The 110,773-nt window shown below is 66.1% G+C and carries 106 protein-coding genes and 5 tRNA genes (1 of these 111 cut by a window edge); 61 read left to right on the top strand and 50 right to left on the bottom strand.

The window, feature by feature from the left end; all coding sequences use genetic code 11:
• Window positions 1-614, top strand: partial view of an FAD-binding protein gene (locus tag VSR34_RS09500; protein WP_042289684.1) — the 3' portion only. The gene continues 322 nt to the left of window position 1, outside the view; the window shows 614 of its 936 coding nt (coding positions 323-936); its start codon lies off the left edge, out of view; it ends in the stop codon at window positions 612-614.
• Window positions 615-836: 222 nt separating this feature from the next.
• Window positions 837-2,624, top strand: coding sequence for an acyl-CoA dehydrogenase (locus VSR34_RS09495; protein ID WP_342962379.1), 1,788 nt, complete (start codon window positions 837-839; stop codon window positions 2,622-2,624).
• Between the two features lie 77 nt (window positions 2,625-2,701).
• On the opposite strand, the gene VSR34_RS09490 is transcribed toward VSR34_RS09495, so the two are convergent.
• A complete protein-coding gene (locus VSR34_RS09490) occupies window positions 2,702-3,988 on the bottom strand; it encodes a D-amino acid dehydrogenase (RefSeq protein ID WP_342962378.1) in 1,287 nt (428 codons plus the stop codon).
• Between the two features lie 178 nt (window positions 3,989-4,166).
• Between VSR34_RS09490 and VSR34_RS09485 the strand changes: the two genes are divergently transcribed.
• Both VSR34_RS09485 and VSR34_RS09480 read left to right on the top strand, forming a co-directional pair.
• Window positions 4,167-4,655: an Lrp/AsnC ligand binding domain-containing protein gene (locus VSR34_RS09485; protein WP_028212875.1), complete on the top strand. Its 489-nt coding sequence runs from the start codon at window positions 4,167-4,169 to the stop codon at window positions 4,653-4,655.
• 113 nt (window positions 4,656-4,768) lie between these two features.
• A complete protein-coding gene (locus VSR34_RS09480) occupies window positions 4,769-5,935 on the top strand; it encodes a PA0069 family radical SAM protein (RefSeq protein WP_342962377.1) in 1,167 nt (388 codons plus the stop codon).
• Window positions 5,936-5,952: 17 nt separating this feature from the next.
• On the opposite strand, the gene VSR34_RS09475 is transcribed toward VSR34_RS09480, so the two are convergent.
• On the bottom strand, window positions 5,953-6,426 hold the full coding sequence (locus VSR34_RS09475; RefSeq protein WP_342962376.1) for an NINE protein: 474 nt from the start codon (window positions 6,424-6,426) through the stop codon (window positions 5,953-5,955).
• A 170-nt stretch (window positions 6,427-6,596) separates the two neighbouring features.
• A complete protein-coding gene (locus tag VSR34_RS09470; protein ID WP_342962427.1) occupies window positions 6,597-7,670 on the bottom strand; it encodes a PQQ-dependent sugar dehydrogenase in 1,074 nt (357 codons plus the stop codon).
• A gap of 326 nt (window positions 7,671-7,996) precedes the next feature.
• Here VSR34_RS09470 and rpsP point away from each other — a divergent pair, with 326 nt between their 5' ends.
• The 6 genes from rpsP to VSR34_RS09440 all read left to right on the top strand — a co-directional run bounded on the left by rpsP (window position 7,997) and on the right by VSR34_RS09440 (window position 12,455).
• Entirely contained in the window at window positions 7,997-8,260 is a 264-nt protein-coding gene (rpsP, locus tag VSR34_RS09465; protein WP_028206744.1) for a 30S ribosomal protein S16, read from the top strand.
• A 103-nt stretch (window positions 8,261-8,363) separates the two neighbouring features.
• Complete coding sequence (rimM, locus tag VSR34_RS09460; protein WP_342962375.1) at window positions 8,364-9,116, top strand: ribosome maturation factor RimM; 753 nt, start codon at window positions 8,364-8,366, stop codon at window positions 9,114-9,116.
• A gap of 68 nt (window positions 9,117-9,184) precedes the next feature.
• Window positions 9,185-9,952 carry a tRNA (guanosine(37)-N1)-methyltransferase TrmD gene (gene trmD, locus VSR34_RS09455; protein WP_342962374.1) on the top strand — a complete coding sequence of 256 codons (768 nt, stop codon included), beginning with the start codon at window positions 9,185-9,187 and terminating at the stop codon, window positions 9,950-9,952.
• A 159-nt stretch (window positions 9,953-10,111) separates the two neighbouring features.
• The gene (rplS, locus tag VSR34_RS09450; protein ID WP_028206741.1) at window positions 10,112-10,507 is read left to right on the top strand and encodes a 50S ribosomal protein L19; all 396 of its coding nucleotides are present in this window, start codon (window positions 10,112-10,114) and stop codon (window positions 10,505-10,507) included.
• Between the two features lie 87 nt (window positions 10,508-10,594).
• The gene (locus tag VSR34_RS09445) at window positions 10,595-11,347 is read left to right on the top strand and encodes a CoA pyrophosphatase (RefSeq protein WP_342962373.1); all 753 of its coding nucleotides are present in this window, start codon (window positions 10,595-10,597) and stop codon (window positions 11,345-11,347) included.
• 169 nt (window positions 11,348-11,516) lie between these two features.
• Window positions 11,517-12,455: a CobD/CbiB family protein gene (locus tag VSR34_RS09440; protein WP_028212882.1), complete on the top strand. Its 939-nt coding sequence runs from the start codon at window positions 11,517-11,519 to the stop codon at window positions 12,453-12,455.
• Window positions 12,456-12,534: 79 nt separating this feature from the next.
• Here VSR34_RS09440 and VSR34_RS09435 read toward each other — a convergent pair whose 3' ends face one another.
• The 3 genes from VSR34_RS09435 to VSR34_RS09425 are packed head-to-tail and all read right to left on the bottom strand — an operon-like array spanning window position 12,535 to window position 15,102.
• Window positions 12,535-12,858: a DUF2007 domain-containing protein gene (locus VSR34_RS09435; protein ID WP_028212883.1), complete on the bottom strand. Its 324-nt coding sequence runs from the start codon at window positions 12,856-12,858 to the stop codon at window positions 12,535-12,537.
• A gap of 28 nt (window positions 12,859-12,886) precedes the next feature.
• Entirely contained in the window at window positions 12,887-13,828 is a 942-nt protein-coding gene (rsgA, locus tag VSR34_RS09430; protein WP_028212884.1) for a ribosome small subunit-dependent GTPase A, read from the bottom strand.
• On the bottom strand, window positions 13,825-15,102 hold the full coding sequence (locus tag VSR34_RS09425) for a M48 family metallopeptidase (RefSeq protein ID WP_028212885.1): 1,278 nt from the start codon (window positions 15,100-15,102) through the stop codon (window positions 13,825-13,827). The genes rsgA and VSR34_RS09425 overlap by 4 nt, the downstream gene beginning before the upstream one ends.
• Before the next feature lie 190 nt (window positions 15,103-15,292).
• Between VSR34_RS09425 and orn the strand changes: the two genes are divergently transcribed.
• The gene (gene orn / locus VSR34_RS09420) at window positions 15,293-15,874 is read left to right on the top strand and encodes an oligoribonuclease (RefSeq protein WP_238327937.1); all 582 of its coding nucleotides are present in this window, start codon (window positions 15,293-15,295) and stop codon (window positions 15,872-15,874) included.
• Between the two features lie 69 nt (window positions 15,875-15,943).
• On the opposite strand, the gene mog is transcribed toward orn, so the two are convergent.
• A complete protein-coding gene (gene mog / locus VSR34_RS09415; RefSeq protein ID WP_036019575.1) occupies window positions 15,944-16,567 on the bottom strand; it encodes a molybdopterin adenylyltransferase in 624 nt (207 codons plus the stop codon).
• Complete coding sequence (gene yjgA, locus VSR34_RS09410) at window positions 16,554-17,168, bottom strand: ribosome biogenesis factor YjgA (RefSeq protein ID WP_272945665.1); 615 nt, start codon at window positions 17,166-17,168, stop codon at window positions 16,554-16,556. Before yjgA ends, mog begins: the two co-directional genes overlap by 14 nt.
• A 266-nt stretch (window positions 17,169-17,434) precedes the next feature.
• On the opposite strand from yjgA, the gene pmbA reads away from it, so the two are divergent.
• Window positions 17,435-18,805 carry a metalloprotease PmbA gene (gene pmbA / locus VSR34_RS09405; RefSeq protein WP_028212889.1) on the top strand — a complete coding sequence of 457 codons (1,371 nt, stop codon included), beginning with the start codon at window positions 17,435-17,437 and terminating at the stop codon, window positions 18,803-18,805.
• A 107-nt stretch (window positions 18,806-18,912) separates the two neighbouring features.
• Here pmbA and VSR34_RS09400 read toward each other — a convergent pair whose 3' ends face one another.
• The 9 genes from VSR34_RS09400 to VSR34_RS09360 all read right to left on the bottom strand — a co-directional run bounded on the left by VSR34_RS09400 (window position 18,913) and on the right by VSR34_RS09360 (window position 27,980).
• Window positions 18,913-19,410, bottom strand: coding sequence for a dihydrofolate reductase (locus VSR34_RS09400; protein ID WP_028212890.1), 498 nt, complete (start codon window positions 19,408-19,410; stop codon window positions 18,913-18,915).
• Between the two features lie 118 nt (window positions 19,411-19,528).
• Complete coding sequence (locus VSR34_RS09395; protein ID WP_028231346.1) at window positions 19,529-21,058, bottom strand: sigma-54 dependent transcriptional regulator; 1,530 nt, start codon at window positions 21,056-21,058, stop codon at window positions 19,529-19,531.
• 16 nt (window positions 21,059-21,074) lie between these two features.
• Entirely contained in the window at window positions 21,075-22,565 is a 1,491-nt protein-coding gene (locus VSR34_RS09390) for a hypothetical protein (protein WP_028212892.1), read from the bottom strand.
• Window positions 22,566-22,706: 141 nt separating this feature from the next.
• Entirely contained in the window at window positions 22,707-23,636 is a 930-nt protein-coding gene (locus VSR34_RS09385; protein ID WP_342962372.1) for a peptidase C39, read from the bottom strand.
• A gap of 13 nt (window positions 23,637-23,649) precedes the next feature.
• Complete coding sequence (locus VSR34_RS09380; RefSeq protein WP_028212894.1) at window positions 23,650-24,369, bottom strand: C39 family peptidase; 720 nt, start codon at window positions 24,367-24,369, stop codon at window positions 23,650-23,652.
• 123 nt (window positions 24,370-24,492) lie between these two features.
• Complete coding sequence (locus VSR34_RS09375; RefSeq protein WP_342962371.1) at window positions 24,493-26,076, bottom strand: cell wall anchor protein; 1,584 nt, start codon at window positions 26,074-26,076, stop codon at window positions 24,493-24,495.
• A 27-nt stretch (window positions 26,077-26,103) separates the two neighbouring features.
• Window positions 26,104-26,745, bottom strand: a complete 642-nt coding sequence (locus VSR34_RS09370; protein WP_028212896.1) for a hypothetical protein — start codon at window positions 26,743-26,745, stop codon at window positions 26,104-26,106.
• Entirely contained in the window at window positions 26,742-27,251 is a 510-nt protein-coding gene (locus tag VSR34_RS09365) for a hypothetical protein (protein WP_028212897.1), read from the bottom strand. Before VSR34_RS09365 ends, VSR34_RS09370 begins: the two co-directional genes overlap by 4 nt.
• Window positions 27,252-27,374: 123 nt before the next feature.
• On the bottom strand, window positions 27,375-27,980 hold the full coding sequence (locus tag VSR34_RS09360; protein WP_042289680.1) for a hypothetical protein: 606 nt from the start codon (window positions 27,978-27,980) through the stop codon (window positions 27,375-27,377).
• Between the two features lie 548 nt (window positions 27,981-28,528).
• Between VSR34_RS09360 and VSR34_RS09355 the strand changes: the two genes are divergently transcribed.
• Entirely contained in the window at window positions 28,529-29,914 is a 1,386-nt protein-coding gene (locus VSR34_RS09355; RefSeq protein ID WP_028212899.1) for a sigma-54 dependent transcriptional regulator, read from the top strand.
• 302 nt (window positions 29,915-30,216) lie between these two features.
• On the top strand, window positions 30,217-31,188 hold the full coding sequence (locus VSR34_RS09350) for a thymidylate synthase (protein WP_028212900.1): 972 nt from the start codon (window positions 30,217-30,219) through the stop codon (window positions 31,186-31,188).
• 98 nt (window positions 31,189-31,286) lie between these two features.
• On the opposite strand, the gene VSR34_RS09345 is transcribed toward VSR34_RS09350, so the two are convergent.
• Entirely contained in the window at window positions 31,287-33,941 is a 2,655-nt protein-coding gene (locus tag VSR34_RS09345; protein WP_342962370.1) for a DUF6600 domain-containing protein, read from the bottom strand.
• A gap of 262 nt (window positions 33,942-34,203) precedes the next feature.
• Entirely contained in the window at window positions 34,204-34,926 is a 723-nt protein-coding gene (locus VSR34_RS09340) for a helix-turn-helix transcriptional regulator (RefSeq protein ID WP_028212902.1), read from the bottom strand.
• A 109-nt stretch (window positions 34,927-35,035) separates the two neighbouring features.
• Here VSR34_RS09340 and VSR34_RS09335 point away from each other — a divergent pair, with 109 nt between their 5' ends.
• From VSR34_RS09335 to VSR34_RS09325, 3 genes are all read left to right on the top strand, one after another.
• Complete coding sequence (locus tag VSR34_RS09335; protein ID WP_036019577.1) at window positions 35,036-35,269, top strand: hypothetical protein; 234 nt, start codon at window positions 35,036-35,038, stop codon at window positions 35,267-35,269.
• A gap of 87 nt (window positions 35,270-35,356) precedes the next feature.
• Window positions 35,357-36,406 (top strand): helix-turn-helix domain-containing protein, encoded by a 1,050-nt coding sequence (locus VSR34_RS09330; RefSeq protein WP_342962369.1) that lies wholly within the window; start codon window positions 35,357-35,359, stop codon window positions 36,404-36,406.
• Between the two features lie 148 nt (window positions 36,407-36,554).
• Window positions 36,555-37,052 carry an acyl-CoA thioesterase gene (locus tag VSR34_RS09325; RefSeq protein WP_028212903.1) on the top strand — a complete coding sequence of 166 codons (498 nt, stop codon included), beginning with the start codon at window positions 36,555-36,557 and terminating at the stop codon, window positions 37,050-37,052.
• An 87-nt stretch (window positions 37,053-37,139) separates the two neighbouring features.
• Here VSR34_RS09325 and fumC read toward each other — a convergent pair whose 3' ends face one another.
• The 4 genes from fumC to VSR34_RS09305 form a co-directional block, all read right to left on the bottom strand.
• Window positions 37,140-38,528: a class II fumarate hydratase gene (gene fumC / locus VSR34_RS09320; protein ID WP_028212904.1), complete on the bottom strand. Its 1,389-nt coding sequence runs from the start codon at window positions 38,526-38,528 to the stop codon at window positions 37,140-37,142.
• 292 nt (window positions 38,529-38,820) lie between these two features.
• A complete protein-coding gene (locus VSR34_RS09315; RefSeq protein WP_174480098.1) occupies window positions 38,821-40,422 on the bottom strand; it encodes a phospholipase D family protein in 1,602 nt (533 codons plus the stop codon).
• 391 nt (window positions 40,423-40,813) lie between these two features.
• A complete protein-coding gene (locus VSR34_RS09310; RefSeq protein ID WP_342962368.1) occupies window positions 40,814-42,223 on the bottom strand; it encodes an MATE family efflux transporter in 1,410 nt (469 codons plus the stop codon).
• Window positions 42,224-42,392: 169 nt separating this feature from the next.
• The gene (locus VSR34_RS09305; protein WP_028212907.1) at window positions 42,393-42,614 is read right to left on the bottom strand and encodes an RNA-binding S4 domain-containing protein; all 222 of its coding nucleotides are present in this window, start codon (window positions 42,612-42,614) and stop codon (window positions 42,393-42,395) included.
• 327 nt (window positions 42,615-42,941) lie between these two features.
• Between VSR34_RS09305 and VSR34_RS09300 the strand changes: the two genes are divergently transcribed.
• Window positions 42,942-45,077: an ATP-dependent helicase gene (locus VSR34_RS09300; RefSeq protein WP_342962426.1), complete on the top strand. Its 2,136-nt coding sequence runs from the start codon at window positions 42,942-42,944 to the stop codon at window positions 45,075-45,077.
• 117 nt (window positions 45,078-45,194) lie between these two features.
• On the opposite strand, the gene VSR34_RS09295 is transcribed toward VSR34_RS09300, so the two are convergent.
• The 10 genes from VSR34_RS09295 to fdxA form a co-directional block, all read right to left on the bottom strand.
• Complete coding sequence (locus tag VSR34_RS09295) at window positions 45,195-45,956, bottom strand: DUF4088 family protein (RefSeq protein WP_342962367.1); 762 nt, start codon at window positions 45,954-45,956, stop codon at window positions 45,195-45,197.
• 140 nt (window positions 45,957-46,096) lie between these two features.
• A complete protein-coding gene (locus VSR34_RS09290; protein ID WP_342962366.1) occupies window positions 46,097-46,420 on the bottom strand; it encodes an AzlD domain-containing protein in 324 nt (107 codons plus the stop codon).
• Complete coding sequence (locus VSR34_RS09285) at window positions 46,417-47,136, bottom strand: AzlC family ABC transporter permease (protein WP_342962425.1); 720 nt, start codon at window positions 47,134-47,136, stop codon at window positions 46,417-46,419. The genes VSR34_RS09290 and VSR34_RS09285 overlap by 4 nt, the downstream gene beginning before the upstream one ends.
• Before the next feature lie 211 nt (window positions 47,137-47,347).
• Window positions 47,348-48,295 (bottom strand): AraC family transcriptional regulator, encoded by a 948-nt coding sequence (locus tag VSR34_RS09280; RefSeq protein ID WP_028212911.1) that lies wholly within the window; start codon window positions 48,293-48,295, stop codon window positions 47,348-47,350.
• A gap of 29 nt (window positions 48,296-48,324) precedes the next feature.
• Entirely contained in the window at window positions 48,325-48,825 is a 501-nt protein-coding gene (locus VSR34_RS09275; protein WP_028212912.1) for a CreA family protein, read from the bottom strand.
• A gap of 103 nt (window positions 48,826-48,928) precedes the next feature.
• The gene (locus tag VSR34_RS09270) at window positions 48,929-49,222 is read right to left on the bottom strand and encodes a type II toxin-antitoxin system RelE/ParE family toxin (RefSeq protein ID WP_342962365.1); all 294 of its coding nucleotides are present in this window, start codon (window positions 49,220-49,222) and stop codon (window positions 48,929-48,931) included.
• Complete coding sequence (locus tag VSR34_RS09265) at window positions 49,210-49,482, bottom strand: CopG family ribbon-helix-helix protein (RefSeq protein WP_028212913.1); 273 nt, start codon at window positions 49,480-49,482, stop codon at window positions 49,210-49,212. Before VSR34_RS09265 ends, VSR34_RS09270 begins: the two co-directional genes overlap by 13 nt.
• A gap of 162 nt (window positions 49,483-49,644) precedes the next feature.
• Window positions 49,645-49,720, bottom strand: a tRNA-Asn gene (locus VSR34_RS09260).
• Between the two features lie 82 nt (window positions 49,721-49,802).
• A tRNA-Asn gene (locus tag VSR34_RS09255) sits at window positions 49,803-49,878 on the bottom strand.
• 157 nt (window positions 49,879-50,035) lie between these two features.
• Entirely contained in the window at window positions 50,036-50,359 is a 324-nt protein-coding gene (gene fdxA, locus VSR34_RS09250; protein WP_028212914.1) for a ferredoxin FdxA, read from the bottom strand.
• Window positions 50,360-50,682: 323 nt separating this feature from the next.
• Between fdxA and pncB the strand changes: the two genes are divergently transcribed.
• The 5 genes from pncB to rmuC all read left to right on the top strand — a co-directional run bounded on the left by pncB (window position 50,683) and on the right by rmuC (window position 56,691).
• On the top strand, window positions 50,683-51,918 hold the full coding sequence (gene pncB, locus VSR34_RS09245; RefSeq protein WP_342962364.1) for a nicotinate phosphoribosyltransferase: 1,236 nt from the start codon (window positions 50,683-50,685) through the stop codon (window positions 51,916-51,918).
• A gap of 52 nt (window positions 51,919-51,970) precedes the next feature.
• Window positions 51,971-52,633, top strand: coding sequence for a lactate utilization protein C (locus VSR34_RS09240; protein ID WP_028212915.1), 663 nt, complete (start codon window positions 51,971-51,973; stop codon window positions 52,631-52,633).
• A gap of 55 nt (window positions 52,634-52,688) precedes the next feature.
• Window positions 52,689-54,071, top strand: a complete 1,383-nt coding sequence (locus tag VSR34_RS09235) for a sodium:proton antiporter (protein WP_028212916.1) — start codon at window positions 52,689-52,691, stop codon at window positions 54,069-54,071.
• Window positions 54,072-54,163: 92 nt separating this feature from the next.
• Window positions 54,164-55,153 carry a D-glycerate dehydrogenase gene (locus tag VSR34_RS09230; RefSeq protein ID WP_028212917.1) on the top strand — a complete coding sequence of 330 codons (990 nt, stop codon included), beginning with the start codon at window positions 54,164-54,166 and terminating at the stop codon, window positions 55,151-55,153.
• Window positions 55,150-56,691, top strand: a complete 1,542-nt coding sequence (gene rmuC / locus VSR34_RS09225; RefSeq protein ID WP_042289662.1) for a DNA recombination protein RmuC — start codon at window positions 55,150-55,152, stop codon at window positions 56,689-56,691. The genes VSR34_RS09230 and rmuC overlap by 4 nt, the downstream gene beginning before the upstream one ends.
• Before the next feature lie 93 nt (window positions 56,692-56,784).
• Here rmuC and VSR34_RS09220 read toward each other — a convergent pair whose 3' ends face one another.
• The 6 genes from VSR34_RS09220 to VSR34_RS09195 all read right to left on the bottom strand — a co-directional run bounded on the left by VSR34_RS09220 (window position 56,785) and on the right by VSR34_RS09195 (window position 64,245).
• Window positions 56,785-57,282: a GNAT family N-acetyltransferase gene (locus VSR34_RS09220; protein ID WP_028212918.1), complete on the bottom strand. Its 498-nt coding sequence runs from the start codon at window positions 57,280-57,282 to the stop codon at window positions 56,785-56,787.
• On the bottom strand, window positions 57,282-57,557 hold the full coding sequence (locus VSR34_RS09215) for a hypothetical protein (RefSeq protein WP_342962363.1): 276 nt from the start codon (window positions 57,555-57,557) through the stop codon (window positions 57,282-57,284). Before VSR34_RS09215 ends, VSR34_RS09220 begins: the two co-directional genes overlap by 1 nt.
• 67 nt (window positions 57,558-57,624) lie before the next feature.
• Entirely contained in the window at window positions 57,625-58,950 is a 1,326-nt protein-coding gene (gene glp / locus VSR34_RS09210; protein ID WP_342962362.1) for a gephyrin-like molybdotransferase Glp, read from the bottom strand.
• Window positions 58,951-59,058: 108 nt separating this feature from the next.
• Window positions 59,059-59,682, bottom strand: coding sequence for a molybdenum cofactor guanylyltransferase MobA (mobA, locus tag VSR34_RS09205; RefSeq protein WP_342962424.1), 624 nt, complete (start codon window positions 59,680-59,682; stop codon window positions 59,059-59,061).
• 15 nt (window positions 59,683-59,697) lie between these two features.
• Complete coding sequence (gene moaA / locus VSR34_RS09200) at window positions 59,698-60,819, bottom strand: GTP 3',8-cyclase MoaA (RefSeq protein ID WP_342962361.1); 1,122 nt, start codon at window positions 60,817-60,819, stop codon at window positions 59,698-59,700.
• A 162-nt stretch (window positions 60,820-60,981) separates the two neighbouring features.
• Complete coding sequence (locus VSR34_RS09195) at window positions 60,982-64,245, bottom strand: Rne/Rng family ribonuclease (RefSeq protein ID WP_342962360.1); 3,264 nt, start codon at window positions 64,243-64,245, stop codon at window positions 60,982-60,984.
• Between the two features lie 861 nt (window positions 64,246-65,106).
• On the opposite strand from VSR34_RS09195, the gene VSR34_RS09190 reads away from it, so the two are divergent.
• The 4 genes from VSR34_RS09190 to VSR34_RS09175 are packed head-to-tail and all read left to right on the top strand — an operon-like array spanning window position 65,107 to window position 68,307.
• A complete protein-coding gene (locus tag VSR34_RS09190; RefSeq protein ID WP_342962359.1) occupies window positions 65,107-66,180 on the top strand; it encodes an RluA family pseudouridine synthase in 1,074 nt (357 codons plus the stop codon).
• A 33-nt stretch (window positions 66,181-66,213) separates the two neighbouring features.
• Window positions 66,214-66,873: an HAD-IA family hydrolase gene (locus VSR34_RS09185; RefSeq protein WP_028212924.1), complete on the top strand. Its 660-nt coding sequence runs from the start codon at window positions 66,214-66,216 to the stop codon at window positions 66,871-66,873.
• On the top strand, window positions 66,870-67,286 hold the full coding sequence (locus VSR34_RS09180; protein WP_028231340.1) for a Rieske 2Fe-2S domain-containing protein: 417 nt from the start codon (window positions 66,870-66,872) through the stop codon (window positions 67,284-67,286). The genes VSR34_RS09185 and VSR34_RS09180 overlap by 4 nt, the downstream gene beginning before the upstream one ends.
• 16 nt (window positions 67,287-67,302) lie before the next feature.
• The gene (locus VSR34_RS09175; protein ID WP_028212926.1) at window positions 67,303-68,307 is read left to right on the top strand and encodes a S49 family peptidase; all 1,005 of its coding nucleotides are present in this window, start codon (window positions 67,303-67,305) and stop codon (window positions 68,305-68,307) included.
• 101 nt (window positions 68,308-68,408) lie between these two features.
• Here VSR34_RS09175 and VSR34_RS09170 read toward each other — a convergent pair whose 3' ends face one another.
• Both VSR34_RS09170 and VSR34_RS09165 read right to left on the bottom strand, forming a co-directional pair.
• Complete coding sequence (locus tag VSR34_RS09170) at window positions 68,409-69,131, bottom strand: SAM-dependent methyltransferase (protein WP_028212927.1); 723 nt, start codon at window positions 69,129-69,131, stop codon at window positions 68,409-68,411.
• Window positions 69,128-69,766: a Maf-like protein gene (locus VSR34_RS09165; RefSeq protein ID WP_342962358.1), complete on the bottom strand. Its 639-nt coding sequence runs from the start codon at window positions 69,764-69,766 to the stop codon at window positions 69,128-69,130. The genes VSR34_RS09170 and VSR34_RS09165 overlap by 4 nt, the downstream gene beginning before the upstream one ends.
• 410 nt (window positions 69,767-70,176) lie before the next feature.
• Here VSR34_RS09165 and VSR34_RS09160 point away from each other — a divergent pair, with 410 nt between their 5' ends.
• From VSR34_RS09160 to nagZ, 22 genes are all read left to right on the top strand, one after another.
• The gene (locus VSR34_RS09160) at window positions 70,177-70,818 is read left to right on the top strand and encodes a DUF177 domain-containing protein (RefSeq protein ID WP_028212929.1); all 642 of its coding nucleotides are present in this window, start codon (window positions 70,177-70,179) and stop codon (window positions 70,816-70,818) included.
• A 157-nt stretch (window positions 70,819-70,975) separates the two neighbouring features.
• The gene (gene rpmF, locus VSR34_RS09155; protein ID WP_018441573.1) at window positions 70,976-71,155 is read left to right on the top strand and encodes a 50S ribosomal protein L32; all 180 of its coding nucleotides are present in this window, start codon (window positions 70,976-70,978) and stop codon (window positions 71,153-71,155) included.
• 146 nt (window positions 71,156-71,301) lie between these two features.
• The gene (gene plsX, locus VSR34_RS09150; RefSeq protein WP_028212930.1) at window positions 71,302-72,441 is read left to right on the top strand and encodes a phosphate acyltransferase PlsX; all 1,140 of its coding nucleotides are present in this window, start codon (window positions 71,302-71,304) and stop codon (window positions 72,439-72,441) included.
• A complete protein-coding gene (locus VSR34_RS09145; RefSeq protein WP_028212931.1) occupies window positions 72,441-73,430 on the top strand; it encodes a beta-ketoacyl-ACP synthase III in 990 nt (329 codons plus the stop codon). The genes plsX and VSR34_RS09145 overlap by 1 nt, the downstream gene beginning before the upstream one ends.
• Window positions 73,431-73,556: 126 nt before the next feature.
• Window positions 73,557-74,495: an ACP S-malonyltransferase gene (fabD, locus tag VSR34_RS09140; RefSeq protein WP_028212932.1), complete on the top strand. Its 939-nt coding sequence runs from the start codon at window positions 73,557-73,559 to the stop codon at window positions 74,493-74,495.
• 34 nt (window positions 74,496-74,529) lie between these two features.
• Complete coding sequence (fabG, locus tag VSR34_RS09135) at window positions 74,530-75,279, top strand: 3-oxoacyl-ACP reductase FabG (protein WP_028212933.1); 750 nt, start codon at window positions 74,530-74,532, stop codon at window positions 75,277-75,279.
• Window positions 75,280-75,447: 168 nt separating this feature from the next.
• On the top strand, window positions 75,448-75,687 hold the full coding sequence (gene acpP / locus VSR34_RS09130) for an acyl carrier protein (protein ID WP_004197638.1): 240 nt from the start codon (window positions 75,448-75,450) through the stop codon (window positions 75,685-75,687).
• 192 nt (window positions 75,688-75,879) lie between these two features.
• Window positions 75,880-77,121: a beta-ketoacyl-ACP synthase II gene (gene fabF / locus VSR34_RS09125; RefSeq protein ID WP_342962357.1), complete on the top strand. Its 1,242-nt coding sequence runs from the start codon at window positions 75,880-75,882 to the stop codon at window positions 77,119-77,121.
• Window positions 77,118-77,615 carry a hypothetical protein gene (locus VSR34_RS09120; protein ID WP_238327935.1) on the top strand — a complete coding sequence of 166 codons (498 nt, stop codon included), beginning with the start codon at window positions 77,118-77,120 and terminating at the stop codon, window positions 77,613-77,615. Before fabF ends, VSR34_RS09120 begins: the two co-directional genes overlap by 4 nt.
• A 112-nt stretch (window positions 77,616-77,727) precedes the next feature.
• On the top strand, window positions 77,728-78,327 hold the full coding sequence (gene rpoE / locus VSR34_RS09115; protein ID WP_027795258.1) for an RNA polymerase sigma factor RpoE: 600 nt from the start codon (window positions 77,728-77,730) through the stop codon (window positions 78,325-78,327).
• 92 nt (window positions 78,328-78,419) lie between these two features.
• The gene (locus tag VSR34_RS09110) at window positions 78,420-79,070 is read left to right on the top strand and encodes an RseA family anti-sigma factor (RefSeq protein WP_028212936.1); all 651 of its coding nucleotides are present in this window, start codon (window positions 78,420-78,422) and stop codon (window positions 79,068-79,070) included.
• 5 nt (window positions 79,071-79,075) lie between these two features.
• On the top strand, window positions 79,076-80,140 hold the full coding sequence (locus tag VSR34_RS09105; protein WP_028212937.1) for a MucB/RseB C-terminal domain-containing protein: 1,065 nt from the start codon (window positions 79,076-79,078) through the stop codon (window positions 80,138-80,140).
• A 22-nt stretch (window positions 80,141-80,162) separates the two neighbouring features.
• A complete protein-coding gene (locus VSR34_RS09100; protein WP_028212938.1) occupies window positions 80,163-81,695 on the top strand; it encodes a DegQ family serine endoprotease in 1,533 nt (510 codons plus the stop codon).
• A 17-nt stretch (window positions 81,696-81,712) separates the two neighbouring features.
• On the top strand, window positions 81,713-82,036 hold the full coding sequence (locus VSR34_RS09095; RefSeq protein WP_042289652.1) for a glutaredoxin family protein: 324 nt from the start codon (window positions 81,713-81,715) through the stop codon (window positions 82,034-82,036).
• Between the two features lie 175 nt (window positions 82,037-82,211).
• A complete protein-coding gene (lepA, locus tag VSR34_RS09090; RefSeq protein ID WP_028212939.1) occupies window positions 82,212-84,005 on the top strand; it encodes a translation elongation factor 4 in 1,794 nt (597 codons plus the stop codon).
• A gap of 21 nt (window positions 84,006-84,026) precedes the next feature.
• A complete protein-coding gene (gene lepB / locus VSR34_RS09085; protein ID WP_028212940.1) occupies window positions 84,027-84,920 on the top strand; it encodes a signal peptidase I in 894 nt (297 codons plus the stop codon).
• Between the two features lie 240 nt (window positions 84,921-85,160).
• On the top strand, window positions 85,161-86,333 hold the full coding sequence (gene rnc / locus VSR34_RS09080; RefSeq protein WP_028212941.1) for a ribonuclease III: 1,173 nt from the start codon (window positions 85,161-85,163) through the stop codon (window positions 86,331-86,333).
• A gap of 54 nt (window positions 86,334-86,387) precedes the next feature.
• Window positions 86,388-87,293, top strand: coding sequence for a GTPase Era (gene era / locus VSR34_RS09075; protein ID WP_028212942.1), 906 nt, complete (start codon window positions 86,388-86,390; stop codon window positions 87,291-87,293).
• Between the two features lie 18 nt (window positions 87,294-87,311).
• Window positions 87,312-88,340 (top strand): DNA repair protein RecO, encoded by a 1,029-nt coding sequence (recO, locus tag VSR34_RS09070; RefSeq protein ID WP_342962356.1) that lies wholly within the window; start codon window positions 87,312-87,314, stop codon window positions 88,338-88,340.
• A complete protein-coding gene (gene pdxJ, locus VSR34_RS09065; RefSeq protein ID WP_028212944.1) occupies window positions 88,337-89,101 on the top strand; it encodes a pyridoxine 5'-phosphate synthase in 765 nt (254 codons plus the stop codon). Before recO ends, pdxJ begins: the two co-directional genes overlap by 4 nt.
• A gap of 73 nt (window positions 89,102-89,174) precedes the next feature.
• Complete coding sequence (gene acpS / locus VSR34_RS09060; protein WP_342962355.1) at window positions 89,175-89,585, top strand: holo-ACP synthase; 411 nt, start codon at window positions 89,175-89,177, stop codon at window positions 89,583-89,585.
• A 44-nt stretch (window positions 89,586-89,629) separates the two neighbouring features.
• A complete protein-coding gene (nagZ, locus tag VSR34_RS09055) occupies window positions 89,630-90,670 on the top strand; it encodes a beta-N-acetylhexosaminidase (RefSeq protein WP_028212946.1) in 1,041 nt (346 codons plus the stop codon).
• 82 nt (window positions 90,671-90,752) lie between these two features.
• On the opposite strand, the gene VSR34_RS09050 is transcribed toward nagZ, so the two are convergent.
• From VSR34_RS09050 to earP, 4 genes are all read right to left on the bottom strand, one after another.
• On the bottom strand, window positions 90,753-92,138 hold the full coding sequence (locus VSR34_RS09050; RefSeq protein ID WP_028212947.1) for a sigma-54 dependent transcriptional regulator: 1,386 nt from the start codon (window positions 92,136-92,138) through the stop codon (window positions 90,753-90,755).
• A gap of 330 nt (window positions 92,139-92,468) precedes the next feature.
• On the bottom strand, window positions 92,469-92,678 hold the full coding sequence (locus VSR34_RS09045) for a CsbD family protein (RefSeq protein ID WP_028212948.1): 210 nt from the start codon (window positions 92,676-92,678) through the stop codon (window positions 92,469-92,471).
• Window positions 92,679-92,929: 251 nt separating this feature from the next.
• Window positions 92,930-93,487 carry an elongation factor P gene (gene efp / locus VSR34_RS09040; RefSeq protein WP_028212949.1) on the bottom strand — a complete coding sequence of 186 codons (558 nt, stop codon included), beginning with the start codon at window positions 93,485-93,487 and terminating at the stop codon, window positions 92,930-92,932.
• Between the two features lie 234 nt (window positions 93,488-93,721).
• The gene (gene earP, locus VSR34_RS09035; RefSeq protein ID WP_342962354.1) at window positions 93,722-94,921 is read right to left on the bottom strand and encodes an elongation factor P maturation arginine rhamnosyltransferase EarP; all 1,200 of its coding nucleotides are present in this window, start codon (window positions 94,919-94,921) and stop codon (window positions 93,722-93,724) included.
• Window positions 94,922-95,144: 223 nt separating this feature from the next.
• Between earP and uvrC the strand changes: the two genes are divergently transcribed.
• Complete coding sequence (gene uvrC, locus VSR34_RS09030) at window positions 95,145-97,385, top strand: excinuclease ABC subunit UvrC (RefSeq protein WP_342962353.1); 2,241 nt, start codon at window positions 95,145-95,147, stop codon at window positions 97,383-97,385.
• Here uvrC and VSR34_RS09025 read toward each other — a convergent pair.
• Window positions 97,350-97,526, bottom strand: coding sequence for a hypothetical protein (locus VSR34_RS09025; RefSeq protein WP_154671285.1), 177 nt, complete (start codon window positions 97,524-97,526; stop codon window positions 97,350-97,352). The genes uvrC and VSR34_RS09025 overlap by 36 nt on opposite strands.
• On the opposite strand from VSR34_RS09025, the gene pgsA reads away from it, so the two are divergent.
• The 6 genes from pgsA (at window position 97,516) to VSR34_RS08995 (ending at window position 99,702) form a co-directional block, all read left to right on the top strand.
• Window positions 97,516-98,106 carry a CDP-diacylglycerol--glycerol-3-phosphate 3-phosphatidyltransferase gene (gene pgsA, locus VSR34_RS09020; RefSeq protein ID WP_028212952.1) on the top strand — a complete coding sequence of 197 codons (591 nt, stop codon included), beginning with the start codon at window positions 97,516-97,518 and terminating at the stop codon, window positions 98,104-98,106. The two genes, VSR34_RS09025 and pgsA, sit on opposite strands and share 11 nt — an antisense overlap.
• Window positions 98,107-98,323: 217 nt before the next feature.
• Window positions 98,324-98,399 (top strand) — tRNA-Gly (locus VSR34_RS09015).
• A 67-nt stretch (window positions 98,400-98,466) separates the two neighbouring features.
• Window positions 98,467-98,542 (top strand) — tRNA-Gly (locus tag VSR34_RS09010).
• 130 nt (window positions 98,543-98,672) lie between these two features.
• Window positions 98,673-98,746, top strand: a tRNA-Cys gene (locus VSR34_RS09005).
• Window positions 98,747-98,870: 124 nt separating this feature from the next.
• Window positions 98,871-99,143: a DUF2164 domain-containing protein gene (locus VSR34_RS09000; RefSeq protein ID WP_028212953.1), complete on the top strand. Its 273-nt coding sequence runs from the start codon at window positions 98,871-98,873 to the stop codon at window positions 99,141-99,143.
• A gap of 70 nt (window positions 99,144-99,213) precedes the next feature.
• Window positions 99,214-99,702, top strand: a complete 489-nt coding sequence (locus VSR34_RS08995; protein WP_036019622.1) for a GNAT family N-acetyltransferase — start codon at window positions 99,214-99,216, stop codon at window positions 99,700-99,702.
• Window positions 99,703-99,737: 35 nt separating this feature from the next.
• Here VSR34_RS08995 and VSR34_RS08990 read toward each other — a convergent pair whose 3' ends face one another.
• From VSR34_RS08990 to VSR34_RS08980, 3 genes are all read right to left on the bottom strand, one after another.
• The gene (locus VSR34_RS08990; RefSeq protein ID WP_028212955.1) at window positions 99,738-100,622 is read right to left on the bottom strand and encodes a cytochrome c oxidase assembly protein; all 885 of its coding nucleotides are present in this window, start codon (window positions 100,620-100,622) and stop codon (window positions 99,738-99,740) included.
• 98 nt (window positions 100,623-100,720) lie between these two features.
• The gene (locus VSR34_RS08985; protein ID WP_028212956.1) at window positions 100,721-101,188 is read right to left on the bottom strand and encodes a copper chaperone PCu(A)C; all 468 of its coding nucleotides are present in this window, start codon (window positions 101,186-101,188) and stop codon (window positions 100,721-100,723) included.
• 79 nt (window positions 101,189-101,267) lie between these two features.
• The gene (locus tag VSR34_RS08980; RefSeq protein ID WP_342962423.1) at window positions 101,268-101,852 is read right to left on the bottom strand and encodes an SCO family protein; all 585 of its coding nucleotides are present in this window, start codon (window positions 101,850-101,852) and stop codon (window positions 101,268-101,270) included.
• Window positions 101,853-102,282: 430 nt separating this feature from the next.
• Here VSR34_RS08980 and otsB point away from each other — a divergent pair, with 430 nt between their 5' ends.
• Both otsB and otsA read left to right on the top strand, forming a co-directional pair.
• On the top strand, window positions 102,283-103,035 hold the full coding sequence (gene otsB / locus VSR34_RS08975) for a trehalose-phosphatase (RefSeq protein ID WP_028212958.1): 753 nt from the start codon (window positions 102,283-102,285) through the stop codon (window positions 103,033-103,035).
• 115 nt (window positions 103,036-103,150) lie between these two features.
• Entirely contained in the window at window positions 103,151-104,581 is a 1,431-nt protein-coding gene (otsA, locus tag VSR34_RS08970; RefSeq protein WP_042289638.1) for an alpha,alpha-trehalose-phosphate synthase (UDP-forming), read from the top strand.
• Window positions 104,582-104,693: 112 nt separating this feature from the next.
• Here the strand turns inward: otsA and VSR34_RS08965 are convergent, their stop codons facing one another.
• Window positions 104,694-106,529 (bottom strand): ABC transporter ATP-binding protein, encoded by a 1,836-nt coding sequence (locus tag VSR34_RS08965; protein WP_028212959.1) that lies wholly within the window; start codon window positions 106,527-106,529, stop codon window positions 104,694-104,696.
• 778 nt (window positions 106,530-107,307) lie between these two features.
• Here VSR34_RS08965 and VSR34_RS08960 point away from each other — a divergent pair.
• From VSR34_RS08960 to VSR34_RS08950, 3 genes are all read left to right on the top strand, one after another.
• Window positions 107,308-108,372 (top strand): glycosyltransferase family 4 protein, encoded by a 1,065-nt coding sequence (locus tag VSR34_RS08960; protein ID WP_028212960.1) that lies wholly within the window; start codon window positions 107,308-107,310, stop codon window positions 108,370-108,372.
• 203 nt (window positions 108,373-108,575) lie between these two features.
• Window positions 108,576-109,559 carry a hypothetical protein gene (locus VSR34_RS08955; protein ID WP_028212961.1) on the top strand — a complete coding sequence of 328 codons (984 nt, stop codon included), beginning with the start codon at window positions 108,576-108,578 and terminating at the stop codon, window positions 109,557-109,559.
• Window positions 109,560-109,640: 81 nt separating this feature from the next.
• On the top strand, window positions 109,641-110,105 hold the full coding sequence (locus VSR34_RS08950) for a DUF2214 family protein (RefSeq protein ID WP_028212962.1): 465 nt from the start codon (window positions 109,641-109,643) through the stop codon (window positions 110,103-110,105).
• The last annotated feature ends 668 nt before the right edge of the window (window positions 110,106-110,773 follow it).

Below are 110,773 nucleotides of genomic sequence, written 5' to 3'. Positions count from 1 at the left end.
TCGCGCAGATCAGCGACATCACGGCAGTCGATTCGCCGGACACCTTCGAGCGTCCGATCTATGCGGGCAACGCGATTGCAACGGTTCAATCGGCCGATGCAATCAAGGTCATCACGGTCCGCACGACGGCGTTCGATGCCGTCGCGGCCGAAGGCGGCAGTGCGGCGGTCGAGAAGCTCGAAGCGGCAGCAGACAGCGGCCTCTCGCAGTTCGTCGGCCGTGAAGTCACGAAGCTCGACCGTCCGGAACTCACGAGCGCGAAGATCATCGTCTCGGGTGGCCGGGGTCTGGGCAGCGGCGAGAACTACACGAAGGTGCTGGAGCCGCTCGCGGACAAGCTCAATGCAGCACTCGGCGCATCGCGCGCCGCCGTGGACGCGGGCTTCGTGCCGAACGACTACCAGGTCGGCCAGACCGGCAAGATCGTCGCGCCGCAACTGTATGTGGCCGTGGGCATCTCGGGCGCGATCCAGCACCTTGCAGGCATGAAGGACTCCAAGGTCATCGTCGCGATCAACAAGGACGAAGAAGCGCCGATCTTCAGCGTGGCCGATTACGGTCTCGTTGGCGATCTGTTCACGCTCGTGCCGGAACTCGTCAACGAACTCGGCTGAAGCTGGCCGGTGAAATACGCTACCGGGCGCTGCGAAAGATGAACGACCTCGCGGCGTGAGACGAAGCTACAAAGGGGCGCCGCGGCGCCCCTTTGTCATTTGGACGGCGTAGGCTGGATGTGGCCAGATCCAGGCACCATGGTGTCAACACTGGCCGTGCATTGCATGGGAGCGGACCCAGCGCTCGAGCGCCCGGTCCGGTCGACACACGAGGAGACTGCCATGTACCAGGCGCCCACGAGCGACATGCTGTTCGTCATGAAGGAGTTGGCCGGCCTCGAGGAGATCGCGAAGTTGCCGGGCGGCGAGGATGCCACGCCCGAAACCGTCGAAGCCGTCCTGCAGGGGGCCGCGAAGCTATGCGGCGAAGTGCTGGAGCCGCTGAACGCCGAAGGCGATCGCAATCCGAGCCGCTGGGAAGGCGGTAACGTGCACGCGACGCCAGGGTTCAAGGAGGCGTTCCGGCAATACGTGGAAGGCGGCTGGCAGGGCGTGCAGCATCCTCAGGAATACGAAGGACAGGGCTTGCCGAAGCTCGTCGGTACGCCGTGCATGGAAATGCTCAACGCGGCGAATCTCTCGTTCGCACTGTGCCCGCTGCTTTCCGACGGCGCGATCGAAGCGCTGCTCACCGCCGGCAGCGAAGCGCAAAAGCAACGCTTCGTGCCGCGGCTCATCTCGGGCATCTGGACCGGCACGATGAATCTCACGGAGCCTCAGGCCGGTTCGGACCTCGCCGCCGTGCGCACGCGCGCCGAGCCGCAAGCCGACGGCACCTACAAGCTGTTCGGCACGAAGATCTTCATCACCTGGGGCGAGCACGACATGGCGGAGAACATCGTCCATCTCGTGCTCGCGCGCACGCCCACGGCGCCCGAAGGCGTGAAGGGCATTTCGCTCTTCGTCGTGCCGAAGTTCCTCGTCAACGAAGATGGCTCGCTCGGCGCGCGCAACGATGTGCATTGCGTGTCGATCGAGCACAAGCTAGGCATCAAGGCGAGCCCGACTGCCGTGTTGCAGTTCGGCGATCATGGCGGCGCGATCGGACAGTTGATCGGCGAGGAGAACCGCGGCCTCGAGTACATGTTCATCATGATGAACGCGGCGCGTTTCGCCGTGGGCATGCAGGGCGTGGCCATTTCGGATCGCGCCTACCAGAAGGCGCTCGCCTATGCGAAGGAACGTGTGCAAAGCCGCCCGGTGGACGGTTCCGCGAAAGCGGCGGTGACCATCATCCATCACCCCGACGTGCGGCGCATGCTCGCGACCATGCGCGCGCTCACCGAAGCCGCGCGTGCGCTCGCCTATGTCGCGGCGGGGGAGAGCGACCGCGCGCACGGCGATCCCGACGAGGCGGCCCGCGCTCGGCATCAGGCGCGTTACGAGTACCTCGTGCCGATCGTGAAGGGCTGGAGCACCGAGCTTGCGCTGGAGGTGACGAGCCTCGGCGTGCAGGTGCACGGCGGCATGGGCTTTATCGAGGAGACGGGCGCGGCGCAGTTCTACCGCGATGCGCGCATCCTGCCCATCTACGAAGGCACGACGGCGATTCAGGCCAACGATCTCATCGGGCGCAAGACGCTGCGCGACGGCGGCGCGGCGGCGCAGGCCCTGCTCGCCGATATCTCGCAGACCGTGGACGCGCTCGGCGCACAGCAAGGCGCGGCGTTCGAGTCGATGCGCAAGCACCTCGCGCTCGGCAAGGACGCGCTGGCTTCGACCGTGGATTTCGTGCTGGCGAACGCGAAGCGCGATCCCAACGCCGTGTTCGCGGGCAGCGTGCCGTATCTGAAGCTCGCGGGAATCGTGCTGGGCGGCTGGCAGATGGCGCGCGCCATGCTCGCCTCGCAGCGCCTCATGCACGACGATCCGAAGTTCCACGGCGCGAAGATCGCCACGGCGCAGTTCTTCGCGCAGCACGTGTTGCCCCAGGCGGTGGCGCTCGAAGCGGCGATCGTCAGCGCGAACGGCAGCGAAGGCGTGCTGGCGCTGGCGGAGGATCAGTTCTGACGACGTCCGCCCATTCGCGCGCCCAATGAAACACGGCGCCCTCGAGGCGCCGTGTTCTTTCACGCACAGAGTCTGGCTCAGGCGTAAGCCGGACGATGCGCGCCCTGCGTGGCGCCGAGGTAGCGGTGCACCGAAAGGTCGTCGGCGCGGATGGCGGGCTGCTTGCCCGAGATCAGGTCGGCGAGCAGTTGGCCCGAACCGCACGACATCGTCCAGCCGAGCGTACCGTGGCCCGTGTTCAGGAACAGGTTCGGGATCGGCGTGCGGCCTACGACCGGCGTGCCGTCCGGCGTCATCGGGCGCAGACCGGTCCAGAAGGTGGCCTGGGTCGTGTCGCCGCCGCCCGGGAACAGGTCGTTCACGCACATTTCGAGCGTTTCGCGACGCGCCTGCTTGAGCGTCTTGTCGTAGCCGACGATCTCGGCCATGCCGCCCACGCGGATGCGGTCGTCAAAGCGCGTGATCGCGATCTTGTAGGTTTCGTCGAGCACGGTCGAGACGGGTGCGGCATCGGCGTTGACGATCGGCGCCGTGATCGAGTAACCCTTGAGCGGATACACGGGGATCTTCACGAGACCTGCGAGCATCTTCGTGGAGAACGAACCGAGTGCGACCACATACGAATCGGCGCGCACGAGTTCGGCGCCGCATTGCACGCCCGCGATGCGATCGCCCGACATGACGAGGCCGTCTACCGGCGTGTTGTAGCGGAACTTGACGCCCAGTTGTTCGGCCATCGCGGCGAGGCGCGTGGTGAACATCTGGCAGTCGCCGGTTTCGTCGCCCGGCAGGCGCAGGCCGCCCGTGAGCTTGCCCGAAACCGCGGCGAGCGCCGGTTCGGCGCGGCCGAGTTCGGCTGCGGTGAGCAGTTCGTACGGAACGTTGGCGTCCTTCAGCACGGCGATGTCCTTCGCCGCGCCTTCGAATTGCTGCTGCGTGCGGAACACCTGCAGCGTGCCGCCCGTGCGGCCTTCATACTGGATGCCCGTGTCGGCGCGTAGCGCCTGCAGGCAATCGCGGCTGTATTCGGCGAGGCGCACCATACGGCCCTTGTTGAGCGCATAGCGTTCGGTCGTGCAGTTCTGCAGCATCTGCCACATCCACTGCAACTGGAATTTCGTGCCGTCGAGCCGGATGGCGAGCGGCGCGTGCTTCTCGAACATCCATTTGATCGCCTTGAGCGGCACGCCCGGCGCGGCCCACGGCGCGGCGTAGCCCGGCGAGATCTGGCCGGCGTTGGCGAAACTGGTTTCGAGCGCGGGACCGGCCTCGCGGTCGATCACCGTGACATCGTGGCCCGCGCGGGCGAGATACCAGGCGCTGGCCACACCGACCACACCACTGCCCAGGATGACGACTCGCATAGCTGCTCCATATAGATTCGTGGGGGCTATGCCGCGTTGCCGGGAGCCCGAAGCGCGGTGTTGTGGCACCGATAGGGCGGAAGGCACGAAAATCCGGGTATAGCCAGTATTTGCAGCTATACTATTGCGGTACGTCCAGGTTTTGTTATCGTATTTTTCAGGTTTTCAGGATTAAATCATGAGAACGCAGCGCCAACCGGTCCGCGCGCTCGACCGGCTCGATCACCGCATCCTCAAGCTGCTCCAGGAAGACGGCCGGATGGCCATGAAGGACCTGGCGGAACAGGTCGGGCTTTCGGTCACGCCGTGCATCGAGCGCGTGAAGCGCATGGAGCGCGACGGTGTCATCACCGGCTACTACGCGCGCGTGAATCCGTCGGTGCTGGGGGCCGCGCTGCTCGTGTTCGTGGAAATCACGCTCGACCACAAGAGCGGCAACATGTTCGACCAGTTTCGTCGCGAGGTGCAGAAGATCCCCGAGGTGCTCGAATGTCACCTCGTGTCGGGTGACTTCGACTATCTCATCAAGGCGCGCATTGGCGAGATGGCCGACTATCGCAAGCTCCTCGGCGACATCCTGCTGCAGCTGCCGGGCGCGGTGCAGTCGAAAAGCTACGTGGTGATGGAAGAGATCAAGGAGACGCTGACGATCGCCGTGGGTGAATGACGAGGCGTGCGAGGCAACTGAAAGCGCCCCGTTTTTAGGACTCGACAACGCGGCTCGATACTGTATATTTGTACAGTATCGAGCCGCGTTTCCCTGTCTGTTCCGCCTTTGCCGTGAGCGATTCCCGTCACCCCGATCCCGATGCCGATCCCGCTACCTGGTACCCCATTGCGCCGCCCACGGCACGCAAGGGGCGCGGTGCGGTCACGAACCTGCAAGGGCGCTACGAAGTCGACCAGCGTGTAGCCTTCGACGACGGATGGCAGCACCCGGGCGGCGAGGCGCCCGATGGCGAGCAAACCGTCGAGCCCGCGCTGCGGACCGAAGTTTTCGAGGAACGCGCGAAAAGCATCCTCACGCGCAACCAGTCGCCGGACATCCCGTTCAACGTCTCGCTCAATCCCTACCGCGGTTGCGAGCACGGCTGCATCTACTGTTTCGCGCGGCCCACGCACAGTTATCTCGGCCTCTCGCCGGGGCTCGACTTCGAAAGCCGCATCTACGCGAAGGTCAACGCGCCCGAACTGCTCGCAAGGGAGATCGCAAAGCCGTCCTACGAGCCTGAGCCGATCGCGTTGGGCGTGAACACCGATGCCTGGCAACCCGTCGAGCGAGAACTGCGCATCACGCGGCGCGTGGTCGAGGTGCTGGCCGAGCGCCAGCATCCGTTCGCGGCCATCACGAAGTCCTCGCTGATCGAGCGCGATCTCGACCTGCTCGCGCCGATGGCCGCGCGCAAGCAGTTCATGGCCGCGATCACGATCACCACGCTCGACGCCGAACTCGCGCGTTCGCTCGAACCGCGCGCGGCCACGCCGGCGCGACGGCTGCGCACGATCCGCACATTGGCCGAAGCGGGCGTGCCGGTGGGCGTGAGCATCGCGCCGGTGATCCCGTTCGTGACCGAGCCCGACATGGAGCGCGTGCTCGAAGCCTGCGCCGAGGCTGGCGCCACGAGCGCGAGCTACATCGTGCTGCGCCTGCCATGGGAAGTCGCGCCGCTCTTCCAGGACTGGCTGGCGGCGCACTTTCCGCAGCGCGCCGAGCGCGTGATGAGCCGCGTGCGCGACATGCGCGGCGGCAAGGACTACGAGTCGGCGTTCTCGCAGCGCATGAAGGGCACGGGGCTCTGGGCCGATCTGCTCAAACAGCGCTTTCACAATGCCGTGCGGCGGCTCGGGCTCAACGAGCGGCGCCACGGCATTCTCGACATGTCGGCGTTCGTGCAGGCTAGAGCGGTGAAAGCGGTGAGCGAAAAACCGCAGCTCGACTTGTTCTGAGCGAATGGCGCAGCCGCTTACTGCGATATCGCCTTCGCGGCTTCGACCTGGGATTCGAAGTACGTCTGGAAGGAGAGCGCGAGGCCCGTCATCAACAGGAACGCGCCGATCAGCAAAGAGAAGATCACCACGAAGATCACCGTCCAGCCCGAGCGGCTCGTCCGGCCTTTCTCCACGAACGATGCGTTGAACTGTGCATCCCATCTGTTGTCGGGGCGCAGGCCGTAGACGATCGCCGCTAGAAAGGCCGAGAGCACCGACACGGCGCCGATCATGGCGAGCACCCAGCCGGGAATCGATGCGCGTTCGGTCGCGGCGAGCAACATCACGCCGGGAATGCCAATGAGCGTGCCGAACAGGTGGGCCCATCCCCACACGTCGCGCGGGCCATACAAATAGAAGCGGTGTGCGCCGAGGCTGCCGAGCAGGAAGGCGAGCGCGGCCGTGAGCGTCTTGGAGCGAAAGCGTGCTGGGTTCTTTGGATTGGTCATGGGCAAGAGCGAGACGTGGTCGTTCGGCCGTCATGGGCGCATAGCGTCATCGCACACAGGCCGCCGCGCATTGTATGCCGCACGCCCCGCTTGCAGCACGAGCGCTCGCTCATGTACGGCACCCTACCAGTGCCGGTACCAGTGCCTGAGCGCCCCGCCGCGCACGGGCCTTATTTGCTGTAAGTCACGCGATAGATCGCGCCTGCATAGTCGTCGCTGATCAGGAGCGAGCCGTCGGTCAGCGGCAGTACATCGGCGGGCCGGCCCCACTGGGTCTCGTCGGCGTTGAGCCAGCCTTGCGCGAACACTTCTTGCCGGGCGTTCGTGCCGTCCGGGTTGGCGCTCACGCGCACCACGCGGTAGCCGATCTTCTTGCTGCGATTCCACGAGCCGTGCTCGGCGATGAAGATGCTGTTCGCGTAGTCGGCCGGGAACATCGGGCCGCTATAGAAGCGCATGCCGAGCGACGCGACGTGCGCGCCGAGCCGGGCGACCGGGGGCGTGAAGCCGCTGCACGGATGGCCCGCGCCGAACTCGGGGTCGGCCACATTGCCACCGTGGCAATAGGGAAAGCCGAAGTCCTCGCCCGTGTGCGAGAGGCGATTGAGCTTGTCGTCGGGGACGTCGTCGCCGAGCATGTCGCGGCCGTTGTCGGTGAACCAAAGCTCGTGCGTCTGCGGATGCCACGCGAAGCCAACCGAGTTGCGCACGCCGCGCGCGATAGTCTCGTAGTGGGAGCCGTCGGCATCCATGCGGCCGATCATCGCGAAATGCATGCGCTGAGGGTCGCTCACGGGGAGGCAGACGTTGCACGGCGCGCCTTGCGGCACATAGAGCTTGCCGTCGGGGCCGAACGCGATGAATTTCCAGCCGTGGTGGCGCTCGGCTGGCAGGGCATCCGTGACGACGACGGCCTTGGGCGGATTGTCGAGGTGATGGTCGATGTCGTCGAGGCGCACGATCGACGAAACCGCCGAGATATAGAGCGCACCGTTGTGCCATGCCACACCGACAGGCATCGTGAGCCCCGAGGCCACGACATGGCGCTTGCCGACCTTGCCGTTCTTCAGTTCGAGCGCGTAGACGTCCCCCTGAAAGCTCCCTACATAGAGAATACCGTTGCTCGAGAGCGCCATTTCGCGCGCGGCGGGCACGTCGGCGGTGAGCACTTCGATGTGAAAGCCCGGCGGGAGCTTGATGCGGTCGATGGGAAGCGCCGCCCAGGCGAGCGGCGCAGCGAGCAGGACGGCGGTAAAGGCGAGCCATGCCGCGACAAGGCCTTGGCGCCTGGCCGGGGCGCGGAGCGCCGAAAAAAGAGCGCTAACAGGCACGCCGCTGCCGTTACGGCGATATAGCCATTGCACGAGTTGTCCGAAAGTCGCCAAAATTCGCTCCAAGGCCCGCCCGTGCTGGGCATGGGCCGCGGTTGGGCCGCGCGTTTGCTGTCGTCTCGCGCCGCTTTCCGCGCGGGTGCGCGCAATTTCCCGTTAAGTGTTTGTTATGCCTCCAGTTTCGGGCTATAATCGCATGTTTCAGTAGTCCCGAACCCCCGGTTTTCAAGGATTTTAGTATGGTCATCATCCGTCTGGCACGCGGCGGCTCGAAGAAGCGCCCGTTCTACAACATCGTCGCCACCGATTCGCGCAACCGTCGCGACGGCCGTTTCATCGAGCGCGTGGGCTTCTACAACCCGGTCGCAACGAAGGGTGAAACGCTGCGCATCGCTCAAGATCGCGTGACGTACTGGAAGGAAAACGGCGCGCAAATGTCGCCGGCCGTCGAGCGCCTCGTGAAGGAAGCGCAAAAGACCGCCGCCGCTGCGCCGGCTGCTTAAGTCTTTTCAAGCGGTTTTTTCAAGCGTCTTTTCAGTCTGTTGTCACCGCGTACGCGCTGCATGATCGGCGTGTGCGATATCAAGCTGGTCGCAGGGGGTGCCGATGTCCGCGCATGACGCCAAATCTGCCGTAGAGGCGAACGACGCGTCGGAAGGCGGGGCGCCCAAAGCTGTGGCCGGCGAAGCCGGAAAGGCCGCGACCCGCGGCGCGCCTTCCTTTGGCGCGTTCGTGCGCAAGCCCGCGCGCGAGAGCGCCGCGAAGGTTGCCGGCGCCGCCGAAGGGTTGCGCGCCGAAACCGGGTCGAGCTGGCCCACCGACGCCGTCGAAGTCGGCGCCGTGATTGACGCCTATGGCCTCAAGGGCTGGCTGAAGATCGCGCCGCACGCGCAGGACGGCAGGGCTCTGCTTTCGGCCAGACGCTGGTGGCTGCTCAAGGGCCGCGAAGGCCAGGCGCATCGCGAGCGTCATTCCGCGCTGCGCGTGAGCGCCAAGGTTCACGGCGACAGCGTCGTCGGCCAGCTTTCGGGCGTGGCCGACCGCGACGCCGCGTTGCTGTTGCGCGGCGCGCGCGTGTACGTGAGCCGGGCCGAATTCCCGGCGCCCGCCGCCGATGAGTATTACTGGGTCGACCTGATCGGCCTCGACGTCGCCAACGAGGCGGGCATCGAGCTCGGCAAGGTCGCCGACCTGATCGACAACGGCGCGCAGTCGGTGTTGCGCGTGACGTACCCGTCGGTGGACAAGGACGGCAAGCCGGCTACCGGCGAGCGTCTGATTCCCTTTGTCGGCGTGTTCGTGAAAACGGTGGACCTGGCGGCGAAACGTATCGTCGTCGACTGGGAAGCCGACTACTAGAGCAACACGGCGGCAGCACTATGGGAACGCCGCGCGCCTTGATTCAATTTCGCTGAACGGAGAGAGCGATGCAATTCGATGTCGTTACGCTCTTTCCCGAGATGTTCCGTGCGCTGACCGACTGGGGCATCACGAGCCGGGCGGCGAAGCAGCAGCGTTACACGTTGCGCACGTGGAATCCGCGCGATTTCACGACCGACAACTATCGCACGATCGACGACCGTCCTTACGGCGGCGGCCCTGGCATGGTCATGCTGGCCAAGCCGCTCGAAGCGGCGATCGGCGCGGCGAAAGCCGCGCAGGCGGAGCAGGGCGTCGGCGCCCCGCGCGTGCTGCTGATGTCGCCGCAAGGCAAGCCGCTCACGCACGAACGCGTCATGCGGTTCGCGCAGGAGCCGGGTCTCGTGATGCTGTGCGGCCGCTATGAAGCGATCGATCAGCGTCTCGTCGACCGCTGCGTGGACGAAGAAGTGAGCCTCGGCGACTTCGTGCTCTCGGGGGGCGAATTGCCCGCGATGGCCTTGATGGACGCCGTGGTGCGCAATCTGCCCGGTGTGCTGGGCGACGCGCTCTCGGCGGTGCAGGACAGCTTCGTCGACGGTTTGCTCGACTGTCCGCATTACACGCGCCCTGAGGAATACGATGGCGTGCGGGTGCCCGATGTGCTGCTAGGCGGCCATCATGCGGAAATCGAGCAGTGGCGCCGCCGCGAGGCGTTGCGCAACACGTGGAACAAGCGGCCCGATCTGATCGAGCGGGCCAGAAAGAACAAGATGTTGAGCCGTGCCGATGAGGCGTGGCTCGCTAGTCTCGCGAAGGGCGCGAACGAAGCGTAATGCTTCGGGCGTGCGCGACGCGGGGCGTCAAGGCGGTGCCGCTTCATGCGTGAACGGCGCCAGTTGTGAATCCATCCTCTATCGGGGCCGTAGTTGCCGGGTTTCTAGCGAACTCGGGCACAGGTACGAACGCCGACAAGATGGCATAAGGAGCAATCCATGAATCTCATCGAAAAACTCGAGCAGGAAGAAATCCAGCGCGTGCTGGGCGAGAAGACCATCCCCGAATTCGCCCCCGGCGATACGGTGATCGTCAACGTGAACGTGGTTGAAGGTAACCGCAAGCGCGTTCAGGCATACGAAGGCGTCGTGATCGCGAAGCGTAACCGCGGCCTGAACTCGTCGTTCATCGTGCGCAAGATCTCGTCGGGCGAAGGTGTCGAGCGTACGTTCCAGACGTACTCGCCGCTGCTGGCCAGCATCGTGGTGAAGCGTCGCGGCGACGTGCGTCGCGCGAAGCTGTACTACCTGCGCAACCTGTCGGGCAAGAAGGCACGTATCAAGGAAAAGCTCGTGTCGAAAGACCGCGCAGCTGCTCCGGCCGACCAGGCGTAAAAGCTGTAAGAAAAAAGCACCCCTCGGGGTGCTTTTTTGCTTTTTGGCCTCAAAATAATCTCGTGTACGTGCAATCCGAGACGCCCGTTGATCCGTCCAGTATTTGAACCCGAAAGCCTGCCGATAGAATCGACGGGTGCGAACCTTCCCCAGGTCGCCGCGGAGCGCCTGACTCCCGCCGGCCTGCGCATGCGCTTCGAGCAGCGTCTGGCGTGGGATCCCGAACCGCAGGAAGCCCGTCTGGCCGACCTGCGCGACCCGCGCGAGGCGGCCGTGCTGATCCCCATCGCCCTGCGTCAGAGCGGTTTGACCGTCCTGCTCACGCAGCGCGCCGACAATCTCAGCAATCATGCGGGGCAGGTCAGCTTTCCGGGCGGCAGCCGCGAGCCGTCGGACCCCACGCCCATCGCCGCTGCGCTGCGCGAGGCGCAGGAAGAAGTGAACCTCGACCCCGCGCGTGTCGAGGTGCTGGGCGCATTGCCCGACTACCTGACCGGAACCGGCTTCAGGGTGACACCCGTGGTCGGCCTCGTCCACGAGCCGTTCAGCCTCGCCGCGGACTCGCTCGAAGTCGCGAGCATCTTCGAGGTGCCGCTGAGCTTTCTGATGAACCCGGTGCATCACCAGGTGAGGGTGTTCCGCTGGGAAGGCGGCGAGCGGCGCTTTTACGCCATGCCCTATCCAGACCGAAATGCGCCAGACCGAAATGCGCCGGACCGGAATGCGCTGGACCGGGATGCGCTGGACCGGGCTGCCCCATCCGGCGTGAGCGCCACGCACTTCATCTGGGGCGCGACGGCCGGCATGCTGCGCAACTTCTATCGTTTCCTGCTCGCATAAAACCCCAGGGCAACCCCAGGCGCCGCGTGCAAGCGCTGTCATGCACTGTTGCGAGTTTGCCGCCGGAAGTGCCGCCGATGGTCAGGCACATCTGGCCCTGTGATATCGTTGCAACAATTTTCGAAAAAGCCTTCAACCCTTTCGCAACCCGATTTGCACGGCGTGTCGCATGACCTTCTTCTCCGTATTGCTGGCCCTCGTCATCGAGCAGGTGCGGGCGCTGTCGCCCAATAATCCCGTCATGGCGCTCGTGCGCCTCAATGCGGAATGGGCCGCGCACGGCTTCGACGCCGGCAAGCAAAAGCATGGGCTCATCGCGTGGCTCGTGGTCGTGCTGCCGTGGACCCTCGCCACGGCACTCGTCTACTACGTGCTCTACCACATCAGCTTCGTGCTGGCGTTCCTGTGGAACGTCGTGGTGGTGTACTTCACGCTCGGTTTTCGCCAGTTCAGCCACTATTTCACCGACATTCATCTCGCGCTGAACAACGACGACGTGCCGCGCGCACGTGAAATTCTCCAGGAATGGACCGGCATCGAGGCCGTCGACATGCCCGTGAGCGAGATCGTGCGCCATACGCTCATTCACGCGGTGGTCGCCTCACATCGGCATGTGTTCGGCGTGTTCTTCTGGTTTCTCGTGCCGATCGGGCCCGCAGGCGCCGTGCTGTACCGCATTGCCGAATATCTCGCACGCGAGTGGGCGCGCCCCGCCGAGGACCGCACCGAGGCGTTCTCCGACTTCGCGCAGCAAGTGTTCTTCGTAATCGACTGGGTGCCGGCGCGGCTCACGTCGCTGGGCTTTGCGATCGTCGGCAACTTCGAAGATGCGATCTACGCCTGGCGCAACCGCACCAATGAGTGGCCCAATACCAACGAAGGCGTGCTGCTCGCCACCGGCAGCGGCGCGCTGGGCGCGCGTCTCTCGGGGCCGCTTGCCGAGCAGTCGAGCGTCGATGTGCTCGCGCAGCCGGGCGAGGGCGATCCGTACACGGTTGGCGACGACTGCACGCCGCGCACGCTGCAATCGGCCGTGGGCCTCGTGTGGCGCGCCGTGATCCTGTGGATGATCCTGCTGCTCATGCTGACCATCGCCGTCTGGTTCTGAGCGCCGGAACGCCGAGCCGCACATAAGCAAACGGGCCGCTTTTAGCGGCCCGTTTGCATTCGACGGCGTATGCGCTGTGTCATTCGTCGCGCACGTCGCGCTCGCGTCCGCAATTCCAGCACACGGTGAACTGCGCTTCGAGCGTCTCGCCGCAACGCGCGCAGCGCCACGCGGGCGCGCCCGGCGGCGGTCCGTTCACCGCTTCGTCGAGCAAGCGCCGCGCGAGCTTCTCGTCGCGCTCGTCCACGAGCCATAGCTCGGGCGCGCACTGCTCCGCGGGGATCTCGCCCATCGCGCCGCTCAGATAGCGGTTGTGCAGCTCGCAGGGCACGCCCGCCGTGGCGAGGATGTTCATCCAGTGCTGGGCGATCAGCAGGTTTGGCGCGCGCACGAGCTTGAGCATGGGGCATGGGGCCTGAGAGAGCGGCGCGTCAGCGCACGACCTGGCTGATCTCATGCATGAGCTGCGCATAGAGCGCCTGGCGTTCGGGCGCGATGCGGCCGTCGTCGATGGCTTCGAGAATCGCGCAGCCCGGCTCGTGCAGATGATGGCAGTTGTAGAAGCGGCAGTGCGCAAGCAGCGGCCGGAACTCGGGGAACGCGCGCTCGAGCTTGCCTTCGGTGAGGTGATAGAGGCCGAACTCCTGGAAGCCCGGCGAATCGATCAGCGCGCCACCCTCGGGCAAGCGGTAGAGCCGCGTGAACGTCGTGGTGTGGCGGCCGCTGTTGAGCGCCGTGGAGATCTCGCGCGTGGCCGCTTCGGCGTCGGGGATCAGCAGGTTCACGAGCGTCGACTTGCCCATGCCCGACTGGCCGAGCAGGATCGTCTGATGCCCGTGCAGATGCTCGGCGAGCGTCTCGCGGGCTTCCTGCGGCCGGCCTTTCACGGAAAGCTCCAGCACCGTATAGCCGAGCGCGCGATACCGTTCGAGCCGCGCCCGGGCGAGCGGCAACGCGGCCTCGACGTCGATCTTGTTGAGCACGATGAGCGGCTTGAGATCGTTGGCCTCGGCGGCCACGAGCGCGCGCCCGAGCAGGTCTTCGCTGAAGTGGGGCTCGGTGGCGAGCACGATCAGCAGCTGGTCGAGGTTAGCCGCGAAGAGCTTCGACTTGAACTGATCGGAGCGATAGAGCAGGTTGCGCCGCTCGCCGATCGCGACGATCACGCCCTGATCCGCGGAAGTCGACTGGTACTCGACGCGATCGCCCACCGCCACTTCGCTCTTCTTGCCGCGCGGGAAGCACTGCAGATGTGCGCCGCCGCCGTCGGGGGCGACGAGATAGTGGCGCCCGTGCGCGGCGATCACCACGCCGTGCAGCGTGGCACCCGCGCTCTTCGCAGCGCCGGCGGCTTTCGTTGCACGCCGGTTCATGCGTGGGCGAGCAGTCGGTCGATCCGCTGCGATGCCGGCGGATGCGAGTAGTAGAACGCGGTATAGAGCGGGTCGGGCGTGAGCGTCGATGCGTTGTCCTCGTAGAGCTTCACGAGCGCATTGACGAGATGCTGCGCGTCGGTCTGCGTGGCGGCGAAGGCGTCGGCCTCGAACTCGTGCTTGCGCGAGGAGAGGCTGCCAAGCGGCGTGACGAAGAACAGGAACACGGGTACGGCGAGGAAGAACAGCACGAGCGCGAGCCCTTCGTTACCGCCGAGGAGCGAAGGACGCACGCCGAGGCCCTCATAGAACCACACGCGCTGCGAGAGCCAGCCGAGCAGCGCCAGCAGCGCGAGGCTGATCGCGAACGTGACGAGCATGCGCTTGATGACATGGCGGCGCTTGAAGTGGCCCAGCTCATGCGCGAGCACGGCCTCGATCTCGCTGCCCGAGAGGCGCGCGAGCAGCGTATCGAAGAAGACGATGCGCTTGGACGCGCCAAAGCCCGTGAAGTAGGCGTTGCCGTGCGCGGAGCGGCGGCTGCCGTCCATCACGAAGAGGCCCTTGGCCGCAAAGCCGCAGCGCTGCATGAGCGCCTCGATGCGCGAGCGCAGCGCTTCGTCGCGCAGCGGTTCGAACTTGTTGAAGAGCGGCGCGATGAAGCTGGGGTAGAGCACCAGCACGAGCATCTGGAACGCGACCCAGACGCCCCATGTCCAGAGCCACCAAAAGCTGCCCGCCTGCTTCATGAGCCAGAGCACGACGAAGAGGAGCGGGATGCCGAACGCGGCGCCGAGCAGGAGCCCCTTGATGCGGTCGACGATGAAGATGCGCTTCGTCATGCGGTTGAAGCCGAAGCGCTCCTCGATCACGAACTGGCGGTAGTAGTCGAGCGGCAACTCGATCGCGCCGGAAACCGCAAGTACGGCCCCGACGAGCGCGATCTGGCCCACGTAGTCGCGCCCGAGCGCGTCCGAGATGCCGAGATCGAGGGCCTGAATGCCGCCGAGCAGCGTGAGCCCGATCAGCACGACCGCGCCGAGCACGATTTCGATCATGCCGAGACGCGTGCGGGCGATCGTGTAGTCGGCGGCGCGCTGGTGAGCGGCGAGCGGGATGGTGGCGGTGAACTGCGCAGGCACCGCGCCGCGGTGGGCGGCCACGAAGCGGATCTGGCGCGACGCGAGCCAGAGCTTGGTCGCAACCATCGCAAGCACGGCCACGACGAACAGCGCGCTGAAGTACAGCGCCGGGGAGGGGGACAGATTAGGCATCCAGGAGGTCCGTGGTATCTATGCGACAATTATATGTTCTCGCCGGCCGGGCATCGCATCCTCTCGATGCCGCGCACGCGCCGCGCTTCCAACGCTCTCCGGGTTGCCTTTCATGACTGACATCACCTCTGCCGGCCAGACGGGCCAGGCTGGCCAAAACGGCGGCGCGCCGCTCATCGAGCGCACCGACATGAACCTGATCTGGCTCGACATGGAAATGACAGGGCTCGATCCCGACAACGACCGCATCATCGAGATCGCCGTGGTGGTGACGAATTCGACGCTCGACAAGCTCGTGGAAGGCCCGGTGCTGGCAATTCACCAGCCGGAGGCGGTGCTCGACCGCATGGACGAATGGAATCGCAATACGCACGGCCGCTCGGGGCTCACGGAACGCGTGCGCGCCTCGACCGTCACCGAGGAATCCGCGACCGAGCAGATCATCGCGTTTCTTTCGCAATACGTGCCGCCCGGCAAGTCGCCGATGTGCGGCAACTCGATCTGTCAGGACCGCCGCTTCATGGCGCGCTGGATGCCCACGCTCGAGCGTTTTTTCCATTACCGCAATCTCGATGTGAGCACGCTCAAGGAACTGTGCCGCCGCTGGCAGCCGACCATCTACAAGGGCTTCCAGAAGCGCGCGATGCACACGGCGCTTGCCGATATTCACGAGTCGATCGACGAGCTCAAGTACTACCGCGAGCACTTCCTCGTGGCCGCGCCCGGCATCATGCCGGACGTGGGCGCGGGCGAGGCCGGTCCGGCGCTCTGATCGGCGCCGCAAAGCGCGACGGCGCCTGATGGCGCCGTGTTGCAGGATCGCAGCAGGGATATCTGAGTGTTACGCGCGCGGCGCTCGCTGCGCGCTCTTTGGCCGGAACGCCGCCACGACGTTCGGATCGGTTTCGATATACGGCCCGCCGATCAGGTCGATGCAATACGGCACGGCGGCGAAAATGCCGGGCACCTTCACCGCGCCCTGATCGTCGCGCAGGCCTTCCAGCGTTTCCTTGATCGACTTCGGCTGCCCCGGCAGGTTGATGATCAGCGCCGCGTGGTCGTCGTTTTCGCGGATCACGGCCACCTGGCGCGACAAAATCGCCGTCGGCACGAAATTCAGGCTGATCTGGCGCATCTGCTCGCCGAAGCCCGGCATTTCCTTCGTCGCCACCGCGAGCGTGGCCTCGGGCGTGACGTCGCGGCGTGCGGGGCCGGTGCCGCCCGTGGTCAGCACGAGGTCGCAGCCCAGGCCGTCCACGAGCGCGGTCAGCGTGGCGGAGATCGTCGCCGCGTCGTCGTGGATCAGGCGTGTTTCGGCGCGCCAGGGCGTTTTCAGCACGCTGGCCAGCCACTCCATCAGCGAGGGAATGCCCTTGTCCTCGTAAACCCCGCTCGTCGCGCGGTCGCTGACCGACACGAGGCCGATCACCAGTTCGTCGGGATGGCTGCGCTCAGGCTTCGTCATCTTCGCGGTCCTCGTCGGCACGCTCGTTTTCGTGGTCTTCACTTTCGCCGGGGCCCTGGGCGCTCGTGTCCTTGATCCACTGGAACAGCTCGCGGAAGTACCTGGGCGGCTTGCTTTGCTCCTGCTCGCGGCGCGCGTTGCGGATCAGCGTGCGGCCTTCCTGCGCATCGGCGGCGGGGTGCTGGCGGATGAATTCGGTGAGCGCGTCGTCGCTGGCGAGCAGCTTTTCACGGGTGCGCTCGATCCAGTGCAGGCGCGCCGTCGCGGCCTTGTTCACGCCGCGGTGCTCGTCGAGCTTCGTGCGCAGCGCGGCGACTTCCGCTTCCGTCAGGCCGCGCATCATGCGACCCACGTACTGGAGCTGGCGGCGCTTGCCTTCGTGGTCGGTGATGCGGCGGCACTCGTGCACGGCGTCGGCGAGGTCTTCGGTCATCGGCATGCGCTTGAGCGCGTCCTTCGGCAGCTCCACGAGCGCCTGGCCCAGTTCCTGGAGCGCTTCCATTTCGCGCTTGAGCTGCGACTTGCTCGGGCGGTCGTAACCGTTGTCGTCCTGGTCGGCGACAGCGTCGTTCATCGGTTGAATGCGGGTTTTACGTTTCATGGGGCGTATTGTAGCGTGCGCGGGCGTGCGGCTCGGGCTGCAAGGCGGCGCGCCTGGGCGCCCGGGAAGGATGTTCGGCGCATCGCACAAGCGACGAAAGCGCCTGTGATGCCCGTTCGCATACCTTGCTATGATCGCGGGATGCGTTTCGCGAACGCAGCGCGCTGCGAAGCACCTGATGAGACAACCGAAGCGGCACCAGCGGCGGCACCAGCGAAACACGACACCAGCGGGCCGAACCGGCCCAGAACCGGACCGTAACGACAATGGCAGCAGACATCGAAGCCCGGCAACGCTTTTTCCCGCATACCCAGGACGAACTCAAGGAGATCGCCTCCGACATCCTTCGGCACGCCAGGACGCTAGGCGCGAGCGACGCCGCGACCGAGATTTCCGAAGGCGACGGCTTGTCCGTCTCGGTGCGGCGCGGCGAAGTCGAGACGATCGAGCACAACCGCGACAAGATGGTCGGCGTGACCGTCTATATCGGCAACAAGCGCGGCAACGCGAGCACCTCCGACTTTACGCCGCAGGCGCTCAAGGACACCGTGGCCGCGGCGTACAACATCGCGCGCTTCACTGCCGACGACGACTGCGCGGGCCTCGCCGAGCGCGAGCTGCTCGAAACCGCGCCGCGCGATCTCGATCTCTACCACCCGTGGAATCTCTCTGCCGACGAGGCCGTGGAGATCGCGCGCCGCGCCGAGGACGCCGCGTTCGCCGTCGATCCGCGCGTGAAGAATTCCGAAGGCGCGAGCGTCTCGGCGCAGCATTCGCAGTTCGTGCTCGCGACTTCGGGCGGCTTCCTGCACGGTTACCCGTACTCCCGCCACTACGTCTCGTGCGCGCCCATCGCGGGCGAAGGCCGCAACATGCAGCGCGACGACTGGTACACGTCGCGGCGCAGCGCGGCCGAGCTGGCCTCGCCCGAAGCGGTCGGGCGCTACGCCGCGGAGCGCGCGCTGTCGCGCCTGAACGCGCGCAGCCTCGACACGCGCAAGGTGCCGGTGCTGTTCGAGGCGCCGCTCGCCGCCGGCCTGCTCGGCGCGTTCGTGCAGGCGGTGAGCGGCGGCGCGCTCTATCGCAAGACCTCGTTCCTCGTCGACAGCCTCGGCAAGCCCGTGTTCGCGCCGCACATCCAGATCGTCGAGGACCCGCACGTGCCGCGCGCGGCCGGCAGCGCGCCGTTCGACGAAGAGGGCGTGCGCACCCAGCGCCGCGAAGTCGTGAAAGACGGCATCGTGCAGGGCTACTTCCTCTCGTCCTATTCGGCGCGCAAGCTCGGCATGCAGACGACGGGCAACGCGGGCGGCTCGCACAATCTGCAGTTGCAGAGCTCGCTGACAAAGCCCGAGGACGACTTCGAGGCGATGCTCAGAAAGCTCGGCACGGGGCTTCTGCTGACCGAGCTGATGGGACAGGGCGTGAACTTCGTGACGGGCGACTATTCGCGCGGCGCGTCGGGCTTCTGGGTCGAGAACGGCAAGATCCAGTACCCGGTGGAGGAAATCACGGTGGCGTCCACGCTGCAGGAGATGTTCCACCACATCGTCGCCGTGGGCGCGGATACGCTCGCGCGCGGCACGCGTCAGACGGGCTCGGTGCTGATCGAGAGGATGACGGTGGCGGGGCAGTAAGCCGCCGTTCCTGTAGTTCGCTTCGTTCCTGTAGTTCGCTTCAAATGAAAACGGCACGCCTCGCGTGCCGTTTTGCTTCTGGGGCGCTGTTTGCTCACACAGGCTGCTCAGGTCCGTCGCACGTAGCGCACGAACGCGAAATCGAAGTCGTTCGGCGCATTCGCGTGCAGCGTCTCGCGCGACGTCTCGCGCCAGACGGCGGGATCAGGCGCGGGGAAGGTGGCGTCGCCCTCGAAATCGGCGGCGATTTCCGTCACCACGAGTTCATGTGCGAGCTCAAGCCCTTCGCCGTAGAGTTGCGCGCCGCCGATCAGGAACGCCTCGGGCGCCTGATCCTGCGCGGCGAGTGCGAGCGCCTCGTCGAGGCTCGTGGCCGTGTCGCAGCCGGGAAAGCGCTTGCCCGCGTCGCGCGTCACGACGATGTTGCGACGACCCGGCAAGGCGCGGCCGATCGATTCGTGCGTCTTGCGGCCCATGATGATAGGGGCGCCCATGGTGGTGCGCTTGAAAAACGCGAGATCTTCGGGGAGCCGCCAGGGCAGCGTGTTGTCGCGGCCGATCACGCCATTGCGGGCGCGAGCGACGATGAGGGTGAGCGTCGTCATCGATGGGTTAGCGGTGCGGAGTGGGGGCCGAGCTTGCAAGCCGATTGCAGCGATTCTACCTGAGCGCGCCGGTCGCCCCGGCGCGCCTCCTCATCGCACTTCTCGCGCAGTGCGCGCTTCACTCCCGCCCTTCCGGCGGCAATTCCGCCTGGTTTTCCGCTTCGCCGCCAAAAAACGTCTTCTCGTCGCGCAGGCCGTGCGTGCCCATGAGGCGGTAGAGCGTCACGCGCGAGATGCCGAGATCGGCCGCGGCCTCGGTGAGCCGGTGCCGGTGCCGCAGCAGCGCCGCCTCGATTGCGCGCCGCTCGGCGGCTTCGCGCGCCTGCGCGAGGGTCACCGTCTGCTGCGCGGTGAAGTGCGCGAGATCGAGATCCTCGGCGGAGATCAGCTTGCTCTCGGCCATGACGATCGCGCGCCGCACGCGGTTAATGAGCTCGCGCACGTTGCCCGGCCAGTTGTAGTTGTACATGGCCTCGATCGCGTCGGGCGTGAATCCCCGTATGCGGCGCGCGCTGTCCTGCTTGAATTTGTGGAGCACGTGGTGCGCGAGTATTTCGATGTCCTTGCCGCGCGCGCGCAGCGGCGGCTCGTCCACGCGCAGCACGCAGAGCCGGTGAAAGAGGTCGGCGCGAAAATGCCCGTCGCGCATCGCCGCTTCGAGATCGACGTGGGTGGCCGAGATGATGCGCACGTCCACCGGAATCTGCTCGTGGCCGCCAAGGCGCTCGATCTTGCCTTCCTGCAAAAAGCGCAGCAGGCTCGCCTGGCTTTCCATGGGCAGGTCGCCGATTTCGTCGAGAAAGAGCGTGCCGCCGTTGGCCGATTCGACGCGCCCGATCTTGCGCTGGTTCGCACCCGTGAACGCGCCGCGCTCATAGCCGAATAGTTCGGATTGCAGAAGATGGTGCGGGATCGCGCCGCAATTGATCGGCACGAAGGGCGCCTTGCGCCGCGGCGAGCGCTCGTGGATCGCGAGCGCGGTGAGTTCCTTGCCGGTGCCCGATTCGCCCGAGATGAACACGGTGGCGTCGGTATTGGCCACCTTGCGGATCGTGCGAAAGAGCTGCTGCATCGCTTCGCAGGTGCCCACCATCTCGTCTTCGTCCGGGCTCGCGGCCCCGGCGCCCGATGCACCGAGATCGCACAGCGACACCATGCCGAACGCGTGGCCCACGAGATAGTCGAGCGTGGCGTGCGAGACCGGCACGTGCACGTAGTCGAAGCAGTAGTGGCGGATCAGGCGCCGCACGTCGGCGTCGGCGAGGCGCGAGTCGTCGGTGAGCGCGATCCAGCCCACCTGTTGCAGGCGCAGCACCGCTTCGAGCCCCGCGAACTCGCGCGGCGCGAAGCCCGTGAGATCGACGATGCCCGCATACGCCGCCTCCGGCTTCACGAGGCGCGAGGCCTCGTGGGCCGTGCGGGCTACCGCGAGTTCCCAGCCGCGGCTCTTCAGGTACGCGCCGAGCAGCGGGTCCGGGGCGCGTGCGATATACAGCAGCGTGCGCTCGAATGCGGCCTCGGGCTTCGCGTCGCGCGCGCGAACCGCGTCGGGCGCGTCGCCCGAAACTGGGGGGCCGGTCACGGCGAGCCGCTGGCCTGCGCCGGCGAACGGTGTCACGGTGGCGCCCAGATGAGAGGATTCGCGCACGATCGGCCTCATGTCATTAGAAGGTGTAAGGGAAACGCACACCGACGACGAAGTTCGGCGCGTCGGGCGTGAGGCCGACGGAAACCGCGCCGTTGATCGTCAGGTGTTTGTTGACCACGTGGTTCAGGCCGAAGTTGAGCACCGAGGCGGTCGTCTCGCTGCCCGGCACGCCGGTCCAGGAACCGCCCGGCGCCCTGGTCTTCGACTGCGGCTCGATCGCCATGGTGTACGAGATGCTGGCCGAATCCTTGTCCGAGAACGCGAGCGCGACGCCGCCGCCGAACTGGATGATGTCGCCGAGCTTCACTTCGGCTGGCTCGACCTGGCCGATCACCGAGGAGATGTCGGCGAACGAGCGCGAAATGTTGTACGTGTACGAGAAGCTGCCGAACAGCACCACCGGGTCGTAGGTCTTGAGCACCGAGAGGCCCGCCGTGACGTTCCAGAAGCCCGTGCCCGTGGGCAGCTTGCTGGGTGCGACGAGATTGGTGTTGTCGGGCGTGATCTGCTGCACCTTGATGCCGAACGGCGAAGTGCCGGTCGGCGTCTTCACGCGCAGGCTGCCCACCACGTCGGGCATGCTGTTGGTTTCCTTCAGGAACTGATAGTAGATCCCGAAGTTCACGTCGCCGATGTCGTTCGAGGTGACCGTGGCATCCGAAAGCGTGCTCGCCGAGCCGCCCGCGCCGCCCACGATGAAGTTGCTGCGCCGGTACACGTAAGGCACGTCCACATCCACGCTCATGCGGTCGGTGAGGCCGTAGCGCGTGTCCAGGTCGGCTGTGATCTGGTGCGACTTGGTTTGCCCCAGATTGATGTTGCCGAGGAAAATCGCGTCGAGCGCGAGGAAGCCCGAGAGCTGCAGCTGCCTGCGATCGTAGTAGGTGTCGCTGATACCCCAGTCCAGGGTGAGCCGGTGGTCGAAGAGCGGCGCGTGCTCGCGCTGCACGACGGCCTCTTCGGCTTGCGTGCGGCTCGGCTCGGCGCTCTTCTGCGTCTCGCCGACGGTCGGACTGGCGTTGGGATTGGCGCCCGCGTTGACGCCCACGGGCGCGCCCTGCTGCGGGCCGCTCGCGGCCGCCGTGCCGGTCGCGCCGCTGGTCGTTCCAGCCTCGGGCGAGGGCGGGTTCACCGGCACGCCCGTGGCGGTGCCGGTGAGCGCGCCCGGCGCCGTTGCGCCCGGCAGCGCCTGGGCGAGCGGCGGCAAGGGCACCGGCAGACCGTCGGCGCCGGGCTGCTCGGCGACCGTTGGGTCCGATGCCGCGAGCGCGCCTGGCATGCCGCGCCCGCGCTGCGCCATTTCGAGATTCGTCACCTGGCGCTCGAGTGACTGGATCTGCCGCTGCTGCTCGTCGACTACGCGCATGAGTGTATTCAGCCGTTCTTCGATTGACTGGCTTTGTAGCGCCTGCGCATGGGCGGATTGCGCGAGCGCGAACAGCATGACTGCTGCTGGAATAGCGGCCAGCCTCACGTGCGGCGCCGCCGTCCTCGACATCATCCTCATTCTTCTTCCCCCGGCTCGTGCGCCTGGCGGAACCCCCCGGTTCCATACCCGCGCACGTCGATGCTCCTCATTCGATTTGCTGCTTCTCTCGCGGGACCGTTGCCCGCGTGGTGGTCTCCTCGCCCGTACATGAGCGCTCGGTTAGTGGAGATTTCGCAGAGCCTGTAATACGCCGGACTGCCGGATCATTTGCGACGTCATCTGCTGCGTTTGCAGACTCAGTTGCAACTGGTTGGCGACCTGCTGGTTATTGCCTGCGACCTGGAGTAGCTGGGCGATCGCGCCGGCCTGCTGCGCATTGCCCGGCACGATGCTTTGCGTGGCGATGCCCGCCGGCGTTTGCAGCTTCACGTTGACGCCGTTACTGCCGAACGAGATCCCTGCCTTGATGCTGCCGTTGACGTTCGAAGCCGACGCACTCGGCTGGTTGCTGGCGCCCGGCAGGGTGGGAACCTGCGGCGCGTTGTTGTCATAGGCGATGGTCGCGGCGTTGGCGCCCGCATTGCCATTGCCGGCCACCTGGGTGATCTGCGAGACGCCGTTGACCGAGACGTTCTGGCCGCCGGTGGCCGTCGCATTCGGGTTGGCGCCGCTGCCTGTGCCATTGCCGACATTGCCGGCATTGCCGACATTGGTGACATTGCCGACATTGCTGACATTGCCGACATTGCTGCCATGGCTGACGCTCGGGGTCCCGCCCGGCGTCGGATCGATCACGGTTGCCAGCGTCTTGACCTGCGCGCTCACCTGGTTCGCTGTGTTCTGGGCGACCGCGAGCGCGCCTTGCGCAACTGCCGTCGCGCCGTTGGGCAATTGCCATTGAGAAAGCAGGTTCAGAACGAACCCCGAAATCATGTCGCTGCCGGCATATTTGCCGGTCTGATGCGCGAGCACGTCGTCGCCGACGGCTTCGCAGCGGATGCCCTGCGCCTGTCCATCGGCGTTCGAGAGGAACGCCGGCACCGGCTGCGGCAAGCCGATGCTTTCGGCCGCTTGCGCACCGCTCGATAAAGCGCAGGCGAGCGCGGAGACAGCTACCGCGATGCCACACTGTGAGAGGTTGCGGTTCATGACTCTTGGGACTTCAGAACATGACGGCCTTATCGAGGCCGTATTCGAAGAAGGGTGTCGCCGCCGTGCCGTTGAGCAAGGCGTTTTCGCGCAGCTTGAGCGCGAGCGACTCGTTGTTCTGCAACAGCGGAGAGTCCTCCAGGAACGGTTTGCCGAGCACCGCGAAGACGAGGCCGTTCCATGTCTTCGCAAAGTCGTCTTCGGCGACGATACGGTTGCCGAGCGCGGGGTCCGCGATGAAGATGCGGCCGTTCTCGGCGTGCTTGACGATCACGAAGTGCTCATAGCCATTGATGTTCATGAGCACCAGCACGGGAATCTGCAGGTGGTAGAGCGCGTCGGTGTTGACGCGAAAGCCGCGGCCGCGCAAGCCGATCGTCTCGACGAACTTCTTCATGTCGAGCATGGAGAAGCCGTTCTTGACGACCACCTCGGGCGTGGAGAACACCATCATCTGGCGGATCAGCTCCGGTTCGGGGATGTCGATGCCGTAGCCGTACTTGAGCAGCGTGGCGAGCGCGGCGGCGCCGCAGCTGTAGTCGAACTGCTGGCTGACGATGCTGCGATAGCGAAGGTCCCGCATCGAATGGACCGGAAGCTTCACCGGCACGCCGATGAGGTGGGTCGCGTCGAGCGTCGACTGCGCGTGCGCAGGCACGAGGGCCGCGCTGCCCGAGAGCAACAGCGCGACGGCAAACATCCTTGACGCCGGGGTCGATACGGGCCCGGACATGGTTGTCTCCTGCTCCTGATGACGCGCCGGCTGCGGCGGTGCAGCCGGCGCGCGGTACTTCTCGAGGTATTGCCTGTCTAGCCGCTGGGACGAGCCCAGTTCCTGCTGTGCTGCGAGTCGTGCCTAGTGGCCGTTGTTCATTGCGGCGATGGCCAGGCCGTTGTGCTGCAGGTTGCCGATGCCGCCGGCAATGTTCACGCCGATGTTGCCTTGCGCGCCGGTGAGCGTATTGGCGCCGAGGCTGGCCGTGCCCTGGAACTGGCCGGTGGCGCTCATTGCCGCGGTTTGCACGTTGTTATCCGTCGCGACCATCGCGACCGTCGAGGCGGACCCCGGCTTCGCGGTCGTCACCGAGCCGGCAAGGCTGTTGTTTTGCGCGTTGCCGATACCCGATGCGACGTTCACGCCGACGTTGCCCGAGACGTTCGCGAGCGAGCCGTCGCCGACCGACGCGTTCAGATTGAAGTTCTTCACGTGGGCATGACCGGTGGATGCCTGCGTGTTGAAGATCTGCGCGTTGCCGAAGACGTTGCCCATATCGACGGAAGCGAGCGCGACATCGTTGCTTTGCGCGTTGTTGATGCCTTCCGCGATGTTCACGCCGAGGTTGCCCGTCACGCCGGTTGCGGCGCCGTTGCCCGTCCTGGCATCGAGCGTGCCCGCCTGCTGCGTGTTGATGTGCTGCGTGACCGAGCCCGTGGTGTGCTCGTCGACCGTGTTGAGCGTGTCGTTCACGTTGTAGCCCCAGCCGCTGCTCGAGCTCGAGCTGTGCGAGGACGAATGGCTATGCGTTTCCGCGCTCGTGGTCGTGGTGCTGTACGTATGCGCGTAGGTGTCCGACGAGTTCTTCGTCTTCGAGCTCGTGCCGTTCACGCTAACCGAGAGCTGTGCGCTGCCCGTGCCGTCGGCATAGGCGGAATTGGCGTTGGACGACGTGCTGCTCGTGTTCTTCGTGTTGTTCGCGTTCCATGCGGCGCCGACGTTCGTCGTGTCGGTGTTGTTGTGCGTGTTGGTCCTGGTGTGCGACGTGCCTTCCGAGCCGCTGAGGCTGAAGCTTGCGCTGCCGTTTTTGGAGTCGCCGCTGTGCGCCCACGTTGCGCTGCCCTGGAGGTTGCCACTACTGCTCTGCGACTTCGTGGACGTGTTGTTCCCCTGGCTGCTGTAACTCGTCGAGATGCCGGCGCTGCCCGTGTCGCTAAAGGTGTTGGAGGTCGTCGAGGCGCTTGCGTTGCCGCTGTCGGTCGCGACGTGATAGTTGCCGCTGATGCCCGCATTGAACGTCTTGCCAAAGCTCGAATTGCTCGACGAGCTCTTCGTGGTCGAGGCATTCACGTCATGCGTGTAGGACGAACTGCTCGACTCGGAAGACGTGCTCGAGTGGCTCGAGTTCGAGTAGTTCCAGAAGGAATTGTTGCCCGACCCTTTTGCGCTGATGTTGTAGTCGTTGAACGTCGTCGTGACCTTGCCGCTCGTGTAGCTCTGCGCTTGCGGAAGGAGCGTGCCGCCGCTGGTCGTCTGGTTGTTGTTGATGACCGCGCCTGCCGTGCTCGACACGGAGACGCAGCCGAACAGCAGGACAAACCCTTCGACACCGACACCTTCGTGCACGCTCGTGGCGTTGAAAAGATACGCCATGTTCGATGGAACTGCGTAAGCGGAACCTGCCGCCGACGCAAGAACTGCCGCTGCTATTAGGGTGCGCTTCATGATTTCGCTCCGATACTGAGTGGTCAGTTAAAAAAGAGTGCCCGCCGGGGGACGGAGCACAAAACTGTTCGCCGTAGCGTTGCCGGCGCCGGCCGTCTGGTTCACCTGCACGAGACCCGTCGCATTCCTGAATGCCGCACCGTCGATGCGTACCTCACGAATACCCCCTACCTGGGCCGATTGCCCCTGACTGCCGTTCCTGGCGGCGGCAGCGGACAGTTCGCCGTCCGAGACCGCCACCACACCAATCGCACCACTGCCGATGAGAGCAGTGTTGCGCTGGACATTGCCCACGCCCGCCGACTGATTCACCATCATTGCGCCGTTCGTGTTCGCAAAAGCTCCCGCACCTATCGTCGCGCTCGCGTTCTTGAGCCGCGCTGTGATGCTCGCGAGCTGCTGGTCGCCGTTCAGGTTGATGGCCACGGTGCCCGTCGTGATCGTCAGCTGGTTGGCCTGCGCGTTGTCGACGCCGGCCGTTTCGTTCACCGCGAGCGCGCCGGTTGTCGAGGTTGCGGCGCCCGGGGCAATGACCGCCGTCGCGCCTACCGTCGCCTGGGCGTGCGCGACGCCGGCAAAGCCAAGCGCTGCGGCGCAGGCGAGCGCCGCGGGAAGTGCGGCGCGAAGTGCAGCGCGCCAGGCGCGCGGCGTCTGGATCGAACGGCTCATTTCATGCCTCCCATGGCGCCCGTGAGCGGAGCGAGCGCGCCAGTGACCGTCGAGGAAATCGTGCCGCCGATGCCGCCGCCGACACCCGCGCTCGCGCCCGGTCCCGCCGCCGTATTGGCGCCCGTGGCGCTGCCGGTGAGAATGCGCGTGAGCGCCTGGACGCCGGCGTTTTGGGCGCTCAACGCGCCGTTCGCGTTGACGCCGCTCGAGCCGTGCGCGTTGGTGAGGTCCGTATCGCTGACGAGCGTCGCGATTGCGGGGTCGTAACTGTTCTTGGGGAAGGTGGTGGCGCGCACCAGCACCGGGTCCTGGCTCTTCGGCACGTTGTCGAAAGCACTGCGCGGTGTGATGTCGCGTTCGACGATGATGTCGCCCGGGTTCGTGACCTGCTGGGCGGCCACGCTAGCCGTGACGCCCGAGGCCAGGAGTGCGCACAGGGCGGCGGCCACCTGGAGCGGGCGGCGGCTCGCGCCGCGCGTCGCGTTGCGTACGGTCCGTACGGTCATTCTGGTCTCCTCCTGGACGAAAGCCGGCGCATGGGCGCCCCGCCCGTCCCTTGTCCGGGCGCAGCGTCGTTGTGCCGCGCACCGGACGCCGCGCCGCCCTGCGGCGCGGGTGCTATCTCATCGTTACTTTCTCGTGTAGCTCGCGACGTTGCCCTGCGCGTTCTGCGTGGCGTCGACGGGAATCGGGAGCGGCGCAGGCGGCGCAATCTCGTCCCAGAGCGTCACGCTGTTGTTGCCGCGCATCAGTTGCGGCGTGGCGGCCACCATCACCATTCCGACCGCGCCGCCGCGCTGGCGCGCAAGCGTCTGGTCGTCGAGCGGTCCGGCGCCGGCGAAGGAAACGTCGTCGCCAGAGGCAACCGGGTCGGCGGCCGCATGCAGGCTGGCGGTTGGCGCGGCGTTGTCCTCCGCGGCGTTCGTCGTGTCCGTGTCGGGCGTGCTGGCCGCAGTCGGGACATTCGTCGGGGTATTCGTCTGCGCATTGGTTTCGAGGGTGGCCGGCACGAGCGCGGCGGATGTTGCAGGAACGACATCCGGGGCGGTGCGCGAGACGCTGGCGAGCGCGAGCGGTGCGGAATCCCGAGCGAACTGCGCGGCCGGCGCTTCGTCGATCGACTGCGCCAGCGCGGCGGGCGAAACGACGAAGAGGGCGGCGGGCAAGAGCATGGCGGCGCATGCGCTGCGCAAACCAATGACACTGCGCCGGACCTGCTGGGTGATGAGTCGCATGGCGTATCTCCTGATGCGAGACATTTAGCGAAACGTGTGCCATCGCTCGCAATCCATTGATACGCTTCGAGCCGCGCTATTTTCTGCAGATTTTGAATCGCAGATATTCGCCAAAATGTTTCAGTGCTGAAACGTCAGGAGGTTTAAACCTGCGTGGCAATGCTGGAGGGTTTCAAACGAGAACGTTTGCGAGCCCGGTGCGTCGCAGATTCACGGAATGGAAACATTCGTTATTATTTCTGTGCTCACAAAATGGCAGGATTGAGATGGAAACACTTCCATCCGTCCCCGAGTCATTCCATCCGCATAAAACCTATCCAATTCCCATGAGGCTATAGTAAGCTTCAGAAAAAGCCGTAATACCTATAAGAAAAGGCCCACACGTGGGCAGGTTGACACACACGCCACAACTCGGGGATTCACTGTCAGCAAAAGCATGCGCGTTCACTGTTTTGCAGGTACGCGAAAGCCGCTTTTTGCTGCGTGTCTGTACATTCAGGTGCGTGCCGTCATTCGCAAACGATGGTGTTGGCAAGAGGATCTGAATAATGGAACCTGCAACGCGGCAATTGGTGTACGTGACGCGAAAACCGGTCGAAGTGTTGAACGAGCGGTTCCACGAGCGTGGCTGGCAGGTGGAGATCGTCGGTAACGCACGCGACGCGCGGCGCGCGTTCCGTGCCGGTATGCCCGCGGGGGGGCTGCTCGACCTTTCCAGTGAATTCCATCTGCACGAGATCGGCTCGTTCGAGCCGTGCCTCACGCTGCCCAACGTGGGCTGGGTCGCGGCGACCACGACCGGCCAGCTCCAGGATGCCACGCTGCGCCGGCTCGTGCGAGATTACTGTTTCGATTACGTAACGGTCCCGTGGAACGGTGACCGCATCGTCGATTCGGTCGGCCATGCTTATGGCATGGTCTCGCTCGGCGAACTGGCCTCCAACGACACCACGGGCGGCGCCGAAGGCGAAATGGTCGGCTCGTGCGAGGCGATGCTCGCGCTCTTCCGCTCGATCCGCAAGGTCGCCATGACCGACGCACCGGTGTTCATCTCGGGCGAGTCGGGCACGGGCAAGGAGCTCACGGCCGTGGCGATCCACGAGCGGTCGTCGCGCCGCAACGCACCCTTCGTGCCGATCAACTGCGGCGCGATTCCGCCGCATCTGCTGCAATCCGAACTGTTCGGCTACGAACGCGGCGCGTTCACGGGCGCGAGTCAGCGCAAGATCGGGCGCGTCGAAGCGGCCAACGGCGGCACGCTCTTTCTCGACGAGATCGGCGACCTGCCCATGGAAAGCCAGGCGAGCCTGCTGCGCTTCCTGCAGGAAGGCAAGATCGAGCGCCTTGGCGGCCATCAGTCGATTCCGGTGGATGTGCGCATCATTTCGGCCACCCACGTCGATATGCGCGCGGCGATGGTGGAAGGGCGCTTTCGCCAGGATTTGTATCACCGCCTGTGCGTATTGCAGATCGACGAACCGCCGCTGCGCGCGCGCGGAAAAGATATCGAACTGCTCGCGCGGCACATGCTCGAGCGCTTCAAGAAGGACGGCGGCCGGCGTCTTCGCGGCTTTTCGCCCGACGCCATCGCGGCCCTGCACAACTACAGCTGGCCCGGCAACGTGCGTGAACTCATCAACCGCGTGCGGCGCGCGATCGTGATGTCGGAAGGCCGCGCCATCACGGCGCGCGATCTGGAACTCGGCGACTATGTCGAGGTGGTGCCCGTGTCGCTTGCCCAGGCGCGCGAGGCCGCCGAGCGGCAGGCGATCGAGCTTGCGCTCCTGCGTCACCGCGGACGTCTTGGCGATGCCGCCCACGAGCTCGGCATCTCGCGCGTGACCCTTTACCGGCTTCTCTGCGCGCACGGCATGCGCCACATGGAAAGCGAGCCGCTCGCACCGCACCCGGGCGGCCTGGCCTCGGGCCGTTGACGCTGGGCGCCAGGGGCGGCGCATCAGTGCGGCGTGCACTGAGCGCGTGGCGTCGCTCTCGCCGCCCGGTTCCGCTGGGTTTTGCTGTCACGCTTCGTTCCTCGCTTCGCTTCCCTCCGCTTCTGCGCCAGCTCGTTCCAGCCTGCCGATAGCCCGTCCCGCGGGCGTTCGCGCCGGGTTCCCGTGACCGCATGACCGCGCGCTTTTGGCGCGTCCGACCCAGGTCGCGCGCGACGGGTAAAATCCTGTTTTTCCATCCTGAATCCGAACCGGGCGCCAGCCGTCCGACGAGGGAAGCGCGCATGAAACAGTATCTCGAGCTCGTCCGCTCGATTCTCGACACCGGCACCTGGCAGGAAAACCGCACCGGCATCCGCACGATCAGCCAGCCGGGCGCAATGCTGCGTTTCGATCTGCAAGCGGGCTTCCCGGCGGTCACGACGAAGAAGCTGGCGTTCAAATCGGCCGTGGGCGAACTGATCGGGTTTTTGCGCGCCTCGCGCAGCGCCGCGGATTTCCGCGCGCTCGGCTGCAAGGTGTGGGACGCCAACGCGAACGAGAACGCCCAGTGGCTCGCCAATCCGTACCGCGAGGGCACGGACGACCTGGGCGAGGTCTACGGCGTGCAGTGGCGCCGCTGGCCCGCCTACAAGGTGCTGGACGCAGATGCGGCGGCGCAGCTCGCCGACGCGCAATCGCGCGGCTACGCGCAAGTGGCGCAGTTCAGCGAGGACGGCCGGCAAAAAGTGTTGCTCTACAAGGCGATCGACCAGCTACGCCAGTGTCTCGATACGATCATGAGCAACCCCGCTGACCGACGCATCTTGTTTCACGCCTGGAATCCGGCGGTGCTCGAGGAGATTGCGCTGCCGGCCTGCCATCTGCTGTACCAGTTCCTGCCGAATCCGACGAAGCGTGAAATCTCGCTGTGCCTCTACATCCGCAGCAACGACGTGGGTCTGGGCACGCCGTTCAACCTCACGGAGGGGGCGGTCCTGCTCCATCTCGTGGGCCGGCTGACGGGCTATACGCCGCGCTGGTTCACGTATTTCATCGGCGACGCGCACATCTACGAGAACCAGCTCGACATGCTCAACGAGCAATTGCGCCGCGAGCCCTACGAGAGCCCACGCCTCGCCATCTCGGAGCGTGTGCCCGAGTACGCGAAGACCGGAATCTACGAGCCGGAGTGGCTCGACAAGGTCGAGCCCTCCGACTTCTCGCTCGTCGACTATCGGCATCACGAGCCACTCACCGCACCCATGGCGGTGTGAGGCGGCAGCAGCCGTCGGCGTTTGAAGTGTCGGCGCCATGACAAAGCCCGCGAACGGCGACGTTCGCGGGCTTTGTCGTTGTTGGCGCGGCGATCAGCTCAGCCGTGGTGGCGATCGTCGTGATTGCCACCGCTCGCGCGCTCCTGCGGATGAGCCGCAGGTTGCGGTTGCGGCTGCGGACGCGGTTGGGGTTGGGGTTGCGGCTGCGGGTGGAATTCCGCACGGGGCTGCGGTTGGGGTTGCGGCTGTGGATGGAATTCCGGGCGTGGCTGCGGTTGGGGCTGCGGCTGTGGATGGAATTCCGCACGGGGCTGCGGTTGGGGCTGCGGCTGTGGATGGAATTCCGCGCGTGGCTGCGGTTGCGGCTGCGGGCGGACCTCGGCGCGCGGTTGCGGTTGCGGCTGCGGGTGGAATTCCGGGCGTGGCTGCGGCTGAGCTTGCGGCTGAGGCTGCGGGCGAGCCTCGACGCGTTGCTGCGGCTGTGGCTGCGGTTGCGGGTGGAACTCCGCACGCTGTTGCGGCTGAGCATCGGGCTGCGCCTGGGGACGGAGCCCGGCGCGCGCCTCGGCCTGCGGCGCCGGCCGGGCTTGCGCTTGCGGCGGCATCGGCGGAACGTGTTGCGCGGTGCCGGGCTCGGGCATCCGTTGCTGCGGTTGCTGCGGCTGCGCCTGAGGTTGCGCTTGCGCGCGTGCCAGATCACGCGGCTGCTGCATCGCGATCGCGGGCGGGCGGCTCGCCTCATTAGCGCCCGGCTGGCCACGCATAGCCATCGGCGTGTGCGGCTGCGTCCACGATGGCTGGTGGGCTTCGCCGCGCGCGCCGTTCAGCACTTGCTGAGCGGGCTGGCCCGCGGCAGGTATGCCGCCTTCCGGACGGCCGGCGAACTGCGGTGGGCGAGGCACACCATGTTCCTGCGCGGCGGCGGGCGGCGCGCCAGGCTGGCCACGTTCGGGGCCGCGCGGCATCGCATTGGCGGCCGGTGCCGCGGATTGCGGCGCGCCGGCCGGCGAACGGGGGAATCCAGCGGTCCGGCCCGCCTGCGCCTGCGCGTCGTTAGCTGGCCTGCCAGCCGCGCCAAGGACCGGCGAATGCGGCGGTACCACGCGCACGTTCTGGACGGGTTCCACACCCCGCGAGGCCGGGGAGAACGGTGAAAACGATGCGTGCGACGGCGACGAGACACGCACCACGGGCGCCCCCGCGCCCGGCACGGTACCGCCCGCATGGGCGAACCGCTGCGCCAGGTTGTCGTGGAATGCGGGCGGCGCGACCGGCGCGCGCGTGGCGACGACCTGGCGCTGATTGAGCACTGCGGGCGGCCTGTAGTCGGCGCGCCGCATGTTCGGCCCGAAGCTCCCCTTGACCGGTGCGATGCCCGGCGTGCCGGGCTCGATGCGCGCATGGCGCCATTGCTGCGGATCCACACGCTGGGCGAAGCGCGACACCGGCTGGCCATGGACGAAGGCGGTAGCGGGCACGGCCGTCACCGCGCCCGGCGCGCGATAGTTCACATAGGTGGTGTTGTGAACGTTGATGTTCGTGATGTTGACGTCGCGCCGGTAATTGTTGATGACGACGGTCTGGTTCACGCGGTCGTAGTAGTGCGGGCTCCAGCCGCCCCAGTGCGGGTGCCACGGCTCTCCCGGCCCGAGCGCGAACCAGGCGACGCCCGCGGCCGCGACGCCGCCCACCGCGAGGTTCACGCTCCAGTCGGGGCCGCCGTCTCCGCCGCCCACGAACGCGACCAGCGCCGGCGCATAGACGGGCGGCGCGCTCTCGACGAGCGGTCCCGGCACCCACGCCCACGAATCGTCGACGTAGGCCCAGCGCCCATAGTGGTAAGGCGCGAAGCCCCATGGGGCGTCATCGACCCAGGTCCAGCCCCACGGTGCCTGCCAGACCCAGTGGCCGTCGTGATACGGCGCCCAGCCCGCGGGCACCGAATTCGGCGTCCAGACTTCGCCGTACTGCGGGTCGCTGCGCCAGGTGCCGTTGTTGTCTAGGTCCTGGTAGCCGGGCACATCGCGCGAGACATAGCGCGCCGAGACCGAGCGGTCCGCGGCCGCATCGCGCGCGAGCGCCCATTGATCGAAGGCGTCCGGCGGCGGCGCTTCGTCGCTCGTCACCTGCTGCAGATCGGTGCCGGAAAAACGGATTTGCTGGCCGGCCGTCATTGGGATCTGGCCGTTTTCGCCGTAGACAGTCACGTTGCCGCTGCGCACGGTGATCGTCGTGGTGCTGCCGTCAGGGGCGACGTCCACGCGATAGTCGCCGGGGCTCGTCACGCCGAGCGCGAGGTTGGGCGTGTCGATTTCATACGAGGTGCCGGCCGGAACGTCGCGCACGCGTGTGGAAAGCGTGCCTTGCGCGACTTTGAGCTGGGCGGTCTGATCGTCGAGGTTGAGGACGTCGAGGCTCGTCTGCGCGCCGAGGCGCACGGCCGTCGAGCCGATGTGCAGTTCCGAGCGCCCGTTCGCGTCGTTCCACAGCTGGTCGCCCGTCGTGAGCGGCCGATTGAGCTGTGCGTACGACCAGTCGCTCGCGCCCGCCGGCTCCGTGGTCACGGCCCCCGCCATGTAGTCCAGACGCGCGACGCGGCTCGGTGGATCGCCGCCCGTCGCGGTCGCCCCTTCGGGCGGCGCGGCCTGTGCAAAGATCGCGGGCGCGGCCGCGAGGTTCAGCGCGGCGAGCGCGAACAGTGTGCGGCGGGAGGTGCGGCGAAACTGGGTGATCGTAGGCGTGCGCGTTGTCATGTTCGTTCTCCTGTCGGCGGGACCAGGCGCTTTGGCGTGTGGTCGGGCCACCCTTGCAGGGCACGGAGCGCCGGCGAATTTGCGGCGTCCCATGCAGGGCACTGTATCTGCGGGGATTGTTTCCATGCGCATGGATTTGTTAGGGCTTATGCACCATATGTAACAGAACGTGTGACTGCGATTGAAACGCCGGTTTTTTGCGCCCGGCAACGGCGATCCTCGCGGGTATTCGTCAGCCGGTTGGCCTGGTTCGACGAGCGCACTACACGCCTGCGAGCGCGTCGAACTCGCCTTGTCCCTTTGGGGTGATGCGCAGCACGCGCGGGCGGTTGGTGCGTTCGATCCAGCCGCTGAGCGTCCACGAATCGAGCAGCGCCGCGCCGAGCGCGCCGCCCAGATGCGGTCTGCGCTCGCTCCAGTCGAGGCAGGTGCAGGCGAAGCGCCGCCGGCGCGCGCGCAGCGCAGCGACGTCCACGCCCCAGGTCGCGAGGCGTGCCGCGCCCTCGGGCGTGGCTTCGAGCGTGTCGCCGTCACGCAGGAGCAGGCCGCTTCCCACGAGGCGCTCGAACACCTGCACGGCAACCTCGCCCGCCATGTGGTCGTAGCATGTACGCGCATGGCGCATCTCAAGCGGCACCGTGCGCACGGAACGCGGCTCGGGTCGTTGAGCGCTGGTGGCGTTGGCGGCGTGCGCGACATTCATGAGCGCCTCGATCGTCGCAGCGACCTCGGGCGTGGCGATCCGGTAGTAGCGATGCCGGCCGCGCACGTCGAGCGCGAGCAGTCCGCCTTCGGTGAGGCGCGCGAGGTGGCCGCTCGCCGCCGAAGGCGAAAGGCCCGCGATCATCGTGAGTTCGCCGGCGGGTCGCGCGCTGCCGTCCATGAGCGCCCACAGCATGGCGGCGCGCCCCGGATCGGCGAGTAGCGCGGCAACGCGAGCGAGTCCCGGGAAGTGACTCGATGCATCAGTGGCGGGGAGGTTCATGGCGGCTCCTTCATGGCTTGCGATGGCAGCAGATGCCGCCCACACGGCTACTGTAGAGGAACAGCGCCATCGACGTTTCAGCCTGGCATGAAGCGTCGATTGCAGCCGCGTGGCACTGGAGGTGATCCGCCTGCACCCGTACGGCGGCGCGCCCGGCGCCGCGCTAGAATCGGATCTTTCACGTTGCTTTCCCTTCATGAAACGCTTCCTGGGTCTTTTCGTCGCCGCCGCGCTCGCGTCCTTGTGCGTGGCCTGCGCGCAAGGCGGCTTGGCGCCGTCGAGCGGCGCGAGCGGCATCACGATGTACGGCACGGTCGACGAGGGCGTCGCCTTCCACAAGTGACTGGCAGGATTTGATGCCGGTTTGACGTGACTGCCAGACGCCCGCGTGGAATCATGCAAACGTCCCGTTCGCATCGACTTTGCCGCCATGTCATCTCACACTTCGCCCCATGCCGCTGCCGCACGCCATGTCGTGTTCGCCGTCGCCCCTGAACTCGTGCTGCTCGATGCCTGCGGCCCCGTCGAGGCGTTCTGGCGCGCGGAACTGGCGATGCGTGGAGCAAGCGGCGTTTGCGGCTCGAGCGGCAGCGCGCCAGCCAGCGCGCCATGCGCCTACCGCACGACGCTCGCCTCGGTGGCGGGCGGCGTGCTGCCGACCTTCGCGGGCCTGCCCGTCGTCACCGAGCGGCTCGACACGCTCGATCTGGCCACGATCGATACGCTGATCGTGCCGGGCGTGCCCATCGGCGACACGACCGAACTGCAACCGGAACTCGTCGCGTGGATCGCGGCTGCCGCGCCATATGCGCGCCGCGTCGCGTCCGTCTGCACGGGCGCGTTCTATCTCGCCGCAGCGGGTATGCTCGACGGCCGGCGCGCCGCCACGCACTGGCGCAACGCGGCGCAGCTCGCGCGGCGCTTCCCGCGCGTCGAGGTCGATCCCGAGCCGATTTTCATTCGCGACGAGCGTGACGCGCGCGTGGTCTGGACCTCGGCGGGCGTGTCGGCGGGCATCGATCTCGCGCTCGCGCTGATCGAAGAGGACTGCGGCCATGCCGTTGCCATGCAGGCGGCGCGCCGCCTCGTCGTGTTCATGAAGCGGCCGGGCGGCCAGTCGCAGTTCAGCGAGGCGCTAACGGCGCAGGACACCGCCGGCGGCGAGTTCGACGCGCTGCATGGCTGGATGGCCGCGAACCTGCGCGGCGAGCTGAACGTCGAGCGTCTTGCCGAGGAAGCGCGCATGAGCCCGCGCACCTTCGCGCGCCGCTATGTCGAGGCGGTGGGGCGCACGCCGGCGCGCACGGTCTCGGCCATGCGCGTGGAGGCCGCCGCGCACGCCCTCGTGCAGTCGCGCCGGCCGCTCAAGCGCATCGCGGCCGACTGCGGCTTCGGGACCGAGCAGAACCTGCGGCGCGCGTTCGAGCGGCACTACGGCGTGCTTCCGCTCGATTATCGGGCGCGGTTCGCTGCGAATTGACGAGGCGCGTCAGGCTGTTTTCCTGAGGCGGTTACGGCCGTTTGCAGACGCCAGCGTTTGTCTTATTGCCCTCGTATAATCGACGCCTCCATACCCCACGAAACGAGCCGCCCAAGCGGGAATCGCCATGAGCCAAGCCGAGATGAAGATGCCTGCCCAGCCGCTGGACCGTTCGGAAACGACGTTCCGTTTTCTCGCCGAGCCGACCTCGGTCAACTTCGGCGGCAAAGTGCACGGCGGTGCGCTGATGAAATGGATCGACGAAACGGCCTATGCGTGCGCCGCCGTCTGGTCCGGCCGCTATTGCGTGACGGTGAGCGTGGGCAACATCCGCTTTCGCCGCCCGATACTCGTCGGCAACATGGTCGAACTGCGCGCGCGCGTGGTCGCCACGGGGCGCACATCGATGCACATCCACATCACCGTGCACGCCGGCGACCCGAAGAGCGGCCAGCTGCGCCTCACCACCGACTGTCTGATCGTGTTCGTGGCCGTCGACGAAAACGGCAACCCGATTCCCGTGCCGCCGTTCGTGCCGGAAACGGACGAGCAGAAGCGTCTTGCCAAATACGCGCTCGACGTGCGCGACGCGCTCGATGCCATCGTCGAACTCAAGCCCGAGGAAGTGGCGAAAGGGCAGGTGTGAGGCGCATGCCTCATTTCCAGGCGGCGTGAACAAACGGGCGGCGAAGGTGTGAACCTCGCCGCCCGTTCTGCTTTCCGGTCTTTCGAATCAGGCTGGTTTGCCGGTGTTGCCCACCATGTCGCCCGGCTTCACCCACTCGTCGAACTGCTGCTCGGTCACGTGACCGAGCGCGAGCGCGGCGGCCTTGAGCGTGGTGCCTTCCTTGTGCGCCTTCTTCGCGATCTGCGCGGCCTTGTCGTAGCCGATGTGCGGATTGAGCGCCGTCACGAGCATGAGCGACTCGTTGAGGAGCGTGTCGATGCGCGCGCGGTTCGGCTCGATGCCCACGGCGCAGTGATCGTTGAAGCTGAGGGCGCCGTCGGCGAGCAGACGGATCGACTGCAGCACGTTGTGCGCGATCATCGGGCGGAATACGTTCAACTCGAAGTTGCCGCTCGCGCCGCCCATGTTCACGGCCACGTCGTTGCCGAACACCTGGCAGCAGAGCATCGTCACCGCTTCGGACTGCGTAGGATTCACCTTGCCCGGCATGATCGAGCTGCCCGGCTCGTTCTCGGGAATCGACAGCTCGCCCAGGCCGCAGCGCGGGCCGCTCGCGAGCCAGCGAATATCGTTGGCGATCTTCATGAGGCTCGCGGCCACGGTCTTGAGCGCGCCGTGAGCGAACACCAGCGCGTCGGCGGCGGCCATCACCTCGAACTTGTTGGGCGCGGTGACGAAGGGCAAGCCCGTGAGCTTCGCGATGGTTTCCGCCACCTTCTGCGCGAACTGCGGATGCGCGTTGAGCCCGGTGCCCACGGCCGTACCGCCTTGCGCGAGCTCGTAGAGATGCGGTAGCGCCGATTCCACGTGCCTGATACCGTGATCGAGCTGTGCGACGTAGCCCGAGAACTCCTGGCCCAGCGTGAGCGGCGTGGCGTCCTGCAAGTGCGTGCGGCCGATCTTCACGATGCCGGCGAACGCCTTCGCCTTGCCGTCGAGCGTATCGCGCAGCGTTTTCAGCGCGGGCAGCAGATGCTTGACGATGCCGTAGGCGGCCGCCACGTGCATCGCGGTCGGGAACACGTCGTTGGACGACTGGCCGCGGTTGACGTCGTCGTTCGGATGCACCTTGCGCGCCTCGCCGCGCTCGCCGCCCAGAATCTCGCTCGCGCGGTTGGCGATCACCTCGTTGAGGTTCATGTTGGTCTGCGTGCCGGAGCCCGTTTGCCACACGGCGAGCGGGAATTCGCCGGGATGCTTGCCCGCGATGATCTCGTCAGCGGCCTGCACGATCGCGCGCGCTTTGGTCTCGTCGAGCACGCCTAGCGAGAGGTTCACCTCGGCTGCGGCGCGCTTGATGGTGGCGAGCGCGGTGATGAGTTCCGGCGACTGCTTTTCGGTGGAGATGCGGAAGTTCTGCAGCGATCGCTGCGTTTGCGCGCCCCAAAGCTGCTGGGCGGGCACGGCGATTTCGCCGAACGTGTCGCGTTCCATGCGGACGTTTTCGTTGCTTGCGGTCATTTGATGCTCCGGTGATTGAGGCGGCGCGGCTTGCTCGTGCTTTCGCTGCTCTCGCACGGCATGCGAAGGCGCCGCTTTCGTGACAGGTTCGGTTGCGCGTGGTGGCCGGGCTCGCCGGCGCGGCGCCAGACGAGACGAACGCGATGAAAGTGCATGCCCGGCTGCCGCAAGGCAACAGAGCGATGAAGACGGCTTCGCGGCTCGCCCGACGGCGGACGGTACGACTCACCGACGGCTCGCGCGGCGGACAGCGCTCACGGCGCGTTCACAACTGGCTGTCGACCGGCAACAGCAAGAATAGCCCGGTTAGGACATTCCTGTAGAAACCCGCACCAGGGTCGACGTTGAAGGTGCGGAGCATGCCGTCCTCCTCGTCGGTCCAGACGAGCGGCGAATTGACGGGCGTGCCGGTGAGTTGCGCGCGCTGCGCGGGCGTCGCGAGCGTCACGCGGTAGCTCACTTCCGGCGAGGTGGCGCGCTTGAACAGGCCGGCCACGTCGTGAGCGATGGCCGCGCTTTCGATCGTGAGCGCGAGTTCGGTGTTGAGCCTCGCCGAGCGCGGATCGAGGTTGAGCGAGCCGATCACGAGGGTGCTCTCGTCGATCACATAAGCTTTTGCGTGCAGGCTCGCGCGCGAGCGCGAACCGACAACGCCTAAGGGCCGCTCGTCCGTGTGCTCGAACTGTCGCGGCCCGAACTCATAGAGTTCGACGCCGGCCCTGAGCAGCGGCACCCGGTACGGGCTGTAGCCTGCCTGGACGGCCACGGCGTCGGTGGCGGCGAGCGAGTTGGTCAGGATCGCCACGCGCACGCCGCGCGCGGTCAGCGCCCGAAGCGTCTCGACGCCCGCCTCGTGCGGCACGAAGTAGGGCGAAAAGACCAGCACGCTGCTGTGAGCCTGATGGATGCGCTCGAGCAGCGCCTTCATGGCGTCGCCGAGCTGGCCTTGCTCGGCGCCTGCGATCTTGCCGGGCGAGTCGGCCACGAACGTCCATTTCGCCCAGACGAGCCCGAGGCCGTTCTCCGCGATCTGCTGCGCGAGCGGCGTGGCGTTGAGCGGCTTGGCGTTGTACGGCTCGGCGCTCTCGCGCCAGTGCTTGCGCAGGTCGTCGCGCGCGGTGTCCAGATCGTGCGGCGCGAACTTCTGATGATTGAGCACGTTCAAGGGGTAGGAGACCGGGCTGTTCCAGTACTCGTCGAAGCTTGCCGAAACGCTTTGCGCGACCGGCCCGGCCGAGAGCACGTCGAGATCGCGGAAGTCGATCGTCGGGCTGGCGCTGAAATATTCGTCGCCGAGATTGCGGCCGCCGACGATCGCCATCTCGTTGTCCGCGATCGTCGCCTTGTTGTGCATGCGGCGCGTGAACTGGTCGACGTTCGTGAAGAAGTTGCGCGTGCGCAGGTACATCGACTCGCCCGTGCTGCCGTACGGATTGAACACGCGGATCTGGATGTTGGGATGGCTGTTGAGCGCGGCCATCAGGCGGTCGATGTCGTGGAAATTCAGGTCGTCGACGAGCATGCGCACGCGCACGCCGCGATCGGCCGCGTGAAGCGCCGAGCCGAGCAGCAGCTTGCCGGTGGTGTCTTCGTTGGCGACGTAGTACTGCATATCGAGTGTCTTCGTCGCCGCGCGCCCGAGCGCGACGCGCATTTGCAGCGAGTCGGTCCCGGTGGCCAGCAGGCGAAAGCCGGATTGGCCGGGATGCGCGGCTTCGGGTGCGGCTAGCGCGGCACCGAGCGGTGTGGCTGCCGCTTCGGCCGCAGTCAGCGCGGCGCTCGTTTCACGCGGATAGTCGGTGGCGGGCGGCCGTGTTGCGCAGCCCGCGACGAGCGCGAGGCAAGCGAGCGCGAACCGGGCCAGCATCGGCGGCGAGGCCGAGCGTCGGGTAACGGCTTCGGACGGGGCAGGATGCACGGGCAAGCGGATCCTCCAAAGCGGCACGCCGCGTGGGGCGTTATGGTTCGCTTTCATTGCACGGCTTCACGAAGTATTTACGGGAAGCCGCTCGCGGGACTTGCGCAGGCGAACATGCTGCTACCGCAATTTTCGGGCCGAAGCGATAAGGCGCGCTGGGGACGCATGGCGGAGGCAGTTCGAGCCTGTGTTTATCGCGCACGCCGCGCCGCTTTGCCAACCGGGGCAACGCCCGGCAGGGCGGCAAGCGGCAAGAACTCGCGCTTGCCGGGCATCGCGCCGAGGCCTGGCTCTGCGTGCGCACTATCGAACCGGCAGGGCGCGCCGCCGAGCGGACGCTTCACTCCACGCGGTTCGCATTGGCGGCGGGGGCCAGCACGTGCTGGCTCATGCGATGAAAGCGCCACGTCATGAGCACGGCGACGCTGGCGAGCCCCGCCGCAAGGCCCCACCAGAGTCCGAGTGCACCGAGATCGAAGCGGAACGCGAGTGCGTAACCGAGCGGAAAGCCGATGCCCCAGTAGCCGAGCGTGGCCGCGAGCATGGGCACGCGCGTGTCCTTCAGACCGCGCAGGCAGCCCGAGCCCACGGTTTGCGCGCCGTCGACGATCTGGAAGATGGCCGCGACGCCGAGCAGCGTGGCGGCGAGCCCGACCGTGTGGGCGTTGGCCGGATCGTCGAGATGCAGGTAGAGCCCGACGATCCAGTGCGGCGCGAGCACCATCACGAGCGCCGAGAGCGACATGAAACCCACGCCTAGCCCCAGCGCGACGAAACCCGCATGGCGTGCGGCGCGCGGCGCGCCCGCGCCGGCCCAGTAACCCACGCGCACGTTGGCCGCCTGACCGATCGCGAGCGGCACCATGAAGGTGACGGAGGCGACGTTAAGCGCGATCTGGTGCGCGGCGAGCGGCGTCTCTCCGAGCAGGCCGGCGAGCAGGCCGGTGGCGAGAAAGAGCGTCGCCTCCACGGCGTAGGTGATCGCGACCGGCCAGCCGATCGTGAATAGCTCGCCCATCAGCGGCGCCGTGGGCCGGCGCGCAATGACGAAATGCTGGTGCGACGGCCGCAGGTGCAGCAGCGCCATCAGCACGAAGGCGGTGAGCCACACCGTGATCGTCGTCGCGACCGCCGAGCCGAGAAAGCCGAGGCGCGGCAGGCTCCACATGCCGTGGATCAGCCCGTAGTTGAGAAAGCCGTTGATGAACACGCACGCAACCGACACCCAGAGAAGCCGTCGCGCCGCGCCGATGGCGGGCAGGAACGAGCGCATGAGCCCCACGCCGATCAGGCTCGCGGGCGCGCCCCAGCGCAGCACGGCCGTGTATTCGCCGATGTGGTGGGCGAGCAGCGTCGGCTCGCCGAGCGCGCGCAGGATCGGCTCGGCAAACGAGAGCAGCGCGAAGGCCGGCAGCGAGAGCAGCAGGGAAAGCGCGAAGCCGGTCCAGTAGATGTGCGGCACCTGGCTTTCGTTGTCGGCGCCGCGCGCCTGCGCGACGCTCACGCTCACCGAGGTCAGCACGCCTTGCAGCACCGTCACCACGACGAAGAACAGATTGGCGCCGAGGCCGCCCGCGGCGAGCGCGTCGGCGCCGAGCGAGCCGAGCAGCACCGTGTCGGTGACGCTCATCGCCATTTGCGAGAGCTGGGCGATCGCGAGGGGCGCGGCGAGGCGGGCGGTGTCGGCGGCGTGGCGGCGCAGCGTGGGGGGCGCGGAAACGGCGCGTCGGGAGAGCGTGGCTCGAGTCATGAAAAGCAAGCGGCGCGAATGGGTCGCGCCGCACGGCCTGGTTTGTCTGTCGAAAGTGAAAGCTTATTGCTAGACAGCGGCCTTGTCGATCCGAATGCTCAAATATGGTGCATAGCTGGCGTCTGGGCGCAAGTCCGGTCGAGGCTCCCGCGGTGCCTCTGTAGGTGCCTCACTCAGCCGCCTTGATGGCGATGCGAGTATCGCCCAGCAGCACGGCCTGGCCCGCGCGGATCTTGCACGTCTTGCGCAGCTCGACTTCGCCGTCGACCTTCACGGCGCCCGAGGCGACGATCTGCTTGGCCGAGCCGCCGCTATCGGCGAGACCTGTGATCTTCAGGAGGTTGTGCAGTTCGACGTAGTCGCCGGTCAGGGTGAAATCGATGTTGGGCATGGCGGTCTGGAAATTCGGGCGCGCGGCAAGCGCGCGAAGCGGTGAGCATCATAAGCGATGGCGAGCCCCCGCGATACGAGGCTGGAGTGGCGGCGTCGACCGCGGGCGCTGGGCTCTGCGGGTAGCCTGGCGCGGCGGCGTCGGGGGCAGCAGGCGCTGCCGCGCTGTCCCTAAATCCCGCCAGATCGCTGCAGAATCAGGCGCTTGCCGATCCGAGGTGTATGGATATACAGTATGCGTCGCTCCCCTTCGATTCGCCACGTTCATCTCCCTGCGTCCGCCGTGTCCACTGTTTCCGTTGCCGATCCCTCCTCAGTCTCCGTCGCCCTGGACGATGTTGTCCAATCGGGCGCCGATGCGGCCAACGCCGTTTCCGCATGGCTCGCAAAGCTCAACGAAGCGCAGCGCGAGGCCGTCGAGCACGGCGGCGAAGCGGGCTATGCGCCGGGCTCGGCGTTGCCGGGGCCGCTGCTCGTGATCGCGGGCGCGGGCTCGGGCAAGACGAATACGCTGGCTCACCGCGTCGCGCATCTGATCGTCAACGGGGCCGACCCGCACCGCATCCTGCTCCTCACGTTCTCGCGCCGCGCCGCGCAGGAGATGACGCGGCGCGTGGCGCGCATTGCCGCCGGTGCGCCGGGCGCGGCCGCCGCGCTCGCGCAGGGCCTCACCTGGGCAGGCACGTTTCACGGCGTGGGAGCGCGCCTGTTGCGCGAATACGCGGATCACATCGGCCTCTCGCCGGCGTTCACGATCAACGATCGCGAGGATTCCGCCGATCTCATGAACCTCGTGCGCCACGAGCTGGGTTTCTCGGCGAAGGAAAAGCGCTTTCCGTCGAAATCGACGTGTCTTGCGATCTACTCGCGCGCGGTCAACACGGGCGACTCGCTCGCCAACGTGCTCAATCGCTCGTTTTCGTGGTGCCTCGAATGGGAGCCGCAGCTGCGCGCGCTGTTCGCCGCCTACGTGGGCGCCAAGCAGAAGCAGAATGTCCTCGACTACGACGACTTGCTGCTCTACTGGGCGCACATGGCCGCCGAGCCGGCCATCGCCGCCGATCTGGCCGGCCGCTTCGACCATATCCTCGTCGACGAATACCAGGACACCAATCGCCTGCAGGCCTCGATTCTCCTTGCGCTCAAGCCCGATGGCCGGGGCCTCACCGTGGTCGGCGACGATGCTCAGGCGATCTACTCGTTTCGCGGCGCGACCGTGCGCAACATCCTCGACTTCCCGGCACAGTTCGATCCGCCCGCGCGCCAGGTCACGCTAGAGCGCAACTATCGCTCGACGGAGCCGATCCTCGCGGCCTCGAACGCCGTGATCGATGCCGCCGCCGAGCGCTTCACGAAGAACCTGTGGACCGACCGCGCCTCGCAGCAGCGCCCGCGCCTCGTCACGGTCGCCGACGAGGCCACCCAGGCGCGCTACGTCGTCGAGCAGATTCTCGAAGCGCGCGAGGCGGGGATGAAGCTCAAGCAGCAGGCGGTGCTGTTTCGCGCCGCGCATCACAGCGCGACGCTGGAAATCGAGCTCGCGCGGCGCAACATTCCGTTCGTGAAGTTCGGCGGGCTGCGCTTTCTCGATGCCGCCCATGTGAAGGACGTGCTGGCGGTGTTGCGCTGGGCCGAGAATCCGCTCGACCGCGTGGCGGGCTTTCGCGTGACACAGTTGCTGCCCGGCGTCGGGCCCGCCAACGCGGCGCGCCTGCTCGACCAGGTGGCCGCCTGCACGGGCGCATATCGCGCCGCCGAGGCGCTCGCCGCCTTCGCGCCGCCCCCGCGCGCGGCCGAGGACTGGCCCGCGTTCGCCGCGCTGATCGACAGCCTTTGCATGCGCTCGACGCCGTGGCCCGCCGAGTTCGAGCGCGTGCGGCGCTGGTACGAGCCGCATCTGGAGCGCAATCACGAAGACGCCCAGGTGCGCCACGCCGATCTGCTGCAGATGGAGAGCATTGCGAGCACTTATGCCTCGCGCGAGCGCTTTCTCACCGAACTCACGCTCGATCCGCCCGACGCCACGAGCGCCGAATCCGCCGACCCGTTGCTCGACGAGGACTATCTGATCCTCTCGACGATCCACTCCGCGAAAGGGCAGGAGTGGCGCAACGTGTTCGTGCTCAACGGCGTGGACGGCTGCATTCCGTCGGATCTCGGCGCGGGCAGCGACGAGGAGCTGGAAGAGGAGCGGCGTCTGCTCTATGTCGCAATGACACGCGCGAAGGAGGATTTGCACATCGTCGTGCCGCAGCGTTTCTATGTGCACAACCAGGTGGCGTCGGGCGACCGGCACGTGTGGGCGTCGCGCACGCGCTTCATCGCCACGCCCATGCTGCCGCTGTTCGAATCGCGCGCGTGGCCGCCCGCGCCCGTGGCGAGCGCGCCGAGCGCGGCGGGACTTGCCGCCGCCGCACAGGCGAAGGTCGAGATCGCCGCGAAGCTCAGGAAGATGTGGGACTAGCGGGGGCCCGCCGAAGCGGGCACGAGAGGCGGCGCGCCGCGCGGGGGCACGCCGTGCTGGACGTTCAGCGGGGCGCCGGAGTGAGCGCCCGCCTTTTTCTCGCGGGCGCGCCGGCGCTCAGCGCGACTGCTCGCGCGCGGTGCTGCGCGGCGGCGGCGTGAAGAAGTTGCGCAGCCAGGCGGCAAGACGCGTGAACACGTCGTCGGGTTCGTCGACGAAGATCTCGGGCTTGAGCAGCCGCAAATACTCCATGATCTGCTGCGCTTCCTGTTTCTGGAACGCGCCATGCGTGATGCCGAGCCGCAACAGCCCGCGCAGTTCGCCCAGACGCTCGCGCGCCGCGCTGCCGCTCGCCTGCTCGCAGCCGATCTTCGCTTCGTACACACGCTGGCGCAGCGATTCCGCAAGCCGCCACGCAGGTGTCTGCATCGATTCCTCGAGCGCCTGGATGTCCTGCACGCTCGACTTGATCTGCGCCGCGAGCGGATCGATCAGCGAGTCCTCGCCCTGGGCTTCCGTCACGATGGCCGCCGCCCAGTCGCGGCACTGCTTCGATAGCTCGTCGGGCGTCCACTCGGGGCGCGAGGCGAAGCCGAAGCCGAATTCGCCGGCCTGACGCAGCAGGATCGAGACGACCTCGGGAAACTCCTTGTCGAGCGTGCGCTTCGCCCATGCGTACTGGCCGCCCTGCAGAAGCCGCTGCACCGCGTGCTCCGTGAGCGGCGTCATGTTGTCGAGCAGCTTCGCGCGCAGGTAATCCTCGAATTCCGGCGTGGCGAACTGCGGGTCGAGCTTGAGCGAGACGCGCAGGAACGCGTCGAAGTCCTTGCGCAGCGACGCAAGCGTTTCGTCCTTCAGTTTGAGGGTGATCTGCCCCATGTGGTTGCCCCGGTGTAATCCTTATCCCTACTCGCGCGCTCTCGCCGTTCGAGCACGGGCCTGCCACAGCGGGCCTCGACGGGTTTATCGGCGGGGCGGGGTAAAACTTGAGCGCAAGGGCCGAGTGGGGCAGCGAGGCGCTAGCGCAGGACGACGCCTTGCCAGAGGAAAAACACGCCGAGCCCGACCGCGATCGTGAGGAGCGGGCGCTTCGTGAGCGCGCTCACGACGATCGCCGCGAGCGCGCCGACGAGCTGCGGGTTGTGCCACGTCAGCTCGGCGCCGTGACCATGAGGCGAGACGGCCATCGGCACGATGATGGCCGTGAGCACGGTGACCGGCACGAAGCCGAGCGCGGTGCGCACGAGCGGCGGGAAGACGAGCCGCTCGCCGAGCACGAATACGGCGGTGCGCACGAGCCACGTGATCAGGGCCATGCCGAGGATCAGGACGACGTAGTTCATTGCCTGGCTCCTGCGGTGCGCCGAACGGTGGGTGGTTTGCGGGAGCTTTCAGCGGACTCGCGGGCGCCGCGCGGCGAGCCGGGGCGCGAGAGGACGACACCGACGACCACGCCCGCGAGCACCGCGCCGAGCAGCCCGAGCTTGTACGGCCAGTCCTGCCAGAAGAAGGCGAGCGCGCCCGCCGTCGCCGCGGCGGCGAGATAGCGCAGGGCGACGAGCTGCGGCACGACGATGGCGATGAAGGTCGCCACCATCGCGAAATCGAGCCCGAGAGACTGGAGGCCCGGGAACGCCGCGCCGAACAGCAGGCCGGCCGCGGTCCAGAGCTGCCAGTTCAGGTACATCGAAATGCCCGAGCCGAGGAAATGCCACGGCGAGACATCGTTGCCGGGCGGGTGGCGGCGAAAATGCGCCCACGCGACGGCGAAGACCTCGTCGGTGAGCACGCCGCCGAGCACGAGGCGCCAGCGCAGCGGGAGGTGCGCGACGTAAGGCGCGAGCGTGGCGCTGTACAGCACGTGCCGCAGGTTCACGATGAACGTGGTGGCGAGAATCACGGCGAAGTTCGCGTGCGAGGCGATGAGCCCGAGCGCGATGAACTGCGCGGAGCCGGCGAACACGGCGAGCGACATGAACTGGCCGTGCCAGGGCGAAAGCGGGCCCGAGGTGACGAGCGTGCCGAAAATCACGCCGAAGGGCGCGGCGCCGATCATCATGGGAATCGTGTCGCGCGCGCCGGCGACGAATTCCGCGGCTCGCTTCGGATGCGGCCTGGGCCGCGCGTTGGATTGCGTGGTCAAACTGTCCTCCTGATGCAAGGGGACAGGATAGCGGGCGCCCGTGCGCGTGGCTTGTACGTTCTTGCGGCTGCGCGCCAGCGGCGTGCGCGAGACGGCGTGCGCGAGCGGCGTGCGCGAGCGGCGTGCGTCAGGACGACTGCCAGCGCCCCGGCGGCACGCCGAACATGCGGCGAAAGTGTCGCGTGAAATGACTCTGGTCGGTGAAGCCGCTTGCCACGGCGACGTCGGCGACCGTGGCGCCTTCTCGCAGCGGCCCCAATGCGCGTTGCAGACGCAACTGTGTGCGCCACGCGTGCGGCGGCAGCCCGGTCGCCTGCGTGAAAAGCCGTGTGGCGTGAAACGGCGAGAGGCCGACCGCCAGTGCGAGATCGGCCACGCGCAGCGGCGTGGCGAGATCGGCGGCGAGCAGTGCCTTCATCGTCTCGATGCGCGGGTCGTCGGGGCCGTGGCTGAGCGCCGCCTCGCGCGTGCGGCCGTAGCGTGACAGGAGCGTGGAGAGGGCATCGAGCAGGGCGCCTTCCACGGCGAGCAGATCAGGGCAAGGCGCTGAGCGCGCCGCTGGAGCGGCCGCGCGCGAGCAAGGGTGAAGCGCCGCCACGTCTTTCGGCCGCGCGGCCACGGCAGGTTCCGCCACGGCCACGTTGCGTCGACGCCCGGCGTCGGCTTCGAGCAGGCGGTGGGCACGAGAGAGCCGGTGCGCGAGATCGAGATCGTGGATCACCTCGGTATCGAACCACGGCAGCGGCTGCGCGCGCCCGGCGATGTCAACGGCGAGTTCATGCAGGAAATCGACGGGCACGTACATCACCCGATAGCTCCAGCCTTCGTCGACGGCGCGCGAGCCCGTATGCAGCTCGCCCGGATTGATGACCGGCACGGTGCCCGCCGCGGCGACATGCTGCGAGCCGCGATAGCGATAGCACTCCGCGCCGCCCTCTATCACAGGAATCGTGTAGGCCTCGTGCCAGTGGGGCGCGAATGCGTGCTCGTTGTATTCGGCCGTGACGAGGTCCGCGCCGGGCAGCAACGGCGTGCGCCAGTAGCGGGCGGAATCCCGGAAACGCGAGTCGGTCATGGCGAGAAATCCTGCGCAGGACGCCCAGTCTAGCGCAGCGGGATTGCCGTGCCAGCCGGCACCGGCACCGCGGTGACGCTGTTCTTCGCGCTGCCGCTCACCACGCGGTCGCTGTAGGTCAGGTAGACGAGCGCGTTGCGTTTCGCGTCGACCACGCGCACGACGTGCAGCGTCTTGAAGAGAAACGACATGCGCTCGTTGAAGACATCGGCCTGCTGCTTGAGCGGCCCGGAAAACGAGATCGGCCCGACCTGGCGGCAGGCGATCGACGCCTCTGTCGGGTCTTCCGCAATGCCGAGCGTGCCTTTTACGCCGCCCGTGCGTGCGCGCGACACATAGCAGGTGACGCCTTGGACCTGTGGGTCGTCGTAGGCCTCGACGACGACCTTGTCCGAGCCGGTCACGCGGAAGTTGGTATTCACGCTGCCGATCTGCTCGGCATGGGCGGCGGCACCGGCGACGAACGCAACGAGGCTCGCGCAGCCGAGGAGCGGACGTGCAAGGAGGACGGCAAGGCGGTTGGATTTCATGCGGATTCCCAAAGATGGGCGTAGCGACATTATCGGGGAGGGAGGGGAAGGCGACGGCAAGACCGCGAAAACGTCATGCGCAGGGCTCGCAGGACTCGCAGGGCTAATACGCGGCCTCCCGCTGATGACGGAACGCGAGAACGTACACGGCGTCATCTTGAGCGTCATGCAGGTACAGTGCCACGTAACCCGAATCTCCGAAGGGAATCACAAGATCGCGCAGTTCGGGCGAGCCGCCCAGTGGGCGTCCAATAGCGGGAGTCTTTTCGAGACGGAGGAACTGCCCGGCGATGACCTGAGCTGCGCTTCGTGCAGCTTCAGGGGTTTTGCGAGAGGGAAATCGCCGGCAGCGCTCCAAGCCTCCAACGGCGCGCTCGGCGACGATCAATCGTGGCACCCGGGCACCGGCTTCTCGTCGTCCGTTCCCCAGCTATCCAGCCACGTGCGCACCTCGTCACCGTTCAAGTGGCGGCCGGTTTCCCTGAAATGCTGCCAGGAAGCGAGCGCTTCCTGCTTGAAGCGTTCGCGTGTCTCTTCGCGTTCGACGTACTGCGCGATGGCTTCCCGCATCACCGCATGCGGCGAGCGGTGCTGCAAACCGGCGATGTGCTGGACGCGGTCCTTGAGGTCTTCGTCGAGCTTGATGGACGTTGCCATGACGGTTCCTGCGGCTGGGTATCACCTGGTGATACTACACCAGCAGGGCGCCTGGCGTGACGCAAGGCCCCGTGCTGGACTGACGCCGAACAGGGGGTGTGTGCGAAAGGTGCACAGCAAAAGAAAAAGGGGTTGCGTGCGACACGCAACCCCTCGATATTTTGGCTCCCCGACCTGGGCTCGAACCAGGGACCTACGGATTAACAGTCCGGCGCTCTACCGACTGAGCTATCGGGGAACAGCAATACAGCTACAACGCTTTACGTCATAAAAAAACCCGTTGTGCGCTGTGATCAACACGAACGGGCTTTTGCGAATCTTGGCTCCCCGACCTGGGCTCGAACCAGGGACCTACGGATTAACAGTCCGGCGCTCTACCGACTGAGCTATCGGGGATCAACAAAAGCAGAGAACGAGATTCTATGGGGTATGGCTGAGCCTGTCAACACCCTCTCGCTATGTCACAAGGGGCAATTCGCTGTCTGCGGGGTGATTGGGGGGACTGGTCCGCCAAGTGACAGAACGCTACCCCGAACAAGCCCTTAGCGCGCAATCAACGTGCAAGAAGCGCGAGCTTGTCTTTCACGTCCTTGAACTCGTCGGCTTCCGGCAGCGGGGCCTTGGTCTTGGTGATGCTCGGCCAGCCCTTCGCCAGGTCGGCGTTGAGTTCGATGAAGGCTTGCTGGTCGCCTGGCACGTCCTCTTCGGCGTAGATGGCGTTCACCGGGCATTCGGCGACGCACACGGCGCAGTCGATGCACTCGTCCGGGTCAATCGCGAGGAAGTTGGGACCTTCGCGAAAGCAGTCCACCGGGCACACATCGACGCAGTCGGTATAGCGGCACTTGATGCAGCTTTCGGTCACAACGTGAGTCATTCAGGCAGCTCCTGCAAGCTTTTGTATCGTGGGTGGCGGTTCGCCAAAAGCGGTATTGTAACTGATGAGGAATTCGCCCTACCAGACGCCCGCACCCGTCCTTAGATCGTTTCGTGATTAGTTTATAAGACCCGGTGATCCGCGACATTTCACCGTTGCTCGCAAGGGGCGTGCGGGCTGGCACGCGGGGCGCGCAGGTGTTCGGGTAACATGGGCGCACCGCTGGTGCCCGCCACCCGAAAGCCGCTGTCAGGCCCGAACCCTGTGCCGCGTCCGGTTCCCATTTCGCGGGCGCTATCCGATCGCAGTCCGGCTGGCTCATCATGATCATTACTTCGCTGCTCGATACCGACCTGTACAAATTCACGATGATGCAAGTGGTGCTGCATCATTTTCCCGCGGCCAACGTGGAGTACCGCTTCCGCTGCCGCACGCCCAACGTCGATCTGGTTCCCTACGTCGACGAGATCCGCGGCGAGATCCAGAAGCTTTGCCGGCTGCGCTTCGCGGAGCCCGAGCTCGACTATCTGCGCAAGATGCGCTTCATCAAGAGCGACTTCATCGACTTCCTCGCGCTCTTCCATCTGAACGAAAAGTACATCTCGGTCACGCCATCGCCCAAGGCCAACGGCGAGATCGACATCGAAATCAAGGGGCCGTGGCTGCACACGATTCTCTTCGAGATCCCCGTGCTCGCCATCGTCAACGAGGTGTATTTCCGCAACACGCAGCATCACCCGCAGTACGACGAGGGGCGTGAGCGCCTGCGCCACAAGATCGAGCTGCTCGGCGCAAAGCCCGAATTCGCCGATTGCAAGATCGCCGACTACGGGACGCGGCGCCGCTTCTCGAAGCGCTGGCACGAGGAGGTGATCCTCACGCTCAAGGAAGACCTGGGCGAGCAGTTCGCCGGCACGAGCAACGTGTACTACGCGATGAAGCACAACCTCACGCCGCTCGGCACCATGGCGCACGAGTACCTGCAGGCATGCCAGGCGCTCGGGCCGCGTCTGCGCGACTCGCAGATCTACGGCTTCGAGATGTGGGCGAAGGAGTATCGCGGCGATCTCGGCATCGCGCTTTCGGATGTCTACGGCATGCGGGCCTTCCTGCGCGACTTCGACATGTACTTCTGCAAGCTCTTCGACGGCGCGCGCCACGACTCGGGCGATCCGTTCGACTGGGGCGAGCGCCTGCTCAAGCATTACGAGGACAACCGCTGCGACCCGCGCACGAAGACGATGATCTTCTCGGACGCGCTCGACATTCCCAAGGTGCTGAGCCTCTACGAGCGCTTTCGCGGGCGTTGCCGCCTCGCGTTCGGCGTGGGCACGAACCTCACCAACGATCTCGGCTATCAGCCGCTGCAGATCGTCATCAAGATGGTTCGCTGCAACGGTCAGCCCGTCGCGAAGCTCTCCGATTCGCCGGGCAAGAACATGTGCGATGACAAGGCGTATCTCGCCTATCTGCGCCAGGTGTTCGGCATCGAGCAGCCCGTTGAGGAAGAGTGTGCCGGCAATCAAGAAGGTGCCGTGCACGCGCGAAGTGCCGGGTAACGCGCCGGTATAATCGGCGCGTCGCCTTTCCTCTCTTTTGACAAGGACGTTCATGGACACGTCGGCCGCCCGCCGCAGCATACTCGCGCGCATTCGCGCCGCGCAGGGACGCGAGCCCACGCCCGCGGCGCACGAGCGGGAAGCCGTTGCCGACTACCTCGCGCGGCATCCCGAAGGCCCGAGGCCGCCGCTCGAAGGCGACCTCGTTGCGCGCTTCGTGGCCGAGGCGCGCAAGATGTCGAGCACCGTCGACGAAGTCCAGCAGTTCGCCGACGTTCCCGCTGCCGCGCAACGCTATCTCGCCGGCCACGGCTTGCCGATGCAGGCCGTCGCATGGCAAACGCTCGAAGCCTTCGACTGGGCCGGCGCGGGCCTCGCCGTTCAGTGCCGCAAGCCCGAAGATCGCGATCTCGTCGGCCTCACAGGGTGCTTTTGCGCCACGGCCGAAACCGGCACGCTGGTGCTGCTTTCCAGTCCGCAAACGTGGGCATCGGGCGCGCTGCTGCCCGAGACGCACATCGCCGTCGTGCCCGCTTCGCGCATCGTCGCGGGCCACGAGGACGCCTTTGCACTGATGCGCGCCGAACGCGGCGAGCTGCCACGCGCGGTCAATTTCGTCTCCGGGCCTTCGCGCACCGGCGACATCGAACAGACCATCGTTCTTGGGGCGCACGGGCCCTATCGCGTCCATGTGATCGTCGTGCATGGCGCGTAAGGGATCGGTGGTAGTCAAACTCGTCAGCAAACCCGCAGCGGCGGCCTTCGCCGCGCTGGCGTTGCCCGTCACGAACGCACACGCAGCGGGCTTCGACGGCGCCTCGCTCAGCGCCGCCTGGGCGCTGCCCTTCGCCGGCATGCTGCTCTCGATTGCGTTCTTCCCGATGTTCGCGGGCGCATTCTGGCATCGCCACTTCGGCAAGATTTCGGCGGCGTGGGCGCTGGCATTCCTGCTGCCGTTCGCGGCCACGCATGGTTTCGACGCGGCGTATCCGCTCTTCGTGCACGCCGTCGTCGACGAATATGCCCCGTTCATCGTCTTGCTCGGTGCGCTCTATACGATCGCGGGCGGCATCTGCGTATATGGGAATCTGCACGGATCGCCGCGCACCAACACGGCGATCCTCGCGCTGGGCACGTTGCTCGCGAGCGTGATGGGCACGACGGGCGCTGCGATGCTGCTGATCCGCCCGCTGCTGCGCGCGAACGACAACCGGCGGCACAACGTGCACGTCGTCGTGTTCTTCATCTTTCTCGTCGCGAATGCGGGCGGTCTTCTCACGCCGCTCGGCGACCCGCCGCTCTTCCTCGGCTTCCTCAATGGCGTGGGATTCTTCTGGACTGCGCAACATCTCGCGCTCCCCATGCTGTTCGTCTGCGGCTTGCTGCTCGCGGTCTTTTACGTGCTCGACACCTGGTACTTCACCCGCCGCGGCGAGGCGCACGCGGCGCGTCTGGACCCGACGCCGGACACGGGCGCGCTATCGGTCGGCGGCAAGGCGAACTTCGTGCTGCTCGCGCTGCTCGTCGCGCTCGTGCTGATGAGCGGCATGTGGCGTCCGGGCATCGTGTTCGAAGTCGCGGGCGCGCATCTGCAGTTGCAGAACCTCGTGCGCGATACGGGTCTCGTTGCGCTCGCACTGGTTTCGCTCGCTTTCACGTCGAAAGCGGCGCGCGCCGACAACGGCTTCGAATGGGCGCCGATCGTCGAGGTGGCGAAGCTCTTCGCAGGCATTTTCGTGACGATCACGCCCGTCATCGCGATGCTGCGCGCGGGCGACGCGGGTGCGTTCGCCGCGCTGATCCAGCTCGTGAACGACGCGCCCGGCCGTCCCAACGAAGCGATGTACTTCTGGGCGACGGGTCTGCTCTCGTCGTTTCTCGATAACGCGCCCACCTACCTCGTGTTCTTCAATCTCGCGGGCGGCGACGCCGAAGCGCTCATGTCGGGCGGCGCGAAAACGCTGGCCGCGATCTCGGCAGGGGCGGTCTGGATGGGCGCGCTCACCTATATCGGCAACGCGCCGAACTTCATGGTCAAGGCGATCGCGCAGTCGCGCGGCGTGCGCATGCCGGGTTTCTTCGGCTATCTTGGCTGGTCGGCGGTGCTGCTCGTGCCGGTCTTTCTCGCGGCGACCTGGCTCTTTTTCGTCTAGCCGCGGGACGTTCGCAAGACTTCCCCGAGTCCCCCGTCAAGCGCAACAATGACGGACATCCGGACAGAACGACTGAAGTGTGGAGAGCAACAATGCAAAAGATTCTCGTGGCGCGCCCGATCTTTCCCGACGTGATCGATCGGCTCAAGCAGTATTTCGACGTGGACTGGAACAACGGCGACGCACTGTCGCCGGAGGCGCTCAACGAGCGTCTCGCCGACAAGGACGGTGCCCTCACGGCAGGCGACCCGATCGGCGCGGCCACGCTCGCGGCCGCGCCGCGTCTGCGTGTGGTTGCGAACATGGCGGTGGGCTACAACAACTTCGACATGGCCGCGTTCAACGCAGCCCATGTGCTCGGCACCAACACGCCCGACGTGCTCAACGAGACCACGGCCGACTTCGGCTGGGCGCTGATGATGGCGGCCGCGCGCCGCGTAACGGAATCCGAGCACTTCCTGCGCGCGGGCAAGTGGGGCAAATGGTCGTTCGACGCGTTTCTCGGCTCGGACATCCATGGCTCGACGCTCGGCATCATCGGCATGGGGCGTATCGGCCAGGCGCTCGCGCGCCGTGCACGCGGCTTCGACATGCGCGTCGTGTATCACAACCGCTCGCGCGTCGCGCCTGAGATCGAGGCCGAACTGAACGCCGAATATCTCTCCAAGGAAGCGCTGCTCAAGGCGGCCGACCACGTCGTGCTCGTGCTGCCCTACACGCCGGAGAACCATCACACGATCGGCGCCGCGGAGCTCGCGCAGATGAAGCCCACCGCGACGCTCACCAACATCGCGCGCGGCGGCATCGTCGACGACGCGGCGTTGGCGCATGCGCTGCGCACGCGCCAGATCGCCTCGGCGGGGCTCGACGTATTCGAGGGCGAGCCCAGCGTGCATCCGGCGCTGCTCGAAGTGGAGAACGTCGTGCTCACGCCGCACATCGCGAGCGCGAGCGAAGCCACGCGCCGCGCCATGGCGAATCTCGCCGCCGACAACCTGATCGCCGCGCTCGGCGAAGGCCCGCGCGCGGGGCGGCCGCCCAATCCGATCAACCCCGGGGTGCAGGGGAAAGCGCGTACATGAGTGAGCTCGCAGTCATGTCGCTGGCGCTCACCGCGCTGGCGATCGCGTTCGTCGTGACGCTCGTCGCGCTGCTGCGCGCCCGTCGTGGGGACGGCGACGGCGAGGCCACGCTCGACGCGCTCGATCAGCTGAGCGACCGTCTCGCGGCCTCGACCGATACGCAGGCACGTGCTGCCGAGCGCATCGAACGCGAGTTGCGCAATGAAATGGCGCGCACGGCGCAGAGCTCGCGCAGCGAGTTCGGCAGCGGCTTCGCGCAGGTGCAGCAGGCGCTGGCGGCGCAGCTCGCCAGCATCGCCACGGTGCAGAACGGCCAGATCGACGGCTTCGCGCAGCAGCTCGCCAAGCTCACGGCGACCAACACGCAGCAGCTCGATGCCGTACGCCAAAGCCTGCATCTGCAGGCCCAGCAGGCGCGCGACGAGCAGGGCGCCGCGCTGCGCCACTTCGGCACCTTGCTCACGCAGCAGCTCGCGCAGTTGACCGAAGCCAACGACCGGCGCCTCGCCGAAGTGCGCGCGACGCTCGAGCAGCGCCTGAAGGACATCGAAGCGAACAATGCGGCGAAGCTCGAGGAAATGCGCCGCACCGTCGACGAGAAGCTGCACGCGACGCTCGAACAGCGGCTTGGCGAGTCGTTCAAGCTCGTCTCCGATCGACTGGAGCAGGTGCATCGGGGGCTCGGCGAAATGCAGACGCTGGCGGCGGGCGTCGGAGACCTGAAGAAGGTGCTCACGAACGTGAAAACGCGCGGCACGTGGGGCGAGGTGCAGCTCGAAGCGTTGCTCGAACAGATGCTCACGCCTGACCAGTATGCGAAGAACGTGGCGACGGTGCCGAAGAGCAGCGAGCGCGTGGAGTTCGCGATTCGTCTGCCCGGGCGCGGCATGACGGGCGCAAGCGGCGCGGAAGGAGGGGAGCCGGTCTGGCTGCCGATCGATGCCAAGTTCCCGCGCGAGGACTACGAGCGTCTCGTCGATGCGCAGGAGCGCGCGGACGTGCTGGCGATCGAGGAAGCGGGGCGCGCGCTGGAACTGCGCATTCGCGCGGAGGCGCGCACGATCGCAGAGAAATACATCGCGCCGCCGCACACGACCGACTTTGCGTTGCTATTCCTGCCGACCGAAGGGCTTTACGCGGAGATCCTGCGCCGTCCCGGCCTGACCGATGTCCTGCAGCGCGACTGCCGGGTGAGCGTGGCGGGGCCGACCACGCTCACGGCGCTCCTCAACAGCCTGCAGATGGGTTTCCGCACGCTCGCGATCGAGCGGCGCTCGAGCGAAGTGTGGCAGGTGCTCGGCGCCGTGAAGACGGAGTTCGGCAAATTCGGCGACGTGCTCGCGCGCACCAAGTCGCAGCTCGAAACCGTCACGCGTTCGATCGAGGCGGCGCAAGTGCGCACGCGCGCGATGAACCGCAAGCTGCGCGACGTGGAGGCGTTGCCGGGGGAAGCCGCGGCAACCCTGCTTGGCGACGTGCAGAGCAACGGTGAAAGCGGTGGTGAAGCCGGAAGCGAAGGAGGATTCGGCGACGAGTGACTGGCGCTGCTTTGCTGAAGCACAACGGGCCGCCTGCATGATATGCAGGCGGCCCGTTCGCGTTGGAGCCTGTGCGTTGCGTGCGGGCCGCGCTCAGCCGATCACCGGCTCGCCGGGCGCGGCGAGCTTTTCGAGCGCATCGCCGGTCATGCGTACGACGCGCCAGTCCGGCAGCACGGTGGCACCGAGCTTCTCGTAAAAGCCGATGGCCGGCGTGTTCCAATCGAGCACGGTCCACTCGAAGCGGGCGCAGCCGCGTTCGACAGCAATGGCTGCGAGCGCGCGCAGCATCGCCGTGCCGAGACCGCTGCCGCGTTGCGAGGGTTGCACGTAGAGGTCTTCGAGATAAAGGCCGCGGCGGCTCAGGAAAGTCGAATAGTTGTGAAAGAAGAGCGCGTAGCCGACGATGCGGCCGGCATCTTCCGCCACCAGCGCTTCGGCGGCGGGGCGCGTGCCAAAGAGGGCATCGGCGAGCCCTTCGGCCGTGCCCGTGAACAGATGCGTGAGCTTCTCGAATTCGGCGAGCTCATACATCAGCGCATGCATGGCGCCGACGTCGGCAGGCGTGGCGGCGCGGATCGTCGCGGCCATCAGGCTTCCTCGGGTACGTCGGAGAGGTGGATCTCGATGCCGCCGAAGCGCGACGCGACCCAGTTATAGGCATGGCACGCGATCCACAGCAGGATGAAGCCGACGATCGCATTGAGCAGCAGCGCGCTGAAGATGGTGGAGAGCTCAACCGACCCATAGCGCACGAACGCCACGAGCACGCCGAGCAGCACGATCGGCACGCTGAAGGTCAGATAGACGAGGATGAGCGCCTTGGCGGTCTGTCCCGCAGCGATGAACGAAATCTGTTTTTGCATAGTAGTCGGTCCGTTTTGCAGGTGTGGACGTGTGGATACGATTGTTGGCGTCTGACGCGCCGCTGTGCTAGACGAGTCCATCGAACAGCATGATGTCGACGGCGTCGCCGGCATCGAGGTCCCCGGCCTCGTGGGCAAGCACGATGAAGCAGTTCGCCTCGCTCATCGTGCTGAGCGCGCCCGAGCTTTGCGAGCCCGTCGGCGTGACTCGCCAATGGCCGCTGGCGTCACGGCGCGCGAGGCCGCGCTGGAATTCGGTGCGGCCAGGGCGCTTCCTGATCGACTGATCGCAGAGCGCCGGCACGAGCGGCACTGGCTGAGGGCTCGCACCCGCCATCGCCATGAGGGCGGGGCGCACGATCTGATAGAACGAGACCATCGTCGCGACCGGGTTGCCGGGCAGGCCGAACAGGAGCGCCGCGCGGCCCGCGCCGGGGCGACCGCCCGACCAGATGCGGCCGAACGCGAGCGGGCGGCCGGGGCGCATGGCGAGACCCCAGAAGGAGACGTCGCCCAGCGCCTGCAACTGGGTGCGCGTGAAATCGGCTTCGCCGACCGAGACGCCGCCGGAGGTTAGCACGACATCGGCGGTTTCGGCTGCGAGCTTCAGCGTGGCGGCCAGCGCGGCAGGGTCATCGCGCACGACGCCCAGGTCGATCGGCTCGACGTTCAGGCGCTGGAGCATCGCGCCGAGCGCGTAGCGGTTGCTGTCGTAGATGCAGCCGGGGTCGAGCGGCTCGCCGGGCGAGCGCAATTCGTCGCCGGTCGAGAAGTAGGCGACGCGCAGGCGCCGCCTGACGTTCGCCTCGACGAGGCCGAGCGAGGCCAGCAAGCCGATGTCGGAAGCGCGCAGCAAGCGGCCGGCCGCAAGCGCCACGCCGCCGCACGCGAGGTCCTCGCCCTTGCGGCGGGCATTCGCGCCGCGCGTGACGGCGTTGGCGTCGAACGTGATCGCTTCGCCATGCGTCTCGACGCGTTCTTGCGGCACGACGGTGTCGCAGCCCGCGGGCATCGGGGCGCCCGTCATGATGCGCACGCAAGTACCCGCGGCGACGCCGCCCGTGTAGGGATGGCCGGCGAACGCCTTGCCGCACACCGCGAGCGTGAGCCGGGCCGGGGCGCCGTCGCCCGATGCGCCGGCCGCAGCCAGCGCCGCGCCGTCGAACGCGTAGCCGTCCATGGCGGCGTTGTCGTGCGCGGGAACGTCGATGGGCGAGATCACGTCTTCGGCCAGCACGCGCGCGAGCGCATCGCGCAGGGGCACGCGCTCGCTCGCCGCGAGCGGCGTCACCCACTGCAGCACGATGGCCTGTGCGGCGCTGACGGGCAAAGCTTGCGGATCGTACTGGCTGATGCACCCGGCGGTGCCGGACGGATGGTTAAGCGTGGTCATCGAGTGGGGGAAGCGTCGCGCCCGCACGGCGTGTGCGGCGATCGTCCAGGCGGGTATGCCGGCCGCGTGCCGGGAACGGCGGCTGGCCGGGCGCCACCCGATTGCGGTTCAGGCGCGTTCGAGTTCGGCCAGTTCCTGTAAGGAATTGATATTGTAAAACGCGCGTTCATCGGCAAAGGCGACTTCGGCGGCCGTGTGGCGCGCGTACCACGCACGCACCTTGCGTCCGCCGGCGTCGAGGTAAGCGGCGAGATCGTCCGCGAGTGAAGTGCGAACGAGCGCGAATACGGGATGCATCGAGACGACGCCTTCGGCGTTCGTCGTGGTGGCCGTCACGATGTCGGCGCGTTCGGCGAGCGCGGCAGTGCCCAGCCGCTCTGCGAGGTCGGCAGGCAGCCACGGCGAGTCGCACGGCGCCGTAAGCAGCCACTCCGTGCGCGCCGCGCGCAGGCCGGCGAGGAGCCCGGCGAGCGGGCCGGGGAAGTCAGGCAGCGTATCGGCGCATACATCCGCTTGCCATGGCGCGCCGAGCGCCGCATAGGCGTCGCAGTTGCGATTCGCGCTGATGACGACCCTGGCCACCTGCGGCGCGAGGCGCGCGAGAACGAGCGCCACGAGCGGCTTGCCGTGCAGTATCTGCAGGCCCTTGTCCGCGCCGCCCATGCGCTGGCCGCGGCCGCCCGCGAGGACGAGGCCGGTAATCGATGCAGCTGGAATGGAGACGGCGCTCATCGGCTTCATGGCTTCTCAGCCGCCGATATAGGACATTTCGATGCGGCGCTCGTCGGTGGTGGCGCTTGCCTGGGCGCTGCCGCGCAACTGCGAGTAGCGGTCCGCACGGCCTTGCCAGATTTGCGCGATCGCGTCGCTGATCGCCATGTCAGTCGCGCCGTTGCGCAGCAGCGCGCGCAGGTCGTAGCCCATCGAGGCGAAGAGACACAGATACAGCTTCCCCTCCGTCGAGAGGCGCGCGCGCGTGCAGTCGCCGCAGAACGCGCGCGTCACGCTGGAAATCGCGCCGATCTCGCCTGCGCCATCCGCGTAGCCCCAGCGCTGCGCCGTTTCGGCGGCGTTGTGCGGCTCCAGCGGCACGAGTGGCCAGTGTTCGGAAATGCGCGCGACGACCTCCGCCGACGGCAGCACTTCGGCCATGTTCCAGCCGTTTGAGGTGCCCACGTCCATGTACTCGATGAAGCGCAGGGTCACGTCCGTGCCGCGGAAATGCCGCGCGAGCGGGACGATCTCGCCGTCGTTCGTGCCGCGCTTGACGACCATGTTCACCTTGATCGGCGCGAGACCGACGGCCTGCGCCGCGGCGATGCCGTCGAGCACGTCGGCCACGGCGAAGTCGGCGTCGTTCATGCGGCGAAAGAGGGCGTCGTCGAGGGCGTCGAGGCTCACCGTCACGCGCGTGAGGCCCGCGTCGCGCAGCGCGCGCGCCTTCCGTGCAAGCAGCGAGCCATTGGTAGTGAGCGTGATGTCGAGCGCCTCGCCCTCGGGCGTGCGCAGCGCGGCGAGCCGCTCGATCAGGAATTCGATGTTCTTGCGCAGCAGCGGCTCACCACCCGTTAGCCGGATCTTGGTGACGCCTTGCGCGACGAAAAGCCGCGCGACCCGCTCGATTTCTTCCAGCGAAAGAAGCGCGGAATGCGGCAGAAAAGGGTAATCCTTGTCGAACACGGCGCGCGGCATGCAGTAGACGCAACGGAAATTGCAGCGGTCCGTGACCGAGATGCGCAGGTCGCGCAGCGGCCGCCCGAGCGCATCGGCGAGCGCACCAGAAGGCGCGCGTACGGACGCCGTTGCCGGCCGGGGGATGTCGGGCGGCAACGAACGGACGTCTGCAACAGGGATGATGCGTCGTGTCATGGACTCTTCATTCTCGCGTTGATTCGATTTTAGCCGAACCGGCGATCGCCTACAGACAAGGGACAACGCTGATATATCAAAAAAAGCCCGCCGGTAGGGGCGGGCTTTCGGGGGGCAGCCGGGCGCGAGGCCCGGCTGCGCGGCCTGTGCCGCAAGCGGGGCTTACGGTTGGCGCGTGGTTTCGACCTGCTGCATCGGCGTGCTGTCGACAGGCGGCAGCGACTTGCGCTCGCGCGGCACGCGCGCGGGCTTCGACACCTGCGCGGAGGCTTGCTGGGCCGCACGCAGCTTGTCGGAGTCGGTGTTGACCCAGACGAGGCCTACCGATTCCAGCGTCGCGCGGAGGGCGTCGTCAGAAGCCGGAGCGGCCTGAACCGGGCGCTGGGCGGCCGGTTCGGTGATCGCGACGACCGCCGGGGCAGCCGCGACTGCGGGCTGTGCGGCCTGTGCCGGCTCCGGATGAGCCACTGGCGTTGCCGCCGGCTCGTGGCTCACGGCGGCTTCCACGCGGTCTTCACGCACGACGGGCGCGGTTTCGGTCCGGCCAGGTTCGGTCCGGCCAGGTTCGGCCGGAGCCGCAGGTGCCGTCGGTTCTGCAGCGGCAGCAGGCTCAGCCGGTTGCTCGGCCTTCGCCTCGACTACAGGCGCGGTTTCGACCGGCGCCAGCGCAGCTTCGGGGGCCGGCTCGGCCGGAGCCTCGGCTTGCGTGGCTTCCGGCGCCGCCGTTTCGACCTGCGTGGTCGCTGCGGCTGCGGCGCTCACCTGACCCGCTTCGGCGACGACGTCTGCCGCCGGCGGCGTGGTCACGGCAGCGGGCTCGACGACTGCCTCGGTGCCCGCTTGCACGGCGGGTGCTGCATGCACCTGAGCCGCGACAGCCGGCTGCTCGATGGCCGGTTGCACGGGCGCGGCTTCTTCGTCGCCTGCCGGCGCCTGCTCATCCGGCGTCAGGCCTGCGACTTCCGTCTCGCGCTCGCGGCGACCGCCGCGGCGGCCGCGACGGCGACGGCGGCGTTCTTCACCTTCGCGCGGTGCGCCTTCTTCATCGGCACCGGCGCTCACGCCTTCGGGCAACTCCGTCAGCGGGGCTTCCACGCCTTCGGCGGCTGCCGATGCAGCCTCGAGACGCGCTTCCTGGGCTTCGGCGGCCTCGGCCTGCGGGCGGCGGCGCTGTTCACCGCGCTCGCCGCGCTCACCACGCTCACCACGCTCACCACGCTCGCGGCGCTCGCCGCGTTCCTGGCGCTCCTGACGTTCGCCACGCGCCGCACCGCCTTCCGCCGTCACTTCGCTGCGGTCCTGACCGCGCTCGACGCGTTCGATACGCTGCTCGCGCGGCTCGCGCTCGGCGCGTGCTTCACGGGCCTCACGCGGTTCACGTTGCTCGCGCGGTTCACGCGGTTCGCGGGCGCCACGGCCTTCGCGCGCCTCACGGGGTTCGCGCGCCTCGCGAGGTTCACGCGGCTCACGTTGCTCGCGCGGTTCGCGGTCTTCGCGGCGGCCAGCTGGCTGGCCGGTGCGTGTGCCGCCGGCGCCTTCGCCGCGGCCTGCGGCGTCGCGGCCGCCGGGGCGGCGATTCCGGTTGCGGTCGCCGCCGGTCTTTTCACCGCGCTCGGTGCGAGCTTCGCGGGTGGGGCGAGCCGTCTTTTCGGGCTGCGTAACCGGTGCCGGTGCGGGTGCCGCGGCCGGTGCGCCGCCGAAGAGGCGCTTGATCCAGCCGAAGAAGCCGCCGCCCGCGGGCGTGACGGCCACTTGCGAAGCGACGGGCGCGCTCTCCGCAGGCTTGACCGGTGCGCTCGGGGCCGGACGCTCGGGCGTGATGCCCTTCACCGCGGCTTCCTGCTTTGGCTTGGCTTCGGCGCTGCGCTTGCTGTAGCCGGTTTCCGATTCGAGCTCGCGAGCCGCTTCCTCGGCCATCTTCCACGAGGCGCGCGGGTCGTCGAGGCGCGCGTCGTCGTGGCGCAGGCGCTCGAGCTTGTAGTGCGGCGTTTCGAGGTGCTTGTTGGGGATCAGCACGACGCCGACCTTGAAGCGCGACTCGATCTTGTTGATTTCCGCGCGCTTCTCGTTGAGCAGGAAGGCGGTCACTTCGACCGGCACCTGGCAATGAATGGCCGCGGTGTGTTCCTTCATCGCCTCTTCCTGAATGATGCGCAGGACCTGAAGCGCCGACGATTCGGTATCGCGGATATGACCCGTGCCGTTGCAGCGCGGGCAGGTGACGTGGCTGCCTTCGGAGAGCGCCGGGCGCAGGCGCTGGCGCGACAGCTCCATCAGGCCGAAGCGCGAGATCTTGCCCATCTGCACGCGCGCGCGGTCGTGACGCAGCGCGTCTTTGAGGCGCTGCTCGACTTCGCGCTGGCTCTTGGCCGACTCCATGTCGATGAAATCGATCACGATCAGGCCGCCCAGGTCGCGCAGACGCAACTGGCGCGCCACTTCGTCGGCGGCTTCGAGGTTGGTGCGCGCGGCGGTTTCCTCGATGTCGGCGCCCTTGGTGGCGCGCGCCGAGTTCACGTCGATGGCGACGAGCGCCTCGGTGTGGTCGATCACGATCGCGCCGCCCGAAGGCAGCGGCACCGTGCGCGAGTACGCGGTCTCGATCTGGTGCTCGATCTGGAAGCGCGAGAAGAGCGGTACGTCGTCGTGATACCGCTTCACCTTGTTGACATTGTCCGGCATCACGATATCCATGAAGGCGCGTGCCTGGTCATAGATCTCGGTGGTGTCGATGAGGATTTCGCCGATGTCGGGCTGGAAGTAGTCGCGAATCGCGCGAATGACGAGGCTCGATTCCAGGTAGATCAGCATTGGCTGACCGGACTGGCCGGCCTGCGACGCGGCTTCGATGGCGTGCCACAGTTGCAGCAGGTAGTTCAAGTCCCACTGGAGCTCTTCGGCGGAGCGGCCGATGCCGGCCGTGCGCGCGATGATGCTCATGCCGTCCGGCAGTTGCAGCTGCGCCATGGTTTCGCGCAGCTCCTGACGGTCGTCGCCCTCAATGCGGCGCGAGACGCCGCCGCCGCGCGGGTTGTTCGGCATGAGGACGAGGTAGCGGCCGGCGAGCGAGATGAAGGTGGTGAGCGCGGCACCCTTGTTGCCGCGCTCTTCCTTCTCGACCTGGACGATGAGTTCCTGGCCTTCCTTGAGGGCGTCCTGGATGCGCGCGCCGCGCATGTCCACGCCTTCGCGGAAGTACTGGCGCGCGACTTCCTTGAACGGCAGGAAGCCGTGGCGGTCTTCGCCGTAGTTGACGAAACACGCTTCGAGCGAAGGCTCGATGCGGGTGACGATCCCTTTGTAGATATTGCCTTTGCGCTGTTCGCGCCCGGCGGTTTCGATGTCGATGTCGATCAGCTTCTGTCCATCGACAATAGCGACACGCAGTTCTTCCTGCTGTGTCGCGTTGAACAGCATTCGTTTCATTGAACGACTCCAGTGCGTTCACGCGCGAGCCGCACCGTGCGCGGCGACGACGCCAGGCAGCACGGTACGGGCAGCGGCGAGCCGCGCCTTATTGTGTTGTCACAAGCACGCTGGAGCAGGAACGATGGCGGGGAGAATTGCCTTTTTTGGGCACCGGTCCGGCGTTGCGTTGCCATGGACGGGCCGCGTGGGCACATGCGAAATACGTCTTCAATGAGCGAAGAGACGTGCCGCGGAGGGCACGGTTTTCCTGCGCTTCCGAACCACCTGATGGCTGTGCCACGGCAACGGCCGCAACAGGCGCCGGCCGCAGCGGCGAACCGCGCGCGCTTGCGACTGGATCAGGTTTGCGGCCTCAAGCATGAAATCAGGGCCGCGCACGGGAAGCTTCTCAGGAACGCCCGTCTTCCCCCTCGGGTGTCTCGTCACTTTTGACGTCGCCGTGTCCCGCACGTTGCCGGGACGCTTCGGGCGCTCGCCGTATTTTCGCCACCAGCGCCTCCCGCGGCGGTCACTTCGACCGCGCGGCGGGACGCGCCGGATAAATTCTTTATACCAATGTTCCTTAACCGTCGGAACCGTCCCTAACCGAACGTGCCTGTGGGCGCCGTCCCTGCCGGTGCGGGATTCCGTGCGTGCAACTCGTTGCTTCTCATCAGGCGGGGTGAGCAACCAGCCCCGGGCGCAAGTAAAATAATGGTTTATCGCTTGCAGCCTGCGCTCGCCGCGTGGTCCAAGTCCAGGATAACCCCCTTGGTGTCCATAGGGTGGTTCACAGAACATCTGGCTGTCTGGTCAGGGCCATTCGGCCTGGGCCATCCGGCCTACCATTGCGTCGGCGCTGGGCAAATTATATTCAGAATGAAAGGGTTAGGCAAAACATCCCAGAATCAGGTCGCAAGCGACCAGGTTTCGTTCGTCGAAATCGACGAGGGCGCGGCCGGTCAGCGCATCGACAATTTCCTTGTGCGCGTCTGCAAAGGCGTGCCGAAGAGTCACATCTACCGCATCTTGCGCAGCGGGGAAGTGCGGGTGAACAAGGGCCGAATCGACGCGCAATACCGGCTCGTGGAAGGCGACATCGTGCGCGTGCCGCCCATTCGCACCTCGCAGTCGAATGCCCCGGCCGGCGCTGCGCCTGTGCCGGCCGCCCAGTTTCCCGTGCTTTATGAGGACGACGCGCTGCTCGTCATCGACAAGCCCGCCGGCGTAGCCGTGCACGGCGGCAGCGGCGTGGCGTTCGGCGTGATCGAGCAACTGCGCGAGGCGCGCCCCCAAGGCCGCTTTCTAGAACTCGTGCACCGCCTCGATCGCGAAACCTCGGGCGTGCTCATGCTCGCCAAGAAACGCGCGGCGCTCGTCGGGCTACATGCGCAGATGCGCGACAGCCAGACGGACAAGCGCTATTTCGCCTGCGTCCACGGCGAATGGGCGAGAGACTGGGGCCGCCGGCGCGCCGTGAAGGAGCCGCTTCACAAGTATCTGACCCCGGAAGGCGAGCGCCGCGTGCGGGTGCAGCCCGATGGCCTGGCGTCGCATACCGTGTTCAATCTTGTCGAGCGCTGGCCAGGCTACGCGCTGCTCGAGGCCGAACTCAAGACGGGCCGAACCCATCAGATCCGCGTGCACCTCGCGCACCTCGGGCTGCCGATCGTCGGCGATGCCAAGTACGGCGACTTCGCGCTCAACAAGGCGCTGGCGCGCAATGGGGCGCAACCGGGCATCAAGCGCATGTTTTTGCATGCGCATCGGCTCAAGCTCGCTCATCCGATTACGGGCGTGCCGTTGCAGTTCGAGGCACCGTTGCCGGCCGACTGCCGCGCCTTTGTCGAGGCGCTGCGCGCCCAGCGCGAGGAAGGCGCGTCAGCCGACGCGGCCTCACCCAGCGGGACCCGACCTGACGCGGCCCGACCTGACGCGGCCCGACCCGACTAACACCGAATACAACAGCGTTTGGAGAAGTCCTGCATGGCTCGAGAGTTATTTGACCTGATTGTGTTCGACTGGGACGGCACCTTGATGGACTCGACCGCCCACATCACGCGCAGCATCCAGGCGGCGTGCCGCGACCTCGGCCTGCCCGTGCCCGGCGACGAGGCGGCCAGCTATGTAATCGGCCTCGGGCTGCGGGATGCGCTGCAGATCGCCGCACCGACGCTCGATCCCGCGGATTACCCGCGGCTAGTCGAGCGCTACCGCATTCACTACCTGCTGAAGGACCAGCAAACCGAGCTTTTCGCGGGCGTGCGCGAGATGCTGACGGAGCTGCGCGACACCGGCTACCTGCTGGCCGTTGCGACGGGCAAGAGCCGCGTGGGGCTGAACCGCGCGCTGGCGGATGCGCGGCTCACGAGCCTCTTCGACGGCACCCGCTGCGCCGACGAGACCTTTTCGAAGCCGCACCCGGCCATGCTCCAGGAGCTCACACGCGAGCTGGGGCAGGATCTTGGCCGCACGGTGATGATCGGTGACACGACGCACGACCTGCAGATGGCGATCAATGCGGGCGCGGCCGCCATCGGCGTGGCGTATGGCGCACATGCCCTTGGCGCACTCGAAAAGCTCGAGCCGCGCTTCGTCGCGCAGGACGTCGCCGCGCTCGCCGGCTGGCTGCGGGTGAACGCATGAGCACGGCGCCGGTAGCGTCGACGCACGAGCCGGTGCGCGTGTGCGGGGCCGCCGAACTCGCCGAGGGCGGCGCGGGTTGGCGCATGAACGCGACCTACGCGGGCGGTGACGCCGTGGTGTTCTTCGTGCGCTATGGCGGCGAGGTATATGGCTACCTGAACCGATGCGCGCACGTGCCGATGGAGCTCGACTGGGTCGAGGGCCAGTTCTTCGAGTCGTCGGGGCTCTATCTGATGTGCGCCACGCACGGCGCGATCTACCAGCCCGACACGGGCAAGTGCGTGGGCGGACCGTGCCGCGGCGGGCGTTTGCGCCCCGTTCGCGTCGAGGAACGCGACACGCCGGAGGGGCGTGCGGTATTCTGGCTGCCGGACGACGATCTGCGTCCCCATCCAGGCTCCTCCGTCTCTTGACCATTCTTCCGCTCGCATGGCCGACAATCTGACCCCTGATCCAAACGAAGCGCCTCGCGCGGCTTCGTCAGACCCTCGCGCGCCTGCGCCCGGCTGGGAGCGCGAGGCGCTGGAGCGCATCGCGCTTGCGGCGATCACCGAGCAGCGCGCGGCGCGGCGCTGGCGGATCTTCTTCCGCTTCGCATTTCTCGCCGTCTTCGTGGTGATCGCGTGGGCCGTTCTCGATATTTCGGGCGCTCGCCTGGAGAGCGAAGGACGTCACACGGCGCTCGTTACGCTCGACGGCGAAATCGGCTCCGACACCCAGGCCAACGCCGACGACATCATCAGCGCGCTCGATAGCGCGTTCGACGACGACGGCACCGCGGGCGTGATCCTCCACATCGACAGCCCCGGCGGCAGCCCGGTGCAGGCTGGCATTATCAACGACGAGATTCGCCGTCTGCGCACGAAGTACCCGGCCATCCCGCTGTATGTGGTGGTCGGTGACATGTGCGCGTCGGGCGGTTATTACGTCGCGGCCGCCGCCGACAAGATCTACGTCAACAAGGCGAGCATCGTGGGGTCGATCGGCGTGCTGATGGACGGCTTCGGCTTCACCGGGCTCATGGACAAGCTCGGCATCCAGCGTCGCCTGCGTACCTCGGGCGAAAACAAGGGCTTTTTCGATCCCTTCTCGCCCGACACGCCGAAAATGGACGCGCATGCCCAGGCCATGCTCGACCAGATCCACCAGCAGTTCATCGATGCCGTGAAAGCCGGCCGCGGCAAGCGTCTGAAGGACTCGCCAGAGCTCTTCTCGGGCCTCTTCTGGACCGGTCAGAAGAGCGTGGAACTGGGTCTCGCGGATGGTTACGGCGATACCGACTACGTGGCGCGCGAGGTGATCAAGGCGTCGAACGTCGTCGATTACACCGTCAAGCAAAGCCTTACCGACCGCGTCGCGAAGCGTGTCGGCGCGAATATCGGCTCGGCGGCCGTGCGTTCGCTGTTGATGGGCGCGAAGCTGGCGGTTCACTGAACGGCAACACGTCTGGCACGTTTGCGGGTTGATGCTCGCCAAGGAAAAACCGGCCGCTGCGTGAACGCGCAGCGGCCGGTTTGCTGGCCGGCGATCGATGCTTAGTTCGCGAGCAGAAGGAAAATCGCCGGCCGCTTGTGCAGCTCGGGCGCAGGCTTTCTTTTCCAGTCGGACACGGCGCGGCTCACGATCGTCTCCGTGGGCAACGTGAGATCGGCGGCGACGCAAACCAGCGTGGACGGCGCGCAGGTCGCGAGTAACGCGTCGAGCAGCGTGCGGTTACGGTAGGGCGTTTCGATAAAGATCTGCGTCTGCCTGGCCTTGCGCGAAGTCTGCTCCAGATCGCGCAGCTTCTTCACGCGCTCGTTGGCATCGACGGGCAGATAACCGTGAAACGCGAAACTCTGGCCGTTGAGGCCCGACGCCATGAGCGCCAGCAGGATCGAGCTCGGGCCCACGAGCGGCACGACCTTGATGCCGCGTTCATGCGCGCGCCGCACGAGCAGGGCCCCTGGATCGGCGACAGCGGGCACGCCCGCTTCGGAAACGAGTCCTGTGTCGACGCCCGCGAGCAGCGGCGCCAGCAGCTTGTCGATTTCGCCCGCCGGCGTATTCACATTCAGTTCGCGGATCTCGATTTCCTGAATCGGCCGCGTGGTGCCCACGCGCTTGAGAAAGGCGCGCGTCGTTTTCGCGTTTTCGCCGATATAACTTGCAAGCGTGCCCGCGCGTTCGCGCACCGGCGCGGGGAGCACGGCGTTGAGCGCGTCGTCGTCGCCTTCGCCGAGCGTGTTCGGGACCAGATAGAGCGTGCCGGTCGTCATGCGTGTGCCTCCAGAAGCGGATAGCCCGCGGCGAGCAGCATGCGCGTGAGCGCGATGAGCGGCAGGCCGATCAGGGCGGTGGGGTCGTCCGACTCGATCGCCTCCAGCAGCGCGATGCCGAGGCCTTCCGATTTCGCGCTGCCCGCGCAGTCATACGGCGTTTCGGCGCGCAGATAGGCGTCGAGCGCGGCGTCGGGCAGCTCGCGAAAGCGCACTTTCGTGACGACGTCGACGGTATCCGTTTGGCCAGTAGCGGTGTCGAGCAGGCTCAGGGCACTATGGAACAACACTTCGCGGCCGCGCATGGCCTGCAACTGGGCGAGCGCGCGCTCGTGCGTGCCGGGCTTGCCGATCTGCTGGCCATCGAAAGTGGCTACCTGATCTGAGCCAATCACCAGCGCGCGGCCAGCGCCAGCGGGAAGCGCGGCGGCTGCGGCACACGCTTTCGCGGCGGCGAGCCGCAGCGCGGTCGCCTCGGGCGTTTCGCCGGGCAGCGGTGTTTCATCGATGTCGGGCACGACCGTGTCAAACGGAACGCGCAGACGTTCGAGCAACTCGCGCCGGTACCGCGAGCTCGAGGCGAGGATGAGAGCGGGGCGGCCCGTACGCGGGGCCTGTGAAGGGGAATCCTGCATGGTCGATTGGCAATAGGGGAATGGGTAGTGATGGTGGCTGTGGCGCGGGAAGGCCCGTGTTGATAGCGGCTGTGGAACGGAGCGGATTCGCCGCAGCGCTTCATGAGAAGGGCGCGAAACCCCGGCTGAACAGGCACCATCCAGGCACTTTCGTACGCGAGCTTAAGTGTTTGACTCGCAAAGATAAAGGCGATATGATTTTGGGCTTTTCATTGGTACGCTCTCGTCGCACGTCTTTTGTGTGCGCGCCGTTTTTTGCGGCGCCGCGGTTCGGAAGACGTTGCTGGCGGTGCAGCGTGCCGATGGCCGGTAAAGGGTTGGATCGGCTTGGATCGCGGGGAGCCATCCCGGCTTTCGCGCCGCATTCCGGCCGCAAGCCTTGAAGCATGACTTGAAGCAGGAGAGCGCACATGACCGAACATCTGGACAAGTCTGCTGGCGCTGGTCTGAATCCGCGCGACCTCGATATCTTCGAATTCGCGCGCAGCGGGCGCGAGGCAGCGGGTGCCGTGCGTCTCTCGCAACTGCCGCGCATGTTAAACGAAGTCCCGGTCGAGGCGCCAGATCGCGACACTGCGTTCACCTGGCAGGCTGCGGGTTCGACGCGGCAAGAATTGCAGGACGACGGCGCCGAGGCGCCGCAACCATACCTGCAGCTCGTGGTTCACGGCAGCGCATGGTTGAACTGCCAACGGTGCCTCGCTCCCTACGAGCAGGCATTCAATGCGGATGCGACCTTCCGTATCGTCCAGACGGAAGAAGAGGCGGACGAGTTTCCGCTCGACGACGATGAAGTCGAAGTGATCGTGGGCTCGCGCCATTTCGATCTCGTCGACTTGATCGAAGAGGAGCTGTTGCTCTCGCTGCCGCTGGTGCCGAAGCACGAAGTCTGTCCGGAAGTGCACGAAAGTCTCGCCTCGGGTGCCGATGGCGCAGACGGCGTGGATTCCGTGGATGACGTGCCAGAGCAGGAAATCGAGTCGGAAGAGCGCGTGAACCCGTTTGCGGCGCTCGAATCGCTCAGGAAGGACGGTCCCGGCAACAAGCACTAACGGGAAACCTGGTTCGTAACCTGGTTCGTAACGTTAGGCAACTGTACGGGGCGGGCAGTACCAGACGCGTGGGCCTGAGCCCGGAGTCCGGCCACCCCCAGGGTGGCGGCGGCCGGATCGGGCTGTGTTAGAATTCGGAAAATTTTCAGGAGTTATCATGGCAGTTCAACAAAACAAGAAGTCGCCGTCGAAGCGCGGTATGCACCGCTCGCACGATTTCCTCACGGGCGCGCCGCTGGCCGTCGAGCCGAGCACCGGTGAAGTGCATCTGCGTCACCACATCAGCCCGAACGGCTACTACCGCGGCAAGAAAGTCGTCAAGACCAAGAACGATTAATCGTTTCAGCGTGTGGCGCAGTATCGACCCGCAAGGGGCGACACCGCGCAACGTCTGACGATTCCGTTCGCTTGACCATATTTCGGCTCGGCAAAAAAGGCGGCATTCTACTGCCGCTTTTTTGTGCCTGAAATTCGTCGCATTCCATGACTGTTAAGCTCACGATAGATTGCATGGGAGGCGACCACGGCCCGTCCGTGACGGTGCCTGCCGCAGTCCATTTCGTCCGCTCGCACCCCGACGCGCATCTCATGCTCGTGGGCGTCGAGTCGGCGGTCCGCGCCCAGTTGAAGAAGCTGAAGGCGGCGGACCATCCCGCGCTTACCGTCGTGCCCGCCACCGAGGTCGTCGAGATGGACGATCCGGTCGAAGTCGCCCTGCGAAAGAAGAAAGACTCGTCCATGCGTGTCGCACTCAATCGCGTGAAAGAGGGCGAGGCGCAAGCCTGCATTTCCGCCGGCAACACGGGCGCGCTCATGGCCGTGTCGCGCTATGTGCTCAAGACGCTTCCCGGCATCGAACGCCCCGCCATCGCGTTCGCACTTCCGAACCCGCGCGGCTACACGACGATGCTCGACCTTGGCGCGAACGTCGACTGCGAGCCGCAGCATCTGCTGCAGTTCGCGGAGATGGGGCACGCGCTCGTGGCCGCGCTCGAGGGCAAAGATCGTCCAACGATCGGGCTCCTGAACATCGGCGAAGAAGTCATCAAAGGCAACGAGACCATCAAGCGCGCGGGGGAACTCCTGCGCGCGAGCACGCTGAATTTCCGCGGCAACGTCGAAGGCAACGACATTTACAAGGGCACCGTCGACGTCATCGTCTGTGACGGTTTCGTTGGGAATGTCGCGCTCAAGACGTCGGAGGGCCTCGCGCAGATGCTCAACGACATGATCAAGGAAGAGTTCGGCCGCTCGTGGCTCACGAAGCTCATGGCGCTCGCCGCGCTGCCCGTGCTCATGCGCTTCAAAAAGCGCGTCGATCATCGCCAGTACAACGGCGCCGCGCTGCTCGGCTTGAAGAGTCTCGTCATCAAGAGCCACGGCTCGGCCGATGCCTACGCGTTTGAGTGTGCGATCAATCGCGGGTATGATGCCGTCAAAAATGGCGTCCTGGAGCGCCTCGCGCGCGCCATGGAAGAAAACGCCGGTTCGCTCGAACAGGCGGCAGGCGAGTCCGGCGGCGCCCAGAACATGCAAGCCGCACAAGCCGGGGCGGCGACCAGCGCGCCCAGCCAGGCGGCGGGCGATTTACCGCCCGGCGCCGCATCATCCTCGAAGGCATAATGGCTCAATCGACTCTCTACTCCCGCGTGATCGGCACGGGCAGCTACCTGCCGCCTGATCGCGTCACCAACCAGGAACTGGCCACGCGGCTCGCCGCGAAAGGCGTCGAGACGAGCGACGAGTGGATCGTGGCCCGCACGGGCATCCACGCGCGCCACTTCGCCGCACCCGACGTCACGACGAGCGACCTCGCGCTTGCGGCGTCGCAGCGCGCGATCGCGGCCGCCGATGTCGATCCCCAGACGATCGACCTCATCATCGTCGCTACTTCCACGCCCGATTTCGTGTTTCCGAGCACGGCTTGCCTGTTGCAGAACAAGCTCGGCATCCGCAATCACGGCGCGGCGTTCGACGTGCAGGCCGTGTGCGCGGGCTTCGCGTACGCCGTTTCGGTGGCCGACAGCCTGATCCGCAGCGGCCAGCACCGCACGGCGCTCGTGGTCGGCGCGGAAACCTTCTCGCGCATTCTCGATTTCAACGACCGCACCACCTGCGTGCTGTTCGGCGACGGCGCGGGCGCGGTCGTGCTCCAGGCGTCGGACGAACCGGGCGTGCTCTCGAGCGCGCTGCACGCCGACGGCAGCTACGCGCATATCCTGTGCACGCCGGGTCACGTCAACGGCGGTGTGATCGCGGGCAACGCGTTCCTGCACATGGACGGCCAGGCCGTGTTCAAGCTCGCCGTGAACGTGCTCGAAAAGGTCGCGATCGAGGCAATCGAGAAGGCGCAGCTCACCGCCGACCAGATCGACTGGCTCATTCCGCACCAGGCCAACATCCGCATCATGCAGGGCACCTGCCGCAAGCTCGGCCTGCCCGCCGAGCGCATGGTGGTGACGGTTGGCGAGCACGGCAACACGTCGGCGGCTTCGATTCCGCTCGCTTTGGACATCGCTGTGCGCGACGGCCGCATCAAGCGCGGCCACAACGTGCTGATCGAAGGCGTGGGCGGCGGCTTCACCTGGGGCGCCTCGGTCATCCGCTTCTAATCTTCCGGAGCGGGCTTTCGCGCTCCCGCGGTCAGGCCGCACGTACATGACATTCGGTATGTGCGCGGCCGGCAGCGGTCCATCCGAGCGCATCGCCCGCCGGTTTTAATCGAATTTGGGGACGTTATGAAATTCGCGTTCGTTTTTCCCGGGCAGGGCTCCCAGGCCGTCGGCATGCTCGACGCTTTCGCCGATAACGCCGTCGTGCGCGAGACGCTGCAAGAAGCGTCCGACGCGCTCGACCAGGATCTTGGCAAGCTGATCGCCGAGGGCCCGGCAGAAGAGCTCAATCTCACCACCAACACGCAGCCGGTCATGCTCACGGCCGCCTACGCCGTGTACCGCGCGTGGCAGCAGGCGGGCGGCCCGGCGCCGGCGATCGTCGCGGGCCACAGCCTCGGCGAATATACGGCGCTCGTCGCCGCTGGCGTGCTCGCGTTCCGCGACGCCGTGCCGCTCGTGCGCTTTCGCGCGCAGGCGATGCAAGGCGCGGTGCCGGTCGGCGAAGGCGGCATGGCTGCCGTGCTCGGCCTCGACGACGACGCCGTGCGCGCCGTTTGCGTCGAAGCGGCCGCGGCGAGCGGCGGCGTGGTCGAAGCCGTGAACTTCAACGCGCCGGCGCAGGTCGTGATCGCGGGTCACAAGGGCGCGGTCGAAAAGGCCTGCGAAATCGCCAAGGGCAAGGGCGCCAAGCGCGCGCTGCCGCTGCCGGTTTCCGCGCCGTTTCATTCGTCGCTGCTCAAGCCCGCCTCGGACCAGCTGCGCGAGTACCTCGCGGGCGTTACGCTCAATGCGCCGCAGATTCCGGTGGTGAACAACGTCGACGTGGCCTTCGAAACCGATCCCGCAAAGATTCGCGACGCGCTGGTGCGCCAGGCCGCCGGCCCCGTGCGCTGGGTCGAATGCGTGAAGGCGATTGCGGCGCAGGGCGCCTCGCATGTGATCGAATGCGGTCCGGGCAAGGTGCTTGCGGGCCTCACCAAGCGTATCGACGGCAATCTCGCGGGCGCCTCGGTGCTCGACCCGAAGTCGCTCGAAGAAACGCTCGCGCTTCTGAACGCATAAGCGCATAAGCCACTACCGCTAACGGATTCGAACGATGGAAAAGACTCTCGACAATCAAGCCGCGATCGTGACCGGCGCGTCGCGCGGCATCGGCCGTGCGATTGCGCTCGAACTGGCGCGCCAGGGTGCGACGGTGATCGGCACCGCGACGAGCGAAGCCGGCGCGCAAGCCATTTCGGCCGCCTTCGAAGAAGCGGGCGTGAAGGGCCGCGGCGCCGTTCTCAACGTGAACGATGCCGCTGCGGCAGAAGCGCTCATCGACGCAACGGTCAAGGAATTTGGCGGTCTCGCGATCCTCGTCAACAATGCGGGCATCACGCAGGACAACCTGGCGATGCGCATGAAGGACGACGAGTGGGATTCGGTCATCGACACGAACCTGAAGTCGGTGTTTCGCCTCTCTCGCGCCGTGCTACGCCCGATGATGAAGGCGCGCACGGGCCGCATCATCAACATCACCTCGGTGGTGGGCTCCTCGGGCAACCCGGGCCAGGCCAACTATGCCGCCGCGAAGGCCGGCGTGGCGGGCATGACACGCGCGCTGGCACGCGAGATTGGCAGCCGCGGCATCACCGTGAACTGCGTCGCGCCGGGCTTCATCGACACCGACATGACGAAGGACCTGCCGGCCGAACAGCAGGCCGCACTCAAGCAGCAGATTCCGCTGGGCCGTCTCGGCAGCCCGGACGACATCGCGCATGCGGTCGCGTTTCTCGCGTCGCCCCAGGCGGCCTATATCACGGGCACGACGCTGCACGTGAACGGCGGCATGTACATGTCTTAACCGGATTCAGGTACTATCCGCGCCTTGATGCGTTTGATGCAAAACCTTGCACGGACGCCTTCGCGCGAGAGCTATTCCGAACTTTGAGCGCCGCTTTTCTGCCAGGTCAAACCTGATAAAATGCGCGCACTCGCATTCATGAGCTAACTTTTTTCCCTTGGAGGGGTAATGGACAACATCGAACAGCGCGTCAAGAAGATCGTCGCCGAACAACTGGGCGTCGCCGAAGCTGAAATCAAGAACGAGGCTTCGTTCGTGAACGACCTGGGCGCCGACTCGCTCGACACCGTCGAACTGGTGATGGCCCTCGAAGACGAATTCGGCATGGAAATCCCGGACGAGGAAGCCGAGAAGATCACGACGGTCCAGCAAGCGATCGACTACGCTCGCGCGAACGTCAAGGCCTAAGCCTGTTTCCTGCCCGGGCCGCGCACGCCGCGTGCGCGCTGACGGCCCGCGAGGAGGCTCGCCCGTGAAACCGCGTACGCCTGCCGCAGTCGCTGCGGGGCATTTGCCGGTCAACTAGCCACAGGGCTCACAGGAGCATTTCCTGTGGCCTCTGTGGCTTTTGTTTTTGTCATCTATGGAAAAGGGGTTACCGTGAGCCGTCGACGAGTTGTTGTTACAGGCCTGGGGCTGATTTCGCCTGTTGGCAATAATGTTGCCGACGGCTGGGCCAATCTGGTCGCCGGGAAGTCCGGCATCGCAAACATCACGAAGTTCGACGCTACGAACTTCTCGACTCGCTTCGCCGGCGAGGTGAAGGGCTTCAACGTCGAAGACTACATGCCGGCGAAGGAAGCGCGCCATATGGATACGTTCATCCATTACGGCATTGCCGCGGGCATGCAGGCGATCAAGGACAGCGGCCTCGAGGTCACTGAAGCGAACGCCGAGCGGATCGGCGTGAACGTCGGCTCGGGCATCGGCGGGCTGCCGATGATCGAAGTCACGCAAACCGAACTGCTCAACCGCGGTCCGCGCCGTATTTCGCCGTTCTTCGTGCCGGCCTCGATCATCAACATGATCTCGGGCCATCTGTCGATCAAGTACGGCCTCAAGGGCCCGAACCTCGCCATGGTCACGGCCTGCACGACCGGCCTGCACTGCATCGGCGAAGCTTCGCGTCTGATCGAATACGGCGACTGCGACGTGATGATCGCCGGCGGCGCGGAATCGACCGTCTCGCCGCTCGGCATCGGTGGCTTTGCTGCCGCGCGTGCGCTCTCGCAGCGCAATGACGATCCCGCAACGGCCAGCCGTCCCTGGGACAAGGATCGCGACGGCTTCGTGCTGGGTGAGGGCGCAGGCGTCATGGTCCTCGAAGAGTACGAGCACGCGAAGGCGCGCGGCGCCAGGATCTACGCGGAAATCGGCGGCTATGGCATGAGCGGCGATGCGTACCACATGACTGCTCCGCTCGAAGACGGCGACGGCGCGCGCCGCTGCATGCAGTACGCAATGCGCAACGCCGGCGTCAACGCGAACGAAGTGAACTGGGTCAACGCTCACGGCACCTCGACGCCGCTCGGCGACATCGCCGAAACCACGGCGATCAAGCGCGCATTCGGCGATCACGCGAAGGACATCGTCGTGAACTCGACCAAGTCGATGACGGGCCACCTGCTGGGTGGCGCGGGTGGTCTGGAGTCGGTGTTCACGGTACTCGCCGTGCACAACCAGGTCTCGCCGCCGACGATCAACATCTTCAACCAGGATCCCGAGTGTGACCTGGACTACTGCGCGAACACCGCGCGGGACATGAAGATCTACGTCGCGCTGAAGAACTCGTTCGGGTTCGGCGGCACCAACGGCACGCTCGTTTTCAAGCGCCACGCTTGATCGCGTACGACGCGACAGCGGCCGCGCCGGATTCTCCGGCCGGCCGCCTTCCTCCTGGTTTCCCCTCGCGGCGCACGAGCGCGCCGCTTCTTCCCCTGCGTCCTTCCCTCGCGCTGCAAGTGCTTGTTGCCGCGAGCCTGGGCCTGGCCACGGCCGCCGTCCAGACGGCGCTTGCCCCATGGCTCGGCGCCTGGCGCGCCTTGCCGCTCACGTTGGCGTTCTTCGCGACCGGCGCGCTCGCGGCTGCGGCGTGGCGTCGCAGTCAGCCCGCGTTCCTCGAAATCGGGCCGGATTTTCTTGCGGCTTATGCCCGCGACGGCGCCTGCCTCGCAACGGGCCGTCTTGCCGGTGCCTCGCAATGGGGTGCATGGCTGTTGGCCCTCGTCGTGGAGCAGGGCGCCCGTCGCACGACAGTGCTCATCGCTGCCGACGCCATTGCGCGAGGAGCCTTTCGCGCGCTCGCCGTGCGCGCCCGCAGCGCGGCCGGCCGCTGAAGGTGCCTTGCTGTAACGCTTGTAACGGCTGTTACTCGTGTAACGTGGGACCGTGGCGAGGACGCTACAATGGTGCCCCCACGTCTACTCCATGTGCTAACGGATTTTTCAGGTGAGCGAAAAAGAAATTGATCAGGTTCTGGTCGAGCGCGTGCAAAAAGGCGACAAAGCCGCGTTCGAGCTCCTGGTCTCGAAATACCACCGCAAGATCATCCGGCTGATCTCGCGCCTCGTGCGGGACCCCGCCGAGGTCGAGGACGTGGCCCAGGACGCCTTCATCAAGGCTTACCGGGCGCTTCCGCAGTTTCGTGGCGAATCGGCTTTCTATACGTGGTTGTACCGGATTGCCGTCAATACGGCAAAGAACTACCTTGCGACGCAGGGAAGACGCGCCCCAACTTCCACCGAAGCGGACGCAGAAGAAGCGGAAACTTTCTCGGACGCCGATCAACTAAGGGATATCAACACGCCCGAGTCGATGTTGATGAGCAAGCAGATCGCGCAGACGGTCAATGCTGCGATGGCGGTTTTACCGGAAGAGTTGCGCACCGCCATTACGCTTCGGGAAATTGAAGGCCTGAGCTACGAGGAAATTGCCGAGATGATGGGTTGCCCCATCGGCACGGTCAGATCGAGAATTTTCCGCGCACGGGAAGCCATTGCGGCAAAATTGCGTCCGCTGCTGGACACTCCGGAAGGCAAGCGCTGGTAAGAACAACCACCAGCTCCGCCCCGGGCGGCGACGCGATTCACCAGATAATGTTGGTGTCACCAGGGACGTCTGTTTAGGGAATGGGGAGCATCATGGGTTCGGTCTCGATGCAATCGGTATCAAGCTCGCGCGGCGAGCGTCTGTCCGCCTTCGTCGACGGCGAAGGGTCGGCCGGGGAGCATCTGAACGGAAATTTTCTTGAACTCGACGGCGAAGGCCGCGCCGCCTGGTCGGAGTACCACCTGATCGGCGACGTGCTGCGTTCGGACGATCTGGCCCTCAGTCAGGCCGCGAGCCGCGCCTTCATGACGGGTTTCGCCGCGCGCTTCGACGCCGAGCCGCATCTGCTCGCGCCTGCCGCGCTTGCGCAGCCGCAAGGCGCGAGGGCTGGGCGCAATGAGCGGGTGGGCCGCATTCTGGCGCTGCGCCGCCGCGTGATGCCTTCGTTGGCCGTGGCTGCCGCAGCCGCCACGCTCACGTGGATCGTCATGCCGCAAATGCGCGGTGTGGGCATGGCAGGCGCGCCGCAAATCGCCGCCGTGCAGTCGCAGGGCGACGCCATGCAGCGCGTGGCGATGAACGCCACGCCGGCGGTGGCCACGGGCGGTCAGGACGGCAATATCATCCGCGACGCACGCCTCGACGAATATCTTCAGGCACATCAGCAATTCGCTCAGCAGCCGGTCATTTCGGATTCCACGCCATATATCCGTTCGGCCGCTCTCACCACGCAAGGCCAATAAGTTTGATGCAGACATTGCGGTTGAATAACAACACGATCTGGGGGCGGTTGCCGGCTTTCCTGTGCTGCGCAGCCATGATGTTCACCGCTCTGTCTGTCGCCCCGCGCGCCCACGCGCAAGGCGCGTCGGCGGCCGATGCCGCCGGGGCGCGCCGGGCTGCCGCGCAGTGGCTCGACCGCATCCAGCAAGCCTCCCAGCAACAGAATTACGAAGGCACTTTCGTCTACCAGCGCGGCGAGTTCGTGCAGTCTTCGCGCATCATGCACTACGCGTCGAAGACGGACGGCGAATTCGAGAAACTGGAGAGCCTCGACGGCAAGCCCCGCACGATGCTGCGTCACAACGACGATCTCTTCACGTTCGTGCCCGAGCGCAAATTGCTCGTCGTGGAAAAGCGCCAGAACAAGGATGCTTTCCCGGCGCTGCTTTCCACGAGCGGCGACCAGGTGCTGACCGTCTACGAGCCGAAGATGCTCGGCACCGATCGGGTGGCGGGCCTCGACAGCCAGGTGGTCGAACTCGATCCGAAGGACAATTTCCGCTTCGCCTACAAGCTGTGGGCCGACGCCAAAACCGGTCTGCTGCTGCGTTCCCAGATGCTCGATCCGTCGAATGGCCAGGTGCTTCAGCAACTGGCGTTTACGCAGGTCCGCATTGGCGGCCCCGTCGACAAGACCCCCATCGTGAACGGCATGCGCAACATCGCGGGCTGGACCGTGGTGCGTCCGCCGCTCCAGACGGTCGATATGGAAGCGGCGGGCTGGTCGTTCGGGCAGGCCGTGCCGGGATTCGCCAGAATTCGCGAAGTGCGCCGGCCCATGGCGGCACGCGACGCGAGCGATCCGCCTATCGCCGTCGATCAGGCCGTGTTCTCCGATGGACTTTCCACGCTTTCGGTTTTCGTCGAACCGGTCAAGAACAACAGCCGCAAGGAAGGCTCGGGCAGCAGCGGCGCCACTCATGTGCTCGTGAAGCGCAATGGCGACTACTTCATCACGTTGCTCGGGGAAGTGCCCCAGAGCACGTTGCAGCAGTTCGCGTCTGCCATAGAATACAAGGCTCCCAGGTAACTTTCCTTCGGCTGACTTCGATATGACGATTCTCCCGCTGCGCAAATTTTTCGCGGCCGCGGTCGTGGCGGTTTGCCTGCCGTTCACGCCGCACGTGGCATCGGCGGCGCCGGCCGCGAATTTGCCCGACTTCGCCGACCTCGTGGACAAGGTGGGGCCGTCGGTCGTCAATATCCGCACCACCACGCGCGTGTCGACAGCCCAGCGAGGCCTCCCGCCGGGCATGGATAACGGCGACATGTCGGAGTTCTTCCGCCGCTTCTTTGGCATTCCACTTCCGCAGGGGCCGCAGGGCGGCCAGTCGCCGCGTGGCGGCCAGGGGGGGCAGGGCGGCGGCGGACAAGGTGGCCAGGGCGGCGGATCGGACTCCGGCCCGGACAGCGGCAACGACTCCGAACAGAACAGCGGCGTTGGCTCCGGGTTCATCCTGTCGAGCGACGGTTATGTCATGACCAATGCACACGTGATCGACGACGCGGACAGCATCTACGTCACGCTCACCGACAAGCGCGAGTTCAAGGCGAAGCTGATCGGCGTGGATGATCGCACCGACGTGGCTGTCGTGAAGATCCAGGCCTCGAATCTCCCGGCGGTGACGATGGGCGATTCGAACAAGGTGCGCGTGGGCGAGTGGGTCGTGGCGATCGGCTCGCCGTTCGGCCTCGAAAATACCGTGACGGCCGGCATCGTGAGCGCCAAGGGCCGCGACACCGGCGACTATTTGCCCTTCATCCAGACCGACGTGGCCGTGAATCCCGGCAACTCGGGCGGTCCGCTCATCAACATGCAAGGCGAGGTGATCGGCATCAACTCGCAGATCTACAGCCGCACGGGCGGCTTCATGGGCATCTCGTTCGCGATTCCGATCGACGAAGCGATGCGCGTGGCGGATCAGCTGAAGTCGACGGGCAAGGTCACGCGCGGCCGCATCGCCGTGGCGATCGGCGAGGTGACGAAGGACGTGGCCGACTCGCTGGGCTTGCCGAAGGCGCAAGGCGCGCTCGTGTCCAGCGTCGAGCCGGGCGGCCCCGCCGACAAGGCGGGCATCCAGCCGGGCGACATCATCCAGAAGTTCAACGGCGCGAATGTCGAGGCAGCGACCGACCTGCCACGCATGGTCGGTGACACGAAGCCGGGCACCAAGGCGACCATCACGATCTGGCGCAAGGGCGCGACGCGTGAACTGCCGATCACGATCGCCGAAATGCAGACCGACAAGAGCACGAAGGCCGACCTGAAGAAGGCGCCCGAGCCCAAGCCGCGCGCATCGAACTCGCTCGGTCTCGCGGTGGTCGATATCCCGGCCGACCAGCTCGCCCAGATGAAGATCAAGGGTGGCGCGATGGTCGATTCGGTGGACGGTCCGGCGGCGCGCGCTGGCCTCCAGAAGGGCGACATCATCCTGCGCGTGGGCGACACGGATATCACGAGCGCGAAGCAGTTCCAGGAAGTGACCGCGCACCTCGACCCGCAAAAGATGGTGGCGGTGCTCGTGCGGCGCGGCGACAACACACAGTTCGTTCCGGTGCGCCCGCGCGCGCAGGGCCAGAAGTAACGCCGATGCCGGGACCCATGCGGACTTCGGGAGCGGCTGACGGCGCGCTGGCCCGCGCCAGTGCCCATTTCGTTCTGTACGGCCGCGCGTGGTGCCACTTGTGCGAGGAAATGCGCGCGGCGCTCGAACCGCTCGCCGCCGCGGCGGGCGCGCGGCTCGACATCGTCGATATCGATACCGCCCCCGAACTGCAGGCGCGCTACGACGAACTCGTGCCGGTGCTCCTGTGCGATGGCGTCGAGGTGTGTCACTACCGGCTCGACGAAGCGCGCGTGCGTGCCATGCTCGGTCTCGGTATCGACGCACCGAATCTATCGCCGACTCCGCCGGCTGCAGCGTGAAACCGTTGCCCGGCACGCCGCCAGGCGCCACCCGCACGGCATGACACATCCGTTGGATCAGCGGACGGTTCGCCCGTGGGACCCCTTTTCGGCTAAAATAGTTCGGTTTTTCATCTATTTACGAGGCGTGCCCAGCTATCGTTGGGGCGCGCCTTTTTCGCTTGATCGGCACTGAATGGATCATATTCGTAACTTCTCGATCATTGCGCACATCGACCATGGCAAGTCGACGCTCGCCGATCGCATCATCCAGCTCTGCGGTGGCCTGTCCGACCGCGAGATGGAATCGCAGGTGCTCGACTCGATGGATCTCGAGCGCGAGCGCGGCATCACCATCAAGGCGCAGACCGCTGCGCTTTCCTACAAGGCGCGAGACGGCAAGGTCTACAACCTGAACCTGATCGACACGCCGGGGCACGTCGACTTCTCATACGAAGTCAGCCGTTCGCTCTCCGCGTGCGAAGGCGCGCTGCTCGTGGTGGACGCGAGCCAGGGCGTTGAGGCGCAGACGGTGGCGAACTGCTACACGGCGATCGAACTCGGCGTGGAAGTCGTGCCGGTGCTCAACAAGATCGACCTGCCCGCCGCGAACCCCGAAAACGCCATCGAAGAGATCGAGGACGTGATCGGCATCGACGCGACCGACGCCACGCGCTGCAGCGCGAAGACCGGTCTCGGCGTGGATGACGTGCTCGAAGCGCTCATCGCCAGGGTGCCCCCGCCCAAGGGCGACCCGGAAGCGCCGCTGCAGGCACTGATCATCGATTCGTGGTTCGACAACTACGTCGGCGTCGTCATGCTCGTGCGTATCGTCAACGGCACGCTGCGTCCGAAGGACAAGATCAAGCTGATGGCCACCGGCGCGCAGTATCCGGTCGAGCATGTCGGCGTGTTCTCGCCGAAGTCGCGCAATCTCGACCAGCTCTCGGCGGGGCAGGTGGGCTTCATCATCGCGGGCATCAAGGAACTCGCTGCGACGAAGGTGGGCGACACCGTCACGCTCGCCACGAGGCCGGCGCCCGAGCCGCTGCCGGGCTTCAAGGAAGTGAAGCCGCAGGTGTTCGCGGGCCTCTATCCGGTCGAGGCGAACCAGTACGACGCGCTGCGCGAGTCGCTCGAAAAGCTCAAGCTCAACGACGCCTCGCTGCAATACGAGCCGGAAGTTTCGCAGGCGCTGGGCTTCGGCTTCCGCTGCGGCTTCCTCGGCCTGCTGCACATGGAAATCGTGCAGGAGCGTCTGGAGCGCGAGTTCGACATGGACCTCATCACCACGGCGCCGACCGTGGTGTACGAGGTCGTGCAGGCGGACGGCAGCACGATCAAGGTCGAGAACCCGGCGAAGATGCCGGAGCCCTCGAAGATCGCAGAGGTCCGCGAGCCGATCGTGACCGTGAACCTGTACATGCCGCAAGAGTACGTGGGTTCGGTTATTACGCTCTGTACGCAGAAGCGTGGCAACCAGATCAACATGCAGTACCACGGCCGCCAGGTGCAGCTCACGTACGAAATCCCGATGGCGGAAATCGTGCTGGACTTCTTCGATCGGCTAAAGTCGGTGTCGCGCGGCTATGCGTCGATGGACTACGAGTTCAAGGAGTACCGCAGCTCGGACGTCGTGAAGGTCGACATGCTCATCAACGGCGACAAGGTCGATGCGCTGTCGATCATCGTGCACCGTTCGCAGTCGCAGTACCGCGGCCGCGAAGTGGCGGCGAAGATGCGCGAGATCATTCCGCGCCAGATGTACGACGTGGCCATTCAGGCCGCGATCGGTGCGCACATCATCGCGCGCGAGAACATCAAGGCGCTGCGCAAGAACGTGCTCGCCAAGTGCTACGGCGGCGACATCACGCGCAAGAAGAAACTGCTCGAAAAGCAGAAAGAAGGCAAGAAGCGGATGAAGCAGGTCGGTTCCGTGGAAATTCCGCAGGAGGCCTTCCTCGCGATTCTGCGCGTCGAAGACAAATAAGCCAGAACAACGGACCTCTACATGAATTTTGCGCTGATTCTTTTTGTGCTCGTCATTTTGACGGGCGTTGCGTGGGTTGCAGACAAACTGGTTTTCATGCCGCGCCGGCGCCTCGCCGCCGATGCGGCGGTCGAGGAGTTCGACCGGCAGCAGGAACGTATCGGCGAGCGCTTCGCCGATGAAAACGCGCCTGCCACGCGTCAGCACCTGCGCAACGAAAAGCTGCGCCAGCCGTGGTGGCTCGAGTACACGGCGAGCTTCTTTCCCGTCATCCTGATCGTGTTCTTCGTGCGCTCGTTCGTCGTGGAGCCGTTCAAGATTCCGTCGGGCTCGATGGTGCCCACGCTGCTCGTGGGCGACTTCATCCTCGTGAACAAGTTCGACTACGGTATCCGCCTGCCGATCACGAACACGAAGATCACCCGGGGCCGCCCGCTCGAGCGCGGCGACGTGGTCGTGTTCCGTTATCCGAAAGACGAGTCGGTCGACTACATCAAGCGTGTGATCGGACTGCCGGGCGACGTGGTCGCCTATCAGGACAAGCAGCTCACGATCAACGGCAAGCCCGTGCCCGAAACGCCGGTGGGGGATTACTTCGACGAAGAGCGCATCGGTTACGCGAAGCAGTTCACGCAGGACCTTTTCGGCCGCAAGAACAATATCCTCAACAACCCCGCGGTGCCGCCGTTCATCGTGGGCGCGGAGGACTATCCGTATCGCGACAACTGCCAGTACAACGCGCGCGGCGTGATCTGCAAGGTGCCGCCGGGCAATTACTTCATGATGGGCGACAACCGCGACAACAGCGCGGACAGCCGCTACTGGGGCTTCGTGCCCGACGCCAACATCGTGGGCCGCGCGTTCTTCATCTGGATGAACTTCAGCAACCTGCGGCGCATCGGTTCGTTCAATTGATACACGCGTGACGTGCGTGTCATCTACATGATGGGCACGCACATCGCGGCGAAGATGGCGCACGGCAAAGCGATAGAAGCAGCAACGATAATCGCGACCGTGAACGTGCGTTTCGCCCGATTCACGCGCATCGCATCTTCGCGCGCTACTTGAAGAACCCCCGGTAACGTCGCTTCATCATGGTTTTTCGTCCGCCGCCCCTGTTTTCGCCGGGGGCGGCGGGCGCGTTATACTCTCCCCATGCCCCTATCTCCGCTGGAAAGCCGTTTGCGCTATGAATTTCGTAATGCGGAATTGTTGCGCCAGGCTTTGACCCACCGCAGTCACAGTGCCACGCATAACGAACGCCTCGAATTCCTTGGTGATTCGGTTCTGAATTGCGCGGTGGCCGCCCTATTGTTCCAACGTTTTGGCAAGCTGGACGAGGGAGACCTCTCGCGCGTGCGCGCAAATCTGGTCAAGCAGCAGTCGCTCTACGAGATTGCTCAGGCCCTCAATATTGCCGATGGCCTGCGCCTCGGCGAGGGCGAGCTGCGCAGCGGCGGCTTCCGCCGCCCGTCGATCCTCGCCGATGCGCTCGAAGCGATCTTCGGCGCGATTTTCCTCGACGGGGGCTTCGACGCCGCCCAGACCGTCATCAAGCGCCTGTACGTGCCGATACTCGACCACATCGATCCGCGCACGCTCGGCAAGGATTCCAAGACGCTGCTGCAGGAATACCTCCAGGGCCACAAGATCGCGCTGCCGACCTACACGGTCGTCGCGACGCATGGTGCGGCGCACAATCAGCAGTTCGAAGTCGAATGCACGGTGCCCAAGCTCGATGTGAAGGTCTCGGGTTCGGGCGCGAGCCGCCGCGCGGCCGAACAGGCTGCGGCGAAGAAGGCGCTCGACGAGGTCATGGCCGCGGCGCCTGCGCTCGTCGCCAAGCCGCGCCGTTCCAAGGGCGCGCGTGCCCCGAAGGCGGAACCCGAGGTCGTCCCGGGCGTGACGGGCGTGCAGGGCGCGCTCGATCTGCGTGCGCCCGAGCGCCGCGAACGCGCCGCGGCGCGCGCGGAGCGCCCCTCGCAGCCAGCGGTTGCCGAAGGCGCCCCGCTCGCGGTGATTCGTGCAGCGCATCATGTGCAAGAGCGCCTGGCGGAGAAGGATAAGCCGGCTGAAAGGTCCGGAGAGAAGGCTGAGCGCGGTTCAGAAAGAGCGAGCGAGAAGCCCGCCGACAAGGCCGCCGGTTTCGACGCCGTGCCCAGCGCCGGCTCCATCGGCCACCGCTCGCCGGCGGCGAAGGCAGATTCGGCGCTGCGCCATGTCGAGCGCACGCACGCGGCTCCCACCGGCGCCGCCAGCACCGACGCCGATGCGCACGCCGAGGCCGCTGCGGCCATTCCTGTGCGCGCGGCCGATGCCGGCCACTGAACCCACCCATGCGCGCGGCGAGCGCGCCTCCTGTTTTCCTATCCCGGTCCGATCATGAACGCTCCCACTTCCACTCCTGCCGGTTTCCGCTGCGGCATGGTCGCGATCGTCGGCCGTCCGAACGTCGGCAAATCGACGCTGATGAACGCGCTGGTCGGCCAGAAGATCAGCATCACGTCGCGCAAGGCGCAAACGACGCGCCATCGCATCACCGGCATCAACACGATCGACGACGCGCAGTACATCTTCGTCGACACGCCCGGTTTCCAGACGCGCCACAGCACGGCGCTGAACCGCTCGCTGAACCGCGCGGTGACCTCCACGCTCAGCTCGGTCGATGCCGTGCTGTTCGTGATCGAAGCCGGCAAGTTCGGCCCCGACGACCAGAAGGTGCTCGACCTGATTCCGCCCAAGGCGCCGACGATCCTGATCGCGAACAAGATCGACCGCGTGAACGACAAGGACACGCTTTATCCGTTCATCCAGCAGATCCAGGGCTTGCGCGAATTCCGCGAGATCGTGCCGCTCTCGGCGAAGCACCCCGAGGACATCAAGCGCCTGCTCGACACGCTCAAGGCGTATCTGCCCGAAGGCGAGCCGATCTACGGCGAAGACGATCTGACCGACCGCAGCGAGCGCTTTCTCGCCGCTGAAATCCTGCGCGAGAAGGTGTTCCGCTGGACCGGCGACGAATTGCCGTACACGAGCACCGTGCTGATCGACAAGTTCGAGCAGGAAGGCCGGCTGCGCCGCGTCTTCGCGACGATCCTCGTCGAGCGCGACACGCAGAAGGCGATGGTCATTGGCCAGAAGGGCAGCAAGCTCAAGCAGATCAGCACCGAGGCGCGCCTCGACATGGAGAAGCTCTTCGACGGTCCCGTGTACCTCGAAACCTTCGTGAAGGTGAAGAGCGGCTGGGCCGACAACGAAGCCGGGCTGCGCGCCTACGGTTACGAGTAAGCACGACGGGCACCGCGTATGAGTGACGGCGCAGCCGGAACCCTGCACGACGACCGGCCCGCGCACGACGAAGCGCAGGCCGGCGAGGCGTTCGCTCCCGGCGAACCGTCCGGTTCCCGCAGTACGCGGCGCGCGCGCACGACGAGCGCTAAAAGCACCGAGACCACGAGGCGCAGTTCGAAGGCGACGAAAGTCGCCGCAACCCGCGACACCATGACGGAAGGCGCCGACGCCACGCTCGAAGGCCACGCCCAGGCGCACACCGAATCACCCAACAGCCGCAAGACGACCGCGCGCTCGCAACTGCCGCGCGCCTCGCGCAGCACGGCCCCCGATTACCGCATCGCCGAGCAGCCGGCGTTCGTGCTGCACAGCTATCCGTACCGCGAAACGAGCCTCATCATCGACGTGCTCGCGCGCGATCACGGCCGCGTCGCGCTCGTCGCGAAGGGCGCGAAGCGGCCGCACTCGGCGTTGCGCGGCGTGCTGCAAACCTTCCAGCCGCTCGCGCTATCGTGGACCGGCAAGGGCGAAGTTCGCACGCTCACGGGCGCCGAATGGGTGGGCGGCATGTTGCCGCTGACCGGCGACGCGCTGCTTTGCGGCTTCTACGTGAACGAGCTGCTCGTGAAGTTCATCGCGCGCGAAGACCCGCATCCCGAGCTCTTTCGTCACTACGTCGTGACGCTCACGCGCCTTGCGCACGACGAGCCGCCCGTGCAGGTGCTCCGCTCGTTCGAGCGCGTGCTGCTGCGCGAAGCGGGCTACGCGCTCGCGCTCAATCGCACCGTGAACCGCAAGACGGTGGTCGCCGAGGGTCGCTATGTATTCGATCCTGAACGCGGTGTACGCGAAGCCTCCCACGAGTGGCCTGCCCAATGGCCCCTGCTTTCGGGACAGACGTTGCTCGACATGGAAGAGGACGATTACCATCGACCCCAGACGGTTGCGCAGAGCAAGGCGCTCATGCGCTTTCTGCTGAACACCTACCTTGGCGGCACGCCGCTCGCGACGCGCCAGATTCTGATCGACCTGCAGAACCTATGAGCTTCTTTCTCACTTCGCCCAACGTGATCGACCTCGGCGTCAACATCGACCACGTCGCCACGCTGCGCAACGCGCGCGGCACCGCTTATCCCGATCCGATCCGCGCCGCGCTGCTCGCCGAAGAGGCGGGCGCCGACGCGATCACGCTGCATCTGCGCGAGGATCGCCGCCATATCGTCGACGCCGATGTGCGTGCGCTGCGCCCGCAACTGAAAACGCGCATGAACCTCGAGTGCGCGGTCACGGCCGAGATGCTCGACATCGCGTGCGAGATCAAGCCGCACGACGTCTGCCTCGTGCCAGAAAAACGCCAGGAGCTGACGACCGAAGGCGGCCTCGACGTTGCCGGCCACTTCGACGCGGTTGCCGCCGCCTGTCGTCAGCTCGCCGATGCGGGCTGCCGCGTTTCACTCTTCATCGACGCCGACGAAACGCAGATCCGCGCGGCGCACGAAACGGGCGCGCCCGTGATCGAACTGCACACGGGCCGCTATGCCGAGGCGCACGATGCCGGCGAGCAGGAGCGCGAATTCGAGCGCGTGGTCGCGGGCGTGAACTGTGGCAACAGTCTCGGGCTCAAGGTGAATGCCGGGCACGGCCTGCACTACACGAACGTGCAGCAGATCGCCGCCATCGACGGTATTGTCGAGCTGAATATCGGCCATGCGATCGTTGCGCACGCAATCTTCGCTGGCTGGGAGAATGCGGTGCGCGAAATGAAGGCGATCATGGTCGCGGCGCGCCTCGGCGCGCGCGTCTGAGCGGATTTGCGGATCGCGTCTCAGTGATTCGCGCGTTGCGCTCACGCAATCGACATCCATCGACGGGAATCTCATGGCGATTTACGGTATCGGCACCGACATCATCCAGGTGAGCCGCGTGGCGGCAGTCATGGAACGGACCCACGGGCGCTTCGCGCCGCGCGTGCTGGGCCCCGACGAACTCGCCGTCTACAAGGCGCGCAAGGCGCGCTCGGAGGCGCGGGGCCTCGCCTACCTCAGCACGCGGTTTTCCGCGAAAGAGGCGTTCTCGAAAGCGATCGGCCTCGGCATGCGCATGCCGATGACCTGGCGCGCCATGCAAACACTGAACGAGCCCAGCGGCCGCCCCGTGATCGTCGCTTCGGGCGCGCTGGCGCAGTGGCTCGACGAGCGCGGCATCACGGCGCGCGTGAGCATCACCGACGAGCATGACTACGCGGTGTCGTTCGTGATCGCCGAAGTGAACGTCACAGTCAAAGGCTGATATCCATCGCCGTGCGCTGCGCGGCATCAACGCAAAATTCATCGATGAAGAATATTTCCGGGCCAGTAATGCTCGACGTGGTCGGCACCGCGCTGAACGACGACGACGTGCGCCGCCTCGCGCACCCGATGACGGGCGGCGTGATCCTGTTTGCGCGCCACTTCGAAAACCGCGCGCAACTCGTCGCGCTGACCGATGCGATTCGCGCAGTGCGCGAGGACCTGCTGATCGCCGTCGACCACGAGGGCGGCCGCGTCCAGCGCTTTCGCACCGACGGCTTCACGGTGCTGCCGGCCATGGGGCGGCTCGGTGCGCTGTGGGACAAGGACGTGCTGCTCGCCACCAAGGTCGCGACCGCGGTGGGCTACATCCTCGCAAGCGAGCTGCGCGCCTGTGGCATCGATCTCTCCTTTACGCCCGTGCTCGATCTCGGCTATGGCCAGTCGAAGGTCGTGGGCGACCGCGCGTTCCACCGCGACCCGCGCGTCGTCACGCTGCTCGCCAAGAGCCTCAACCACGGGCTCGCGCTCGCGGGCATGGCCAACTGCGGCAAGCACTTCCCCGGGCACGGCTTCGCGACGGCGGACTCGCACGTCGCAGTGCCCGTGGACGAGCGCCCGCTCGAATCGATTCTCGGCGAAGACGCGCTGCCGTACGACTGGCTCGGCCTTGCCCTGACGGCGGTGATGCCGGGGCATGTCATCTATCCGAAGGTCGATTCGAAACCCGCGGGCTTCTCGCGCATCTGGGTCGAGGAGATCCTGCGCAAGCGGCTGCGTTTCACGGGCGCGATCTTCAGCGACGATCTCTCGATGGAAGCCGCGCGCCAGGGCGGCACGCTCACCGAGGGCGCACGCGCCGCACTCGAAGCAGGGTGCGACATGGTGCTGATCTGCAACCAGCCGCACGAGGCCGAAAAAGTCCTCGACGCGCTGCGCAGTGCCGAGCCGCGGCGCTCCGCCAGGCTTTCGAGTCAGCGCATCAAGCGCATGCGCGCGCGCGGCAAGGCGCAGCGCTGGGACAAAATGATCGCGGACCCGGCGTACCTCGAAGCCCAGGCATTGTTGCGCAGCGTTCTGCCCTGACCGCGAAGCCGCGGAAATCAAAAAAGCTGCCCTTCGAAAACAAAGGGCAGCTTTCTATGTGGCCTGGCGGTGCGCGGCGCAGTCAGTTCAGACGCATACGCTGCAGCTTGTTGTAGAGCGTCTTGGGGCTGATGCCGAGCAGGGATGCAGCGCGATGCCGCGTGCCGCCCACGGCGTCGAGCGTCGCGCGGATCAGCATCTCTTCCACGTCGGCGAGCGGCGTGCCCACGGTCACCTGCACGCGACCGCCGTTCATATCGCGGTGCCCTGCGCCGCTGGTTTCCTCCGCCTCAAGGGTTTCGAGCACCTCGCCGGAGGCATGCCAGGCGCGCCGCACGCGCTCGTGCAGTTCGCGCACGTTGCCGGGCCAGTCATACGCGAGGCATTCGCGGACAAACGAAGGGGCGATGAGCCGCGTCGCGCCGGGCAGGCCGTGCGCTTGCGCCTCCTGGTTGAGTTCGTCGACGCACGCGGCCGCGATCAGGGCGGCGTCGTCGTCGCGTTCACGCAGCGGCGGCAGCGCAATCGCCGCGGCATCGAGGCGCATCCATAAGCCGTCGTGCAGCGCGCCCTGCTGGACGGCTTCGCGCGGGATCGCACGGGTGCCGGCGACCAGGCGGAAATCCGTGCCCACCACTTTTTTGCCGCCAACGCGCATGAAGGTTTGCGAGTCGAGCGCGCGCAACAATGTTTCCTGGTGGTCGCGCGGCAGTTCGGTAAGCTCGTCGATGAACAGCGTGCCGCCGCTCGCCAGATCCACGAGGCCCGGTTCGCGCTGTTCCGCCCCGTTGAAAGCGCCGCGCTCATGCCCGAACAGCACGCTCGCGAGCGGCCGGCCGGCGGCGGCCTCCGCAGCGAGCGAGCGCGTGTCGCAAACGATGAACGGCCCCTTGCGGCGCCGGCTCAGCTGATGCAGCGTACGCGCAGTGATTTCCTTGCCGGTGCCGACCTCGCCATGCACGAGCAGCGCCGCTTCGGTGGGCGCGAGCTGTTCCAGAGCGTCGTAGACCTGCTGGATCGCGCTGCTGCGGCCGATCATCGGCCCGAAGTGGCCCATCCGGCGCAGCGTGGCCCGCAGCGTGCGCACTTCCTCGCTCAGCTCGTACGGACGCGGAATGCGCGCGAGCAGACTGCGCAGCCGCGGAATGTTGACGGGCTTGAGGAGATAGTCCCAGATGCCGTGGCGCAGGCCCTCGATTGCACTTTCGACCGTGGCGTTGCCCGTCATCACGATCACGGGCAGCGCGCCGCCTGGCGGCTGCGCGGGCAAATGGTGCAGCAGGTCGAGTCCGCCGCCGTCTGGCAGGTTGAGGTCGACGAGCACGACGTCGGGAATGAAACGCGAGAGCGCGGCGCGCGCTTCGGCGAGTGTGGCGGCAGTGTCGACGGAGAAGCCGTCAGCCGACAGGATCGCAGAGAGACCTGAGAGGCTGTTGGGATCGTCTTCGACAATCAGTGCATGTGGCATGGCGGTAGCGGCTTACGGATGAGCGCAGTCGCGCCTGCGTTGCGCGCGCGGTTTAGCGCGCTCGCCCCGGGAGGCAACCGCGCGGCGCGCGGGAGCGCGGCACGATGCGAAAGTTTTCATCGAGATCACGCAGGTGTCTCGAAGCAGGATGTTCAGGTTCCGGTCCTCCCAGTTGTACCGCGCCAGCGGAGGGGCGCGACGGCATTGCCGGGCAGAAGAGCGCCGGCGGCCGAACGGCGGCGCAGCCACTAGCGCATGGCGCTCTGGCGTGCCGCAAAACCCCCTGTTTGCCTGCAAGTGGGCGCACGTATCGCCCGTGCCGACGGCGCGTCAGCCGCGCGGCCCGTGCGCGTCGAACCAGCGGCGCACTTCCAGTTCCGCCTCGTCACGCGTCTTGCCGTAACGTTCCTGGATCAGCCCGGCGAGTCGATCTGCATGGCCTTCCGTTCGCGCGAGTTCGTCGTCCGTCAACTCGCCCCATGCCGCCTTGGCCTTGCCGACCAACTGCTTCCACTTGCCTTCAGCAATGTCGTTATTCATCGTGCTTCTCCTGGTTAGGGGAAAGAGCGTGGAACGCACGTTTCCCTTCCAGTAGCAGAAACCATGCCGCGGAGGTCACTCTGACCGGTTTGCATCGCACTGGCGCGTCGAAGTCGGCAAGTGGGCAATTCGTCCCGCATAACCGGTAAGGTTTTCCGCGACACTGTCAAACATACACGTTCGGCAAAAAAAGAAAAGCGCCCCGAGGGGCGCTTTCTCAGCGGGTCCGCCTGCAGATCGCGCGAGATGCTTCAGGCGCGGCTGCGGTACTCGTTCGTGCGCGTGTCGATTTCGATCTTGTCGCCGATATTGCAGAAGAGCGGCACTTGCAGTTCGAAGCCGGTGTTGAGCTTGGCAGTCTTCAGGACCTTGCCCGACGACGTATCGCCCTTGACGGCAGGTTCCGTGTAGATGATTTCGCGCACGAGCACGGTCGGCAGTTCGACCGAGATGGCCTTGTCGTTGTAGAACACGACTTCGCAGGCCATGCCGTCCTGGAGGTAGTTGAGGGCGTCGCCCATCATCTCGCCTTCGACTTCGTACTGGTTGTAGTCGGCGTCCATGAACACGTACATCGGGTCGGCGAAGTACGAGTAGGTCACTTCCTTGCGGTCGAGCACCACGACGTCGAACTTGTCGTCCGCCTTGTACACGGTTTCCATGCCTGCGCCGGTCAGCAGGTTCTTGAACTTCATCTTCACGACGGCGGCGTTGCGGCCCGACTTGTTGTATTCGGCCTTTTGCACGACCATCGCGTCGTTACCGATCATCACGACGTTGCCGACGCGGAGTTCCTGTGCGGTTTTCATAATAAAAAACTGTCCTGTCCAGATTAAATGACTTCGAGTGTGCGCGACGGCAAACGTCGCAAGCGGATTCGCGGATTCGTACGGTGCGACCCTCTTTGATGCGCTGACCTTCGCGCACCTGGTGGGGCGCCGAGATCAGAAGCACTGCTCCTGGCATTGCCGGGCGTTGCCGGGCGTTGCTTCTGCTCGCTGCTGTTTTCATGCCGCTTGAGACGGCTGCCGCCGGATAACCGCTTATTTTAACTGACTTTTTGCGAATTCGGCTAGGTTTGCGGCCAGATCGCCAACCTGGGCGAGTTCGCCGGCCCACGCCTTCGCGCGAGCCGCGTAGGCAGGCAGGTGCTGCAAGAAATCGGCCCAATCGGGGATCCCGCGACCGTTCCACGCATGCCAGAAGCGTTCGAGCGCGGCGCGCGGCGCTTCGGGCAAGGTGCGGCCGTAGTGTGCCAGCGCGGCGTCCAGCTTCGGCAGATGGGCGTCATCGGCTTGCGGGTAGATGTGCCAGACGAAAGGTCGCGCCGCCCATTGCGCGCGCACGAACGAGTCCTCGCCGCGCACGAAGTTCAGGTCGCTCGCCCAGAGCAGCGGGTCATAGCCGCGTTGCTCGGTGAACGCGAGCGCGTGCGCGCGCAGCGCGCCGCGCGTGGCCTGCGAACCCGCGCCGAACGCGGGCATTCCGAAAAAACGCGCGAGCGCGCCCGAAATGCGACCCTCCGGAACGAGCAAGACAACCGGCCTGGCCCCATCGCGCCACTGCTCGAGCAGGGGGGCGACGGCAAGATTTTCATAGGCGAAAAGCGAGATCACCGTGGCTTCCGGCGCCGGTGGCGGGCCGCCGGTGGCGTGCCGCCACCATGCGGCGCGGGTCTGCGGCGAGCGCTCGAAGTCGGCGCGCGAGGCGTCGAGCGTGCGCTCCTTGAGCACGCCGCCCGTGCCGGGCCCGAGCCCGGGAAAGAAGAAGTGCTTGGCGAGCGCGTAGCGCGGGTGCGGCGAGGGCCGCAGGTGAAAGTCGGCCACCCAGTCTTCGGCGCTCAGGTATTCGAGGTTGAGCCAGACGGGCTTGCGGCCGCGCTCGGCCATCGCGGCGACATAGACGGGCGGCAACTCGCACGCGAACGCCTCGATCACGACATCGGCGATCTGCAGCGTGTCGCCCGCGTGTTCGGGCTCGTGCCAGTGCTCGATGAGCACGCCTTCCACGGATTGCGTCGCGCGGCTGGTATCGAGCGCCGGGCAGAGCTTGTCGAAGGCGTGCAGGTCGTCGACGAAGAGGCGCACCTGCCAGCCGTGCTCGTGCGCGAGCTGGCGCGCGAGGCGCCAGCACACGCCGATGTCGCCGAAATTGTCGATGACGGCGCAAAAAATGTCGCAGGCGACGCCCGCTTCGGCTGTGCCGGTTGGAGCGGCCGCGGAGGAGGAGCGGGCTTCTGTCATGGGGAGCCAGTGAGCGTAGAGTCGCGCAACGAAAACTCGCGTTCGCCGTCCCGAAGGCGGGCGCGGGACCCTCAGCTTCGGGGCCCCTTCGTTGCAGCATGGAATGATCTAAACTTGCGATTCTAGGACAGAGCCTTGAACGCGTCGCGAGCGCGGCGCGCCCGGCCATCTCCGCATCCCCTCGCTCACCTTACATCGACGCATCGCCCGTCCCCGAAACTGGATGACCGAGACCGACGTTTTCGACCCGAAAAAGACGCTCGCGCAGTTGCCGCATCTGCCCGGCGTCTACCGCTACTACGACGCGCAAGGCGCGGTGCTGTATGTCGGCAAGGCGCGCGACCTGAAAAAGCGCGTGTCGAGCTATTTCACCAAGACGCAGCTTTCGCCGCGCATCGCGATGATGATCACGCGCATTGCGCGCATCGAAACCACCGTCACGCGCTCCGAGGCCGAGGCGCTGCTGCTCGAGAACAATCTCATCAAGGCGCTCACGCCGCGCTACAACATCCTCTTTCGCGACGACAAGTCGTATCCGTTCCTCAAGATCACGGGCCACAAATTCCCGCGCATGGCGTACTACCGCGGCGCGGTCGATCGCAACAACCAGTACTTCGGGCCGTTTCCGAGCGCCTCGGCCGTGCGCGAGAGCATCCACATCCTGCAGCGCGTGTTCCAGTTGCGCACCTGCGAGGATTCGGTGTTCAACAATCGCACGCGGCCTTGCCTGCTGCATCAGATCGGCCGCTGTACGGCGCCTTGCGTGCGCGCGATCAGCGAAGAAGACTACGCGCGCGACGTGAGCAACGCATCGCGCTTTCTGCTCGGCCGTCAGAACGAGGTCATGAAGGAACTGGAGACGAAGATGCACGCGTTCGCCTCCGAGCTGAAGTTCGAGCAGGCTGCGGCCGTGCGCAACCAGATGAGTTCGCTTTCGACCGTGCTGCATCAGCAGGCCATCGAAACGGGTAGCGAGAGCGACGTGGACATTCTTGCCGTGGTCGCGCTGGGCGGGCGCGTTTGCGTCAATCTCGCAATGGTGCGCGGCGGCCGGCATCTGGGCGACAAGGCCTATTTCCCGGCGCACGTGGAGCGCGCGCTGACGGACGAGGAGGGCGGCGTTGCCGAGGAGATCGACAGCGAGACCGTGGTCGCCGCAAGCGCGCTGAAGTCGCTGCCTTCGCTTGCCCGCAAGACGGTGGAGGATTTCATCGACGAGGCGAATGAAGAATCGGCGGCCGACGCGCCGCACGACGCCGAGGCGCTCGCGCCGGATCCCCTCGCCATCGCGGCCGATCTCGCCGCCGCCGACGAAATGGCAGACGATGGCGACTCCGATGCGCCCGTGGCCGAGGCGCAGGCCGATGCGCGCAGCAAGCGCGCGCCCGGCATCGAATCCGAAGTGCTCGACGCCTTCATTGCGCAGCACTACTTCGGCAATCGCGTGCCGCCCGTGCTGGTGGTGAGCCATCCGCCGGCGAACCGCGAACTCGTCGATGTGCTCAGCGAGCAGGCGGGTCACAAGGTCACGCTGCTGCGCCAGCCGCAAGGCCAGAAGCGCGCGTGGCTCGCCATGGCCGAGCAGAACGCGCGGCTCGCGCTCGCTCGCCTGCTCTCGGAGCAGGGCTCGCAGCAGGCCCGCACGCGCACGCTCGCGCAATTGCTCGGGCTCGAACTCGACGATCTCGCGCATCTGCGCATCGAGTGCTTCGACATCAGCCATACGATGGGCGAAGCGACCCAGGCATCATGCGTGGTCTATCACCATCACAAGATGCAGTCCGCCGAATACCGGCGCTACAACATCACGGGCATCACGCCCGGCGACGACTACGCGGCGATGCGGCAGGTGCTCACGCGCCGCTACGAGAAGATGGTCGCGCAAGCGGCGCGCGCCGAAGCCGAGGCGCCGGTGGCCTCGGTGCCGGCGCCCGATCCCGCCGACCCGAACGCACTCGCTGACACCGGCGAGGCCGCAGAATCCGTCGAAGCTCCTGAAGCCGCGCCGCCGGTCGGCACGCTGCCCAACATCGTTTTGATCGACGGCGGCAAGGGCCAGGTCGAGATCGCGCGCCAGGTGTTCACCGAACTGGGTCTGGATCCGGCGATGCTGGTGGGCGTGGCGAAAGGCGAGGGGCGCAAGGTGGGTCTCGAGACGCTCGTGTTCGCCGACGGCCGCGCGCCGCTCGAACTCGGCAAGGAAAGCGCGGCGCTCATGCTCGTCGCGCAGATCCGTGACGAGGCGCACCGCTTCGCCATCACGGGCATGCGCGCGAAGCGCGGCAAGACGCGTCAGACGTCGCGGCTGGAGGAACTGGAAGGCGTGGGCGCCAAGCGTCGCCAGCGCCTGCTCGCGCGCTTTGGCGGCCTGCGCGGCGTGATGGCGGCCAGCGTGGAGGACCTGGCGAGCGTGGAGGGCATCTCGCGCTCACTGGCCGAACAGATCTACCAGCAGCTTCATTGATGCGGGCGCCGCGCCGGCCGGGCCGAAGGCAGGCGCGGGCCGTTCCTTACGTTTGCTTGTGGCAGGTGCGGCGACACGGCACAATTGCATCTCCCATAATTGCATCTTCCCCGACAGATAGCGCCAGCCGATGCCGTTCAATATTCCGATTCTCCTGACCTGGCTGCGGATCGTGCTGATTCCGCTCGTGGTCGGCGTGTTCTATCTGCCGCAGACGTTGCTTTCCCCGATGCAGCAGAACACATTGGCGATGCTGATCTTCGTGCTGGCCGCGCTCACCGACTGGTTCGACGGTTTTCTCGCGCGCAAGTGGAATCAGACTTCGTCGTTCGGCGCGTTTCTCGATCCCGTCGCGGACAAGCTCATGGTGACCGCGGCGCTGCTCGTGCTCGTGCATCTGCAGCGGCTCGACGCCGTGATCGCGCTCGTGATCGTCGGCCGCGAGATCGCCATCTCGGCGCTGCGCGAATGGATGGCGCAGATCGGCGCGTCGAAGAGCGTGGCCGTGAATTCGCTCGGCAAGTTCAAGACGGCATGCCAGATGGTCGCGATTCCCATGCTGCTGTTCTATGCACCGCTCACGCTCGGCGGGGTGACGCTGTTCGATTCGCGCGTATGGGGCGCGTGGCTCATCTACGTGGCCGCGTTCCTCACGATCTGGTCGATGCTCTACTACATGAAGCTCGCGTGGCCGCAGATCCGCGAGCGGGGAAGCCTTTAATCTGTGTCGCTGTGTCGTGCAAACCGCCTGCGTCTTTTTCCAAAAAGATCTACCGAGGGGGTTGACACGATTCTGCGGGTTATACATAATCTCACTTCTCCGCTGCACGACGCAGTAGCAAATAAGCAGATGCAGTGGAAATCGCCGAAGATGAGCGTCACACGCTGATGGTTGAGCGAAAATCGAGCGAATCATCGGCGAAGTCAGGCAGAAAAATGCGGGAGTAGCTCAGTTGGTAGAGCGCAACCTTGCCAAGGTTGAGGTCGCGAGTTCGAGACTCGTCTCCCGCTCCAGATTTTAAGGCGCGTCGTTTTAGCAGTTTGAAAACGAAGTGTTGAAGCAGTAAAAAGCAGGACATATGCGGGAGTAGCTCAGTTGGTAGAGCGCAACCTTGCCAAGGTTGAGGTCGCGAGTTCGAGACTCGTCTCCCGCTCCAGATACCACGGGGAAGCAGCGCTTCCCTTTTTGTTTGGCAGGTCTTGATCAACGTATCAGGCCATCGAATCAAATCTGTCCGGTCGTTGTGGGCACAAGCAGTTTGCCTCCAGTTCGGTCAGTCCGCTTCTGGCGCGATAGCAAAGCGGTTATGCAGCGGCCTGCAAAGCCGTGTAGGCCGGTTCGACTCCGGCTCGCGCCTCCAGATGCAAAGCAAAAGCCACCTTCGGGTGGCTTTTGCTTTTGCGCGCTGGCTTTGCGGCACCGACGGCTGCACGCAATGCGTGTGGCGCACAATAGCCGGAAATCCCCCTCTGCGGATGGCCGCTATGCCCATCGAACTTCCAGAAGACGCGCGCACCGAGGCGGTCGCCTCCATCCAGCGCTATTTCGACGCCAACATGGAGGAGCCGATCGGCAACGTCGCGGCGGGCGCGCTGTTGGGCTTTTTTCTCGAAGAGATCGCACCGGCGGTCTACAACAAGGCAATTGCCGATGCGCAGGAGAGCATGCAGGCGCGCATCGTCGATCTGGATATCGATCTGCACGAAGAGCCGTTCCAGTACTGGCGCAAGTACGCGCAGCCGCGCCGGCGCAAGTGACCACGGGTTGGTCGTGCGCGCATCGCGCGGCATAATCTTTTCATTCGCGATGTTGACGGAATCACCGACCATGACCTTGCAGTCCCCCGCCTTGCCGCTTCCTCAATTCGACTGGCAATGGAAACCCTTCGAGGCGCTCGATGCACGCGAAGTCTACGCCATGCTCAAGTTGCGCTCCGACGCCTTCGTCGTCGAGCAGCACTGCGTGTATGGCGACATCGACGGCCTCGACCTGGACGCCTGGCATCTGTTCGCCTGGGGCGAGCGCAATGGTGTGCGCGAACTCGCCGGCTATCTGCGTGTGCTGCTCCCCGACGCCGATGACGCGGACGTGCGCATCGGCCGCGTGGTGACATCGCAGAACCATCGCGGTATCAAGCTCGGCAATGCGCTGCTCGAACGCGCCATCGCGCAGATCGCGCGCCAATGGCCGCACGTGCAGATGCGCCTGCACGCCCAGGCGCATCTGCAGAAGTTCTACGGGGCGTTCGGTTTCGCGCCTGTCGGCGAGATTCACGAAGAGGACGGCATTCCGCACGTGTGGATGCGCTCCGCTTGAAAGGCGTGAGGCCCGGCGGCACCCTGCGAAGCGCTCTAAGTGCGCTGCGTGCGTCGTTCCTTGCGTTGCGCGCGGTCTTCGGGGCGCCCGCCGGAACGTTGCCCCGGCTTCAAACGTCCGCGCGCGGATAGGCGCATCCAGTGGCGCAGCGCGACCAGCGCGCCGACCACGCTCATCATCGACCCCGGAATCCAGAGCAGCAGGCCGCCGATCTGCTGATCGCGCATGGGCGAGAGCCAGGTAAATGCGCGGCCGCAGATCGAATAGACGGGATAAAGCTCGCGCGTCGTGAAGAAGATGAGTGCGCCGAGCACGATCTGCGGCGGAATCGCCGCGATCACGACCAGCACGCGCTTGCCCGGCGAGAGGCGAGCGGGCGGCGCGGGGCGCGAGTCGAGCACGAGCCACCAGAACAGCAGCCCGTCGATCACCATGCTCCAGTTCATGACGCGGTAGAGACGCCAGTCGAGCATCGCGATGAAGTGGATCGGCGAAAAGAGCCAGAAGTAAATGAGCCCGACGAAGAGCGTCACCGCGATGACGGGATGCATGACGATGTCGAGCGCCACGCGCACGGGCCGCGCTTCGAGCGCGGGCCGCACGAAGCGCTGTCGCCACTTGAACGGGACGCCAGCGCGCAGCGCCGCGCCGGGATACGCCAGCGCGATGAAGAACGGACCCACGTGGTGCAGCACCAGGTGCTGCCCGCGATGCATGAAGAACTCATGCTCGAAGAAGTAGTCGAGCCGCGTATGCAGTGCGACGTAAAGCGCACCGAGCCCGAACCAGAATGAGATCTGGCGCGTGAGCGATACCCGCGCGTGCCGCTTGCCGCGCACGAACAGCACCGCCGTGAGCAGCGTAGCGATCATGACAGTCGGCGATGGCTCCCAGGGTTGGAGCCAGTACAGCAGGGTCATCGCGAGCATGGCGGCGGCCTCATCGCGGATTCAACATGCTTGCGCGCGCAACGACAGATGATGCGCGCGCGATCCGTTACTGCACTAGATCTGCGGCCTTACTGCCCGGAGGGCGACTTGACCGTGAACGGCGTGTCGAGCGTTTCGCCGTCCGAGAACTCCAGCTTCACGTTGACCGTATCCCCCGGCGCGATCTTGTGCTTTGCCTTTTCCAGCATCAGGTGGTAGCCGCCCGGTGCGACCGCAAGCGTGCCGTGTGCGGGCACCGTCGCCTTGTGCACCATGACCATCTTCTGCGTCGAGCCGTTCGAGACCGTCTGATGCAGCATGACCATGCCGTAAGCGTCGCTCGATACCCCCACGAGATCGATCGGCTGGTCGCCGTCGTTCTTCAGCGTCACATAGCCCGCGGCCGGCAGATCGCCGGGCAGCCAGCGCACCCAGGCGTCCTGCGCGCTCAATGCGCCCGCGGCGGCGTGCGCGGCCGGCGCGAAGGCGGCAAGCGAGCCGAAAATGCTGAGCGCGTAGCCGAGCGTGACGGTGAGCGATTTGAGGTTCTTCGTCATGAGGTTTCCTGTTGAGGTTGCGGTTTCGAATACCGTTGTGAACGGCACTCGAAGATTGGACCGGCACGGCAGCATGCGTTCATGCCGTGTCGTTTATGACGCGGCGCAGGTCATGTGCGATCGCGTCTGCGGTGTCGTGGTCGGTGGCGAGCAGTCGCGCATGGCCCTGCGCGTCGAACACATAGACGGCCGAGCTGTGCGTAACTTCATAGCTGCCGTCGGCTTCGCGCTTTTCCATCTGGTACGCCACACGGTAGCGTCTCGCGAGCGACTCGATTTCGGCTTCGGTGCCGGTCAGACCGAGCGCATGCTGGGTATCGAATGCGCCCACATAAGTGTGCAACGCCTGCGGTGTGTCGCGCGCCGGGTCGACGCTGATGAAGAGTATGCGCACGTTCTGCGCATCGGCGCCCAGTTTTGCGACGACCTGGATCAGGCGCGCCATCGTTTCCGGGCAGACGTCCGGGCAGTGCGTATAGCCGAAGTAGACGAGCGTCGTGCGTCCGCGGAAGCTGGCGCCCGTCACGGGCTGGCCATTGTCGGCCGTGAGCGCGAAGTCGAGGTCGGGCAGATGGCCGCTCACGTTCATCAGCTGCCAGGGCTCGCCCGAACGGGAACAGGCGACGAGCAGCAGTACCCCCGCCACGATCGCCGCGCGCCGCAGGCTTCGTACGCCGCAGCCGAGGCGGGCGCGTAATGTGCTACTCGAAGGCGCGAACGGGTTGGACAAAGACTGTCTCGTCGACTCGAGGGGTTGCGGTGGCCGCGCTCTTTCTTGCGACAGGGCGCGGCTTGTCGCTGCGACTGTAGCAAAACTGGATTCGCGCTGCCGGCTGCGCTCCGGCGTGGGCGCCGTTCGCGTCGATTTGCCGCATCGGAGGAGACGACCGATGCTATCCAGCGTCGTGGCGGTGTGGGGCGTTCATATCACGGCGGGAACCAGGCAATACGAGCTCGAGGCCCGCCGCGCACGCGGCTTGGCCCCTTACTTTCTCGATAATCGCCCAAAGGCGCGGTAAGATTCGCACACTTTCCCTCGGCGCAGTCCTGCCGGGGGCATACCCGGCCATGGGCCGATGGGTGAACAGAACGCAATGCATGCACTCCCGGCAGTCCTGCCGCCTGAACAGACGGCATTTTTCTTCGATTTCGACGGTACGCTCGTCGATCTCGCGCCCACGCCCGATGGCGTGCTCGTCCGTCCCGACATGCTCGCGCTGCTACGCCAACTGCGCCGCGCGACGCATGGCGCGGTGGCGATCGTCTCGGGGCGCGGCATCGACAGCATCGATGGCTTTCTGCGCATGCCCGATCTGCCCGTGGCTGGCCTGCACGGCGCCGAGCGGCGCGACGCCAACGGCGATACCCAGCGTGTCGGGTTCAACGACCAGCGCCTGCTGCACATGGAGCAGGTGCTCGCAGAGGTGGTACGCACGCATACGGGCATGCTGCTCGAGATCAAGGGCGCGTCGCTCGCGCTGCACTACCGCAATGCGCCCGAGCACGAGGGCACCGCGCGCGCCGCGACCGAGCGCCTCGCCGCCGACTACGCCGAAGCCTATGTGCTGCAGCCGGGCAAGATGGTCTACGAAATCAAGCCCAAGGACGTCGACAAGGGCCGCGCGCTGCGCGCCTTCCTCGACGAGCCTCCGTTCGCGGGCCGCCGCGCGGTGTTCGCCGGCGACGACCTGACCGACGAGAAAGGCTTTGCCGTCGTGAATGCGCTGGGCGGCCTGTCGATCAAGGTCGGCGGCGGCGATACCATCGCACAGACGCGCATCGACTCGGTCGAGGCGCTGATCGGCTGGCTCGCGTCGCTCGTCGCGGCCATGCCGGGCGCCCGGTGACCGCACGCATGCTTCGCCTTGTCCCGCGCGTTGATTGCCTGTCGCGATGGGCCGATTCGGGCGTGGCCTCGCGCCCACCATACTTTCCTGATTCCCTGCACGGACCCCGCACCTCATGAGCCGATTGATCATCGTGTCGAACCGCGTCGCGCCGATTTCCGAAGGCGGTCCGGCCGCGGGCGGCCTCGCGGTCGGTGTGTACGACGCGCTCAAGGAAACCGGCGGCATGTGGTTCGGCTGGAGCGGCGAAGTGCTCACGTCGGGCCAGCCGCAGATCGCGCTCGAGGAGCGCGGGCCCGTCACCTTCGCGACCATCGGCCTGTTGCGGCGCGACTACGACCAGTACTATCGCGGTTTCTCGAACGCCACGCTTTGGCCCGCGTTCCATTACCGCGCCGATCTCGTGCAGTACGACCGCCACGAATACGAGGGCTATAGCCGCGTGAACGCGTGGCTCGCGCAGCAGCTGGTGCCGCTCCTGCGCGAAGACGACGTGATCTGGGTCCACGACTATCATCTGATTCCTTTCGCCCAGGCGCTGCGCGCGGCGGGGGTGAAGAATCGCATCGGCTTCTTCCTGCATATTCCGTTTCCCGCCTCGCAGGTGTTGCTGGCGGTGCCGCCGCACCGCGAGCTGGTCGAGGCGCTCTGTTCCTTCGATCTGCTCGGTTTCCAGACCAGGCCCGATCTGCGCGCGTTTTGCGACTACATCGTGAACGAGGCGGGCGGCACGACCGTCATGCAGCCCGACGGACTCACGCGCATCGAGGCGTTCGGGCAGACGCTGTGCGCGGGCGATTACCCGATCGGCGTGTATCCCGACGAAATCGCGGAGCTCGCCAAGGCGGGCGAACGCGGCAAGCCGGTGCGCACGCTCAAGGCCACGCTGCACGGTCGCAAGGTCATCATGAGCGTGGATCGGCTCGACTACTCGAAGGGGCTCGTCGAACGCTTTCGGGCCTTCGAGCGCCTGCTCGACCACGCGCCGGCGCAGCGCAACAACGTCTCGTTCGTCCAGATCGCGCCGCCCACGCGCGCCGACCTGCACGCCTATCAGGACATCCGGCTGCGCCTCGAGGCCGAGTCGGGGCGCATCAACGGCCGCTATGCGGAACTCGACTGGACGCCGATCTGGTACATCCACCGCCAGTACGAGCGCGCGGTGCTGGCCGCGTTGTTCCGGGCCTCGAATGTGGGCTACGTGACGCCGCTGCGCGACGGCATGAACCTCGTCGCGAAGGAATACGTCTCGGCACAGGATCCTGAAGATCCCGGCGTGCTCGTGCTCTCGCGCTTTGCCGGCGCGGCGCAGGAGCTGTCCGGCGCGCTGATCGTCAATCCGCTCGATATCGACGGCATGGCCGACGCGCTCAACGCCGCGCTCTCGATGCCGCTCGCCGAGCGTGTCGCGCGCTATCGGGACATGATGGCCCAGCTGCGCGAGAACAACGTTTCGGTGTGGCGCGACCGCTTCATGCGCGACCTGGGCCAGGTCAGCCTGCGGCAAGGCGTGGCGTCGCCCCCGCTTGCGCGCGCGCAGGGCTGAGCGCCGGCGCCGCGCTCGCTACGAGGGCGAAAAAAGCCGCTTCAGTCGATAGACCGAAGCGGCTTTTTTTACGTCTCTGGCAAAGCGAAGCGGGCGAGGGCGCGCGCGCGTGTCACGCCACGTGCTTTTCGTCGGCCTTCTTGTTGCCGAGATGCAGCGTCGACGCCTTGCCGTACTGCTTCGCGAGGAGGTCGCGATAGAGGCCCGGGCGGTTGCGCAGCTCTTCCGGGCTGCCGTCGTCGATGACCTTGCCCGCGCTCATCACGATGATGCGGTCGAAGTTGTGCAGCGTGGAGAGGCGGTGCGCGATCGCGATCACCGTGCGGCCCACCATCAGCCGGTCGAGCGCCTGCTGGATGGCCTCTTCGGAGGCGCTGTCGAGCGCCGAGGTGGCTTCGTCGAGCAGCAGAATCGGCGAATTCTTGAGAATCGCGCGAGCGATCGCGACGCGCTGGCGCTGGCCGCCCGACAGCTTGACGCCGCGGTCGCCCACGATCGTGTCGTAGCCTTCGGGCATCGCTTCGATGAATTCGGCGCAGCGCGCCTCGCGGGCCGCGGTGAGCACCTCTTCGCGGCTCGCTTCGGGGCGCCCGTAGGCGATGTTCTCGTAGATCGTGCGGTGCAGAAGCGAAATGTCCTGCGGCACGAGCGCGATGGCTTGGCGCAGGCTGTCCTGGGTCACGTGCGAGATGTCCTGGCCGTCGATCTTGATGGCGCCGCCCTGGGACTCGTAGAAATGCTGGAGCAGCGCGAGCACCGTGGTCTTGCCCGCACCCGACTTGCCGATGAGGCCCACGCGCTGGCCGGCCTCGATGCGCAGGTCGAAGTGGTCGAGGATCGGCTTGCGGTGCGGATAAGCGAAAGTCACGCCCTCGAAATCGACGCGGCCGCCCTGGGCCACGAGTTCCGTGGCGTCGTCGCGATCGGGCATGCCGTGCGGCTCGAGCAGCGTCTGCACGGCTTCGGCGAGTCGCGCCACGTGCTGCGTGACGTCCACCAGCGCCACGGCGAGATCGCGCGTGCCGTGCAGGATCGTGAAGCCCAGCGAACTCACGAGCACGATGTCGCCCGACGTCGCCTTGCCCTGATCCCACAGCCACAGCGCCCAGCCCAGCAGGCCGGCCGACAGCATGGCCGTGATCACGGCGTGCAGGAGGCGCAGCTTTTCGAGGTAGAGCAGGCTCGAGCGGCGCGCGTCGAGCTCGGCCTTGACGGTCGAGCCGAAGCGCTTTTGCTCGCGCAACGTCATGCCGAAGGCGCGCACGAGCGCCATGTTGCCGATCACGTCGACGAGTTCGCCGTCCACCGCGGCCGCTTTCGAGGCGAACGTGTGGTGGCGCGACGAGCCGCGCCCGGCAAGCTTGAAGAGGATCACCGAGAGCACTGCCGAGCAGAACAGGAGGCCCCCCGCCATCAACGGATTGACCGCGATGATCATGACGATGGCGCCCGCCACCGCGATGCAAGGCGGCAGCACGTTCCAGGCGGTGGTGTTCTCGGCCGTGTAGACGGCGTTGGAAGTCGCGGTGATGCGGCTTGCGAGCGTGCCGGGCTGCTTTTCCGAGTAGTAGGTGGGCGAGTGTCCGCTCAGATACTGGAACAGATCGCGCCGCAGGTCGCCCGTGACGGCGACGAAGGTGTGGGCGGCAAACCAGCCGCCGACCCGCCACAGCAGGTTGTCGGCGGCGATCAGTCCGACCAGGATGGCGAATGCGGTCCACAGCGGCCCCGGATGGTGGCGCCCGGCGCCGAGCACGTCGATCAGATGCTTGATGGCGTACTGCGAAGCCAGCGCGCACCCCACGGCCGCGAACACGCTGGCGAGCACGACAGTGTGGGCGAACGGGTGGCGTTTGATGTAGCGGAAAAGGAACGCGAGCGGCCGCCGCGCATAGCTCGCGAGCTTTGCGTTGTGGGCGTTACGCTGGGCGATGGTCAGATGTTCCAATTGATCGGGGTGGTCGGTCTGACGGAACTTCGTCCGTGCAAGTTCAAAGGAAGAAAGGAGGCGCGCTACGGCGACGAACGGTTTGAGCGCGCGGCAACGGAGGCGGATTTACCGCATTGTAAACACCCCATGCGCGAAGCGCACCGCCTATGCCCGGCGGACGCGCATCATATCGCGACAACAGCGCCCGGGACACCGGTTGCGGCGATGCTGTTGCGGCAGAGGTTCAGCACGAATCCCGGACCCTTTTAGAGATAGAATGGCGGTTTGCCTTCCGAAAGGCGCACTGCCCGCACTTCTCATCTGCAAGCGAGCCTCGCCGGTTACATACGGGAAAAGACGGGAACATTCGGGAAGGCCGCGGTCAGTCGAGTTGCGACAAACGCCCGCAGTTGTTTTCCGCGACGCAGCACCCAATCTAGAACTGTCTTGGAAAACAAGGGGTTGCGGAGTGTTTCCCGTTTGTAACAAGGTAAAGACTTTGAAATGATCGGACCGGTATTTTCCCTGAGCCGGGATAATGCCGACTCCAACTGCGTAGGGAATTTGACAGCTTTTGTGTCAACGGCCGCGAGCCCTGCGCGTTTACCGCCTGAACCGCCGCGTGTGCGCTCTTGTCGCTTCACAACTGCGTCGGGTCTATTCCGGATTTCCGGTGCGGTTAGCGGTATGGAACGCCTGGATGGCGCGTGGCGACAAGAAAGCCGCAGCCTGCATAGGTCGATTGTCAAATTTGCAGTCTATTGCCCGATTTATTACGAGGAAGGAGTTCACCACTATGCGAATCGCTCAAATCGCTCCGTTGCACGAGGCGGTTCCTCCCAAGCTGTACGGCGGCACGGAACGGGTGGTCTCCTACCTGACCGAAGCGCTGGTCGAACAGGGCCACGATGTCACGCTGTTCGCAAGCGGCGATTCGGTCACCTCGGCAAAGCTCGAAGCGTTTTGGCCGCAGGCGCTGCGCCTCGACCCGACGATTCGCGACGTGATGGCTCCGCACATGCTGCTGCTCGAAGAAGTTCGCCGCCGCGCGGACGAGTTCGACGTGCTGCATTTCCACATCGACTACTACCCGTTCTCGCTGTTCCAGCGCCAGCCGGTGCCGTTCGTGACGACCATGCACGGCCGTCTGGACCTGCCGGAACTGCAGCCGGTGTTCAACGCGTTCAACGACGTGCCGGTCGTCTCGATTTCGGACAACCAGCGTATTCCGCTGCCGCAAGCCAACTGGCAGCAGACCGTCTACCACGGCCTGCCGGAGGACGTGCTCACGCCGATCCCGAACGTCGAGCCGGGCTACCTCGCTTTCCTCGGCCGCGTCTCGCCGGAGAAGGGCCTTGACCGGGCGATCCGCATCGCCGGGCAGGCAGGCATGAAGCTCAAGGTCGCCGCCAAGATCGACAAGGCCGACCGCGCCTACTACGAAGAAGTCATCAAGCCGCTGATGGCGCTGCCGCACGTCGAGTACATCGGCGAAATCGGCGAGCACGAAAAGCGCGAGTTCCTCGGCAACGCGCATGCGCTGGTGTTCCCGATCGACTGGCCGGAGCCCTTTGGCCTCGTCATGATCGAAGCCATGGCCTGCGGTACGCCGGTCATCGCGTTCAAGCGCGGCTCGGTGCCCGAAGTCATCGACAATGGCGTCTCGGGCTTCGTCGTCGAAGACGAAATCAGCGCTGTCGCGGCGATCAAGCGCCTGTCGACGCTGCCGCGCGAGAAGGTCCGCGCCGCGTTCGAATCGCGCTTCTCGTCGAAGGTGATGGCGCGCAACTACGTTGCCGTGTACGAAGAACTGCTGCGCCAGAAGCGCCGCACCGTGCTGCGCGAAGTCGCCGCCGGCTAAGGTTGTTGTACAGAAAGCGGGCGTGCTGCGGCGCGTCCGGTTTTCTCCGCGTTTGCCCAGCGCCCCGGTGCCCGTGCACCGGGGCGCTGTCACGTTTGGCGCCGGCGAGTGAGGCGTTTGCTTAATGTCCCTATAATGGCCGTGCCGTAAAATCCGCGGCGCACGCGACGACGACAGTGACAGACCTCAGCAGGAGACCCCACTTGGCGAGAACCCGACCGACGCCCACGGCCACCGTACCCGGTGCCGGGACGCTCTTCGCGCTGCGCGCGATCGGGCTCGTGATCCTGGCGCGCTGGCTGCATTCGATGGCGCAGATGAACTTCCTCGCCGCGCTCGAAGGCATGGCTTCGTCGCCGGCGGCGTGCCTGAACCTCATCTTCCTGTTTCTGCTCATCGTGCTGCCGGGCGCCAAGGCGCGCGTCGAGCGGCCGTTTCACCCGCTGCCGCAGTGGCTGCGTCAGGCGCTGCGCTTTTTCGGCACGCTCGGGTTCCTGTTTGCGATCGGCTCGATCGGCATGTTCGTCTGGACCGCCGGCTGGCGGCGCACCTTCCACGCGGCGGCGGACACCAACGGCTGGCTCGTTGCCGCGCCGGCGCTCTATGCGGCCGTGGTATGGATCTGCCGGCCGCGCGCGCTCTGGCGCACGAACATCGCGGCACGTCGATTCGCGATCGGGCGCTTTGCCGTTTCGATTGACGTCGCCACCCGCACCACGGTTGTCTGGCGGGAGAGCCGCAAGGTTGGTCAGTACGATGCGCGCGAGTTGTCGGTTCGCTGGCTCTCGGGGGGGCAGCCAGGCGCAGCGCCGGGAGGGGGGCTTGCGTCCGGGTCAACGGGGTTCGCCGCACCGGCGCCGACCGAAGATCCTGGGCGCGCGCCTCGTGTCAGCGAACCCGGTGTCGAACCGGAACCGGCTTTGCTTCCCGCGGACTCCAGTGCGCAGGGATCGGAGCCGTCCGCGGCGACGCCCGAGCCGGCCACGGCCACTGAGCCGCGTGCGGCGGCGGCATCGTCAGCGTCGCCGCACCGGGACGGGGCCGCGCGTCGGCCGAAGATCGAATTGCTGTGGGACTCGCCGGCTGCGGCGGGCCACAACCGACAGACTGTGTTTCTCGCGCGCCTCGCTTCCGAAGGCGACCGCACCGCCGCGCGCGCACTCGACGCGGCGCTGAGGCAGGTCTGACGCACGGGCCGCCTTCGCTGCGTCCGTGCTCGAGTGTTTACCGTTGCTTGCCGTTCCTGTCGTTCACCCGAAGGAGTCGCAATGCTCACACGCTGGTTGCTCGCCGCCATTCACCTGCTTGCCTTCGGATTTGCGCTCGCCTCGATTCTGCGCCGCACGCGCGGGCTGCGCCGCTGCACCTCCACCGAGGACCTGCCCGTGATTTTCAGCGCCGACAATGGCTGGGGCGGCTCCGCGCTCGTGCTGATCGTGACTGGCGCGATGCGAGCGTTCGGCGGCTTCGAGAAGGGTGCCGCGTACTACCTCCACGAGCCGCTCTTTCACGTGAAGATGGGGGCGCTTGTCCTGATCTTTCTGCTGGAGATCGCACCGATGATGGCGCTGCTGCGCTGGCGGCTCGCTGTGCGCCGGGGCGACGTGCCCGATTTGACCGGGGCGGCGAAGTATGCCCGTATCGGCCGGTGGCAGACGCTCCTGGTTGTCGTGATGGTCTTCGCCGCAACGGGCATGGCGCGCGGTGTCGGGCTCGACATGGGCGGCGAGTAGTGAGAGGTTCGGTCGGTCGGGGGACCTTGGGGAATCTACCGACCAGCCCGCTCCCATGGCGAGCAGGTGCTTGCCCCCGCAAACTAAAAGGCCTCGTTGCTTGCGCAACGAGGCCTTTTATGCGAAGTACTTCGTCCAAACCGCCGCCATCAAAGCCTTCATAGACAAGGAGCGGGGTCTCGTAAAGCGTGCGCCATGCCCGCAAACATGTTCCCAAATCGAATTGATACGCCTGGAGCGCGGGGGCCAAGATTCGCCGCGAACCTGAACATTTCGCTTCTGCGCGCCGCAAAGCTGGCAAAAGCGAGCGCTGGACAGAAGCCGACCGTCTATGGGGTTCGTGAGGGCCAGTTCATCACGCTCGATCAAAACGGATACTTTGTTGACAAGACGCCGTATGTACCGGTCGCAGCCAGGGTGCAGCAACGGCGAGCAACATCGCCAGTTCCAGCGGAGGACCAAACTAGGCAGGGAACATTCCAATATCCCGTTCACTGACGAGGATGCGCGCAAGCTCGGGGAATGGCGATCATGGCGATTGCCGGAGCGAACCCCGAGTTGCGTTCGCGTGTGCACATTACGGCCGAAACAAATATGGAATGGGCACGTCTGATGCCAATGACCCGGTAGTCGATGCGGGGTGCCGTCGTGGGCGGGTTACGGGCGGG

The organism is Paraburkholderia sp. JHI2823 (assembly GCF_038900695.1).
In the GTDB taxonomy this organism is placed as follows: domain Bacteria; phylum Pseudomonadota; class Gammaproteobacteria; order Burkholderiales; family Burkholderiaceae; genus Paraburkholderia; species Paraburkholderia mimosarum.
Note: the sequence above shows the minus strand (reverse complement) of the source record. Positions and strands in the feature narration are given on the sequence as shown.

What these genes read in the sequence shown, in the direction of transcription:
- VSR34_RS09495 (WP_342962379.1), top strand. Translation starts at nt 837, where the DNA reads ATGTACCAGGCGCCCACGAGCGACATGCTGTTCGTCATGAAGGAGTTG.
- VSR34_RS09490 (WP_342962378.1), bottom strand. Translation starts at nt 3,988, where the DNA reads ATGCGAGTCGTCATCCTGGGCAGTGGTGTGGTCGGTGTGGCCAGCGCC.
- VSR34_RS09485 (WP_028212875.1), top strand. Translation starts at nt 4,167, where the DNA reads ATGAGAACGCAGCGCCAACCGGTCCGCGCGCTCGACCGGCTCGATCAC.
- VSR34_RS09475 (WP_342962376.1), bottom strand. Translation starts at nt 6,426, where the DNA reads ATGACCAATCCAAAGAACCCAGCACGCTTTCGCTCCAAGACGCTCACG.
- rpsP (WP_028206744.1), top strand. Translation starts at nt 7,997, where the DNA reads ATGGTCATCATCCGTCTGGCACGCGGCGGCTCGAAGAAGCGCCCGTTC.
- rimM (WP_342962375.1), top strand. Translation starts at nt 8,364, where the DNA reads ATGTCCGCGCATGACGCCAAATCTGCCGTAGAGGCGAACGACGCGTCG.
- trmD (WP_342962374.1), top strand. Translation starts at nt 9,185, where the DNA reads ATGCAATTCGATGTCGTTACGCTCTTTCCCGAGATGTTCCGTGCGCTG.
- rplS (WP_028206741.1), top strand. Translation starts at nt 10,112, where the DNA reads ATGAATCTCATCGAAAAACTCGAGCAGGAAGAAATCCAGCGCGTGCTG.
- VSR34_RS09440 (WP_028212882.1), top strand. Translation starts at nt 11,517, where the DNA reads ATGACCTTCTTCTCCGTATTGCTGGCCCTCGTCATCGAGCAGGTGCGG.
- VSR34_RS09435 (WP_028212883.1), bottom strand. Translation starts at nt 12,858, where the DNA reads ATGCTCAAGCTCGTGCGCGCGCCAAACCTGCTGATCGCCCAGCACTGG.
- rsgA (WP_028212884.1), bottom strand. Translation starts at nt 13,828, where the DNA reads ATGAACCGGCGTGCAACGAAAGCCGCCGGCGCTGCGAAGAGCGCGGGT.
- VSR34_RS09425 (WP_028212885.1), bottom strand. Translation starts at nt 15,102, where the DNA reads ATGCCTAATCTGTCCCCCTCCCCGGCGCTGTACTTCAGCGCGCTGTTC.
- orn (WP_238327937.1), top strand. Translation starts at nt 15,293, where the DNA reads ATGAACCTGATCTGGCTCGACATGGAAATGACAGGGCTCGATCCCGAC.
- mog (WP_036019575.1), bottom strand. Translation starts at nt 16,567, where the DNA reads ATGACGAAGCCTGAGCGCAGCCATCCCGACGAACTGGTGATCGGCCTC.
- yjgA (WP_272945665.1), bottom strand. Translation starts at nt 17,168, where the DNA reads ATGAAACGTAAAACCCGCATTCAACCGATGAACGACGCTGTCGCCGAC.
- pmbA (WP_028212889.1), top strand. Translation starts at nt 17,435, where the DNA reads ATGGCAGCAGACATCGAAGCCCGGCAACGCTTTTTCCCGCATACCCAG.
- VSR34_RS09400 (WP_028212890.1), bottom strand. Translation starts at nt 19,410, where the DNA reads ATGACGACGCTCACCCTCATCGTCGCTCGCGCCCGCAATGGCGTGATC.
- VSR34_RS09390 (WP_028212892.1), bottom strand. Translation starts at nt 22,565, where the DNA reads ATGAGGATGATGTCGAGGACGGCGGCGCCGCACGTGAGGCTGGCCGCT.
- VSR34_RS09385 (WP_342962372.1), bottom strand. Translation starts at nt 23,636, where the DNA reads ATGAACCGCAACCTCTCACAGTGTGGCATCGCGGTAGCTGTCTCCGCG.
- VSR34_RS09380 (WP_028212894.1), bottom strand. Translation starts at nt 24,369, where the DNA reads ATGTCCGGGCCCGTATCGACCCCGGCGTCAAGGATGTTTGCCGTCGCG.
- VSR34_RS09375 (WP_342962371.1), bottom strand. Translation starts at nt 26,076, where the DNA reads ATGAAGCGCACCCTAATAGCAGCGGCAGTTCTTGCGTCGGCGGCAGGT.
- VSR34_RS09370 (WP_028212896.1), bottom strand. Translation starts at nt 26,745, where the DNA reads ATGAGCCGTTCGATCCAGACGCCGCGCGCCTGGCGCGCTGCACTTCGC.
- VSR34_RS09365 (WP_028212897.1), bottom strand. Translation starts at nt 27,251, where the DNA reads ATGACCGTACGGACCGTACGCAACGCGACGCGCGGCGCGAGCCGCCGC.
- VSR34_RS09360 (WP_042289680.1), bottom strand. Translation starts at nt 27,980, where the DNA reads ATGCGACTCATCACCCAGCAGGTCCGGCGCAGTGTCATTGGTTTGCGC.
- VSR34_RS09355 (WP_028212899.1), top strand. Translation starts at nt 28,529, where the DNA reads ATGGAACCTGCAACGCGGCAATTGGTGTACGTGACGCGAAAACCGGTC.
- VSR34_RS09350 (WP_028212900.1), top strand. Translation starts at nt 30,217, where the DNA reads ATGAAACAGTATCTCGAGCTCGTCCGCTCGATTCTCGACACCGGCACC.
- VSR34_RS09345 (WP_342962370.1), bottom strand. Translation starts at nt 33,941, where the DNA reads ATGACAACGCGCACGCCTACGATCACCCAGTTTCGCCGCACCTCCCGC.
- VSR34_RS09340 (WP_028212902.1), bottom strand. Translation starts at nt 34,926, where the DNA reads ATGAACCTCCCCGCCACTGATGCATCGAGTCACTTCCCGGGACTCGCT.
- VSR34_RS09330 (WP_342962369.1), top strand. Translation starts at nt 35,357, where the DNA reads ATGTCATCTCACACTTCGCCCCATGCCGCTGCCGCACGCCATGTCGTG.
- VSR34_RS09325 (WP_028212903.1), top strand. Translation starts at nt 36,555, where the DNA reads ATGCCTGCCCAGCCGCTGGACCGTTCGGAAACGACGTTCCGTTTTCTC.
- fumC (WP_028212904.1), bottom strand. Translation starts at nt 38,528, where the DNA reads ATGGAACGCGACACGTTCGGCGAAATCGCCGTGCCCGCCCAGCAGCTT.
- VSR34_RS09315 (WP_174480098.1), bottom strand. Translation starts at nt 40,422, where the DNA reads ATGCTGGCCCGGTTCGCGCTCGCTTGCCTCGCGCTCGTCGCGGGCTGC.
- VSR34_RS09310 (WP_342962368.1), bottom strand. Translation starts at nt 42,223, where the DNA reads ATGACTCGAGCCACGCTCTCCCGACGCGCCGTTTCCGCGCCCCCCACG.
- VSR34_RS09305 (WP_028212907.1), bottom strand. Translation starts at nt 42,614, where the DNA reads ATGCCCAACATCGATTTCACCCTGACCGGCGACTACGTCGAACTGCAC.
- VSR34_RS09295 (WP_342962367.1), bottom strand. Translation starts at nt 45,956, where the DNA reads ATGGGGCAGATCACCCTCAAACTGAAGGACGAAACGCTTGCGTCGCTG.
- VSR34_RS09290 (WP_342962366.1), bottom strand. Translation starts at nt 46,420, where the DNA reads ATGAACTACGTCGTCCTGATCCTCGGCATGGCCCTGATCACGTGGCTC.
- VSR34_RS09285 (WP_342962425.1), bottom strand. Translation starts at nt 47,136, where the DNA reads ATGATGATCGGCGCCGCGCCCTTCGGCGTGATTTTCGGCACGCTCGTC.
- VSR34_RS09280 (WP_028212911.1), bottom strand. Translation starts at nt 48,295, where the DNA reads ATGACCGACTCGCGTTTCCGGGATTCCGCCCGCTACTGGCGCACGCCG.
- VSR34_RS09275 (WP_028212912.1), bottom strand. Translation starts at nt 48,825, where the DNA reads ATGAAATCCAACCGCCTTGCCGTCCTCCTTGCACGTCCGCTCCTCGGC.
- VSR34_RS09265 (WP_028212913.1), bottom strand. Translation starts at nt 49,482, where the DNA reads ATGGCAACGTCCATCAAGCTCGACGAAGACCTCAAGGACCGCGTCCAG.
- fdxA (WP_028212914.1), bottom strand. Translation starts at nt 50,359, where the DNA reads ATGACTCACGTTGTGACCGAAAGCTGCATCAAGTGCCGCTATACCGAC.
- pncB (WP_342962364.1), top strand. Translation starts at nt 50,683, where the DNA reads ATGATCATTACTTCGCTGCTCGATACCGACCTGTACAAATTCACGATG.
- VSR34_RS09240 (WP_028212915.1), top strand. Translation starts at nt 51,971, where the DNA reads ATGGACACGTCGGCCGCCCGCCGCAGCATACTCGCGCGCATTCGCGCC.
- VSR34_RS09230 (WP_028212917.1), top strand. Translation starts at nt 54,164, where the DNA reads ATGCAAAAGATTCTCGTGGCGCGCCCGATCTTTCCCGACGTGATCGAT.
- rmuC (WP_042289662.1), top strand. Translation starts at nt 55,150, where the DNA reads ATGAGTGAGCTCGCAGTCATGTCGCTGGCGCTCACCGCGCTGGCGATC.
- VSR34_RS09220 (WP_028212918.1), bottom strand. Translation starts at nt 57,282, where the DNA reads ATGGCCGCGACGATCCGCGCCGCCACGCCTGCCGACGTCGGCGCCATG.
- VSR34_RS09215 (WP_342962363.1), bottom strand. Translation starts at nt 57,557, where the DNA reads ATGCAAAAACAGATTTCGTTCATCGCTGCGGGACAGACCGCCAAGGCG.
- glp (WP_342962362.1), bottom strand. Translation starts at nt 58,950, where the DNA reads ATGACCACGCTTAACCATCCGTCCGGCACCGCCGGGTGCATCAGCCAG.
- mobA (WP_342962424.1), bottom strand. Translation starts at nt 59,682, where the DNA reads ATGAGCGCCGTCTCCATTCCAGCTGCATCGATTACCGGCCTCGTCCTC.
- moaA (WP_342962361.1), bottom strand. Translation starts at nt 60,819, where the DNA reads ATGACACGACGCATCATCCCTGTTGCAGACGTCCGTTCGTTGCCGCCC.
- VSR34_RS09195 (WP_342962360.1), bottom strand. Translation starts at nt 64,245, where the DNA reads ATGAAACGAATGCTGTTCAACGCGACACAGCAGGAAGAACTGCGTGTC.
- VSR34_RS09190 (WP_342962359.1), top strand. Translation starts at nt 65,107, where the DNA reads ATGAAAGGGTTAGGCAAAACATCCCAGAATCAGGTCGCAAGCGACCAG.
- VSR34_RS09185 (WP_028212924.1), top strand. Translation starts at nt 66,214, where the DNA reads ATGGCTCGAGAGTTATTTGACCTGATTGTGTTCGACTGGGACGGCACC.
- VSR34_RS09180 (WP_028231340.1), top strand. Translation starts at nt 66,870, where the DNA reads ATGAGCACGGCGCCGGTAGCGTCGACGCACGAGCCGGTGCGCGTGTGC.
- VSR34_RS09175 (WP_028212926.1), top strand. Translation starts at nt 67,303, where the DNA reads ATGGCCGACAATCTGACCCCTGATCCAAACGAAGCGCCTCGCGCGGCT.
- VSR34_RS09170 (WP_028212927.1), bottom strand. Translation starts at nt 69,131, where the DNA reads ATGACGACCGGCACGCTCTATCTGGTCCCGAACACGCTCGGCGAAGGC.
- VSR34_RS09165 (WP_342962358.1), bottom strand. Translation starts at nt 69,766, where the DNA reads ATGCAGGATTCCCCTTCACAGGCCCCGCGTACGGGCCGCCCCGCTCTC.
- VSR34_RS09160 (WP_028212929.1), top strand. Translation starts at nt 70,177, where the DNA reads ATGACCGAACATCTGGACAAGTCTGCTGGCGCTGGTCTGAATCCGCGC.
- rpmF (WP_018441573.1), top strand. Translation starts at nt 70,976, where the DNA reads ATGGCAGTTCAACAAAACAAGAAGTCGCCGTCGAAGCGCGGTATGCAC.
- plsX (WP_028212930.1), top strand. Translation starts at nt 71,302, where the DNA reads ATGACTGTTAAGCTCACGATAGATTGCATGGGAGGCGACCACGGCCCG.
- VSR34_RS09145 (WP_028212931.1), top strand. Translation starts at nt 72,441, where the DNA reads ATGGCTCAATCGACTCTCTACTCCCGCGTGATCGGCACGGGCAGCTAC.
- fabD (WP_028212932.1), top strand. Translation starts at nt 73,557, where the DNA reads ATGAAATTCGCGTTCGTTTTTCCCGGGCAGGGCTCCCAGGCCGTCGGC.
- fabG (WP_028212933.1), top strand. Translation starts at nt 74,530, where the DNA reads ATGGAAAAGACTCTCGACAATCAAGCCGCGATCGTGACCGGCGCGTCG.
- acpP (WP_004197638.1), top strand. Translation starts at nt 75,448, where the DNA reads ATGGACAACATCGAACAGCGCGTCAAGAAGATCGTCGCCGAACAACTG.
- VSR34_RS09110 (WP_028212936.1), top strand. Translation starts at nt 78,420, where the DNA reads ATGGGTTCGGTCTCGATGCAATCGGTATCAAGCTCGCGCGGCGAGCGT.
- VSR34_RS09105 (WP_028212937.1), top strand. Translation starts at nt 79,076, where the DNA reads ATGCAGACATTGCGGTTGAATAACAACACGATCTGGGGGCGGTTGCCG.
- VSR34_RS09100 (WP_028212938.1), top strand. Translation starts at nt 80,163, where the DNA reads ATGACGATTCTCCCGCTGCGCAAATTTTTCGCGGCCGCGGTCGTGGCG.
- VSR34_RS09095 (WP_042289652.1), top strand. Translation starts at nt 81,713, where the DNA reads ATGCGGACTTCGGGAGCGGCTGACGGCGCGCTGGCCCGCGCCAGTGCC.
- lepA (WP_028212939.1), top strand. Translation starts at nt 82,212, where the DNA reads ATGGATCATATTCGTAACTTCTCGATCATTGCGCACATCGACCATGGC.
- lepB (WP_028212940.1), top strand. Translation starts at nt 84,027, where the DNA reads ATGAATTTTGCGCTGATTCTTTTTGTGCTCGTCATTTTGACGGGCGTT.
- rnc (WP_028212941.1), top strand. Translation starts at nt 85,161, where the DNA reads ATGCCCCTATCTCCGCTGGAAAGCCGTTTGCGCTATGAATTTCGTAAT.
- era (WP_028212942.1), top strand. Translation starts at nt 86,388, where the DNA reads ATGAACGCTCCCACTTCCACTCCTGCCGGTTTCCGCTGCGGCATGGTC.
- recO (WP_342962356.1), top strand. Translation starts at nt 87,312, where the DNA reads ATGAGTGACGGCGCAGCCGGAACCCTGCACGACGACCGGCCCGCGCAC.
- pdxJ (WP_028212944.1), top strand. Translation starts at nt 88,337, where the DNA reads ATGAGCTTCTTTCTCACTTCGCCCAACGTGATCGACCTCGGCGTCAAC.
- acpS (WP_342962355.1), top strand. Translation starts at nt 89,175, where the DNA reads ATGGCGATTTACGGTATCGGCACCGACATCATCCAGGTGAGCCGCGTG.
- nagZ (WP_028212946.1), top strand. Translation starts at nt 89,630, where the DNA reads ATGAAGAATATTTCCGGGCCAGTAATGCTCGACGTGGTCGGCACCGCG.
- VSR34_RS09050 (WP_028212947.1), bottom strand. Translation starts at nt 92,138, where the DNA reads ATGCCACATGCACTGATTGTCGAAGACGATCCCAACAGCCTCTCAGGT.
- VSR34_RS09045 (WP_028212948.1), bottom strand. Translation starts at nt 92,678, where the DNA reads ATGAATAACGACATTGCTGAAGGCAAGTGGAAGCAGTTGGTCGGCAAG.
- efp (WP_028212949.1), bottom strand. Translation starts at nt 93,487, where the DNA reads ATGAAAACCGCACAGGAACTCCGCGTCGGCAACGTCGTGATGATCGGT.
- earP (WP_342962354.1), bottom strand. Translation starts at nt 94,921, where the DNA reads ATGACAGAAGCCCGCTCCTCCTCCGCGGCCGCTCCAACCGGCACAGCC.
- uvrC (WP_342962353.1), top strand. Translation starts at nt 95,145, where the DNA reads ATGACCGAGACCGACGTTTTCGACCCGAAAAAGACGCTCGCGCAGTTG.
- pgsA (WP_028212952.1), top strand. Translation starts at nt 97,516, where the DNA reads ATGCCGTTCAATATTCCGATTCTCCTGACCTGGCTGCGGATCGTGCTG.
- VSR34_RS09000 (WP_028212953.1), top strand. Translation starts at nt 98,871, where the DNA reads ATGCCCATCGAACTTCCAGAAGACGCGCGCACCGAGGCGGTCGCCTCC.
- VSR34_RS08995 (WP_036019622.1), top strand. Translation starts at nt 99,214, where the DNA reads ATGACCTTGCAGTCCCCCGCCTTGCCGCTTCCTCAATTCGACTGGCAA.
- VSR34_RS08990 (WP_028212955.1), bottom strand. Translation starts at nt 100,622, where the DNA reads ATGACCCTGCTGTACTGGCTCCAACCCTGGGAGCCATCGCCGACTGTC.
- VSR34_RS08985 (WP_028212956.1), bottom strand. Translation starts at nt 101,188, where the DNA reads ATGACGAAGAACCTCAAATCGCTCACCGTCACGCTCGGCTACGCGCTC.
- otsB (WP_028212958.1), top strand. Translation starts at nt 102,283, where the DNA reads ATGCATGCACTCCCGGCAGTCCTGCCGCCTGAACAGACGGCATTTTTC.
- otsA (WP_042289638.1), top strand. Translation starts at nt 103,151, where the DNA reads ATGAGCCGATTGATCATCGTGTCGAACCGCGTCGCGCCGATTTCCGAA.
- VSR34_RS08960 (WP_028212960.1), top strand. Translation starts at nt 107,308, where the DNA reads ATGCGAATCGCTCAAATCGCTCCGTTGCACGAGGCGGTTCCTCCCAAG.
- VSR34_RS08950 (WP_028212962.1), top strand. Translation starts at nt 109,641, where the DNA reads ATGCTCACACGCTGGTTGCTCGCCGCCATTCACCTGCTTGCCTTCGGA.